Annotated in this window: 108 protein-coding genes and 1 other RNA gene (1 of these 109 only partly in view); 52 read left to right on the top strand and 57 right to left on the bottom strand. The window is 56.1% G+C overall.

Annotated elements, in window-relative coordinates; all coding sequences use genetic code 11:
- Positions 1 to 105 precede the first annotated feature (105 nt).
- The 5 genes from DOQ08_RS09510 (at position 106) to DOQ08_RS09490 (ending at position 4851) form a co-directional block, all read left to right on the top strand.
- Complete coding sequence (locus DOQ08_RS09510; protein ID WP_114334648.1) at positions 106 to 1704, top strand: isocitrate lyase; 1599 nt, start codon at positions 106 to 108, stop codon at positions 1702 to 1704.
- 377 nt (positions 1705 to 2081) lie between these two features.
- Positions 2082 to 3257: a hypothetical protein gene (locus DOQ08_RS09505; RefSeq protein WP_114334750.1), complete on the top strand. Its 1176-nt coding sequence runs from the start codon at positions 2082 to 2084 to the stop codon at positions 3255 to 3257.
- Between the two features lie 56 nt (positions 3258 to 3313).
- Positions 3314 to 3649: a hypothetical protein gene (locus tag DOQ08_RS09500; protein WP_227537565.1), complete on the top strand. Its 336-nt coding sequence runs from the start codon at positions 3314 to 3316 to the stop codon at positions 3647 to 3649.
- Positions 3650 to 3662: 13 nt separating this feature from the next.
- Entirely contained in the window at positions 3663 to 4355 is a 693-nt protein-coding gene (locus DOQ08_RS09495) for a C39 family peptidase (protein ID WP_114334646.1), read from the top strand.
- A 4-nt stretch (positions 4356 to 4359) separates the two neighbouring features.
- Positions 4360 to 4851, top strand: coding sequence for a hypothetical protein (locus tag DOQ08_RS09490; RefSeq protein WP_114334645.1), 492 nt, complete (start codon positions 4360 to 4362; stop codon positions 4849 to 4851).
- A 30-nt stretch (positions 4852 to 4881) separates the two neighbouring features.
- On the opposite strand, the gene DOQ08_RS09485 is transcribed toward DOQ08_RS09490, so the two are convergent.
- Positions 4882 to 5943 (bottom strand): transporter, encoded by a 1062-nt coding sequence (locus DOQ08_RS09485; protein ID WP_114334644.1) that lies wholly within the window; start codon positions 5941 to 5943, stop codon positions 4882 to 4884.
- Entirely contained in the window at positions 5940 to 7328 is a 1389-nt protein-coding gene (locus DOQ08_RS09480) for a sigma-54 dependent transcriptional regulator (protein WP_114334643.1), read from the bottom strand. The genes DOQ08_RS09485 and DOQ08_RS09480 overlap by 4 nt, the downstream gene beginning before the upstream one ends.
- A 333-nt stretch (positions 7329 to 7661) precedes the next feature.
- Between DOQ08_RS09480 and DOQ08_RS09475 the strand changes: the two genes are divergently transcribed.
- Complete coding sequence (locus tag DOQ08_RS09475) at positions 7662 to 9488, top strand: SLC13 family permease (protein WP_114334642.1); 1827 nt, start codon at positions 7662 to 7664, stop codon at positions 9486 to 9488.
- 17 nt (positions 9489 to 9505) lie between these two features.
- On the opposite strand, the gene DOQ08_RS16185 is transcribed toward DOQ08_RS09475, so the two are convergent.
- Entirely contained in the window at positions 9506 to 10108 is a 603-nt protein-coding gene (locus tag DOQ08_RS16185; protein ID WP_114334641.1) for a TetR family transcriptional regulator, read from the bottom strand.
- A gap of 157 nt (positions 10109 to 10265) precedes the next feature.
- Between DOQ08_RS16185 and DOQ08_RS09465 the strand changes: the two genes are divergently transcribed.
- The 3 genes from DOQ08_RS09465 to senA all read left to right on the top strand — a co-directional run bounded on the left by DOQ08_RS09465 (position 10266) and on the right by senA (position 16102).
- Entirely contained in the window at positions 10266 to 11438 is a 1173-nt protein-coding gene (locus DOQ08_RS09465; protein ID WP_114334640.1) for an efflux RND transporter periplasmic adaptor subunit, read from the top strand.
- Entirely contained in the window at positions 11438 to 14548 is a 3111-nt protein-coding gene (locus DOQ08_RS09460) for an efflux RND transporter permease subunit (RefSeq protein WP_114334639.1), read from the top strand. The genes DOQ08_RS09465 and DOQ08_RS09460 overlap by 1 nt, the downstream gene beginning before the upstream one ends.
- Before the next feature lie 252 nt (positions 14549 to 14800).
- Positions 14801 to 16102: a selenoneine synthase SenA gene (gene senA, locus DOQ08_RS09455; protein ID WP_406565356.1), complete on the top strand. Its 1302-nt coding sequence runs from the start codon at positions 14801 to 14803 to the stop codon at positions 16100 to 16102.
- Here the strand turns inward: senA and DOQ08_RS09450 are convergent.
- The 12 genes from DOQ08_RS09450 to DOQ08_RS09395 all read right to left on the bottom strand — a co-directional run bounded on the left by DOQ08_RS09450 (position 16094) and on the right by DOQ08_RS09395 (position 29701).
- Positions 16094 to 17692 carry a cation:proton antiporter family protein gene (locus DOQ08_RS09450; RefSeq protein ID WP_114334637.1) on the bottom strand — a complete coding sequence of 533 codons (1599 nt, stop codon included), beginning with the start codon at positions 17690 to 17692 and terminating at the stop codon, positions 16094 to 16096. The two genes, senA and DOQ08_RS09450, sit on opposite strands and share 9 nt — an antisense overlap.
- A gap of 92 nt (positions 17693 to 17784) precedes the next feature.
- Entirely contained in the window at positions 17785 to 18732 is a 948-nt protein-coding gene (locus tag DOQ08_RS09445; protein ID WP_114334636.1) for an alpha/beta fold hydrolase, read from the bottom strand.
- Positions 18733 to 18847: 115 nt separating this feature from the next.
- Positions 18848 to 20134: a phosphoribosylamine--glycine ligase gene (gene purD, locus DOQ08_RS09440; RefSeq protein ID WP_114334635.1), complete on the bottom strand. Its 1287-nt coding sequence runs from the start codon at positions 20132 to 20134 to the stop codon at positions 18848 to 18850.
- A gap of 22 nt (positions 20135 to 20156) precedes the next feature.
- Positions 20157 to 21737: a bifunctional phosphoribosylaminoimidazolecarboxamide formyltransferase/IMP cyclohydrolase gene (gene purH / locus DOQ08_RS09435; RefSeq protein ID WP_114334634.1), complete on the bottom strand. Its 1581-nt coding sequence runs from the start codon at positions 21735 to 21737 to the stop codon at positions 20157 to 20159.
- Between the two features lie 102 nt (positions 21738 to 21839).
- The gene (gene fis, locus DOQ08_RS09430) at positions 21840 to 22157 is read right to left on the bottom strand and encodes a DNA-binding transcriptional regulator Fis (protein WP_114334633.1); all 318 of its coding nucleotides are present in this window, start codon (positions 22155 to 22157) and stop codon (positions 21840 to 21842) included.
- Positions 22154 to 23152: a tRNA dihydrouridine synthase DusB gene (gene dusB / locus DOQ08_RS09425; RefSeq protein WP_114334632.1), complete on the bottom strand. Its 999-nt coding sequence runs from the start codon at positions 23150 to 23152 to the stop codon at positions 22154 to 22156. Before dusB ends, fis begins: the two co-directional genes overlap by 4 nt.
- 208 nt (positions 23153 to 23360) lie before the next feature.
- A complete protein-coding gene (locus tag DOQ08_RS09420; protein ID WP_114334631.1) occupies positions 23361 to 24563 on the bottom strand; it encodes a DUF3426 domain-containing protein in 1203 nt (400 codons plus the stop codon).
- Positions 24564 to 24636: 73 nt separating this feature from the next.
- On the bottom strand, positions 24637 to 25533 hold the full coding sequence (prmA, locus tag DOQ08_RS09415; protein ID WP_114334630.1) for a 50S ribosomal protein L11 methyltransferase: 897 nt from the start codon (positions 25531 to 25533) through the stop codon (positions 24637 to 24639).
- A 2-nt stretch (positions 25534 to 25535) separates the two neighbouring features.
- Positions 25536 to 26876, bottom strand: coding sequence for an acetyl-CoA carboxylase biotin carboxylase subunit (gene accC, locus DOQ08_RS09410; protein ID WP_206074848.1), 1341 nt, complete (start codon positions 26874 to 26876; stop codon positions 25536 to 25538).
- Between the two features lie 24 nt (positions 26877 to 26900).
- Positions 26901 to 27362, bottom strand: a complete 462-nt coding sequence (gene accB / locus DOQ08_RS09405) for an acetyl-CoA carboxylase biotin carboxyl carrier protein (RefSeq protein ID WP_114334628.1) — start codon at positions 27360 to 27362, stop codon at positions 26901 to 26903.
- A gap of 30 nt (positions 27363 to 27392) precedes the next feature.
- Positions 27393 to 27830: a type II 3-dehydroquinate dehydratase gene (gene aroQ / locus DOQ08_RS09400; RefSeq protein ID WP_114334627.1), complete on the bottom strand. Its 438-nt coding sequence runs from the start codon at positions 27828 to 27830 to the stop codon at positions 27393 to 27395.
- A gap of 260 nt (positions 27831 to 28090) precedes the next feature.
- On the bottom strand, positions 28091 to 29701 hold the full coding sequence (locus DOQ08_RS09395; RefSeq protein WP_114334626.1) for a GGDEF domain-containing response regulator: 1611 nt from the start codon (positions 29699 to 29701) through the stop codon (positions 28091 to 28093).
- 217 nt (positions 29702 to 29918) lie between these two features.
- Here DOQ08_RS09395 and DOQ08_RS09390 point away from each other — a divergent pair, with 217 nt between their 5' ends.
- The gene (locus DOQ08_RS09390) at positions 29919 to 31913 is read left to right on the top strand and encodes a bifunctional diguanylate cyclase/phosphodiesterase (RefSeq protein ID WP_114334625.1); all 1995 of its coding nucleotides are present in this window, start codon (positions 29919 to 29921) and stop codon (positions 31911 to 31913) included.
- A gap of 7 nt (positions 31914 to 31920) precedes the next feature.
- A complete protein-coding gene (locus DOQ08_RS09385) occupies positions 31921 to 32973 on the top strand; it encodes a DUF2333 family protein (protein ID WP_114334624.1) in 1053 nt (350 codons plus the stop codon).
- Between the two features lie 80 nt (positions 32974 to 33053).
- On the opposite strand, the gene ppa is transcribed toward DOQ08_RS09385, so the two are convergent.
- The 3 genes from ppa to rpiA form a co-directional block, all read right to left on the bottom strand.
- On the bottom strand, positions 33054 to 33581 hold the full coding sequence (gene ppa / locus DOQ08_RS09380; RefSeq protein WP_114334623.1) for an inorganic diphosphatase: 528 nt from the start codon (positions 33579 to 33581) through the stop codon (positions 33054 to 33056).
- A gap of 272 nt (positions 33582 to 33853) precedes the next feature.
- The gene (locus DOQ08_RS09375) at positions 33854 to 34993 is read right to left on the bottom strand and encodes an acyl-CoA dehydrogenase family protein (protein WP_114334622.1); all 1140 of its coding nucleotides are present in this window, start codon (positions 34991 to 34993) and stop codon (positions 33854 to 33856) included.
- A 137-nt stretch (positions 34994 to 35130) separates the two neighbouring features.
- Positions 35131 to 35811 (bottom strand): ribose-5-phosphate isomerase RpiA, encoded by a 681-nt coding sequence (gene rpiA / locus DOQ08_RS09370; protein ID WP_114334621.1) that lies wholly within the window; start codon positions 35809 to 35811, stop codon positions 35131 to 35133.
- A 133-nt stretch (positions 35812 to 35944) separates the two neighbouring features.
- On the opposite strand from rpiA, the gene ilvA reads away from it, so the two are divergent.
- Together ilvA and DOQ08_RS15955 are read left to right on the top strand one after the other, a co-directional pair.
- Complete coding sequence (gene ilvA / locus DOQ08_RS09365) at positions 35945 to 37480, top strand: threonine ammonia-lyase, biosynthetic (protein WP_114334620.1); 1536 nt, start codon at positions 35945 to 35947, stop codon at positions 37478 to 37480.
- A 336-nt stretch (positions 37481 to 37816) separates the two neighbouring features.
- Entirely contained in the window at positions 37817 to 37981 is a 165-nt protein-coding gene (locus DOQ08_RS15955; protein WP_165823639.1) for a hypothetical protein, read from the top strand.
- Here the strand turns inward: DOQ08_RS15955 and DOQ08_RS09360 are convergent.
- The 6 genes from DOQ08_RS09360 to DOQ08_RS09335 form a co-directional block, all read right to left on the bottom strand.
- Positions 37966 to 38562: a 5-formyltetrahydrofolate cyclo-ligase gene (locus DOQ08_RS09360; RefSeq protein ID WP_264756356.1), complete on the bottom strand. Its 597-nt coding sequence runs from the start codon at positions 38560 to 38562 to the stop codon at positions 37966 to 37968. The genes DOQ08_RS15955 and DOQ08_RS09360 overlap by 16 nt on opposite strands.
- A 4-nt stretch (positions 38563 to 38566) precedes the next feature.
- A non-coding RNA gene (ssrS, locus tag DOQ08_RS09355) (6S RNA) lies at positions 38567 to 38746 on the bottom strand.
- A gap of 61 nt (positions 38747 to 38807) precedes the next feature.
- Positions 38808 to 39104, bottom strand: coding sequence for a cell division protein ZapA (locus tag DOQ08_RS09350; protein ID WP_114334619.1), 297 nt, complete (start codon positions 39102 to 39104; stop codon positions 38808 to 38810).
- On the bottom strand, positions 39104 to 39310 hold the full coding sequence (locus DOQ08_RS09345; protein WP_114334618.1) for a TIGR02449 family protein: 207 nt from the start codon (positions 39308 to 39310) through the stop codon (positions 39104 to 39106). Before DOQ08_RS09345 ends, DOQ08_RS09350 begins: the two co-directional genes overlap by 1 nt.
- A gap of 118 nt (positions 39311 to 39428) precedes the next feature.
- A complete protein-coding gene (locus DOQ08_RS09340) occupies positions 39429 to 40706 on the bottom strand; it encodes an ABC transporter permease (RefSeq protein ID WP_114334617.1) in 1278 nt (425 codons plus the stop codon).
- The gene (locus DOQ08_RS09335; protein ID WP_114334616.1) at positions 40703 to 41404 is read right to left on the bottom strand and encodes an ABC transporter ATP-binding protein; all 702 of its coding nucleotides are present in this window, start codon (positions 41402 to 41404) and stop codon (positions 40703 to 40705) included. Before DOQ08_RS09335 ends, DOQ08_RS09340 begins: the two co-directional genes overlap by 4 nt.
- A 69-nt stretch (positions 41405 to 41473) precedes the next feature.
- On the opposite strand from DOQ08_RS09335, the gene DOQ08_RS09330 reads away from it, so the two are divergent.
- A complete protein-coding gene (locus DOQ08_RS09330) occupies positions 41474 to 41989 on the top strand; it encodes a DUF3299 domain-containing protein (RefSeq protein WP_114334615.1) in 516 nt (171 codons plus the stop codon).
- A gap of 2 nt (positions 41990 to 41991) precedes the next feature.
- On the opposite strand, the gene DOQ08_RS09325 is transcribed toward DOQ08_RS09330, so the two are convergent.
- Positions 41992 to 42552, bottom strand: a complete 561-nt coding sequence (locus tag DOQ08_RS09325) for a ZrgA family zinc uptake protein (protein WP_114334614.1) — start codon at positions 42550 to 42552, stop codon at positions 41992 to 41994.
- A gap of 183 nt (positions 42553 to 42735) precedes the next feature.
- On the opposite strand from DOQ08_RS09325, the gene DOQ08_RS09320 reads away from it, so the two are divergent.
- The 5 genes from DOQ08_RS09320 to DOQ08_RS09300 all read left to right on the top strand — a co-directional run bounded on the left by DOQ08_RS09320 (position 42736) and on the right by DOQ08_RS09300 (position 48153).
- The gene (locus DOQ08_RS09320) at positions 42736 to 43335 is read left to right on the top strand and encodes a UPF0149 family protein (protein WP_114334613.1); all 600 of its coding nucleotides are present in this window, start codon (positions 42736 to 42738) and stop codon (positions 43333 to 43335) included.
- Between the two features lie 12 nt (positions 43336 to 43347).
- Positions 43348 to 44667, top strand: coding sequence for a Xaa-Pro aminopeptidase (gene pepP, locus DOQ08_RS09315; protein ID WP_114334612.1), 1320 nt, complete (start codon positions 43348 to 43350; stop codon positions 44665 to 44667).
- Between the two features lie 19 nt (positions 44668 to 44686).
- On the top strand, positions 44687 to 45958 hold the full coding sequence (ubiH, locus tag DOQ08_RS09310) for a 2-octaprenyl-6-methoxyphenyl hydroxylase (RefSeq protein ID WP_114334748.1): 1272 nt from the start codon (positions 44687 to 44689) through the stop codon (positions 45956 to 45958).
- Positions 45948 to 47171 carry an FAD-dependent oxidoreductase gene (locus tag DOQ08_RS09305; protein WP_114334611.1) on the top strand — a complete coding sequence of 408 codons (1224 nt, stop codon included), beginning with the start codon at positions 45948 to 45950 and terminating at the stop codon, positions 47169 to 47171. The genes ubiH and DOQ08_RS09305 overlap by 11 nt, the downstream gene beginning before the upstream one ends.
- A 67-nt stretch (positions 47172 to 47238) precedes the next feature.
- Positions 47239 to 48153: a DUF808 domain-containing protein gene (locus tag DOQ08_RS09300; protein ID WP_114334610.1), complete on the top strand. Its 915-nt coding sequence runs from the start codon at positions 47239 to 47241 to the stop codon at positions 48151 to 48153.
- Here the strand turns inward: DOQ08_RS09300 and DOQ08_RS09295 are convergent.
- The 10 genes from DOQ08_RS09295 to ubiE all read right to left on the bottom strand — a co-directional run bounded on the left by DOQ08_RS09295 (position 48150) and on the right by ubiE (position 54739).
- Positions 48150 to 48869 (bottom strand): 16S rRNA (uracil(1498)-N(3))-methyltransferase, encoded by a 720-nt coding sequence (locus DOQ08_RS09295; protein WP_114334609.1) that lies wholly within the window; start codon positions 48867 to 48869, stop codon positions 48150 to 48152. The genes DOQ08_RS09300 and DOQ08_RS09295 overlap by 4 nt on opposite strands.
- Positions 48866 to 49639: a twin-arginine translocase subunit TatC gene (tatC, locus tag DOQ08_RS09290; protein ID WP_114334608.1), complete on the bottom strand. Its 774-nt coding sequence runs from the start codon at positions 49637 to 49639 to the stop codon at positions 48866 to 48868. The genes DOQ08_RS09295 and tatC overlap by 4 nt, the downstream gene beginning before the upstream one ends.
- The gene (tatB, locus tag DOQ08_RS09285; protein ID WP_114334607.1) at positions 49636 to 50031 is read right to left on the bottom strand and encodes a Sec-independent protein translocase protein TatB; all 396 of its coding nucleotides are present in this window, start codon (positions 50029 to 50031) and stop codon (positions 49636 to 49638) included. The genes tatC and tatB overlap by 4 nt, the downstream gene beginning before the upstream one ends.
- A gap of 11 nt (positions 50032 to 50042) precedes the next feature.
- Positions 50043 to 50270, bottom strand: coding sequence for a Sec-independent protein translocase subunit TatA (tatA, locus tag DOQ08_RS09280; RefSeq protein WP_114334606.1), 228 nt, complete (start codon positions 50268 to 50270; stop codon positions 50043 to 50045).
- Positions 50271 to 50356: 86 nt separating this feature from the next.
- Positions 50357 to 50686 carry a phosphoribosyl-ATP diphosphatase gene (locus DOQ08_RS09275; RefSeq protein ID WP_114334747.1) on the bottom strand — a complete coding sequence of 110 codons (330 nt, stop codon included), beginning with the start codon at positions 50684 to 50686 and terminating at the stop codon, positions 50357 to 50359.
- Between the two features lie 13 nt (positions 50687 to 50699).
- Positions 50700 to 51116, bottom strand: a complete 417-nt coding sequence (gene hisI / locus DOQ08_RS09270) for a phosphoribosyl-AMP cyclohydrolase (RefSeq protein WP_114334605.1) — start codon at positions 51114 to 51116, stop codon at positions 50700 to 50702.
- 58 nt (positions 51117 to 51174) lie between these two features.
- Complete coding sequence (locus DOQ08_RS09265; protein ID WP_114334604.1) at positions 51175 to 51642, bottom strand: DUF1643 domain-containing protein; 468 nt, start codon at positions 51640 to 51642, stop codon at positions 51175 to 51177.
- 33 nt (positions 51643 to 51675) lie between these two features.
- A complete protein-coding gene (gene ubiB / locus DOQ08_RS09260; protein ID WP_114334603.1) occupies positions 51676 to 53319 on the bottom strand; it encodes a ubiquinone biosynthesis regulatory protein kinase UbiB in 1644 nt (547 codons plus the stop codon).
- Complete coding sequence (locus DOQ08_RS09255) at positions 53316 to 53957, bottom strand: ubiquinone biosynthesis accessory factor UbiJ (RefSeq protein ID WP_114334602.1); 642 nt, start codon at positions 53955 to 53957, stop codon at positions 53316 to 53318. Before DOQ08_RS09255 ends, ubiB begins: the two co-directional genes overlap by 4 nt.
- A complete protein-coding gene (gene ubiE / locus DOQ08_RS09250; protein WP_114334601.1) occupies positions 53957 to 54739 on the bottom strand; it encodes a bifunctional demethylmenaquinone methyltransferase/2-methoxy-6-polyprenyl-1,4-benzoquinol methylase UbiE in 783 nt (260 codons plus the stop codon). The genes DOQ08_RS09255 and ubiE overlap by 1 nt, the downstream gene beginning before the upstream one ends.
- Positions 54740 to 54855: 116 nt before the next feature.
- Between ubiE and DOQ08_RS09245 the strand changes: the two genes are divergently transcribed.
- Positions 54856 to 55134 (top strand): polyhydroxyalkanoic acid system family protein, encoded by a 279-nt coding sequence (locus DOQ08_RS09245; protein ID WP_114334600.1) that lies wholly within the window; start codon positions 54856 to 54858, stop codon positions 55132 to 55134.
- A 6-nt stretch (positions 55135 to 55140) separates the two neighbouring features.
- On the opposite strand, the gene DOQ08_RS09240 is transcribed toward DOQ08_RS09245, so the two are convergent.
- Together DOQ08_RS09240 and DOQ08_RS09235 are read right to left on the bottom strand one after the other, a co-directional pair.
- A complete protein-coding gene (locus DOQ08_RS09240) occupies positions 55141 to 55890 on the bottom strand; it encodes an FFLEELY motif protein (RefSeq protein ID WP_114334599.1) in 750 nt (249 codons plus the stop codon).
- An 84-nt stretch (positions 55891 to 55974) separates the two neighbouring features.
- Positions 55975 to 56898: an alpha/beta hydrolase gene (locus DOQ08_RS09235; RefSeq protein ID WP_114334598.1), complete on the bottom strand. Its 924-nt coding sequence runs from the start codon at positions 56896 to 56898 to the stop codon at positions 55975 to 55977.
- A gap of 330 nt (positions 56899 to 57228) precedes the next feature.
- Here DOQ08_RS09235 and DOQ08_RS09230 point away from each other — a divergent pair, with 330 nt between their 5' ends.
- From DOQ08_RS09230 to DOQ08_RS09215, 4 genes are all read left to right on the top strand, one after another.
- Positions 57229 to 58590 (top strand): WS/DGAT domain-containing protein, encoded by a 1362-nt coding sequence (locus DOQ08_RS09230; protein WP_114334597.1) that lies wholly within the window; start codon positions 57229 to 57231, stop codon positions 58588 to 58590.
- A 173-nt stretch (positions 58591 to 58763) separates the two neighbouring features.
- Entirely contained in the window at positions 58764 to 59861 is a 1098-nt protein-coding gene (locus tag DOQ08_RS09225; protein WP_114334596.1) for a porin, read from the top strand.
- A 232-nt stretch (positions 59862 to 60093) separates the two neighbouring features.
- The gene (gene nosP, locus DOQ08_RS09220; RefSeq protein ID WP_114334595.1) at positions 60094 to 61254 is read left to right on the top strand and encodes a nitric oxide-sensing protein NosP; all 1161 of its coding nucleotides are present in this window, start codon (positions 60094 to 60096) and stop codon (positions 61252 to 61254) included.
- A gap of 1 nt (position 61255) precedes the next feature.
- Complete coding sequence (locus DOQ08_RS09215; protein WP_114334594.1) at positions 61256 to 63502, top strand: hybrid sensor histidine kinase/response regulator; 2247 nt, start codon at positions 61256 to 61258, stop codon at positions 63500 to 63502.
- Positions 63503 to 63521: 19 nt separating this feature from the next.
- Here the strand turns inward: DOQ08_RS09215 and DOQ08_RS09210 are convergent, their stop codons facing one another.
- A complete protein-coding gene (locus DOQ08_RS09210) occupies positions 63522 to 64199 on the bottom strand; it encodes a response regulator (protein ID WP_058342435.1) in 678 nt (225 codons plus the stop codon).
- Between the two features lie 334 nt (positions 64200 to 64533).
- Between DOQ08_RS09210 and DOQ08_RS09205 the strand changes: the two genes are divergently transcribed.
- The 3 genes from DOQ08_RS09205 to DOQ08_RS09195 are packed head-to-tail and all read left to right on the top strand — an operon-like array spanning position 64534 to position 66924.
- Positions 64534 to 65487: an ABC transporter substrate-binding protein gene (locus DOQ08_RS09205; RefSeq protein ID WP_114334593.1), complete on the top strand. Its 954-nt coding sequence runs from the start codon at positions 64534 to 64536 to the stop codon at positions 65485 to 65487.
- A gap of 23 nt (positions 65488 to 65510) precedes the next feature.
- Complete coding sequence (locus DOQ08_RS09200; RefSeq protein ID WP_114334746.1) at positions 65511 to 66260, top strand: ABC transporter permease; 750 nt, start codon at positions 65511 to 65513, stop codon at positions 66258 to 66260.
- On the top strand, positions 66253 to 66924 hold the full coding sequence (locus DOQ08_RS09195) for an ATP-binding cassette domain-containing protein (RefSeq protein WP_114334592.1): 672 nt from the start codon (positions 66253 to 66255) through the stop codon (positions 66922 to 66924). The genes DOQ08_RS09200 and DOQ08_RS09195 overlap by 8 nt, the downstream gene beginning before the upstream one ends.
- A 38-nt stretch (positions 66925 to 66962) precedes the next feature.
- Here the strand turns inward: DOQ08_RS09195 and DOQ08_RS09190 are convergent, their stop codons facing one another.
- Genes DOQ08_RS09190 through DOQ08_RS09175 form a run of 4 tightly spaced genes read right to left on the bottom strand, consistent with a single transcriptional unit; the run spans position 66963 to position 70689 of the window.
- On the bottom strand, positions 66963 to 67766 hold the full coding sequence (locus DOQ08_RS09190; RefSeq protein ID WP_114334591.1) for an ABC transporter permease: 804 nt from the start codon (positions 67764 to 67766) through the stop codon (positions 66963 to 66965).
- Between the two features lies 1 nt (position 67767).
- Positions 67768 to 68490, bottom strand: coding sequence for an ABC transporter ATP-binding protein (locus DOQ08_RS09185; RefSeq protein ID WP_114334590.1), 723 nt, complete (start codon positions 68488 to 68490; stop codon positions 67768 to 67770).
- Positions 68487 to 69461: a YVTN family beta-propeller repeat protein gene (locus DOQ08_RS09180; RefSeq protein WP_114334589.1), complete on the bottom strand. Its 975-nt coding sequence runs from the start codon at positions 69459 to 69461 to the stop codon at positions 68487 to 68489. Before DOQ08_RS09180 ends, DOQ08_RS09185 begins: the two co-directional genes overlap by 4 nt.
- Positions 69462 to 69501: 40 nt before the next feature.
- Positions 69502 to 70689, bottom strand: coding sequence for an ABC transporter substrate-binding protein (locus tag DOQ08_RS09175; RefSeq protein WP_227537561.1), 1188 nt, complete (start codon positions 70687 to 70689; stop codon positions 69502 to 69504).
- Positions 70690 to 70852: 163 nt separating this feature from the next.
- Here DOQ08_RS09175 and DOQ08_RS09170 point away from each other — a divergent pair, with 163 nt between their 5' ends.
- Together DOQ08_RS09170 and DOQ08_RS09165 are read left to right on the top strand one after the other, a co-directional pair.
- Entirely contained in the window at positions 70853 to 72094 is a 1242-nt protein-coding gene (locus DOQ08_RS09170; protein ID WP_114334588.1) for a sensor histidine kinase, read from the top strand.
- A 3-nt stretch (positions 72095 to 72097) separates the two neighbouring features.
- The gene (locus tag DOQ08_RS09165) at positions 72098 to 72754 is read left to right on the top strand and encodes a response regulator (protein ID WP_058341844.1); all 657 of its coding nucleotides are present in this window, start codon (positions 72098 to 72100) and stop codon (positions 72752 to 72754) included.
- A 27-nt stretch (positions 72755 to 72781) separates the two neighbouring features.
- Here DOQ08_RS09165 and DOQ08_RS09160 read toward each other — a convergent pair whose 3' ends face one another.
- The gene (locus DOQ08_RS09160; protein WP_114334744.1) at positions 72782 to 73438 is read right to left on the bottom strand and encodes a pentapeptide repeat-containing protein; all 657 of its coding nucleotides are present in this window, start codon (positions 73436 to 73438) and stop codon (positions 72782 to 72784) included.
- 74 nt (positions 73439 to 73512) lie between these two features.
- A complete protein-coding gene (locus DOQ08_RS09155) occupies positions 73513 to 75360 on the bottom strand; it encodes a methanol/ethanol family PQQ-dependent dehydrogenase (RefSeq protein WP_114334587.1) in 1848 nt (615 codons plus the stop codon).
- 361 nt (positions 75361 to 75721) lie between these two features.
- Between DOQ08_RS09155 and pedF the strand changes: the two genes are divergently transcribed.
- From pedF to acuI, 6 genes are all read left to right on the top strand, one after another.
- Positions 75722 to 76150 carry a cytochrome c-550 PedF gene (gene pedF / locus DOQ08_RS09150; RefSeq protein WP_114334743.1) on the top strand — a complete coding sequence of 143 codons (429 nt, stop codon included), beginning with the start codon at positions 75722 to 75724 and terminating at the stop codon, positions 76148 to 76150.
- Positions 76151 to 76221: 71 nt separating this feature from the next.
- Positions 76222 to 77178, top strand: a complete 957-nt coding sequence (locus tag DOQ08_RS09145) for a substrate-binding periplasmic protein (RefSeq protein WP_114334586.1) — start codon at positions 76222 to 76224, stop codon at positions 77176 to 77178.
- Positions 77179 to 77323: 145 nt separating this feature from the next.
- Positions 77324 to 79099, top strand: a complete 1776-nt coding sequence (locus tag DOQ08_RS09140; RefSeq protein WP_114334585.1) for a PQQ-dependent methanol/ethanol family dehydrogenase — start codon at positions 77324 to 77326, stop codon at positions 79097 to 79099.
- A 204-nt stretch (positions 79100 to 79303) separates the two neighbouring features.
- The gene (exaC, locus tag DOQ08_RS09135) at positions 79304 to 80824 is read left to right on the top strand and encodes an acetaldehyde dehydrogenase ExaC (protein WP_058341837.1); all 1521 of its coding nucleotides are present in this window, start codon (positions 79304 to 79306) and stop codon (positions 80822 to 80824) included.
- Between the two features lie 232 nt (positions 80825 to 81056).
- Entirely contained in the window at positions 81057 to 81695 is a 639-nt protein-coding gene (gene acuR / locus DOQ08_RS09130) for an acrylate utilization transcriptional regulator AcuR (protein WP_114334584.1), read from the top strand.
- A gap of 46 nt (positions 81696 to 81741) precedes the next feature.
- Complete coding sequence (gene acuI, locus DOQ08_RS09125; protein WP_114334583.1) at positions 81742 to 82725, top strand: acrylyl-CoA reductase (NADPH); 984 nt, start codon at positions 81742 to 81744, stop codon at positions 82723 to 82725.
- Between the two features lie 16 nt (positions 82726 to 82741).
- Here the strand turns inward: acuI and DOQ08_RS09120 are convergent, their stop codons facing one another.
- Positions 82742 to 84868 carry a NosR/NirI family protein gene (locus DOQ08_RS09120; protein ID WP_114334582.1) on the bottom strand — a complete coding sequence of 709 codons (2127 nt, stop codon included), beginning with the start codon at positions 84866 to 84868 and terminating at the stop codon, positions 82742 to 82744.
- 232 nt (positions 84869 to 85100) lie between these two features.
- Between DOQ08_RS09120 and pqqA the strand changes: the two genes are divergently transcribed.
- From pqqA to DOQ08_RS09065, 11 genes are all read left to right on the top strand, one after another.
- Complete coding sequence (gene pqqA / locus DOQ08_RS09115) at positions 85101 to 85172, top strand: pyrroloquinoline quinone precursor peptide PqqA (RefSeq protein WP_007153157.1); 72 nt, start codon at positions 85101 to 85103, stop codon at positions 85170 to 85172.
- Between the two features lie 55 nt (positions 85173 to 85227).
- On the top strand, positions 85228 to 86145 hold the full coding sequence (gene pqqB, locus DOQ08_RS09110) for a pyrroloquinoline quinone biosynthesis protein PqqB (protein ID WP_114334581.1): 918 nt from the start codon (positions 85228 to 85230) through the stop codon (positions 86143 to 86145).
- An 8-nt stretch (positions 86146 to 86153) separates the two neighbouring features.
- Complete coding sequence (pqqC, locus tag DOQ08_RS09105; protein WP_114334580.1) at positions 86154 to 86909, top strand: pyrroloquinoline-quinone synthase PqqC; 756 nt, start codon at positions 86154 to 86156, stop codon at positions 86907 to 86909.
- Positions 86899 to 87183: a pyrroloquinoline quinone biosynthesis peptide chaperone PqqD gene (pqqD, locus tag DOQ08_RS09100; RefSeq protein ID WP_114334579.1), complete on the top strand. Its 285-nt coding sequence runs from the start codon at positions 86899 to 86901 to the stop codon at positions 87181 to 87183. Before pqqC ends, pqqD begins: the two co-directional genes overlap by 11 nt.
- Entirely contained in the window at positions 87180 to 88313 is a 1134-nt protein-coding gene (gene pqqE / locus DOQ08_RS09095) for a pyrroloquinoline quinone biosynthesis protein PqqE (protein ID WP_114334578.1), read from the top strand. Before pqqD ends, pqqE begins: the two co-directional genes overlap by 4 nt.
- Positions 88207 to 90129 carry an alpha/beta hydrolase family protein gene (locus DOQ08_RS09090; protein WP_227537560.1) on the top strand — a complete coding sequence of 641 codons (1923 nt, stop codon included), beginning with the start codon at positions 88207 to 88209 and terminating at the stop codon, positions 90127 to 90129. Before pqqE ends, DOQ08_RS09090 begins: the two co-directional genes overlap by 107 nt.
- A gap of 82 nt (positions 90130 to 90211) precedes the next feature.
- Positions 90212 to 91375, top strand: coding sequence for an alcohol dehydrogenase-like regulatory protein ErcA (ercA, locus tag DOQ08_RS09085; protein WP_114334576.1), 1164 nt, complete (start codon positions 90212 to 90214; stop codon positions 91373 to 91375).
- On the top strand, positions 91359 to 93113 hold the full coding sequence (locus DOQ08_RS09080; RefSeq protein WP_114334575.1) for a PAS domain-containing hybrid sensor histidine kinase/response regulator: 1755 nt from the start codon (positions 91359 to 91361) through the stop codon (positions 93111 to 93113). The genes ercA and DOQ08_RS09080 overlap by 17 nt, the downstream gene beginning before the upstream one ends.
- A gap of 86 nt (positions 93114 to 93199) precedes the next feature.
- Positions 93200 to 93487 carry a hypothetical protein gene (locus tag DOQ08_RS09075; RefSeq protein WP_114334574.1) on the top strand — a complete coding sequence of 96 codons (288 nt, stop codon included), beginning with the start codon at positions 93200 to 93202 and terminating at the stop codon, positions 93485 to 93487.
- Positions 93488 to 93539: 52 nt separating this feature from the next.
- A complete protein-coding gene (locus DOQ08_RS09070) occupies positions 93540 to 94916 on the top strand; it encodes a class II fumarate hydratase (RefSeq protein WP_114334573.1) in 1377 nt (458 codons plus the stop codon).
- Positions 94917 to 94940: 24 nt separating this feature from the next.
- Positions 94941 to 95423, top strand: a complete 483-nt coding sequence (locus DOQ08_RS09065) for a CDP-archaeol synthase (RefSeq protein ID WP_114334572.1) — start codon at positions 94941 to 94943, stop codon at positions 95421 to 95423.
- Between the two features lie 3 nt (positions 95424 to 95426).
- Here the strand turns inward: DOQ08_RS09065 and DOQ08_RS09060 are convergent, their stop codons facing one another.
- The gene (locus DOQ08_RS09060; protein WP_114334571.1) at positions 95427 to 96401 is read right to left on the bottom strand and encodes a metallophosphoesterase; all 975 of its coding nucleotides are present in this window, start codon (positions 96399 to 96401) and stop codon (positions 95427 to 95429) included.
- A 137-nt stretch (positions 96402 to 96538) separates the two neighbouring features.
- Here DOQ08_RS09060 and chrA point away from each other — a divergent pair, with 137 nt between their 5' ends.
- The 3 genes from chrA to msrB are packed head-to-tail and all read left to right on the top strand — an operon-like array spanning position 96539 to position 98819.
- Positions 96539 to 97717 (top strand): chromate efflux transporter, encoded by a 1179-nt coding sequence (gene chrA / locus DOQ08_RS09055; RefSeq protein WP_114334570.1) that lies wholly within the window; start codon positions 96539 to 96541, stop codon positions 97715 to 97717.
- A gap of 15 nt (positions 97718 to 97732) precedes the next feature.
- Positions 97733 to 98383, top strand: a complete 651-nt coding sequence (gene msrA / locus DOQ08_RS09050; RefSeq protein WP_114334569.1) for a peptide-methionine (S)-S-oxide reductase MsrA — start codon at positions 97733 to 97735, stop codon at positions 98381 to 98383.
- A gap of 10 nt (positions 98384 to 98393) precedes the next feature.
- Positions 98394 to 98819: a peptide-methionine (R)-S-oxide reductase MsrB gene (gene msrB / locus DOQ08_RS09045; RefSeq protein WP_114334568.1), complete on the top strand. Its 426-nt coding sequence runs from the start codon at positions 98394 to 98396 to the stop codon at positions 98817 to 98819.
- 18 nt (positions 98820 to 98837) lie between these two features.
- On the opposite strand, the gene sorU is transcribed toward msrB, so the two are convergent.
- Entirely contained in the window at positions 98838 to 99158 is a 321-nt protein-coding gene (gene sorU / locus DOQ08_RS09040) for a SorU family sulfite dehydrogenase c-type cytochrome subunit (protein WP_114334567.1), read from the bottom strand.
- 63 nt (positions 99159 to 99221) lie between these two features.
- Positions 99222 to 100448, bottom strand: a complete 1227-nt coding sequence (sorT, locus tag DOQ08_RS09035; RefSeq protein WP_114334566.1) for a SorT family sulfite dehydrogenase catalytic subunit — start codon at positions 100446 to 100448, stop codon at positions 99222 to 99224.
- A gap of 192 nt (positions 100449 to 100640) precedes the next feature.
- Between sorT and DOQ08_RS09030 the strand changes: the two genes are divergently transcribed.
- Positions 100641 to 101405, top strand: coding sequence for a lysophospholipid acyltransferase family protein (locus DOQ08_RS09030; protein ID WP_114334565.1), 765 nt, complete (start codon positions 100641 to 100643; stop codon positions 101403 to 101405).
- A gap of 28 nt (positions 101406 to 101433) precedes the next feature.
- On the opposite strand, the gene DOQ08_RS09025 is transcribed toward DOQ08_RS09030, so the two are convergent.
- Positions 101434 to 102411, bottom strand: coding sequence for a calcium/sodium antiporter (locus tag DOQ08_RS09025; protein WP_206074826.1), 978 nt, complete (start codon positions 102409 to 102411; stop codon positions 101434 to 101436).
- A 422-nt stretch (positions 102412 to 102833) separates the two neighbouring features.
- On the opposite strand from DOQ08_RS09025, the gene mqo reads away from it, so the two are divergent.
- Positions 102834 to 104315 (top strand): malate dehydrogenase (quinone), encoded by a 1482-nt coding sequence (gene mqo, locus DOQ08_RS09020; RefSeq protein ID WP_114334564.1) that lies wholly within the window; start codon positions 102834 to 102836, stop codon positions 104313 to 104315.
- A 64-nt stretch (positions 104316 to 104379) separates the two neighbouring features.
- Here mqo and DOQ08_RS09015 read toward each other — a convergent pair whose 3' ends face one another.
- From DOQ08_RS09015 to DOQ08_RS08985, 7 genes are all read right to left on the bottom strand, one after another.
- The gene (locus DOQ08_RS09015) at positions 104380 to 104739 is read right to left on the bottom strand and encodes a hypothetical protein (RefSeq protein ID WP_227537559.1); all 360 of its coding nucleotides are present in this window, start codon (positions 104737 to 104739) and stop codon (positions 104380 to 104382) included.
- A gap of 41 nt (positions 104740 to 104780) precedes the next feature.
- Positions 104781 to 105158, bottom strand: coding sequence for a RidA family protein (locus DOQ08_RS09010; RefSeq protein WP_114334562.1), 378 nt, complete (start codon positions 105156 to 105158; stop codon positions 104781 to 104783).
- 9 nt (positions 105159 to 105167) lie between these two features.
- Complete coding sequence (locus DOQ08_RS09005) at positions 105168 to 105935, bottom strand: Ldh family oxidoreductase (RefSeq protein ID WP_114334561.1); 768 nt, start codon at positions 105933 to 105935, stop codon at positions 105168 to 105170.
- Positions 105932 to 107674, bottom strand: coding sequence for a hypothetical protein (locus tag DOQ08_RS09000; RefSeq protein WP_114334560.1), 1743 nt, complete (start codon positions 107672 to 107674; stop codon positions 105932 to 105934). The genes DOQ08_RS09005 and DOQ08_RS09000 overlap by 4 nt, the downstream gene beginning before the upstream one ends.
- Before the next feature lie 39 nt (positions 107675 to 107713).
- Complete coding sequence (locus DOQ08_RS08995; RefSeq protein ID WP_114334559.1) at positions 107714 to 109273, bottom strand: BCCT family transporter; 1560 nt, start codon at positions 109271 to 109273, stop codon at positions 107714 to 107716.
- A gap of 69 nt (positions 109274 to 109342) precedes the next feature.
- A complete protein-coding gene (locus DOQ08_RS08990; RefSeq protein ID WP_114334558.1) occupies positions 109343 to 110320 on the bottom strand; it encodes a dipeptidase in 978 nt (325 codons plus the stop codon).
- Positions 110321 to 110336: 16 nt separating this feature from the next.
- Positions 110337 to 111776 carry an aldehyde dehydrogenase family protein gene (locus DOQ08_RS08985; RefSeq protein WP_114334557.1) on the bottom strand — a complete coding sequence of 480 codons (1440 nt, stop codon included), beginning with the start codon at positions 111774 to 111776 and terminating at the stop codon, positions 110337 to 110339.
- 104 nt (positions 111777 to 111880) lie between these two features.
- Here DOQ08_RS08985 and DOQ08_RS08980 point away from each other — a divergent pair, with 104 nt between their 5' ends.
- Positions 111881 to 112765, top strand: coding sequence for a LysR family transcriptional regulator (locus DOQ08_RS08980; protein ID WP_114334556.1), 885 nt, complete (start codon positions 111881 to 111883; stop codon positions 112763 to 112765).
- A gap of 58 nt (positions 112766 to 112823) precedes the next feature.
- On the opposite strand, the gene DOQ08_RS08975 is transcribed toward DOQ08_RS08980, so the two are convergent.
- Positions 112824 to 113932 carry the 3' portion of a BCCT family transporter gene (locus DOQ08_RS08975; RefSeq protein ID WP_114334555.1) on the bottom strand. It continues 472 nt past the right edge of the window, so 1109 of the gene's 1581 nt are visible here — the last part of the coding sequence; the start codon falls outside the window, past its right edge; its stop codon occupies positions 112824 to 112826.

Below are 113932 nucleotides of genomic sequence, written 5' to 3'. Positions count from 1 at the left end.
CAACGTCAGCCAATGCTCGTTATTTGCCAAGCAGGCTGACAGCGACTACTGCCTGGTAGCAGTAATTCGCACCTTTTGAACACAAACGTAGAAAGGATAGAGATCATGCCCTACTCACAAGACGTTGATCAGATCGCTTCCCTCGTCAAGCAAAACCCGACTTGGAACGCCATCAACCCTAAGCACGCCGCTCGCATGCGCGCCCAGAACAAATTCAAGACTGGTCTGGACATCGCTAAGTACACTGCGAAGATCATGCGTGAAGACATGGCCGCTTACGATGCCGATTCTTCCAAGTACACTCAGTCTCTGGGTTGCTGGCACGGTTTCATTGGTCAGCAGAAGCTGATCTCTATCAAGAAGCACTTCGGTAGCACCAAGCGTCGTTACCTGTACCTGTCTGGCTGGATGGTTGCTGCTCTGCGTTCTGAGTTCGGTCCTCTGCCTGACCAGTCCATGCACGAGAAGACTTCTGTACCTGCTCTGATCGAAGAGCTGTACACCTTCCTGCGTCAGGCTGATGCCTGGGAACTGAACCACCTGTTCCGTGACCTGGAAGCCGCTGAAAAAGCTGGCGACACTGCGAAAGCCGAAGAGCTGATCAAGCAGATCGACAACCACGAAACTCACGTTGTACCGATCATTGCTGACATCGACGCTGGTTTCGGTAACGACGAAGCGACTTACCTGCTGGCTAAGAAGATGATCGAAGCGGGTGCGTGCTGCATCCAGATCGAAAACCAGGTTTCTGACGAGAAGCAGTGTGGCCACCAGGACGGTAAAGTAACCGTTCCTCACGCTGACTTCCTGTCCAAGATCAACGCTGTTCGTCTGGCGTTCCTTGAGCTGGGTGTAGACGACGGTGTTATCGTTGCTCGTACCGACTCACTGGGTGCTGGCCTGACCAAGCAGATCGCTGTAACCAACGAGCCGGGTGACCTGGGCGACCAGTACAACAGCTTCATCGATGGCGAGTACATCGAAGACGCTTCCCAGATCGAGAACGGCGACGTTGTTATCAAGTCTGACGGCAAGCTGCTGAAGCCGAAGCGCCTGGCTTCTGGCCTGTTCCAGTTCAAGCCTGGCTCTGGTGAAGACCGTGTTGTTCTGGACTGCATCACTTCCCTGCAGAACGGCGCAGACATGCTGTGGATCGAAACCGAGAAGCCGCACGTTGGTCAGATCGCTGGCATGGTAAACCGCATCAAGGAAGTTGTGCCCGATGCTAAGCTGGTTTACAACAACAGCCCGTCCTTCAACTGGACTCTGAACTTCCGTCAGCAGGTATTCGACGCCTGGAAGGAAGAAGGTAAAGACGTATCTGCGTACGATCGCGACCGTCTGATGAGTGCTGACTACGACGGCACCGAGCTGGCTGAGCTGGCTGATGAGTGGACTCGTAACTTCCAGCGTGACGCGTCACGTGAAGCGGGTGTATTCCACCACTTGATCACTCTGCCGACTTACCACACTGCCGCTCTGTCTACTGACAACCTGGCGAAAGGCTACTTCGGTGACGAAGGTATGCTGGCTTACGTTGCTGGTGTTCAGCGTCAGGAAATTCGTCAGGGCATCGCTACTGTTAAGCACCAGGACATGGCTGGTTCTAACATCGGTGACGACCACAAAGAATTCTTCGCGGGTGAAGCTGCGCTGAAGGCTGGCGGTAAAGACAACACTATGGGTCAGTTCGAGAACATCTAATCTCGACGACCTAAGCAGTGTTTAAAAGCGGCCCCGGAAACGGGGCCGCTTTTTTTGTGTCTGGATTAACGTCAGTAAGACTGACAAGTGTTTAATGGGTAACCGCATGATAGTTAAAGAGTAAGACGTTATTCGCTGGTATTGAGCTGTGCGGTTGTTCCAAATTTGGGACAGTTTTCAGGGGCTCTGACTTTCTGTTTTTCCTGCCTTTAAATAATTTTCATATCAAAAACAGTGTCTTACTGTAGGTTTTCGGCCGTGTGGCACGTTAATCGCATTAGTGCGTTTGAGGGTCTGACCTATTCGGATAGCAGCGAACAGTAGTCGATCGGGGCGGGCCAAAGAGAAGTGCAATGATGTTAGAAGGAATCGATATCATGAAAACTCAAAAAAGCTTGCTAGCGATTGCTGTTGCATTAGGTCTGGGCCTATCCGGTGTGGCCTATGCAGATGTAGGTGGGGACGGTGATCCCAACACCAATGCTGTCGATAATGCGACGGCTAATAACGACAATTCCGGAAATACCAATTCGGGTAACGATAACTCGAATTATCCGGACAGTTCAGACAACTCAGACAATTCGAATAATTCCGATAATTCGAATAACTCTGACAATTCCGACAACAGTGCGACTGCAACGGATTCGTTCAAAATTGCGGACAGTGGCAATGACATGTCGGACAACTCGGATAACTCCGATAATTCCGATAACTCGGATAATTCGGACAATTCCGACAACAGCGCTACTGCGACGGATTCGTTCAAAATCGCCGACAGCGGTAACGATATGTCAGACAACTCCGACAATTCAGATAATTCAGACAACTCCGATAACTCGGACAACTCTGATAATTCCGACAGTTCGGACAACAGCACTAACGTGACCGATTCGTTCAAGATTGCTGACAGTGGTAATGATATGTCAGACAACTCGGACAATTCTGATAACTCGGATAATTCCGACAACTCCGACAACTCGGACAACTCCGATAATTCGGATAATTCCGACAACTCGGACAACAGCACTAATGTGACCGACTCGTTCAAGATCGCAGATAGTGGTAATTCCGATAGCTCGGATAATTCAGACAGTTCCGATAACTCCGACAACTCGGATAACAGCACCAATGACTCGAACAACGTAGCAGATAGTAATAACGACAACTCAGATAACTCGGATAACTCGGATAATTCCGATAACTCTGACAACTCTGACAACTCTGACAACAGCACCAATGATTCGTATAACACTGCGGATAGCAACAACGACAATTCGGATAACTCCGATAACTCCGACAACAGCACTGCCAACCTGAACTTGCATGTGTTCCTGAACAATGCGGACCTTGACGGTACAGTGAGCGGCACCAGTGTTACCTATGGCGATGCCAATGGTGAAAGTTCGTACACCGACGTTATGAACCACAACGAAATCTCGGGTGGTTCCGCTAACTTCACCGGTGTAGGGGCTATTTCCCAGAACACCGGCCATGGCAGTGTCACGCAGGCTAACGTCAGTGTGATGTCGAACCTGACCACCGGCGGTAACTGAGGAGGACCGGCCGCATCGAAGTAACGATGCGGCCGTGCGTTCCGGGAGGAACCGTCATGGGATACATCAAGGGGATGATCTGTGTACTGACATTGGTGTGGTGCAGCTTGGCTCAGGGGGAAGGTTTGTTAAACGTAGAGCCTCTGTCCTCAGGTCAGCTGGCTGAATCCAGTGGCCGTCAGGGCGTACCGTTACAGTTGCAGTTTAATGAGACAGACCAGATGGCAACCGTGACTGGTAACAGGTTGTCGGGGAATGTGGTGACTGGAGCCAATAGCATTTCCGAGCACGCCTTCGACAACATGACAGGTATCGCAACAGTGATCCAGAACAGTGGAAACCAAGTGGTGATCCAGGACAGTACTCAGGTAAACATTCTGATCAATCGGTAACAGGAGGTGGACCATGGTTAAGCAGCTGCTTGTCGTCAGTTTAGCCAGCGCTGTGGTTCTTTGGTCCACCGCGTTTGCCGGTACTGTGAATTTGCCAGGGATGGGGGGCGGATTGCAGGTTGAAGTAAGCAGTTTCAAGGAACAGCGTTTCAGTTCGGTGATTCAACAGCAGTATGACTTTAGTTGTGGTTCTGCCGCGATAGCCTCATTGCTTTCCTACCATTACAGCCACGACGTTTCGGAGCAGAGTGTCTTCTCTGCAATGTTCGCTTTGGCAGATCCGGAGAAGGTACGTAAAGACGGCTTCTCCATGTTGGATATGAAACGGTTTCTGGAATCGGAAGGGTATCAGGCTGACGGCTTTCGTATGCCGCTATCCGGAATACGGGAAAAGGTGAGTTTGCCGGTGATTGTGCTTATGAACCTCGAAGGCTTTCGTCACTTTGTGGTTATCAAAGGAATCAGTGACGACGAAGTGTTAGTGGGTGATCCCGCTCGCGGATTAAAAGCCTATTCCAGGGCTGAGTTTGAAGGGTATTGGGACGGTACTGCGTTTGTTATTCGTAGCCACGTTAAGCAAGGGCGCAGCACATTTCTTGCGGCGGGTGACTGGCCAAAGGTTGTTCGGGCTCCTTTGGATAAAGGACAGGACGGTCCGTCGCTAGGCCATACCTTGCCATACTGGCCATCGACTAGGGAGTGGTAAAGCCATGAGAAGTCGATACGGATTTTTAATTGTCGGGCTGGTCACAGGGTTGGCTGCAGGCACATTGCCGGCCAGCGCGGAAAGCATGTTCATTGCCCAGCCGTTGACTGACCCGGAACTTGCAGCGCAACGCGGCGGTTTTATGCTCGACAATCTCGAGATTTCGATCGGGCTTGAGCAGATTATGTCGGTGAACGGAGACACGCTGGCAGTGAACCGCCTGACCATTCCGAATTTAAACCAAGTGCTGGACGGAGGCGGGGTGCAGCACCAAGTGGAGAGTATGCTTAGTTTGATCAATTCGGGGCAGGCCGGTCAGGCGCTTGTCTCTACCTCGTCGGCCTCAGGTGGCTGGATGACGTTGATTCAGAATGATCTGAACGGCGCTGTCATCCAAAATGTGCGCCAGCTGAATATCGAACTGAATAACCTGGGCACTGGTTACCGTATTCCCGACCACCTGCGGAACCCGAGCCTACAGTTTCTGGGTCGTTAGTCGCATATAGGCAAGTTGCATCTTACCGCTCTAGAGACTGATCGGTAGCTTCAAGGTGATTTCAGTATCCGGAGCATTCTCGGTAACGCCAACATTGACGGTAAGGCTGAGTGTCGTATTGGACTTCAGCCTGTGCGACAGGCCGAACGATAATGAACCAATCTGAATGCGGTCAAAGTTCGCAGCAAACAGATCGATGTCGCGCTCATAAGTGGTGTCGCCGATAATCGACTGGTCATAGCCAATGCTGAATGATGTGCGCTCGTTGAACGCGAACCCCATGCCAAAACCGAATCGCACGACGTTGCCGGGATCAATGGTGTTGCCGTTCTCGAACCCCTTGTCGTCTTTGAGAGTGTATACATAGCTCAGATTGCCATACAGAACCGCCGGGTCCGAGGGGTAAATAAATGACAGGCCCGGCTCGAAGGACCAGAAGCCCGAGCCTGTAGGGCGCTCGGCGAGCTCAACCCCAATGGGGTTGCCTTGGCTGTCTCTGATCACCTCTTGATCAACATCGTAGGGGCTGTCGCCTGTCGGCGCTTTGACCCGGAAAGAGCCAATCACGTAGGGCCAGCCCTCGAGGCCATCGTTGAGCTGATAACGTACGGCCAGTTCGATGTCCCCCAAGCCATCACCTGACGATTCTCGCAAGGTATCAACCGGGGTGCCGTCAAAGGCTTCTCGTTCCCGGAGGTCTTCCTGAATACTTAAATAAGGCACTCGCAGGGAGGCTTCGAAGCGGCTGCTGAAACCATATTTGAGTGATACCGCACCGACAAAAATATCCCGTTGAACTTCGGAAATATTGATCAGGCCAATCAGTAGGGCTGGAATAACGGTGTAACCTTCTACCGCAACCAGCGTGGAGGTGCTGTGAGCATGGGATATCGCCGGCTCGATAATGAATCGCCCGGGCTGTGTGACAATGCCTCGGTCAGCGGTGATGGAGGCGATATCTGAGGCGTTCTCGCTTTCTTTTTCGGCAGATCGCCAGGCACCAGGGCGCATTTCATGCTCCGGCTTTGCCATGGATACAGCGCTTGGCAGACACAGGGATACGGCGAGCAGTAAGGTTGTTTGGGTTTTCATGTGGCATCTCCCTTGGGCGTAGGATTTTGCCGGAAGCCCCGGCTAGGTGGTTGTGGGTTGTGTTTTTCAAGTAATCGGTAGAAAGAGGCGCGAGATATTTTCAGAACCCGTGCGGCTTCAGACAGGTTGTTGTTTGATAAGCGGAGACTGCAGATGAGCGCCTGGTGATCGGCCTGATCCCGAAACGCCTGAAGGCTTAAATTGGAGGGCTGAGAGCGGCCCGCGCTGGGTGCACGAAGCCCCAGATCGGCGGGTTCAATAGTGGTTTGCTCGCTGAGCAGAACGCCTCGACGCAAACGGTTTTGCAGCTCCTGCAGGTTGCCGGGCCAAGAGTGGTTAATTAAGCAATGCATGGCAGCATCACTGAGGCGCTTTCGTTCGAGTCCCGGCAAGGATGCCTCGAGCAACGTCTGAGCGAGGGCTGGAATGTCTTCGCAACGATCTCGCAACGGCGGAAGTACAACCTCCAGATTGCCCAAGCGAAAATACACGTCACTCCTAAATAATCCCACTGCAACCAGTTCCTGCAAGGGTTGGGTGGTTGTTGCAATGACACGACCGTTCGCCGAAATACGTGTATTGCTGCCCACTCGTTGTACCTCGCCTTCCTGCAGAAAACGGAGTAACGCGGATTGCTGCTCCAGGTGGAGCTCGTTGATGCCAGAAAAAACCAGTGTGCCGCCGTTTGCCTGCTCGAGCCGGCCCGGATGGGATTGTTGGGCGCTGGTGAACGCGCCTTTTTCGTAGCCGAACAGTTCACTGTGAGTGAGGGTGCTGGGCAGTGCGGCGCAGTTAACGAAGATCAGCGGACCGGTGGCGCGTATGGAGTGGTTGTGGATGAAACGTGCGCCCGCGTCTTTTCCGGTGCTGCTTTCTCCGGTGATCAGAACCGGCTCCAATGTGGCGGAGAAACGGCGTAAAAGGCTATGCACGTTCTGAATGGCGGCGGAGCTTCCAAGCAGAGCTAAATCACCATAATCATGGAGATTGGCATGACTGGTACTTTCCTTCATGGATGCCATGCCCCAGAGGTGGCCGAGCACAGTGTTTAAACGCTCCGCGTCTACGGGTTGGGTGTGGAAATCCGAGCAATAACGAACAATCAGATTGGCGGTAGACGTTCTGCTGTGTGGTTTTTCGGGAGCGATAGCAACCCAATAAATGATGCCGATGGCTTCGAGCCATTTTTCCAGTTGAGGCAGGTCGGTTTCGACATTCTCGGGCAGTTCCAGCACACCTACCTTGGCAGCATCGGGAGTGTTTGGAAATAACGATACCGGTTTCGAGAAATCGAAATCGATCAGGCTCCAGCGAGGTTGTAACAAGCCCCGAATGAGGGTGTTGCCTTGTGCCGCTGACAACCAAACAAGCGGTCGCTTTTCCATAAGGACGGTGCTCCGTAGGAGTGTGCCTTGGAAATAGGACTGCCAGTCGTTCAGGGAGAGACTGCTTTACCGGTACGGCTCAATATCCGGTCACTATTCCTGCGTGACCCGCTGCGACAGCGTTCTGTCGCTCTAAACATCCTGCTTGAGTATACGAACCGCAGGTTGCGTGCCAGAAGAAGGTTAATTAACTGGATACAGAGAGTTGCTGCGCGCGCCGGTAACGAGTGCTCTTGCCAGATGTATAAATGGCTGACGCTTTTTAATCTCCGTCTCTCTTGTTTTTGGTGCTTTGTTGTATGCTGCAAGAACACCGGTAAAAGGAGTGAGCCATTGAATATCGAGCAAGGCACCGTTTTTTTAGTGCTTGGAATCACTCTGGCCATGTTTGTCTGGAACCGCCTGCGTTTTGATGTGGTGGCCATGCTGGCGTTACTGGCGATCGCGGTTGCCGGCCTGGTACCCTCGGCTGATCTTTTTGCCGGCTTTGGCCATCCAGCGGTGATTACCGTGGCGGCGGTTCTGGTGATCAGTCAGGGCTTGGTGAATAGTGGGTTCGTGGATGCCATCGCAAAGCTTCTGGGCAGGGTAGGGCAGAATGCCGTGCTGCAGGTGATCACGCTGACGGGCGTGGTTGCTCTGTGTTCTGCTTTTATCAATAACGTGGGTGCACTGGCGCTTCTGATGCCGGTGGCTATCTGGATGTCTCGGAAGTCTGGCCGTTCCCCTTCTCTGTTGCTCATGCCGCTCGCGTTCGGTTCGCTGCTGGGTGGCACCATCACTTTGATCGGCACTCCGCCGAACATCATCATTGCCAGTTACCGCGAGGTCGGGACATTCGGTTTGGTGGATTTCGCGCCGGCCGGGCTTGCCATCACGGTAGCGGGTATTGCGTTTATTGGGTTGGTGGGGTGGCGGTTTACGCCGAAACGGGATGACCCGGCTAGCGACGACAAATTGTTTAATGTCGGCGACTACGTGACGGAACTCCGGGTTCCGGAAGGGTCCGGCTATGCGGGGAGCACGCTGCATAACCTGCTGACCTCCGGAGAGGAAGATAAGAGCGTTGTGGTGCTTGCGCTCATTAGAGACGAAAAAAGCTCTCCTGCACCCTCGTCGTATCTGGTGTTACGGGAAGGTGATGTTTTGCTGGTACAGGCTGACACCGAAAGCTTGCAAGAATTTGTGGACAGTACCGGTCTGGCGCTGGCGAATGCCGTCGAGGGCGAGGACGGTGCTAACGAAGGAGAGGAGCCGGCAGGAAAAGGACGTTCCCGAGAGGATAAAGAGGAAAAAATAGCGACCGGCGATGTCCGCCTGACCGAAGCCGTGATCACACCTTCCTCTCTACTCATAGGCCGAACCACTAACCGCTTCAATCTGCGCGAACACTACGGGCTGAACGTGGTGGCGATCGCTCGTCAGGGCCATCGATTGACCCAGCGCTTATCGGACACTCGCTTCCGGTCCGGTGACATTCTGCTGGTGCAGGCGCACGAAAGTAAGGTCATGGCCACGTTGCAAACACTGGGTTGTCTGCCTTTGGCAGAGCGTGAGTTGACGCTTGGCCGGCAGAAAAGTCTGTGGCTGGCCGGCGGCCTGTTCATCGCGGCGATTGGCCTGATCCTTTCCGGCTTGCTGGCGCCGCCGGTGGCGTTGGTAGCCTGTGCCGTGGCTATGGTGTTGGTGGGACTGCTGGATACCACCGAAGCGTATAAGGCGATTGATTGGTCGGTGATTGTCTTGCTGGCCGCGATGATCCCGGTGGGGCAAGCGCTGGATGCTACCGGAGGGGCAGACCTTATTGCGGGTCAAATACTGGCGGTTGCCGAAGGTCAGGCGGGCTGGGTAGCACTGACCATTATTCTGGTGGGCTCGATGTTGTTATCCAATGTGGTGAACAATGCGGCGGCAGCGGTCTTGGTGGCGCCTATAGCGCTTGGTCTGTCACTTCAGCTTGACCTGTCGTCCGATGCAGCCTTAATGGGGGTTGCCGTGGGCACATCGTGCGCGTTCCTTACGCCCATTGGGCACCAGTCCAATGTGTTGGTGATGGAACCGGGCGGCTATCGCTTTGCGGATTATTGGCGGCTGGGGCTGCCCTTGTCTGTCGTGGTCACGGTGGTGGCGGTTCCCGTGATCCTGTGGGTGTGGGCGTGAGCGAGTCGGTTACCGGTTCAGTTATCTGAGAGCAGGCCGAAGAAGATGGTTTCAACCAGTGTCGGGGCGATGTCGGCCAGTGGTCGTTGTTCCGGTGCGATCAGCCAGTGAAAAAACAGGCCCAGCATTTGTGTGTGTAGCAAATAGGCTGCGTGGTCGGGGGTCAGGTGTGGGCGCAGGCGTGCCTGGTTCTCGGGCAGGGCCATAATCTCGACCAGCTGAGCAATGGCGCTGGCTGATAGTTCCCGGTGTCTATTCAGAGCCTGATCAGACTCGTTTCGATGAAGCAGAATGTAGTGTACCCGGAAGTACCTCGGGTCCTCCGCAAGTTTTCTCAGCGCAAGCGTGCACACCGCTTTCAAATTGGCGAGGCTACCGCTGCCGCGACTGGCGCTCGCCAGCATTTCCCCTAGAGGCGCCCGTACCCGTTCAAGCATGGCGTCGAGAACGTCCTGCTTATTGCGGAAGTGCCAGTAAATTGCTCCCCGAGTCACACCGGCCTTGTTGGCAATTTGTTCGAGTGAAGCACGCGCAACGCCTTTGTCGATAAACACCTGTTCGGCGGCATCGAGAATGGACTCGCGTGTGGCTGCCGCTTCTGCTTTCGTTTTCCGTGCCATGATTCCGTAACTATAGTGTCGGTATAAACCGTCAGTATAGCGGAATAAATGTTTACATACATACACGAATGAATGTATGTTAGCGTGCTAATTTTGCAGGCCGTTCTAACCTGCTTATTTGCCCGGATTGATTTGCCTCGTGTTCAGGAGAACGCACATGACCATGGAATTATCTCATCGCCCAGCTGCCCGTGCCGGGCTGATTATTGCAAGCTTATCGACCCTGTTGATGTTCGCTGGCTGTAGCAGTGAAGACAATGCCGGTCAGCAGGGCGGTGGCGGTTTCCCGCCGGCAGCGGTAACGGTAGAAACGGCTGAGCTGAGCGATGCCACCGTTCGCCAGGACTATGCCGGGCGGGCACGGGGTGCTCGAGAGGTGCAAGTTCGTGCACGAGTCAACGGGGTGCTCGAAGAGCGGCTTTATGCGGAAGGGCAAATGGTGCGGGAAGGCGACTCCCTGTTCCGTATCGACCCTAAGCCGGCGGAAGCCGCGTTCCAGCAGGCCAAAGCACAGCGTCAGGTAGCGGAAGCCAATTTGCGTCAGGCCGAACGGGAATGGGCCCGGATCTCATCCTTGTACCAGCGTAAAGCGGTCAGCGAGCGGGATCGTGATTCTGCTGAATCGGCTCTGGAGCTGGCAAGAGCCAATTTGGCCGTTGCCGAAGCGGGTATGACCAAGTCGGAACTGAACCTTGGTTACACGCAAGTGACCGCGCCGCTCAGTGGCGTGACCAGTCTTGAGGATCTGCCGGAAGGCAGTTTGGTGGACGCGGGCACCTTGCTGACGACGATTGTACAGCTCGATCCGGTTCATGTGCGCTTTGCATTGCCTGAAAACGACGCCAGTATTCGCCGTGCCGCAGCGGAAGGCATGGCCCGTTCTGATGAGGTGCAGGACGTATCCGCCCGATTGGTGTTGGCGAATGGTGACGAATACCCATTGGAAGGCCGGATTGATTTCACTGCCTCCACACTAGACCCACGCACCGGGTCGGTATCGGCGAGGGCGGTCTTCCCGAATCCGGAGCATGTGATTGTGCCGGGGCAGTTTGTTCGGGTGCGGGTTGAGCTGCAGAACTTCGAGAACGTGATCACCGTGCCCGAAGCAGCCATTGCCGAGGGGCCAAAAGGACCGATGGTTTACGTGGTGGACGACGAAGGCAAAGCCCAGGCGCGTGGTGTTGAGCTTGGCCCTGTCACCAACGGCCGTCAGATTCTTCTGAAGGGCTTGGAAGCCGGCGACCGGTTCATTGTGACCGGACTGACCAATCTTCGCCCGGGCGCACCGGTCAAGATTACCAATAACAACGCCGGGGAGGGTGCGAACTGATGTTGCGCACATTCATCGACCGGCCGATTTTCGCGACGGTCATTTCAATCATCATTACCTTGGGCGGTGCGTTGGCACTGCTCGGATTGCCGGTGGAGCAATACCCGAACGTGGTGCCGCCGCAAGTTGTGGTGGACGGGCGATTCCCGGGTGCCAGTGCCGACGTGATTTCCGATTCCGTAGTCGCACCGCTGGAGCAGGAGATCAACGGCGTTGACGACATGATCTATCTGGAATCCAGTGCAACCGACTCCGGCAGTTTCCGGATCTCGGTGTCATTCGAGATCGGTACCGATCCGGACCAGGCCACCATCAACGTGAATAACCGGGTACAGCAGGCACTGGCACGGCTGCCTCAATCCGTTCGTAACCAAGGTCTGAAAGTAGAGGCTCGTTCCACGTCGATTCTGCAGGTGATTGCCCTGTCTTCGCCGGATAACTCCATGGACGTGGTAGAAATCTCCAACTACGCCTTGTTGAACGTGCTCGATGAGCTGGTGCGCTTGCCAGGTATTGGTAACGCCTCTTTGTTCGGCGCGCAGGACTACTCGATGCGTATCTGGCTCCGGCCCGATAAGCTCGCCCAATATGAATTGACCCCGGGCGATGTGGCCAACGCATTGCGTGCGCAAAACGCCCAGTTTGCCGCGGGTCGAATCGGCGCGGAACCGGCTCCGAAAGGGCAGGCGTTCACCTTCAGTGTCTCGGCCCCCGGCCGACTGACCAGCCCCGAAGAGTTCGGCGAAGTGATTTTGCGCAGTGACGAGCAAGGTGCGTCTTTGCGTTTGAAAGATGTAGCGCGGATTGAACTGGGTGCCCTGAACTACGATTTTGCGGCGATTTATAACGGCGGCGCGACTGTGCCTATGGGTATCTATCTGCAGCCGGGCGCCAATGCCCTGGATGCTGCGGAAGCCGTGAACAAGGCGATGGAAGAGATTTCGGACCGTTTCCCGGAAGGGCTGGAGTTCAGTGTTCCTTATGACACCACCCGTTTTATCGATATCTCCATACAGGAGGTGTTCAGCACCTTCATTATGGCGGTAGTGCTGGTGGTTCTGGTGACCTTCCTGTTCTTGCAAAACCTCAGTGCCACCCTGATACCGCTGATGGCCATTCCGGTATCGCTGATTGGCACCTTTGCCGGCATGCAGGCGCTGGGCTTCTCGGTGAACTTGCTGACCTTGTTCGGGTTGATATTGGCCATCGGGGTGGTGGTGGATAACGCCATCATAATCATGGAAAACGCCGAGCGGTTGATCAAAGAAAAAGGCATGACTGCCTATGATGCTGCGGTCACGACCATTGGCCAGGTTTCCGGCGCCGTTATTTCATCCACGCTGGTGCTGGTGGCGGTGTTTGCGCCGGTGGCGTTTCTGGGTGGGCTCAGTGGCGAATTGTACCGGCAGTTTGCGATCACCATTGCGGTATCGGTGGTCATCTCTGGCGTTGTGGCGCTCACGTTGACCCCGGCTATGTGTGCCATGCTGCTGGGCAAAGAGAGCAAGCAGCTGACGGTGTTCCGCTGGTTTGATGCCGGCTTTGATAAGTTGACCACAGGCTTCTCCGGCGTGGTGGACTGGCTATTGAAACACGCGGTTGTGGGCGTGCTGTTGTTTGCGGCCATGCTGGGCAGCGTGGTGTTCCTGATGAACAAGATGCCTTCAGGGCTGGTACCGCAGGAAGATCAGGGCTTTGTGTTGGCCGCTTATGCATTGCCCCCGGTGTCGGCCATGAGCCGCACGGAAGATGCCCGGGATGAGTTGGCGGCAAAAATGAAGAGCCTGCCGGAAGTGAAAGATGTGGTGGCCTTTGCCGGCTTCGATATCATTTCCAGTGCTTTGCGCACTAACAGCGGTGTCGCGTTCGTGACACTGGAAGATTGGGCGGAGCGCGAAGGCGAGGGCCAGGGTGCCGCCGATATAGCCAAGAAGATCATGGGCATTGGCTTTGGTATGCCCGAAGCCTTCGTGATTGCCTTTACGCCGCCACCGATCCAAGGGTTATCGACCACCGGCGGTGTGGAAGGCTACATTCAGGCTCGCGGTGGCCGTACCCCGGCCGAGATCAAGGCGATGGCGGATAAGTTCACTCAGGCCGCGAACGCTCGTCCGGAGCTGACGAACGTGCGGGTGACTCTGGATACCGGGATTCCTCGCTATAAAGCGAACGTGGACCGGGAGAAGGCTCAGGCTGCCGGTGTGCCTATTGATCAGATTTTTACCACTATGCAGAGCACCTTTGGTGGCTTGTATGTGAATGACTTTACGCTGGAAGGCCGTAACTGGCAGGTAAACCTCCAGTCGGAAGGGGAGTTCCGTAGCCATCCCGGGGATTTGCGTAAGGTGTTTGTGCGGTCCAATTACGGTGAGATGATTCCGCTCAGTTCCTTGGTTGAGCTGGAGCGCACCAGCGGCCCCGATATTCTGAACCGGTTTAACGTGTATCCGGCGGCCAAGCTGTTGGCAGACCCGGGCCCGGGGTATACCACGGGTGCGGCGCTGGCTGCGTTGGAGGCGGTTGCAGCGGAGCAGTTTGATCGGGATACGTTGGTTGGTTGGACCGGTGAAGCCTATCAGTTGCAGGATTCCGCCGATTCCGGAGCCATGGCGTTTGGCATGGGATTGTTGCTGGTGTTTCTGATTCTGGCGGCCCAGTATGAGCGTTGGGGTTTGCCGGTGGCAGTGGCAACCGCGGTTCCGTTTGGGGTGTTTGGGGCGGCCTTGGCGTCGTTGTGGCGTGGCTTCCCGAACGATATTTACTTCCAGGTGGGGCTGTTGGTGCTGATCGGGCTGGCGGCCAAGAACGCGATTCTGATTGTGGAATTTGCAGCTCAGAACCGGAAATCGGGTATGACTTCGTTTGAGGCGGCCAGTGCGGCAGCGCGTCAGCGTTTCCGGGCGATTATGATGACGGCGTTGACCTTTATTGTGGGGTCGTTGCCGTTGGCGTTCAGTTCCGGCGCGGGTGCGGTGAGTCGTCAGGAGATTGGTACGGTGGTGGTTGGCGGTATGCTGGCGGCCAGTACCTTGGCGCTGTTTTTTGTGCCGTTGTTCTACAAGTTGATTGAGGACTTTGGGGATTGGCGCAAGCAGCGTAAGAAGGCCTGACCATTAGGGCTGACTTCGGTCAGCTCTTTGTTAAGATCATTGAACCGCCGTGGGTTTTTGCCCATCGGCGGTTTTTTTGTCTGTTATGCTGTGAGTTGGACGCAGTGTTGAGGGTGCCCTTCCAAAAACCGCTCCTTCGGCACATCCATGTGGCGCTTCTGCTCCGCCATCCATGGCTGCGCACATTTTTGGAAGGGCACCCCCAACACTGCTTCTCGAACTTTGGGAGTGATGTCTGTGAGTAGGCACCTTATGAGGCTAGAAGAAACGAAGCAGTGGATATTGGGAGAACTGGAACGTGCACGTTCCAGAACCGAACAGCTCATTAATTCGTTATCCGACACGCAACTCGATGTTCCTTATCACCCTGGGGTGAATCCGCCGCTTTGGGAGATGGGGCATTCGGCGTTTTTCTATGAGGTGTTTGTTTTTAAGCTGCTGGACGGCACGGCGAGTTATAACCCGGCGATGGATGATCTCTGGGATTCGTTTCATGTTCAGCATCGGGATCGTTGGCGCAGGGATTTGTTTCCCGGGCGTGAGGAGACGCTGGAATACTTCCATACGGTTTATGACCGGGTGGCGGAGCGTATTCGTGGCTGTGAGCTGACGGATCAGGCGTTGTATCTGTATCGCTATGCGATTTTTCACCAGAACATGCACATTGAGTCTCTGATTTGGTGTCGTCAGACGGTGGGGTATCCGGCTCCGGCGGATTTTATCGGTGATCGGCCGGCGCCCGGTGAGGCGGTTGCCGGGGATGTGGAGGTGCCGGCGGGGCGTTGGGTGATGGGGATGCCCGGGGCGTCTGAGGATTTTGCAGCGGACGATTTTGCGTTTGATGCGGAGAAACCGCGGTTTGAGGTTGAGTTGCCGGGGTTTGCGATCAGTCGGACGTTGGTGACGAATCGTGAGTTTTTGGCGTTTGTGGAGGATGGCGGCTATCAGCGGCCTGAGTTGTGGTCGTTTGGTGGGCAGCAGTGGCTGGAATCGGCCTCGGGGCACCCGGTGTATTGGCGGTGTCAGGAAGGGCAGTGGCAGGTGCGGCTGTTTGATCAGTGGCTGCCGTTGAATCCGGATGCGCCGGTCACGCATGTTTCATACTGGGAAGCGGAGGCCTGGTGTCGTTGGGCCGGGCGGCGTTTGCCGACGGAGTATGAGTGGGAGGTGGCGGCGCTGGCGAATCGGCCGGGTGAGGTTTTTCGGCGTTACCCTTGGGGAAATGAAGAGGCAGATGCGTCGCGTGCGGATATGAATGGCCGGTCGATGGCGCAGAATCCCGTGTTTGATTATCCGGCGGGTGAGAGTCGGTTTGGGTGTCTGCAGATGCTGGGTTCGGTGTGGGAGTGGACCGGCGATCAGTTTTTGCCGTATGACGGCTTCAAAGTGGATATGTACCCGTTTATGTCAACGCTGCAGTTTGGCGACCACAAGGTGACGCGCGGCGGAAGTTTTGCCACGACATCGAGTTTGATTCGTGGCACCTATCGGCAGGCTTATTTGCCACAGAGAAATGATGTGTTTACCGGCTTCCGAACCTGCGCTTTAAGTTGATGGCTGTTTGGGGCCGGAAAGCGTTGCCTCGGGCTCTGGGAATTCCGGGGCCATTTGCTCCAAGTGACTGGCCAGTGCAACGCCGGTTTCGCTCATGGTCAGGTAAGCTTCGTTGGCACCGGCTTCGCGGATGCGTTCGGCTTCGTCCTCGAACATGGTGTGGGCGACGACGTAGCCGGTGAAGCCGAGTTTCCTCAGCATGCGGGCCGCGATCAGTTTGGCTTCGATATCACCCATGGCGAGAATCACGGCTTCCACCGAGGGCATGTGCAGGGCTTCCCAGAAGGTGTTGTCTTCCGCATCGGCGTAGACCACGTTGCGACCCTGTTTCTGGTGCCGCGCTACTTTGGCTAAGTCGGAGTCCAGAGCCATGAGTCGGGCCTCGGTATCTCTCAGGGCATCATAGGCGGCGGTTCCGGTTCGCCCCATACCCATCACCACAACGCGGGTGTCCCCCAGCGATATGGGCAGCTCATCCGGATGCCGCCGGTCGCTTTCGAAGGGCACTAGGCGATGGCTCCAGCGCTCGTACAAGGGGTGTGCCAGGCGGTTGAGCGGTGCGGAAATCAGGAATGACAATGCGACAGACAACGCGAGCGGCACCAGCCATTCGGGCAGCGCTACGCTGGCGACAATCAGGCCGAACTCGCTGTAATTGGTCAGGGCCAGCGACGTCAGGAAACTGCTGCGCGCGCGAAGCCGGAACAGCAGCATCAGGAAGAAGAACAGAATGCCTTTTAGTGGAAGGATCAAAGCAACCACAATGGCAAAGATGATGGCATCTTGCCCCGGTAAGCCGTCGATACCTATTTGCAGAAAAAAGCCCACCAGGAAGATCTCTTTGACGCTCCACAGTGATTTGGCCAGTTCCTGGCTTCTCGGGTGGTTGGCCAGAATGGCTCCGAACACCAGTGCGCCGAGTTCCGAGCTAAGCCCAACGGCCTGAAAGCCCGAACCACCCAGCACCAATGCGAGCAACAAGCCAAGCAAGACCAGCAGTTCTTCGTGGCCGCTTGCGTCCAAGAGTTTGTACAGAACGGGTCGAAGCAGAGGCAGGCCAAACACGATCAGCGCCCATTGCGACGGCGTTTGTCCTGCCGCCAGGCTCATCACCACCAGCGCAATCAAGTCCTGCATGATCAGGATGCCAATCGCCACTCGCCCGTGGAAGGCGCGGAGTTCCCGCTTGTTTTCCAGTACCTTGGCGGCCAGCACGGTGGAGGAAAAGGACAGGGCGATCGCCAGCATCAGGGCGGTGTACCAGCTGACCTCGAGAATCAGATAAATGCCGGGCGCGAAGACAAGGGCGGTGATCGAGAAGTGCAGCAGGCTGCCGCCGATCACTTCGGGGCTGATCACCGATTTCAGTTTCAGCTTGAGCCCGACCGTAAAGAGCATGAGCAGTACGCCTAGGTGGGCGATGTGGTCAAGTACGGCGGTGGGCTCTGGAGAAATGGGAATGGACGGATTGGCGGCCATGGCACTGAGTATAAACCCCGCTGCCAGGTAGCCGATTAACGGGGGTAGGTGCACAGCCTTTATCAACAGGCCTAGGCCAAAGGCAAAAGAAATCCAGATTGCTTCAGGCATGAAAGGCGTTTCCCGAGGGACAAAACAAGAAGGCTACCTTGTTTTGTCACCTTGTTGAAGTCGATTAAAAGCTAACGAGGCGCCATTTGATCTTAGTCGATTTGTGACCGGTAAGGCTTGGAAAACTCGAGAAACAGTTGGGCCGATTCTTCGGGCGTTTCAATCATGGGGGCGTGCCCGATGTCGTCCAGAAGGATCAGTTGAGAACCCGGAATGGCTTGCTTGAAAAATTCGCCGTTGCGGTAATCAAGAATCCGGTCCTTCTTTCCCCAGACAATCAAAACAGGATCCTGGGTGAGCTTGATGGTGTCCCGGAAGTCAGTGTTCAAGCCTGCGTCTCGTATATCGGCAAAAATCACTTCATTGATGGCCTGATTGGCAATCGCTTTCTCTTCCATTACCCCCAGAATTGGCCACGGGATAAACGGCTTTTCTTCCATGGCAAAGTCAACCAGACGCTTGAAGTCGCCCGGTTTGGAGGGGATGAGAGGGTTCTCTCCTTCGAGCACCAAATCCGTGAGTTCGCTCGGGTATTCCAGGATGCCGGCGGGGTTGAACAGAACCGCGGTTTTTATCTGCTCGGGGTAGGTCGCCGCATAGAGCGCGGTAATTGCGCCGCCCATGGAGTTGCCCATCATGTGCATGGTTTCGATGTTCAGGGCTTTAATAATGCGGGCAAGGTGGCTGACTTGCTGCTCCAACCGGTAGCCGAGATCCATCGGTTTGCTGCTGTCACCGTGGCCGGGCAAATCGATGGCGTAGACGTTGAACTCGTCTGTGAGTTCCCCGGCCATGCGGGTCCAGTTATCTTTATTGGCGGCAAAGCCGTGAACCAGAACGACGGTGTCGCCGTTGTTGGTTTCGCGGTTGTGGAGGTAGGCGATGTCGAGTTCGCCAACGTTGATCGTGCTGGCTTCCAGCCCCGCACCGGAGCGTTCCCAATCGATGGCCGTTTCATAAATACTGTGGCGAGAGCAGGCGCTGGTTAGCAGTACAGAGGTTAGCAGTAGCACTAAGGTCAGTGGTGATGATTTCAGCATAGGTGTGGTTCCCCGGGCTTTTAGGCCGTTTATTCCTTGGAAAGGGCTTTACATTACGGCATAAAAAAGCCCGGTCAATGACCGGGCTGACAATGCGTGTGAACGGCGTTACAAATCAGCCTTGTTCGCGGGCGATGGCCCGGTACGCTATGTCCTTGCGGCAGAATACGCCGTTCCACTTAACTTTTCCGGCCAGTTCGTAGGCGCGCTTTTGGGCTTCGGTAACGGTGTTGCCCAAAGCTGTGGCGCACAGTACGCGACCGCCGTTGGTGACGACCGCACCGTCTTTCAGGCTGGTACCGGCGTGGAAGACTTTCTCGCCCTCGACTTCGGTTTCCGGCAGGCCGGAGATCACATCACCTTTGTTATAGCTGCCCGGGTAACCGCCGGCGGCCAGAACGATGCCCACAGAGGCGCGTTCGTCCCATACGGAATAACATTGGTCGAGCGTGCCTTCAACGGCGGCCAGAGACAGTTCAACGATGTCTGATTTCATGCGTAGCATGATCGGCTGGGTTTCCGGATCACCGAAGCGACAGTTGAACTCGATCACTTTGGGCGCGCCCTGGGTGTCGATCATCAAGCCTGCGTAGAGAAAGCCCTTGTAGGGGTGGCCTTCTGCTGCCATGCCGTTAACGGTTGGCATGATCACTTCGTCCATGATGCGTTGATGCACATCGGGTGTGACCACTGGCGCAGGGGAGTACGCACCCATACCACCGGTGTTCGGGCCGGTGTCGCCGTCGCCCACGCGTTTGTGGTCTTGGGAGGTGGCCATGGCCAGAACGTTCTTGCCATCCACCATCACGATGAAGGAGGCTTCTTCGCCGTCGAGGAATTCTTCGACAACCACACGGCTGCCGGCGTCACCAAAGGCGTTGCCGGCGAGCATGTCGCGAATAGCGTCTTCGGCTTCTTCCAGAGTCATAGCAACGATGACGCCTTTACCGGCCGCCAGGCCATCGGCTTTGACGACAATCGGAGCGCCTTTTTCACGAACGTAAGCGAGGGCTTCGTCAACGTCGGTAAAGTTGGCGTAATCAGCCGTCGGGATTTTCTGGCGCGCCAGGAAGTCCTTGGTGAAGGCTTTGGAACCTTCGAGTTGAGCCGCACCGGCGCTGGGGCCGAAGATGCGCAGTCCGCGCTCTTCAAACTTATCGACCACGCCGGCAACCAATGGTGCTTCCGGGCCAACGATGGTTAGGCCGACGTTGTTCTGTTCGGCAAAGTTGGCCAGTCCGTCCAGATCCATGACGTCGAGATCGACGTTTTCCAAGCCGGGCTCGCGGGCTGTGCCAGCGTTACCCGGTGCAACGAAAACTTTGTCGGCCAAGGGTGACTTGGCTGCTTTCCAGGCCAAGGCGTGCTCGCGCCCGCCACTGCCGATAATCAGAATGTTCATGTTGTGCTCCTGAATCCTATGATCAGTGACGGAAATGGCGCATGCCGGTGAAGACCATGGCGATGCCGTGTTCGTTGGCAGCGTCGATCACTTCCTGGTCGCGCATGGAACCGCCGGGCTGGATAACCGCAGTGATGCCTGCTTCGGCCGCCGCATCGATGCCATCTCGGAACGGGAAGAATGCGTCGGAAGACATAACCGAACCTTTCACTTCCAAACCTTCGTCAGCGGCTTTGATGCCGGCGATCTTGGCGCTGTATACGCGGCTCATCTGGCCTGCGCCCACACCGATGGTACGGCCCGCTTTGGCATAAACGATGGCGTTGGATTTAACGTACTTGGCCACTTCCCAGGCAAACAGCAGGTCGTTCAGTTCCTGTTCCGTAGGCTGACGCTCTGTCACCACTTTCACGTCTTCCATGGCTACCATGCCCAGGTCACGGTCCTGGACCAGCAGGCCGCCTGTGACGCGCTTGTAGTCCATAGTCTTGGCTCGGTGGCTGTCGAATTCACCGCAGGCCAGCAGACGAACGTTTTTCTTGGCCGACACAATTTCTACGGCTTCGGGCGCAATGCTCGGAGCAATGATCACTTCCACAAACTGGCGATCAACGATGGCCTGAGCGGTTTTTGCATCCAGCTCGCGGTTAAACGCGATGATGCCACCAAAAGCCGAGGTAGGGTCTGTGGCGAAGGCCAGGTCGTAGGCTTGAAGAATGTCGGCACCAATGGCTACGCCGCAGGGGTTGGCGTGCTTTACGATGACACAAGCTGGGTCTGCGAATGGTTTTACGCATTCCAGCGCCGCGTCGGTATCGGCAACGTTGTTGTAGCTCAGTTCTTTGCCCTGCAACTGTTTGGCAGTGGCAACCGAGGCTTCACGCGGGTTGCTTTCGGCATAGAAGGCGGCGCGCTGGTGCGGGTTTTCGCCGTAACGCATGTCCTGAACCTTCACAAACTGGGTGTTGAAGGTGCGGGGAAAATCGGTGTTGTCGTTGTCAGGTGTGCGCCCGCCCAAATAATTGGCGATGGCGCCGTCGTAACCCGCGGTATGTTCGAACGCTTTGACGGCCAGATCGAAACGGGTGTTGTAGGTCAGGTCGCCGTCGTTCTCTTCGAGTTCTTTCAGCACACGGCTGTAGTCCGTCGAGTTAACAACAATGGCGACGTCGTTGTGGTTTTTGGCCGCAGCGCGAACCATGGTCGGGCCACCGATGTCGATGTTTTCGATGGCGGTCGCCAGATCGCAATCCGGTTTCGCCACGGTATCTTCGAACGGGTAGAGGTTGACCACCACCATGTCGATCGGATTGATGCCGTGCTCGGCCATGATCGCGTCGTCAGTACCGCGACGGCCCAGAACGCCACCGTGAATCTTCGGATGCAGGGTTTTCACCCGGCCGTCCATCATTTCCGGGAAACCGGTGTAATCGGACACTTCGGTGACCGGTACCTTGTTTTCCTGCAGCAGCCGGAAGGTGCCGCCAGTAGACAGCAGCTCAATGCCGCGTTCGGTCAGGGCACGTGCGAAATCGACGATGCCGGTTTTATCACTCACGCTGATCAGGGCGCGACGGACGGGGGTGTTAGCCTGGTTTGCCATGGTTCAGTTTCTTCGCTGTTCAGATAAGCCGGGGGTTAGCCTGAATATAAAGAACAAAGGCCTCGCGAACGAATCCGGGAGGCCCTTGTGGGTCGTGTCTGATTATAGCAGACCGTATTGCTTCAGTTTCTTGCGCAGGGTTCCGCGGTTCAGCCCAAGCATTGTAGACGCTTTGGTCTGGTTGTTGCGGGTGTACTTCATTACCTGCTCGAGCAGGGGCGCTTCAACTTCAGAAAGCACCAGTTGGTATACGTCGGAGACGGGCGCTCCGTCCAGTTGCGCGAAGTAGTTCTTCAAAGCAACTTCTACGCTGTCGCGCAGGGTGACGCTATTGCCGCTGCCGTTTACCGTGTGCAACTGATGCAATTCATCGTTGGCCGGGCTGCTCAGATTATCGTGTGCCAAAGTCTCAGCGGTCATGCTGCGAATACCTCTCCATTTCGTAAGCGTGCAAAGTACTGTGCGATGCTGTCTTTTTGCTCCAGTGGGTCTTCGATCCCATTGAAGCGACTGCGGAACTGTTTGCTTTCGTCGTGGGTCTGCAGATACCAGCCCACATGTTTTCTGGCGATACGCACGCCCATCTTTTCCCCGTAGAAGCTGTGCAGTTCGGCGAGATGCTCCTGCAGAATCTGCTCCACTTCATTCAGGGGCGGTGCCGCAAGGTGTTCACCGGTTTCCAGAAAATGCATGATTTCCCGAAAAATCCATGGTCGGCCCTGCGCGCCTCTGCCGATCAGTAACCCGTCTGCGCCGGTGTAGGTCAGCACGTGCCGGGCTTTCTCTGGTGTGGTGATGTCGCCATTGGCAAACACTGGAATACCAACACTGGCTTTTACTTCGGCTATGGTGTCGTATTCAGCATCGCCCAGGTATTTGTCGGCTCTTGTGCGACCGTGTACAGCGAGGGCCTGAATGCCTGCGTCTTCTGCCATTTTTGCAATTGTTTTGGCGTTGCGGTTGTCGCGATCCCAACCTGTGCGCATTTTCAGTGTCACCGGAATGTCAACGGCGCTGACCACCGCTTCCAGAATTTCCTGAACCAGCTTTTCGTCTTTCATCAAGGCCGAACCGGCGGCCTTGTTGCAAACTTTTTTAGCTGGACATCCCATGTTGATGTCGATGATCTGGGCACCAAACTCGGCGTTTTGCTTTGCGGCATCGGCCAGCATGTCTGGGTCGCCGCCGGCAATTTGCACTGACCGGGGTTCGGGTTCGCCCTGATGGTTCATCCGGGTGCGAGATTTGCGCGTATGCCAGAGCTTGCTATCCGCTATGACCATTTCCGATACAGCCAATCCGGCGCCCATTCTTCGACACAAGAGCCGAAACGGGCGATCTGTTACACCTGCCATGGGTGCAACTATCAATGGGTTGGGCAGGGTGTACGGCCCGATTTTTGCCGTTGGCAGCATGATCTGAGTCCGTGTCACAGCGGGTTTAGCAAGGTTCGGTTTTCAGTCGTTGCTCAAAATCTGATCGACTGATTCCCGAAGGGCGGTAATGATACCGCCGAGGGCAGTTTGATTGAAGGGATAAATGAGCGAAAAAGTTGATTATTTTTCGCTCTGTCTGGTTGACTTTTGCTCGACCGACTGTAGGCCGTTGATTGGCTATCGGTATCTACGGACGGAAGAGCAGGTTGTAGTTGACTGCGTCGCGCCCCGGGTCGCGAATCCGGATGGCAATCTTGATCGGGGTATCCGTGGGCATGTTTTCCAATGCCTCGCCGTCACCGGCGATATACTCGTCCGGGCTGAAAACGCTTTGGGCCACCACGTCTCCATTCAAGTTGGAAAAGGTCAGGGCAATCGAAGGGAAAGGTTGCTCGAAGTTGGCGCGATTGATGATGACTGCATCGACGATCAACTGGTTACGGTTGTCCGGCGCTGTGCGAACCACCAGTTTTCGACTTTGAATGGCATCGACATTCACCAGTGGCTTGAGTTCGCAGCCGGCCAGTTCGCAGCCTTTCTCGTAAAAGGGGCGTAGCTGAGGAATGGCGGATAAGCGGTCAAACTGGAACCAGGCAGCCTGTGCTACCAAGAGCCCGAGCAGCGCGAGTATCACCAGGCTCCACAGCACCGTCCGAAGGCGACCGCCTCCGCCGCCAACCGATACCGGGTCTCGCCGTAAATCCTGGTACAAGGTCGCGGAAGCTTGCTCCGGGCGGGTCTGGTTAATAATGGGGTCGCCCAGTTGGTCAGCGTTTTCGCTTGCGGGGGCTTCTCGGTCTGTTTCTTGGTCGTGCTGGACGCCTGAAGCGGCGGTGGCAGATGCTGTTTCAGGCTCAGGCTCAGGCTCAGGCTCAGGCTCAGGCTCAGGCTCAGGCTCAGGCTCAGGCGTTTTGGTGTGCTTCTCCGGGGTTTCAGGCTGATCGTCTGAAAGCATGGCTTCGGCCCAGCTTTCATCGACATTTGCGCTGATCGGGCCTTGCTGCTCTTCAGAGAAACTTTCGTTGTGACGGTCGTCTACCGAGAGAAAGCTTTCGCTCAACTCATCCTCGGAAAAAGTCAGTTCTTTGCCCGCGTATAGTTCTTCTTCCGCATCTTCCTCAGGGTTATCGGCGAAGACGAACTCGTCTTCAATTATGCCGCTGCGGGTGTCTTCGCGGGTGGAATCTTCAGCTGCGGAAGGTTTGGAGTCGGTATTGGTGGCAGATGACGTAGTGCTGCCGGAGGCCGCGATGGGGTGCTCTTTCGCGTTAAAGATGGCCATGCAGTTGCCGCAGCGGACTTTGCCTCCGGCGACACTGAGCTGTTCGTCAGTTACCCGAAAACGGGTTGCGCACTCTGGACACTGTGTTTGCAGGCTGCTTTGGGTCATGCTGTTATCCTGAACGCTTCGTCACTGCGTGGTTACTAGGAACCACGCAGTTTAGACGTAAACGTTTGATTCGTCACTCGCCCTTGCGCCGTCCTGTGAGGCGAATCCACTCTTCTTTCTGTTCGGGTTCGTCCATGACGAACCAAGGTTCGTAGGCTTCCATCACTTCTCTGGCTTGATTAGACAGAATGCCAGAGAGGACGAGGCTGCCGCCAGGGCGAGTCAGTGCAGCCAACCGGGGCGCCAGACCAATTAATGGCTGGGCCAGAATGTTGGCGAGCATGATATCCGCTTGAGTGTCGGGATCACTGCCGGGCAGGTACAGATCAAGGCGATCGTCTTCAACTTCATTACGCCGGGCGTTTTCACGACTGGCTTCCAGAGCCTGAGGGTCTGTGTCTACACCGATCACGTGTTTGGCACCCAGTAACAACGCTGCAAGGCCCAGAATGCCGGAGCCGCAGCCATAGTCGGTTACTTGTTTACCTTCGACATCCTGGCCATCTAGCCATTGTAAGCAAAGGGCGGTCGTGGGGTGGGTGCCTGTGCCGAATGCTAGGCCGGGGTCCAGCAGCAGGTTGGCGGCGTCGGGGTCAGGGGCTTCATGCCAGCTGGGAACAATCCAGAGCCGTTCACCAAACCGCAATGGATGGAAGTCGTCCATCCAGGCCCGCTCCCAATCCTTGTCTTCGACCAGCGTGACATCGATCTCTGCCAGAGTTTGCTGGGTCTGCTGGTGCCAGGCATCCCGAATATCGGAGCACAGCTGCTCGATATCCCGATCGGATTGAAACAGACCGGTGACGGTGGTTTGGCTCCATAAGGGCGTTGTGCCCGGGTCAGGTTCGTAGAGGGGTTGGTCGGCGGCATCTTCCATGGAAACGGCATCCGAACCCATTTCCATTAGCAGGTCTTCCAGCTGATCCGCAGTGTCGGGATCAGCTGGAATCTGGAGTTGTATCCAGGGCATGGTTAATCCTGTATCAGTTTTTCGAGGTAGTGAATGGTGAAGTCTACCTGTTTAAAACCTGCATCGCGTACCAGTTTTCTGTGCAACGGCTGATTCGTCTTGATGCCTTCGACCAGCATTTCATCCAACGCGTTTTTCATGCGCCTGCGCGCGATGTCCCTGTCTGCGCCCCAAGTGATCAGTTTGGCCACGAGGGAATCGTAGTAAGGAGGCACGGTGTAGCCGCTGTATAGGTGCGAATCAACTCGCACACCGTTTCCGCCGGGGGCATGAAAGTGTTTGATCTTGCCGGGGCTGGGCGCAAAGGTTTTCGGGTCTTCAGCGTTGACCCGGCATTCCATCGCGTGCCCTGAAATTTTGATCTGGTCTTGGCTGTATTCCAGTGGCAGACCGCTGGCAATGCGCAGCTGTTCACGGACAATATCGACGCCCGTAACCATCTCGGATACCGGGTGCTCTACCTGGACTCGAGTGTTCATCTCGATGAAGTAGAATTCGCCGTCCTGATACAGGAACTCAAAGGTGCCGGCACCGACGTAACCGATTTCTTTACAGGCATCAACGCAGGCTTTGAGCGTGCGTTCCCGTGATTCCGGATTCAGGTTCGGGGCTGGCGCTTCCTCGATGACTTTCTGGTTGCGGCGCTGCAGAGAGCAATCCCGGTCGCCAAGGTGAATCACGTTACCGTGCATGTCTGCCAGAATCTGAACTTCCACATGGCGAGGTTTTTCCAGAAACTTTTCCAGATACACGGTGGGGTCGCCAAAGGCGTTTTTGGCTTCCGTCTGGGTGATCTGGACTGCCTTTAGAAGAGCCGCTTCTGAGTGAACCACCTGCATGCCACGACCACCACCGCCGGAAGCGGCTTTGATCATAACTGGGTAGCCGATTTTCCGGGCGACTTTCAGGGTACGCTCATCGTCATCGGTAAGTGGGCCATCCGAACCGGGAACGGTAGGTACACCGGCTTTCTTCATAGCCTCGATGGCGGAAACTTTGTTGCCCATCAGGCGGATTGTTTCCGCCTTGGGGCCGATAAAGCGAAAACCGCTTTTCTCGACTTGTTCCGCAAAGTCGGCGTTTTCTGCGAGAAAGCCGTAGCCGGGATGGATGCCGACAGCGTCTGTCACTTCCGCAGCACTGATGATCGCCGGGATGTTCAGGTAGCTGTCTGTCGGGCTGTTTGGGCCGATGCAGACCGTTTCATTTGCCAGGCGAACGTGCATCAGGTCGCGGTCTACCTGAGAGTGAACCGCCACCGTTTTAATGCCCAGCTCTTTGCAGGCGCGGAGTATACGCAGGGCGATTTCACCGCGGTTTGCGATCAGAACTTTTTCTAACATAGCCATGGGTAGCAATCACCAGATTCAGGAAATGACGACCAAAGGTTGGTCAAACTCCACCGGCTGGCCATTTTCGACCAGAATTTCGGTGATGGTGCCAGACTTGTCTGCTTCAATCTGGTTCATCATCTTCATTGCCTCAACAATGCAGATGACATCGCCAGCCTTGACCGATTGGCCCACTTCTACAAATGCCGGTGCAGACGGCGAAGGCGAACGGTAGAAGGTACCTACCATGGGCGATTTCAGCGCGTGGCCATTGATAGCTGCAGGCGCGGCAGGCGCTTCTTCCGCTGCTGGTGCGCTCGCAGGAGCTGGAGCTGCTTGCGGTGCGGGCGCTGCATAGTGGCTCACGTATTGGCCTGCGGCGGCTTGCTCGCGACGGCGAGAAATGCGAACGGAGTCATCTCCTTCGTGGATTTCCAGCTCCTCGACGTCAGATTCCTCGAGCAGTTCGATCAGTTTTTTGATTTTGCGAATATCCATAACTATTCCAGTCCCATTGTCTCTGGTCTATCAGTGAATTTTTTGCAAGGCAGCCTGTAAAGCAAGATCGTAACCCTGGCTGCCTAAACCGCAGATAACACCTTGGGCGATATCTGAAAAATACGAGTGGTGCCTGAACGGCTCCCGCGCATGCACGTTCGACAGGTGCACTTCAATGAACGGGATCCCCGATGCCAACAGAGCGTCCCGCAAGGCGACACTGGTGTGGGTGAAAGCAGCGGGATTGATAATGATAAAGTCCACCCCTTCAGTCCGGGCCTCGTGAATGCGGTCGATCAATTCATACTCTGCATTCGATTGCAGATGCAGCAGATGATGGCCTTGTTCCGAAGCTTGTTGACGTAAGCGGTCGTCAATGTCTGCCAGCGTCTCATGGCCATAGACCTCAGGCTCGCGTGTGCCGAGCATATTAAGGTTGGGGCCATGTAGCACAAGTATGGTCGACATGATGAAATTTGCCTTGTTTGTTTTTTAACAGGATCGCCGAAGATAACGACAGTTTGATTGAATGGTGCGTACTTATTCCCTTCAGATCAACACTTTTTGACAATCTTCGGATACGACTTTTGATCCTGAAAAAGATTACACAGCAATTGCCTCATCCACGATGACATTTCGTTGATGGCTAGCATTGTCGGTGATGGCGAATAGAGCGGGTATTCGACATTGGTTTCATGGACCGGGCAGAAAGCCCGGCCCGAGGGGGATCATTCTTCGGCCAATGTGACGCAGTTTCGACCATGGGCTTTCGAGACATACAAGGCCCGGTCGGCCCGTTCACACAACGATTGTGAGCTGTCGCCCTGCCACGCAGCCAGTCCGCAACTGAAGGTGACTTTGAACTGGCGGTCGCCGGCCTCTTGCACGAGTTCGGAAAACCGTTCCCGAATTTCATTGACCACGTTGCGGGCATCGCCCGGGCGAGTGTTTGGCAGAATTAACGCGAACTCCTCACCGCCGTACCGCCCGATATGGTCGGTTTTGCGCAGCCGTTGCTTCAGGAACATGGACAGGCTTCGGAGGATCCGGTCACCAATGGGGTGACCGAAGGTATCGTTCACCTTCTTGAAGTAGTCCAGATCGATCATGGCGAAGCACAGCGGCTGGTCTTTCTGGCGAGCCCGAACGATTTCCTGTTCCAGCAGATACAGAGTGTGGGTGTGATTGAACAGCCCGGTCAGGCTGTCGCGAATCATCAGTGCCAATAGAGAGCGGGCTCGACGGCCACGGTTGTGCAGTGTGGCGATCAGGTGCTTGGGGTCAACCGGCTTGGTCAGAAAATCATCACCGCCCAGGCTCATGGCGTGCAGCTGTTTGCCCACGTCGTCTTCGGCCGACAGGTAGATGATCGGTACGCTGTGAAACTTGTCCTGTTGGCGAATGACGCGGGCAATCTCCATACCCGTGCAACCGGGCATGTACATGTCGAGCAGGATGATCTCGGGCGAGAATTCCTCCAGTGCTGTAATGATCTGCATCGGATCGGTGATGATGTGGGCGTTCATCCCGGCCTTCTTTAGCACGGTTTCCATGAATTTGGCCTGAGCCCGGGAATCGTCGAGCACCAGCACCCGGTAAGGTTCCACGGTATTGCCGTGGGTATAGGTTTCTATTTTTTCAATCAACTGGCCCGGATCAACCGCCGGATAGAAAAACTCTTCGCCACCGCACCGGGAGGCTCTTAATCGCGTTTCGATCGAGCCGTCTTCGTCGCTCATGAAAATTATCGGAATGGGGGTGTCGTGCTGTTCCTGTAGGTGCTCAATCGTGGATATTCCCGAAGATGCTCCACCGCCAAAGTTGATGTCGATAAGGATGGTTTCGGGTTTGCTCAGTGCACACGCAGCCATCAGTTCATTAGGCGTTTGGTAGGCGGAAGCGCGGAAACCGAAAAATTCGAGTTGCTTGATCATTCTGGCGGCCGACTCTTCGTCGGCCAGCGCCAAGTAGACGGGGGTTCGGCGGAACGGATGGGGCGCATCATTGTTTTCGTCGCTGCGGCGTTGTGTACAGTGACGAAGGGCTTCCATCGACTCTTCAAGAGCTTGCTGGTGGTCGGTGCTGAGCGCAGCGTCAGTGTGCCACTGGGTCAGCTGCTCCAGAATGCGGTCGCCGGCGCGAGCGTGAGATTCCATCTCGAAACGGCGGGCGTACCGCACCAATTTGTCGGCGGCGGCTTCCAGAGCGTTACGGTATGGTTGGGCTTGCGCTGGGTCGTCGTGAATTTTCTGCCAGGTATCCAGAACAACGCGCGCCTGGGTAGTGACACGGCGGGCAAAGTGCTGTCTGAGTTTTTCCTTCTGGCTTTCGTCGCTCATTGTGCTCGGGCCTTACTGTTATAGGTTGTTCTATCCGGCAGGACGAACTTATTTCTTGGTCAGGTTAGACAGAGACTTCATAGTCCTTGGGTAGAGTCTATAGTGTTTAATGTTGTTGACGTAGGCAGCACTTTGTAAATGTTTGTCAACTCTTGAAGATGGTCACAGAGTTAGGGGCATCTTGAGGTTCGGTCCGGGGTCTTGGAGCTTTATGACAATGGTGCAGATAGCGAACAGGCAGCGGCAATATGGTGTGCTCAGCCTTCGGGCATTGTTGTTGCTCTTCACCGGCAGTTTATTGGTGCTCATTTTGTTGGCCATTTTTTCGGTCACGTTTAATACCTTCCGGGATTATGTTTCGTCGCAGCATTTAGAACACGCGCAAGATGCGGCGACCGCCACCGGCGTGGCGTTGTCCAAAGCCGTTGATGCTTCCGATATCGTTGCCGCCTCTTCATTGATCGATGCAGTGTTCGATAGTGGAAGTTATCTGTCGGTAAAATTTGTCGGCCATGAAGGCATTATGTTGGCGGGTCGATCCATGCCTTTGCGAACCCAAGTGGCACCCGGTTGGTTCGTGCAGGCAGCGAAATTGCCCAAGCCGGAGGGGACGGCGCAAGTGGTTCGCGGCTGGGCACAGCTGGGGACGGTTCAGGTCGTCAGTAACCTGGGCCGGGCCTACGACGATCTTTGGCGAATTACGGTGGGGTTGTTGGCCGCGGTGGTCGTGATTGGTGGTGTGGGTATGCTGGCCTTATGGTTTTTGTTGCGGCGCTTGCTGCAGCCGCTCAAGGCACTGGAAAAGCAGGCCCGTGCATTAAGCCGGCGGGATTTCAGGGAGCGGGTGCAGGTGCGTTCTACCCGAGAGCTGAACCAGGTTACCGAAGCCATGAATCAGATGGCGGACGATTTGGGGCAGTTGTTCGCCGGGCAAGGGAAGTTGATCCAGCACTTGCGCAAAGTGAACAACGAAGATGCGGTGACCGGGCTGGCAAGCCGCAGCGCGTTTGATCAGCGTTTAAAGGTGGAAGTTGAATCCGAAGAGAAGTCTGCGCCAGGAGTGTTGATGCTGCTTCAACTGAGCAGTTTTGGTGATTACAACCAAAGCCACGGTCGCGAAGAAGGCGACCGGGTGCTGAAGCAGGTTGGCAAGATCATTAATAGCTTTGTGGGGAAGCATGGTGGAGCGTTCGCAGGTCGAAGGACGGGCGCAGAATTTGCGGTGTATCTGCCCGGCGCCTCGGCTGTGGACGTAAAAGTGTGGTGTGAAGCGTTAGTTGAGACCCTGGATGGACTGTATTCGGATATCGCTGCGCCGATTGAAACCTTTGTTCATGCCGGGTTGGCTATTGCATCTAAGGAGGCGGATGCTCGGGATCTGTTGGCGGCGGCAGACTCGGCGTTACGGACGGCCCAGCAACGTGAGGAGTCGTGTTGCTGGATCAAGGATGCCGGCGGCAATGGTTACCACACGATGGAAACCTGGCGCGACATTATCAACGATGCCATTCGCGACAAGCACCTGTCACTTTGGCTGCAGCCCATGGTGCAGGGCCCGGAGCAGGAGTTGCGGTATTACCAGGTGTTCTCGCGGATTTGCACGCCAGAGGGTGTGCTGAAGGCGGGGGCATTTGTGCCTATGGCGGAGCGTCTCGGTCTTATTGCTGATATTGATCGGGTTCTGGTGGCCAGCGTGCTGGAGCGCCTTGAGTGTCATCCGAACGAGAATCTGGCGATTTCGTTAGGTTCGGCCTCGGTGGCTGATGAGATGTTCCGGGAAGATCTTCTGGCGCAACTGAGTTCTGCCGGGGCACTAAATCGTCGGTTATGGGTGGGTATTTCGGAAACGACTTTGCATCACCATCGCGCGCAGGCGAGTCAATTGATTCGAGCGTTGGTTAAACTGAACGTTCCGGTTTTGGTGGACCGCTTCGGTGTTGGGGGGGTACCGTTCAATTACTTACGAAACCTGCCGTTGAGCGCTTTGCGGATCGATAACAGTTTTGTACACGACCTGGATAGCCACGAGGACAACCGGTTCTGGTTGGAGTCGGTTATCGGTATTGCCCGGAGTCGGGGTGTGAAAGTTTTCGCTACGGGTGTAGAAAGAAGTGAGGAATACTCGGTACTCTGTAAATTGGGTATCGATGGCGCCATGGGCTACCATCTAGGCCGACCTTTCGCGGCCGAAGAGAAATCAACAGGAGAGTAAACGTTTTATGCCGGGTAAAATCAGACAGTACTTCAAGGACAAGAAAGAGGATGTTCAGGATTACACCGGTGGCAGCGGCGTAATCGTAAAGTTTATCCTGGCGCTGCTGGTGGTGTACCTGCTGATTAGCATTGTGTTGGGGATCATCTGGAGCAGTGAACCGGACGGTTTCTCGGTCCGGGAGCATGCTCGCACCCTGGCCAGCGAGATGAATCGTGAGCCGGTAGCCGGGTTTACCACCACCGCCACCATGATTCGTTTGGCAGAAACGCTTTTGGATAAGCCGGGCGGTTACATTTCGAATGATATTTTCCCTCCCGGACTCTGGATGGACAACATGCCGAATTGGGAATACGGCGTGCTGGTGCAGCTTCGGGATTTGTCCCGCTCTCTTCGTAAAGATATCAGCCGCTCCCAGAGTCAGTCTGCGGAAGACCCTGATCTGATCATTGCCGAGCCGCAGTTGCACTTCGACAGCGAAAGCTGGGCGATTCCTTCCACTGAGAATGAATACCGCCGCGGTATCAACGCGCTGAAGCGTTATCTGAATCGCTTGTCGGACCCGCAGCAAAGCAACGCCCAGTTCTTTGCCCGTGCGGATAACCTGAATAACTGGTTGGCGGACCTGGAAACTCGGCTGGGTAGCCTGTCCAGAACCTTGAGCGAAAGTGTGGGTAAAGCCTCGGTCTCTGAGTCTATGTCGAACACGGATGAGAATGACCCGCTGTCTGAAGCGGTCAGTGGCGAAGATGTGAAGACAGATTGGACCAAGATCGATGATGTGTTCTACGAAGCGCGAGGCACGGCCTGGGCCTTGTTGCATATCTTCCGGGCGATGGAAGTGGACTTCCGGAAGGTGCTGCAGGATAAGAATGCCATGGCGAGTGTGCAGCAGATCATTATCGAGCTGGAGGGCACGCAGGCGTCTATGTGGAGCCCGGTGATTCTGAACGGCAGTGGCTTTGGTTTGTTGGCCAACCATTCGTTGACGATGGCGGCGTATTTGTCGCGGGCGAACGCAGCGATCAGCGATATGCGGGATTTGTTGTCGCGGGGCTGATGCCTGATCCGATGTTTGTCGAATAAAAAAAAACCGGGCCGCTCTTGGAGAGGCCCGGTTTTTTAATGCCCGAAACGCGATCAGCCTTTGTAGGCGTTAACCGAGTCTACGATAGCTTGCTTGGCTTCGGCAGCGTTGCCCCAGCCTTGTACTTTTACCCACTTGCCGGGCTCGAGCGTTTTGTAGTTCTCGAAGAAGTGACGGATCTGGTCGCGCAGAAGTACTGGCAGGTCGTCAATTTCTTTCACGTCGTGGTAGATGGTGGTCAGCTTGTCGTGAGGCACGGCAACCAGCTTGGCGTCGCCACCGGCTTCGTCTTCCATGTTCAGTACGCCAACCGGACGGCAGCGAATTACAGAGCCGGCCTGGATCGGGTATGGGGTCACAACCAGTACGTCCAGCGGGTCGCCGTCGTCAGCCAGGGTGTGCGGGATGAAGCCGTAGTTGGCCGGGTAGAACATGGGGGTGGCCATGAAGCGGTCTACCAGCAGGGCGCCCATGTCTTTGTCGAGTTCGTACTTGACCGGGGAGCTGTTAGCCGGGATTTCGATGGCTACGTAGATGTCTTCTGGCGGGTTTTTGCCCGCTGGGATGTTGTCGAATTGCATGTGAGTTCCTTCCTGATACGTTAGGTTCGTTTAACGGTGTTCGAAAAGTGGGCGCAATTATACGGGACTCTACAGGCATTCGAAACTAAACGTTGGTAGGCGGACCTGGCTTTGGGTGCAAGCGGGCCTCTGGCAGCCCTGTCCGAAAAACGCCCGTGAATACGTCCCTGTAGGGCTCGGTCGCGCCATCCTTGGCGCTCCACGTTTTCGGACAGGGCCACCAGAGGCCCTTTCTAGCTTCAGGTGAAGCCCGATTCAGTAACTTCCGAAATCTACAGTCTGATCTGTTTGGCAATCAGTTCTTTCATGATTTCAGTGGTGCCGCCGCCGATGGAGAGGATCTTGGCGTCTCGGTACAGGCGATCAACCACAGATTCGCGCATGTAACCCATGCCGCCGAACAGTTGCACCGCTTCGCGTGTGACTTTTTCGCAGACGTCCACCGAGAAGTTCTTCGCCATGGCGACTTGTTTGATCGGGTTTTTGCCGGCTTGCATGAGGGCTGCGCAGCGGTAGGTGTATTCCCGGGCGATGTCGATTTGGGTGGCCATGTCCACGAGTTTGTGGCGGGTGACCTGAAAGCCGGAGACAGGGCGGCCGAAGGCTTGGCGTTGTTTGGTGTAATCCAGTGCCGCTTCGTAGGCCAGTTGGGCGGTCATGTAGGCCATGATGGACAGGCTCAGGCGTTCGGCCAGGAAGTTGCTCATGATGGCGATGAAGCCGGCGTTTTCGGCTCCGATCAGGCGGTCGGCGGGGACTCTGCAGTCTTCGAAGTAGAGTTCGGCGGTGTCGCTGGCCCACCAGCCCATTTTGCGGAGTTTGTTGCCGTTTGAGAAACCGGGCATGTCGCGGTCAATGAGCAGCAGGCTGATGCCCGCGTGGCCTTCGCCTCCGGTGCGAACGGCAACGGTGTAGTGGTCGGCGCGGGTGCCGCTGGTGATGAAGGTTTTACTGCCGTTGACGATGTAGTGGTCGCCGTCGCGCACCGCGCGGGTTTTGATGTTGGCGACGTCGGAACCACCGCCGGGTTCGGTGATGGCGAGGGCGGAGATTTTTTCGCCGCGCAGTACCGGGGGCACGATTTGTTCCCGAATCTCTTTGTTTGCCCATTTGGCGACAGGTGGCAGGCCGATATCGAGGGAGCCGATGCTGGCCACGAAACCGCCGGAGGTGGAACGCATCAATTCTTCGGATGCGGCTACTTTCATGAAGATGTCGCCTTCGCCAATGCCTCCAAGCGCTTCCGGAAACCCGATGCCGAGAAGGCCCGCTTCGCCCGCTTTTTGATAGATTTCTCGGGGAAATTCGCCGGCTTCTTCCCATTCGTCGATGTAAGGGCGAACGTGAGTTTCGATAAATTTGCGAGCGGTCAGGCGAACCTGCTCGTGGGTTTCGTTGAAATAATCAGACACGTTGATGTTCCTTTTTGTTCTTGGAATGGTCTGAGTGTCTCGCAATTAAGTTTACCTAGCAAGCGCTTGGTTCTGGCTTTGTCGGGGCATAAAAAAAGCCGGCAGGTAAGCCGGCTTTCGAGGTCTGTTCAGGGGTATCAGCTGTTTTGGCGAGGAATGCTTTTTACGCCTTCGCTGGTGCCTAGTAGCAACAAGTCGGCCGGACGGCGCGCGAACAGACCGTTGGTAACCACGCCAACAATGTTGTTGATGCGTTCTTCCACTTGGATCGGGCGTGAGATGTCCATGTTGTGGATATCGATGATGATGTTGCCGTTATCGGTGGTAACGCCATCGCGATACACCGGGTCTCCGCCGAGTTTTACGATCTCGCGGCCAACGTGGCTGCGGGCCATGGGGATGACTTCAACGGGCAGGGGGAATGCGCCCAGGATATCCACTTTTTTCGATTCGTCGGCGATGCAGATAAAGGTTTTGGCTACGGCCGCCACGATTTTCTCACGGGTGAGGGCAGCGCCACCGCCTTTGATGAGTTCTAACCGTTCGTTGGTTTCATCGGCGCCGTCTACGTAGTATTCCAGTTCGTCGATCGCGTTAAGGTCATACACTGGAATGCCGTGCCCCTTCAGGCGCTCGGCGGTCGCTTCGGAGCTGGCAACTGCGCCGTCAAACTCGTTTTTGTAGTCGGCCAGAAAATCGATAAAGAAGTTGGCGGTGCTGCCGGTGCCGACCCCGATAACGCTCTTGCGGTTCAGGTGTGGGGCAATATGGTCCATGGCGGCTTTTGCCACGGCTTTTTTGAGTTCGTCCTGAGTCATGTGGCGCTCCGGGAGAGATCGGATGAATTTATCCGCATTATACGCCTGCAGGCGTTCTGCTTATAGACGGCAACCGTGCAAAGTTCCTAAACTGTACGTTTTTCCAAGCCGATCATCAGCAACCGGAACCATCATGCCGCAACGTTACATCAAGAAGATCCTCGATGCGCGGGTCTATGACATCGCTATCGAAACACCGCTCACTGAAGCCCGTAGTCTGTCCGCTCGCTTTGGCAACAATATTATGCTCAAGCGTGAAGACCTGCAGCCGGTGTTCTCCTTCAAGATTCGTGGCGCTTACAACCGGCTTGCTCAGCTCTCGGACGAGCAAAAAGCCAAGGGCGTGATATGCGCGTCCGCCGGCAACCACGCCCAGGGGGTGGCCATGTCGGCGAAGCAGTTGGGCATTAAAGCGGTCATCGTCATGCCGCAAACCACACCGGACATTAAAGTGAAGTCCGTGCGCGAGCGAGGGGCCAAAGTGGTGCTTAAAGGCGATGCCTTTGACGAAGCGGCCGCTCATGCGCAGGAACTGATTGCCAAGCACGGGTATACCTATATCCCGCCCTATGATGACCCGGACGTGATTGCCGGGCAGGGCACCGTGGCTATGGAATTGATGTGGCAGTTTTCACAGCCGTTACACGCCGTGTTTATCCCGGTTGGTGGGGGAGGTTTGATCGCGGGTATGGCCGCGTACATCAAATACCTGCGCCCGGATATCAAAATCATCGGCGTAGAGCCGGAAGACTCCAATTGCTTGCAGGCCGCCATGGCCGCAGGTGAACGAGTGGTGTTGGACGAAGTGGGCATCTTCGCCGACGGCGTTGCGGTCAAGCAGATTGGTGAAGAGCCTTGGAATATCTGTAAAGACACGGTCGATGAAGTAATCACCGTCAGCACCGACGAAATCTGCGCGGCCATCAAGGATGTATTTGAGGACACCCGTTCCATCGCAGAACCGGCAGGCGCTTTGTCTGTGGCCGGTATCAAGAAGTACATCGAGCGTGAGCAGCTGGAAGGCGAAAATCTGGCCGGTGTACTCAGCGGCGCCAACATGAATTTCGACCGCTTGCGTTATATCTCCGAACGCACGGAAATCGGTGAAAAACGCGAAGCGGTGCTGGCCGTGACCATCCCGGAACAACCCGGCGCGTTTAAAACCTTCATCAAGGCTTTACACAAACGCAGCATCACCGAGTTTAACTACCGCTACGCGGATGACCAGCAGGCGGTCATCTTTGTGGGTATCCAGATTCAGGCTGGCGGGCTTGGCCGGGAAGAATTGCTGCAAGACCTGAGAGCAATTGGCTACTCCGTAACCGACCTCACCGACAGCGACATAGCGAAACAGCACATCCGCCACCTCGTCGGCGGCCACGCGCCATCGATCACTAACGAAGTCGTCTATCAGTTCGAATTCCCCGAACGCCCGGGCGCGCTGCTGAAATTCCTCATGTCACTCGGTACCCGCTGGAACATCTCCCTGTTCCACTACCGCAACCACGGCGCAGCCTACAGCCGGGTACTGCTTGGCGCTCAGGTGAACGCTGACGAAACCTCGGCGTTTGAAGAGATGCTGGAGAAAGTAGGTTTCCGCTACGAGAACATGACAGACAACGAAGCCTACAAACTGTTCTTGGGAGCCGGTAACGGCAGATCCGAGTAAAACGCTAGTTTGCAGGCAGGAACCCTAAGTAGAAGCAGTGGCTGAACCCCCTGTCGAAACTGTGCGGAGCCATGGATGGCGGAGCCCAAGCGCCCCAAGGATGGGCCGAAGGAGCGTGTTTCGACAGGGGGTTCAGCCACTGCTTCGGCCGGCCAATCGCCGTTACCATAGCTTTTGGGTTTGTCACGCAAACGTAATCAAACCCTTACGTAATCGTAATCCGTCAAAAATTGTAAAACTGAAATTAGATGTTAGTCTTTCGTCTAATTCTTGGTATCAAGAATAGCCAACTGATTTTCCAGCCATTTAGTTAGAAGAATAACGGGAATACGCCCCATGGGTAACAAGCCAGACATCATCCGCACCATCGTGTTCATCTTTGCTGTCGGTCTGGTGATTACCGGTGTGACCACAACGATCCAAGCCTCTGAAGACAAGCGCTCTGCCAGAGACGTTCCCGTCACCAGCTTCGTCCAGGCAGCCGACTATCGCCGGAACTGATAACACCGCTTATCAGTAACGACCCCGTGCAGAGGTACATCCCACGGTTCGATAGGTAACGACTCCACCTTCTGAAATTCATGGGCAAGCCCGATCAACTTCGGTGCCATGGCCGGCCGTATCCTGCTGAATGCAAACGTGCGGTCATAGAACCCGCCGCCCATACCTAACCTGCCGCCTTGCTCATCAAAACCCACCAGTGGAAACAGCACCGCATCCAAAGACCAGGCCGGCCTGCGCCGGGCTTCCGGAAACGGCGGCTCGGGAATGCCGAAACGATTTGGCGTGAGTTCTGTGCCATCGCTATAGGGGCTGAAGACCAACTTTCCGGGATAAACCGGGTGCAACACCGGCAAATAAAAGTGAATGTTCTTGCGCCGGCCCAAATCAATAAACAAATGCGGATCGATTTCGCCATCATTGGCCAGATAAATGCCGATGTGCTTGGCGCGATATAAATCGGGATGGCGAAGCAGATTCAGGGCGAGGTGCTCTGAGGCTTGTTGCTGTTGTTCGAAAGAGAGATCGTTGCGCAGGCTGCGCAATGTTTTGCGGAGATCGCTTCTGGAAAGGGTGTTCAAAATAAAGCTTCCCGGGCTGCCGTTATCGGATGTAGCCCTTGAACCCAAAGTTCAAGGTCGGCGACCGCTGTGACATATTAGGCTTTCCCCCGCGGGGGACGTGCTCACAATGCCCTGAAGTGGTCACCTGGGTAAAGCGCATCGGCTCGAGGACGTACCCGACCAGCGAACAGCCCAGGAAGTTGAACCATTATAGGGCCAAGGCCGGCCCCGATTGCAACCCCCTTTGCCGAGTCATTGCGAGATTAGCGGTCTGAGGGTTCGCCCAAAGCCTCGTCCAGGCGGTTATCCATGGCTTTTAAAAGATTGCTGGTGGCTTCCGACATGGTGTCTCGCTCCAACAGGGAGTGCGTAATATTCAACGCGGCCATCACGGCAATACGTTCGGTGCCGAATACCTTGCCGGTAGAGCGGATTTCCCGCATTTTGTTGTCCAGATGCCGAGCGGCACGCAGAAGTGCTTCTTGCTCTTCCTGCGGACAGGCCACCAGGTACTCTTTGTCGAGAATCCGGACTTCGACGGTGGTTGACTGCTGTGACATCAGTGGTGCTCCAGTGCCCGGAGGCGGCCAATCATGGCTTCAATCTTGTTTTTGGCAAGATCGTTTTTTTGCATAAGCTGGGCTCGCTCACGATTCCAATCGTCCTGCGCTTCGCGCAGTAAAGCGTTGTCTCTCTCGAGTTTTTCGCAGCGCTCGATCAACTTGTCCAGCTTGTCCGCTAACAACTGTACTTCGGACTGTTCCATGACGTGCTCAGTGTGAGTAATTTGGATTGCAGTAACTATAAGTGCCCGCACCACAACGGTCAATTTACCGCATTGTCATGGCGCGGGCTCCGTGAAGTGTGTCACCTTTGGTGTCAGGTTAGTTCGAGTCGCTGTTGCCGAACGATAATGCTCGGCTTTTCCTCCAGTGATGCCACGCTGGTGCCAATGACACGATAAACGCGACCACCGGCACCATGCCGAGCAGCAGCCATTCATCCGGATTCAGCGCACGCAGGCCGATGTGAATGCCGTAATGCGACAGCAGCCAAGGGCTAAGCGTGAATATGGCAGCTGCGCCGATGAGCACACTGAACCCACAGGACACCAGTGCAAGCACGACGCATTCCAGGCTGTAGAGCCCGGCGATCAGCCCCGGGGACGTGCCCACAGCGCGCAAAATCGCCACTTCTCGATGACGTTGAGATTGAATGGTTAACAGCACTGCCATCAGGCCGATCAGGCTCGTGGCGACGACAAACACGCTGATACCCAAAAGAACCTGCTCAAATTGGCCCATCATGCGCCATAATTCGCTCAGCGCGACCCCGGGTAAAATGGCTGATAGAGGTTCGTCGGGAAACTGGCTGAGTTCTCGCTGTAACTGAAAGGTCATAATCGGATGTTTCAAACCGAGCAGCATGGCGGTGATGGCATCGGGTGTGAACGAGCGGGCCTCGGCTGAGCTTGGCGACAAGGTTCTGCCCGGGATCGCTACGCCGGATTTCCAGCCTACGTGCATGGCTTCCATAGCCTCTAGGCTGATGTACACCGCTTGGTCAATCGGCGTTCCGGTGGTTTCCAGAATGCCAGAGACGCGAAATGGCAGGTCGGTGTGGTTGGAGAAACTGGTGCGCCCACCTCCGTGAGATAACACAATTTGATCGCCCACCTGGTGTTGAAGCTGACGGGCGACACCTGCCCCGAGCGTGACATCAAACAGGTTCGAGAACCATTGGCCATGAGCAAGTTCCAGCGGTTGATCGTTGCCGTACTGAAACCTTTTCAGAAACTGGCCGTTGGTGCTCACTACCCGGTAGCCCTGATAGCTGTCTCCCAGAGAAATAGGAACGGCCCAGTCAACTCGCGGGTCGTTTTCGATCTGGCCGAAGCTGCTCCATCGAATGTTGTTGGTAGCATCGCCAATGTGAAACACGGTGTAGAGCAACAAGTTCAGCTGCCCGCTGCGTGCCCCGACAATCAAATCGGTGCCGGAAATGGTACTGGTGAAAGATTGCCGAACTTCGGTGCGCAGGTACTGGATGCCCAGCAACAGTGTGACGCTGAGAGTAAGCGTCAGGCATACCATGGCCAACACCCGGCGGCGGTACCAGAGGCTGGCGGTTGCCAATGACAGGGTTAGGCGAAGTTTGCTCATGATTCACCTCCCAGTGACAGTTGGTGGTGGAAGTGATTCGCGAGGCTTCGGTCGTGGCTGACGAACACGACAGAGCAGCGGTGTTCGTGGGCCAGAGTCAGGAGGAGTTCGATAAACCGGTCCCGGTTATCGGTATCCAGTGCCGAGGTGGGTTCATCCGCGAGGATGATCTCCGGTGATCCGATCAGGGCTCGTGCTGCGGCTACCCGTTGTTGTTGGCCTATCGACATCTCGGTGACTTGCCGGTGCCAGAGCGATTCGGGAATTGACAGATCGCGCAGCAGAGCCGAGGCGGCTGCATCCGGACTGCCTTGAGCCTGTTGCCGGCGCCGAGAGGATAAACGACACGGCAGGGTCACGTTGGCCAGTGCGCTCAGATAGGGCACCAGATTGAATTGCTGAAAAATAACGCCCATATGGTCGGCCCGGAACTGGTCCCGGGCACCGCCCTTCAATTCACTCAGGTTGGTGCCAAGCAAGTGCATTGAGCCAGCTTCCGGCAACATCATGCCTGCGAGCATGCTGAGTAGTGTGCTTTTTCCGGTTCCGCTGGGGCCGCGCAAGAAAAGGTGCTCGCCGCGATGGAGCTGGATGTCGGGAAACATCAGGGGTGCTTGCTGTTTGGGCCATCGAAACCGGAGTTGGTGGGTTTGGATGGCGAGTGAACCGGAAGGCTGTTGTGCTGTCTCGATGTTCATGTCGGCTGTATGAGTTCCGTTGTATGATGGCCGTAATCGTCTGGTATACCCCAAGTGGAGTTGCGTTTCATGTCACTGGCTTTGAATGCTCGGGCTCTAATTGCGAGCTTTGGACTATTTTTCTTTATTTTGGTTTCCGGTGTAGTAGAGGCAAAGCCCAGAGAAATCGACTGGCTCGAATTGATGCCGGCCGAGGACCTTGCTTTGCTCGAAAGCCTGCCGGAGGTGGAGCACGATGGAGACGGTCCGGCCTTGCTCCCGGATGAAATTATGACCGGTCGAGTAGTGCCGGAAATGGCCAACGTGGAAGGCCGGATTCCGGGTTTCGTCGTGCCACTGAAAACCACCAAGGACATGCGCATACTCGAATTCTTTCTGGTGCCTTACTACGGCGCTTGCATTCACGTGCCACCACCACCGCCCAACCAGATCATCCATGTGAAATATCCGGAAGGGTTCACTTTGCAGGCGTTATACGACCCGGTCTGGATTGAGGGTCGGCTGACCATCGAGAAAACCGAGAACGCCATTGGTGCGTCTTCCTATTCGATCAAGGCCAGCGCCGTTGAGCCTTATACCGAATGATGCTATCGGCCAAGCTGGAATCGGTGCTTGCCGGGGCTCAGACGTGCGCCGTTCTGGCCTTGCGGGCTGACCCATTGCGCTTTGAGCTTTTCTACGCCGGGGAAGCGGTCGAATAGCTCGGTTTGCAGTTCATTGATATCGGATAGCCCGGGGCAGTGCAGGCGTTGGATAATCTCAATATCACTGTGTCCTGAACTGTCGTGGTCATGGTCGTGCCCATGGCCATGGTGATCGGCGTGCTGGTCATTCCAGCTGGTCAGCACATGAGATTGCTCGGGCGTGCATTGTTGGTGAGGTGTATCGACCAGGGCCGTGTGCTTCAGCCATGCAACGGCGGATTCAAGCGTTTGATGTTGTTCGGCAGAACGGGGAGGGTGCTCGTATCCCACCAGATTGTACGCTGGCGATAGTAGCAATACGTCGATTTGTTCGCCTGAAATCGCTACTTGCAGTTCGGCCATTCCGTGCTGATGCGCCTGAAGATTCTGTTGGGCGACAGTCGAAACGGAATAAAGTCCGAGTGTCAGAATGCTTATGAGTGTAATGGGGTATTGGAATTTCATCGAGCTGCCTTTGCGAACTTTGGATATGTTATAACATTTTCATCTTGAGCGGGTAGAAAAGCAAGTCTCCAGGAGCGCTGACAGTGCCACAGGTACTGTGGAATGCTAGGATATAGCCTTTAAATCTTACCGGAGTTCCCTGCCTGGCAGGTGAGTTCCCCCGATACAGGAAGCTGCTGTTTCATGTCTGAAACCGATACCACCGCTGCCGCCCGAGCCGCAGAGTTCGAGCAATGGGCCAACGTGTTCACCGCCCATAAGGCCTTCAGTCATCCGTCCGAGCTGCACGGCGTGCTGTGTGGTCAATTATCGGCAGGCACTCGTATTACCGAGCAGGAATGGCTTGCCATGGTCTGTGATCATATGGGCTTGGCAGAACAGGCGCTGGAAGAATCTGAAGAACTGGCGCCTTTCATGAACGGCGCTTACACGAAAACGCTGGCGCAGCTGCAGTCTTCGGATATGAGCTTTCAGCCTTTGTTACCCGATGATGAATACGCCATCGAGCAGCGACTTGAAGCTTTGGTATCTTGGGTTCGCGGTTTTCTTGAAGGTATGGCTCTGGCTGCCGGAGCATCACTAGGGCAGGCGCCGGATGAAATCCGCGAGCTGATCGAAGATCTGGTTGCCATCAGCCAGTTATCTGACGATGAAGAGTCGGACGAGGAAAGCGAACAGCAGTTACTAGAGATTACCGAGTACGTTCGGCTGGGTGCGCTGACCGTATTTACTGAATTCAACGAGCCTGAGAAACCCGCAGGCAACGCGCCGACTTTGCACTGATCAGGAGGCATCATGGCTGTATCGATTTCGACCAAAGAGTTCGCTGAGCGCCGTCGTAAGTTAATGGGGTTGATGGCACCGGACAGCATTGCGATCTTGCCAGCAGCGCCGGAGCGGGTCCGAAATCGGGATGTGCTTCATCCGTTCCGCCAGGACAGCGATTTTCAGTACCTGACCGGTTTTGGCGAACCGGAAGCCGTGCTGGCTTTGATTCCGGGGCGCGAACACGGCGAAGCCGTGCTGTTCTGTAAAGAGCGAAACCCTGAAAAGGAGCTTTGGGACGGTTTTCTCGTCGGTCCCGAAGGCGCTATCGAGCGTTACGGCCTGGATGATGCCTTCCCGATTGCCGATATCGATGACATCTTGCCGGGCATGATTGAAGGCCGAAGCCGGGTTTATTACCCGCTGGGCAAAGACGATGCTTTCGATACCCGGGTAATGGACTGGGTCAAAGTGATCCGCAGCAAAGTGCGGGCGGGCGCGCATCCTCCCGGTGAGTTTGTGGCCCTTGAACACCTGCTGCACGACTTGCGCCTGTACAAAAGCGCCGGCGAAGTGAAGGTGATGGCGAAAGCTGCCGAAATCAGTGCCGAGGCGCATTGCAACGCGATGAAACGTGCTCGTAAGGGCGGTTATGAATACAACCTTGAAGCCGAGCTGATTCGTACTTTTATGGATCACGGAGCCCGTTCAACAGCGTACCCGTCCATCGTGGGTAGTGGCTCAAACGGCTGCATTTTGCATTACATCGAGAACAGCGCGCCTCTGAAAGACGGGGATCTGGTCTTGATTGATGCCGGTTGCGAACTTGATTGCTACGCCTCGGACATTACCCGCACCTTCCCGGTTAGCGGTAAGTTCAGCCCGGAACAGAAAGCTCTCTATGAGGTGGTTCTGGCCGCTCAGTACGCCGCCATTGATGCAGTTCGCCCGGGCAATCACTGGAATCATTCCCACGAAGCGGCGCTGAAGGTGTTGACTCAAGGGTTGATTGATCTTGGCCTGCTGTCGGGCAGTGTGGACGAAGCGATTTCTGAAGAGGCCTATAAACCGTTTTTCATGCACCGGACTGGCCATTGGCTGGGGCTGGATGTTCATGATGTGGGTGATTACAAAGTAGGTGATGCCTGGCGCGAGCTGGAGCCGGGCATGGCGCTGACGGTTGAGCCGGGCCTTTACATCTCGCCGGACAACACCGATGTTGACGAAAAATGGCGCGGTATTGGTATTCGAATTGAAGACGATGTGGTGGTGACCAAAGACGGTTGCCGCGTATTGACTGACGGCGTACCGAAAACCGTGGCCGACATTGAAGCCCTGATGGCGGACTGACCCTGTGACCGAAGCCCGAATGGATACCGATCTGATTATTGCCGGCGGGGGCCTGGCTGGCGCGACCCTGGCGCTGGCCGTGGCGCGCGTGGTGCCGGAACTTCGGGTGACGGTGGTCGAAAGTTTTCCGCTGTCGCCAGATGCGCTGCCAGAAGATTACCAGCCCAGTTATGACGCTCGTTCGACCGCTCTGGCGTGGGGTTCCCGGGTTATTTTTGAAGAGCTGGGGCTTTGGTCGGAGCTTTCTGAACACGCCACGCCGATTCAACACATTCATGTCTCGGACCGTGGTCGGTTCGGCGCAACCCGGCTGCATGCCAAAGACCATCATCAGGAAGCTTTGGGTTATGTGGCGGACAATCGTTGGATGGGGCTTTGCCTGATGCGCGCGTTGCTGGCGGCCAACGTTCGCTGGGAAGCACCGGCTGAAGTGGTGGATATGATGCCGCTCAACCAAGGTGTGCGGGTCAGCATTCGTAAAGACGGCGAAGAGCAGCAACTAACCGGCCAGTGCTTGGTGGTGGCCGATGGTGGCCGTTCCGGATTGCGGGAAAAGTTGGGTTTTCAGCCGCGTACAGTGGATTACGGCCAGAATGCCTTGATTGCAAACGTAACCACCAGCGAGGCTCACCAGTTCACAGCCTTTGAACGCTTCACCAAGTCCGGCCCTATGGCCATGTTGCCCCAAGGCTCACCGGCTCGCGCCGGACACGATTCTGCGTTGGTCTGGACCTTGGACGACCATGCTCTGGACGCGTTGCTTGAGCAGACGGACGAGGACAAGTGCCGTTCCCTGCAAGACCGCTTCGGCTGGCGTTTGGGGCGCATCACCCGCATTGGCCAATGCAATCACTACCCCTTGAAACTGACCACCGTGGACGAAGCGGTTCGCCCGGGCGTGGTTCTGGTGGGGAACGCAGCCCATGCGTTGCACCCGGTCGCGGGGCAGGGCTTTAACCTTGCATTGCGGGGATTGATGGCTTTGGTGGAGCAGTTTCGCATGGCGACCGATGAAGGTGTCTCGATCGGCTCGCTGTCGGTGCTGAGCGAGTATCAGCGCCGCCATCGTCAGGATTGGCAGCAAACCGTGCAGTTTTCGGATTCACTGATCCGGGTGTTCGGACAATCCTTGCCACCTTTGGCGCTGGCCCGTGATGCGGGTTTGGTGGGGTTGGATCTGGTGCCTGCCGCCAAGCGCTGGTTTGCCCGTAAAGCAATGGGTACCGGAGGTCGCAAGCCCGTGATGCCATCCGTCAAAGCCACCGAGGAGAGTGCCCGTTATGAGCCATGAGTCTGGAGCACCGCGTTTCGACATTCTGGTGGTCGGTGGCGGCATGATTGGCTCAGCCTTGGCGCTGGGATTAGCCCGACAGGGTTGGAAGGTCGGGCTGGTTGAAGGGGCCCCGGTTGAAAGCTTGCTGGAGAGCTCGAAAGCCGCGGCTGACGTTGAAAGTTTTGAACCAAGAGTGAGCGCGATTTCGCTGGCCAGCGAGCGCTTACTGAAAAGCTTGGGTGCCTGGTCTCGGGTGCAGGCTGGTCGCCATTGCGGCTACCGTGAAATGATCGTCTGGGACGGCGACGGCACCGGTCGAATTCACTTCGATGCCGCCGAACTCCATGCACGTTCGCTAGGAACGATTGTGGAAAACCGGAACATTGTTCGAGCCTTGTTCGAATGCGTGGCCGAGAGCAGCGTGACCGTGATTGACGGCGTGCGGGTGCAAGGTTGGGTTCGCGCTGAAGGTGTTCAGCTGGAAGACGGGCGCCTGCTGGCTGCCGATTTGGTGGTGGGAGCCGATGGCGCTATGTCCCGCCTGCGCCAGTGGAGTGGGCTGGCCACCCGGGAGTGGGATTACGATCAGCAAGCCATTGTAGGCACGGTTCGCACCGGCCAGTCGCATCGCTTCACGGCTTGGCAAAGTTTTACCCCAACCGGGCCACTGGCCTTCTTACCTTTGACTAACGAAACCGGCGATGAGCATTTCTGCTCGTTCGTTTGGTCGCAGGATACCGACGAAGCCCGCCGACTGATGGCGCTCGATGCAGACAGCTTTAGAAAAGAGCTCGAAGCGGCGATTGAGGGGGAGCTGGGTGAGGTATTGGAAGTGTCCAAACGATTTGCCTTTCCACTGCGCCAACGCCACGCCAAAGATTATGTAACCGATGGCCTGGCTTTGGTTGGCGATGCCGCTCACACCATTCACCCGCTGGCGGGACAGGGTGCGAACCTCGGCTACGGCGATATTCGGGTTCTGCTGGAAGAACTGGAGCGCGCCAGGGAGCTTGGCCTGACCCCGAACGACGAACTGGTGCTGGCACGGTACCAGCGTCGCCGCAAAGGGGAGAACCTTACGATGATGGCGGCGATGGAAGGCTTCAAACAGCTTTTTGCCCGGGATGAGTTGCCCATCCGCTGGCTGCGTAATGCCGGCATGCGCTGGTTCGATAAGCTGGCGCCGCTAAAAAACCGTATCGCTGCTGAAGCTATGGGGATCGACGGGTAGCGCTGCCACAGACTATTCCGTAAACTTTTCTGATCGAATTCGACCCCAACAGACAAAGGAATTGTTTATGGCAGGCGCCAGCCTTCTTACCCTTCTCGATGACATCGCGACGATGTTGGACGATGTGGCCTTGATGACCAAGGTTGCTGGCAAGAAAACCGCAGGCGTGCTGGGGGATGATCTGGCGCTCAACGCTCAGCAAGTCGCTGGTGTGAAACCCGCTCGGGAATTGCCAGTGATTTGGGCGGTTGCCAAAGGCTCGATGCTGAACAAATGCATTCTTGTACCGGCTGCCGTGGCGATCAGTTTTTTCCTTCCGTGGTTGGTTATTCCGCTTTTGATGCTGGGTGGTGCTTTTTTGTGTTTTGAGGGCTTTGAAAAAGTCGCCCACAAATTCCTGCACGGCAAGGAGGAGCAGGCGCACAAAGAAAATCTTCGGGAAGCCCTGAAGAATCCCGAGGCTAATCTGAAAGAAGTCGAACGGGAAAAAATCAAAGGCGCTATTCGTACCGATTTCATCCTTTCCGCCGAAATTATTGCGATCACCTTAGGCATCGTGGCCGAGAAAAGTCTTGGGATGCAGTTTGCCGTGCTTTCGGTTGTCGCGGTGATGGTTACCGTACTGGTATACGGCTTGGTGGCGGGTATCGTTAAAATTGACGACGGAGGGCTGTATCTGAGTCAGCGAGACTCGGCGGTCCTTCAGCGTATTGGTGACGGCATACTGTGGTTGGCGCCTTATATGATGAGGACCCTGACCATTGTTGGCACCATTGCCATGTTTTTGGTGGGCGGCGGTATTCTCACACACGGCATAACGCCGGTTTACGAGGCCATTCGAGGATTCGCGGCCGAGGTAGGCGGCCTTGGTGCTGTTTTGATACCGACCTTGGGTGATGGACTGTTCGGGTTAATCGCGGGAGGCTTATTAGTGGCCGCGCTTACGCCGGTTATTAAGCTTTGGCAAAAACGAAACGCTTAAAGGCAGGCATCGAACAGGCGGCTGACCAGCACCGGAACCGCCGTTTCCACCCGAAGAATCCGGGGGCCAAGGTGCACGCTTTGGCAGCCCGCTTCCTCCAGTTTTCTGACTTCGTAATCGGTAAAACCACCTTCTGGACCGATGCACAACGCTGCCGGTTCATTCAGGTGGGTCGGGCAGGGGATCGCTGTGCCCGGATGGGCAACCAACGCCCGTTTTCCGCTCAGGAGTGCCGGTAACTCATCTTCGACGAAGGGTTTGAACAGTTTGCGAATGTGCACCTTTGGCATCAGGGTGTCTTTGGATTGCTCCAGCCCCAGTGTCAGGTTTTCCCGCAGATTCTCCTCCGACAGCCAAGGCGTTTGCCAGAAGCTTTTTTCCACCTTATAGCTATTGATCAGCCAGATGTCTTTAACCCCAAGCGAGGCGCAGGTTTGCAGGGTGCGCCGGAGCATCTTGGGGCGGGGCATAGCGAGAATCAGGGTCAGGGGCAGCGGAGTGGGCGCGGGCTGCCCCAGGGTGACCTGTAGCTCGGCTTCGGTATCGGTGAGGCGAAGAACTTCGCCATAGCCCATAGCGCCGTTCACGCGGCCCACAGCGATGCGGTGGCCGGTCGCAGATTTAAGTACGGTTTTCAGGTGCTCTAAGCGGCGACCGCGCAGCAAGGCGCGGTCGGAATCAACAAAGTCTTCGTCAAACAGTAAGGCCAGGTTCATTGGCTGCCCAGTTCTTCCTCGTCGGTGTCCTGTCGTTCTTTGTATGCCAGGCGACCGAACAAGATGCCGAACTCGAACAAAATCCACATAGGGACCGCTAACAGGGTCTGTGAAATGATGTCAGGCGGTGTTAGCAGCATGCCGATGATGAAGCAGGCCACCACGACGTAAGGGCGCTTGGCTGCCAGATCGTTGGGTGTGGTCGCGCCCGTGAGAATCAGTAGCACCGTGGCAATGGGTATCTCGAAGGCCACACCGAAGGCGAAGAACATCTTAAGGATGAAGTTCAGATAGCTGGCAATATCCGGTAATTCGATGATGCCTTCCGGCCCGATGGCGGTAAAAAAGCCGAAAACCAGCGGGAAGACTACAAAATAGGCGAAGGTGGCGCCGCCATAAAACAGGATGACCGAGGTAAACAGCAACGGGAACGCCAGCCGTTTTTCGTGCGCATAAAGCCCCGGCGCGACAAAACTCCAGAGCTGATAAAGAATGATGGGGATGGCGGCAAAAACCGCCAATACCAAGGCCAGCTTCAGAGGTGCGAAAAAGGGCGAGGTGATGTCTGTGGCGATCATCATCTGGCCTTCGGGCAGCAGGTCCCGCAAAGGTTGCGACAGAAGCAGATAAAGGTCGTTGGCAAAGGGGTAAATCACGGCAAAGCAGATAATGACTGCCAGTACCATTTTCAGCAATCGGTTGCGCAGCTCAAGCAAATGCTCGATCAGAGGCATTTCTGGCGCTTGTTGGCCTTCGGGTGATGAACTCATGAACGGCTTTCCGGCGAATTCCCTGAGGTTTGGTCTGTGTTGCTGCTTGACTGGTCGTTCGAGATGGAGCTTTCAGATTGCGCGGGTTTGGTTTTGCCCGGACTATTTTCCGGCAAAATCATGTGTTCGTATTTTTTCGCCTCGTCCAGCGCACCTTTTACGGTCTTCTCGACATCCTCCAAACCCACATCACCGGCTTTACGCAGTTGTTCCCGCAGTTCTTCCGCTTTCAGTTCGCGGTCCAGCTCTGAGGTGAATTGCCTGACCATACGGCGGGCACCGCCGACCCATCGGCCAGCCGTTCGGGCAGCCGAAGGTAGCCGCTCGGGACCGAGGACGAGCAGTGCGATGATGCCGCAGATGAGAAGCTCAACAAAGCCAATATCGAACATTCAGGTGGTGCTCAGCTCTTTTGCTTTTCCTGAGTTTTCGCGTCAGCCTGAGCTTGTTCGGCCTTTTGGCTTTCCAAGGTGTCTGCTTCGCTCGGTTTTTCGTCTTCGTCACTCATGGATTTCTTGAAACCACGAATAGCGCCACCGAGATCGGTGCCGATGTTCCGGAGTTTCTTGGTTCCAAACAGCAAAATAACGATGCCGAGTACGATAAGAAGTTGCCAGATACTGATACCCATGAGGGGGTCCTCGTTCAATGGTTTCTGTTGTTCATATTGTACGCCAATGACAACCAGGGGCGGAAATACTCCTTAGGGGTACTCCTTTATGATTGTCGTGACGCTTTTTCTTCCAAACCGGATAGATCGAAGCGGCGAGCCAGTTCGTCGGTCACGTCTTTCGGGCTTAAGCCAAGGCGAGACAGCATCACCATGGTGTGAAACCACAGGTCGGCGGTTTCGTAGATCACGTCTTGGGTGTCCCCGGAGTGTTCCGCGTCTTTCGCGGCCAACAGGGTTTCGGTGCACTCTTCGCCCACCTTCTCCAAAATCTTGTTCAGGCCCTTGGCGTGCAGGCTGGCTACATAGGAAGTGTCAGGGGCGGCGTCTTTGCGGGCCTCGAGTACCTCTGCCAAACGTTCCAGTACATCACTCACAGTGTTTTGCTCCTTAATGGCTGCCATAAATCGCGTCTGGGTCCTTCAATACCGGCTCGGCACTGACCCACTCGCCATCTTTTAGAGTTCGGTAAAAACAGCTTCTACGGCCAGTATGACAGGCAATGCCGCCTTTTTGCTCCACTTTCAGCAAAACGACATCGGCATCGCAGTCCAGGCGGATGTCTTTGAGTACCTGCTGGTGCCCTGAACTTTCGCCCTTGCGCCAGAGCTTGCCACGGGAACGTGACCAGTAAACCGCCTGACCTTCCTCAACGGTGAGCTGAAGGGATTCCCGGTTCATCCAGGCCATCATCAGAATGTCGCCGGTTTCGGCGTCTTGGGCAATGGCGGGTACCAGGCCGTCTTCGGTCCAGAGGATGTCGTCCAACCAGCTGGAGGGACCGAGATTATCTGCTAAATCTTTCATTTCGATGAATCCTGAACAGGGTAGGTGCTAGAGCAAAGGACACGAGAGTCAGTCCGCATCATCGATGTTGCACGGGTAGTTTTACAGGCATAAGACTGGCCTTCAAGTACAAGGGATGAGCGGGTTCGCCCGACTTGTTCATCTGGATGTAGTGAAGGTCCGGAAGCAGTCGTTTTACCTGATCTGAGCGTTTCAGGTGAGAGCCATAATTACCCCAGGCAGCAACCGTCAGTCCTGATTTCTGTGCGCACCGAGTCAGCCACTCATCGTTTTCTTTGCCAATCGGTTCGGATGCCGTTATCAGTTCATCGGGCGTAGCGGCGCGAAAGGCAAACAGGTTGGTGACGTGAACGCCGCCAAAGCCCCAGCTTTGAGCGAAATTGGTGCAGCGGGTAATGGTGGGGTTGTCGTCGGTTTTCGATGGGTTCAGCCCGACAATCATCACGCTCGGCTTGTCTGCGTCCCAGACCTTGCTGAGGGCATAACGGTAGCGTCCACAGGGAGAAAAATGGGTCTGGGTATCCATGATTGACTCAGTGGTTGCTGGCGATGGTCATGATTAACGGCTGCCCCGAAGTACAAGCGCGCCGGCGGTTGCGAACAATGCCCACGACCACAGCGGTACGTTCTGGGCCCATTCCGTGGCTCCCGGCTGAGTTCCGGCTATGGCAACGCCGACCAGTGCCAGTGCGATGATGCCGCGGCGCCAACGGCGGTCGGTTTTTCGCTGCTGTTCACGTAGCAGGGCCAAAGTGTCCTGATTCTGTTGTTCAGTCGGGCCGGCGCTACGCAGTTGCAGCAGGGCATCGTGAACCAGTTGCGGCATTTCCGGAGACTGCTCCAGCCAGGACGGTAAGTGAGTCTGCAGGGTCTTGATCAGGCCGGACGGGCCAATCCGCTTACGCATCCAGTTTTCAAGGAACGGCTGGGCGGTGCTCCATAAGTCGAGATCTGGGTACAGTTGGCGGCCTAGCCCTTCTACGTTGAGTAGGGTCTTTTGCAGCAGAACCAGCTGTGGCTGAACCTCCATATCGAAACGCCGGGCGGTCTGGAACAGGCGCAAGAGGAAATGCCCGAACGAGATGTCTTTGAGTGGTTTCTCGAAAATAGGCTCGCACACGGTGCGGATTGCCGCCTCAAATTCGTTAATGCGGGTTTCGGGCGGCACCCAACCGGACTGGATGTGCAGCTGGGCAACCTGACGGTAATCGCGGCGGAAGAACGCAAGCAGGTTGCGGGCGAGATAGCTTTGATCGTCCGGAGCCAGAGTGCCAACGATGCCGAAGTCGATGGCGATGTATTTGGGGTCGGCAGGGTTGGTTACGTCAACGAAGATGTTGCCCGGGTGCATGTCGGCATGAAAGAAACTGTCACGGAACACCTGGGTGAAGAAGATCTCCACGCCTTTTTCGGCCAGAACTTTCATATTCACGCCAGCGGCTTTTAGTGATTCGACATCGGCAATCGGGATGCCGTGGATGCGCTCCATCACCAGTACGGATTTGCTGGTGAAATCCCAATCAATAAACGGGATATAGATCAGCGGCGAATTCTCGAAGTTGCGGCGCAATTGGCTGGCGTTGGCGGCTTCCCGCTGCAGGTCCAGCTCGTCGTGGATGGTGGCGTCGTAATCGGCAACCACCTCGACCGGGTGCAGGCGTTTACCTTCGGACCAGTACTTTTCCAGCAAACCGGCCATCAGGTACATCAGCGCCAAGTCTTGGCGAATGACCTTTTCGATGCCCGGGCGAAGTACTTTGACCACCACTTGCTGGCCAGTGCGTAAGGTTGCCGGGTGTACCTGCGCCACCGAAGCGGAGGCCATGGGGTCTGCGCCGAATTCGGCGAACAGTTCCGATACAGGTGCGCCGAGCGAGTGTTCGATGATGCCCCGGGCCTGATCGCTGGGGAAGGGGGGAACTCGATCCTGTAGCTGTTTGAGGGATGCGGCCATGTCGTCTGGCAACAAATCTCGCCGGGTAGACAAAATCTGGCCGAATTTGACAAATACCGGCCCTAATTCTTCCAGCGCCAGGCGTAAACGGTCACCTCGGCTCAGTTTGGGCTGAGGGAACAGGTGCCAGGGGGCCAATAAAAAGAAGATCTTCAGAGGCGCGGGCAGTTCCGCCAGGGGCAGGAAGGTGTCGAGCCGATAGCGGCAAAATACCCAGGCAATTCGGAACAGGCGTTGCAGGCGTGTCACAGGTTCTCCGTATCGGTATCGCTACCAGACAGTTCCAGTTGGTTCAGGCGGGCTTCCAGACGTTCGGCGCGCAGGTTGAGCTCGTCGATGTCCGCAAAAGTGGCTTCCAGTTCGCGGCGCCCGGGCAGGGCACGGCTTTCTTCGTGCAGGTATTCTTCGATGTTGGCGTTCATGGTGTTGAACGCGTTGCGGCTCCACTGCACGGCGTTGCGGATGCTTCTGCCCAGCAAGTGGGCCGGCACGTCGCCAATGTGCCGGGCCATCGCCGCTTCCCAATCGGGTTCGAGTTGGTCCATTGCTCGTTGCAGTTGATGCGCCAAGGCTGTGTCACCGGCCACCCGAAGCCGCTCGTCTGCGAATACCCGATCGTCGCCCAACGCCAGTGCGGCAAAAGCAACCGGTTTGCCGGAAATGCTGAGCACGGCCTGGTCGTCCGGCTGGCTGCGCACCTGCACCTGGTCACCGACCCGGGCCAAGGTCCAGCTGGTGGCGAACGGGGCGGTGATGTTGAATTGCACGGGCCCTACCAAAGCCTTGAGCAACGCATCACGACCGCTTGGGTCCAAAGCCAGCGCCCGGTTCAAGGCCGTCTCGACAATGGCGCTGGCCGCCGACAAGAGCGTGGGGCCGGGGAACATCAGGGTTTAATTCCCACGTGAAGTGCGACAATGCCGCCGGTCATGTTGTAGTACTTGCAGTTCACCAGACCTGCGTCTTCCATCATGCCCTTCAGGGTGTCCTGGTCCGGGTGCATACGGATGGACTCGGCCAGGTACTTGTAGCTTTCGCTGTCACCGGCAAAGAGTTGCCCCATCAGTGGTAGAGCACTGAATGAGTAGGTGTCGTAGGCCTTGCTTAGCAGCGGATTGGTGGGTTTGGAGAACTCCAGCACCATCAGTTTGCCGCCCGGCTTCAGGGTACGGGTCATGTCGCGCAAGGCCTGATCTTTATCGGTGACGTTGCGCAGACCGAAGGCGATGGACACGGCGTTGAAACTGTTGTCCGGGAACGGCAGGTGTTCGGCATCTGCCTGAACGTACTCGATGTTGCCGGCGTAGCCACGATCGGTCAGGCGGCTGCGGCCAACCTGCAACATGGACGCATTGATGTCGGCCAGAACCACTTTGCCCGATGGTCCCACCAGATCGGAAAACTTCATGGTGAGGTCGCCGGTGCCGCCGGCAATATCCAGTACCTGGTGGCCGGGGCGAACACCACTCAATTCAATGGTGAAGCGCTTCCACAAGCGATGGATGCCCATAGACATCAAGTCGTTCATGAGGTCGTACTTGCCTGCGACGCTGTGGAAAACCTCGGCCACCTGGCTTGCTTTCTGGCTCTTCGGCACGTTACGGAAGCCGAAATGGGTCACTTCGTCCTGGCTGTTGCCGGGGGTGCCTGGCGTTTGCTGCTCGCTCATGGGAGATTGTCCTGTCAGAATCTGAATGCTGTATTCTAACCGTTGAGGTGTTGGCTACAAGTTTATTACCGGCTTACACTGTAAAACCGTTTCCAAATAGCTGAGAAAACTGATTCATGTCTGTTATCGATATCCACCGTGCCCATGACCTGGACAAAGAACACGCTCGCGATGCGGCCGAAACCCTGGCCAAAGACCTGTCGCAGAAATTTGATGTGAATTATTTGTGGGAAGGCGATCAACTCAAGTTCAAGCGCAGCGGCGTGAAAGGCCAGCTCAACATTGCGGAGTCTGATCTGCATATTCACTTGGAATTGGGTTTGATGCTTCGGCCCTTCAAGTCCCGCATCGAGCAGGAAATCCACGCTCAGCTGGACCAGATCACAAACGCGTAGGTCTGATTACAGGTCACCCGACAGCGAGAAAGGCTCCGGGTGGCCTGCCAGTACGTTTTCCATTACCCGCTTTTCCCTGCTGATCAATCGTTCTATCAGCACGTCCACTTTGTCCATTTTCCGGAAGGCCGTATAGCCACGGTGTATAAATCCGTGCAGGTCGGCCAATTCTGCTCTTTCTGCGGCACCTCGGGTCATCGACAGTAACCACCCTAAGCTGCGATTACGTACGTAGCGATCCATCTGCTGGCCGGTGATCGAGACCAGTTCCAATTGGCGTTTTCGAATCTCTAACTGGCCGCTGGCGCGGTAGCCTTCACACCAGTCTTCTGCGGTAATGTGTTCGGCATCACGGCCGTTTTCATGAAACCACTCGGCCAGATCGAGGTCGAGGCTTTGGGTGACCAAGTTCAGCTCTACCAGCCCGGAAAAAGTGCCAAGCAGGTGGTCGGGCAGCCACTTCACCATCTTCGGGAAAATCCGGTCAACGTTGTCGTCTCGCCGGGTCATACCGGCCGGTGCGTAGAGGTCAGACAGCAGGAATTCCAGCCCCGTGTGATAGCCCGGGTGTCGATAGAGGTCCTGGTGAGTGGTTTTCAGTCGTTCGGCTTGCCAGTCCGCTAGTTTGAGAGTGTCCTCTTGCTGCGGATGGTTGGATTTGAGCTGGCGAAAATCGTGGTATTCGAGCAGTAGACGTTTAAGCCTGTGTGCATTTTTCGTATGCACTTCCGTTGCGATCAGGCGGTCACGATACATGCCAGAGCTCCACTAAACTGAATTTGAAAGTGCTCAGTTTAGCGAAGCGGTGGCAAGGGTGCACCCGCGGCTTTCGGGCGTGGATCAGGCTTGGGCTGCTTTGGGAATCGACTCGAAGTCCGGAAGCCACTCGACGCTGTCGAGGGTGACGAAGTGGCTGGGAGCCCCGGTTTCGACAATTCGCATGGTGGTCGGGCTGGTTTTGGCGCTGGCCAGCATGGCAGTGCGGTCGAGAACACGGTCGGTGGCCGGAATCAGGAAGGTGCCGTAACGAATGTGCTGATACACGGAGCAGTCGGTGCGTTCCATCCACTCCATGATGTTTTCAATATTGCGCACAATGGTCAGGTGGTCTTTAGTGGCGCAAAATAGTTTGCTTAACAGCTCGCGCTTACGGGGGTTCATCTTGCCAAAAAAGGTTTGGCCGTAGGCCGATTGCGGTGCGCTGTTGATCAGGCGGATAATCCAGGGCCACATGCCATGGCTGACGGGTTCCAGTAGCATAGTCACCAATGGGTGGATCTTTCCTTGCGGCAGAACCGGGGCTTCCAGGACCACTTCAACATCGTCGTACAGCTCGGGCCACTGGCGAATCGCTTCCAGAATCACAGCGCCGCCACGAGAATGGCCGTGCACGCGAATATTTCGGGTAGAGGGCAAATTCTGTAGAGCTTGGTTCAGAATGCAGGCATCGTACTCGATTGTCCCTTCCAGATATTTGATGGGGACTTCCCACTCGGCCTTTTCAGGTGTCACGCCGTTGACCGGAATGTGGTAGTTACTGCAAGTGAGCAGAATGAGTTCGGTCGTGGGGGCATCGTAGGTTTGCGTGAAGTAACAATGGTTTTCCAGAAAGCCGTGCACGCCGATAACCGTGTGCTCTGCAGCACCACTGTGGTTGCGAGTGGATACCGCACCTTTTCCGACCCGGTATACGCGACCCGAGAACATCTCGGAGTAGGCGATATCGATCGGTTTAATCAGTTTTCGGATGTGACTGGCTTTCATGTTTGTTTCTCCCGGCACAGCTACTTGTTGTTGGGTTGATCGTAGCTTGTGTTCCCGTTGTATCGCGATTGTTCGATTTGTGGAGTGGCACGATTGCCCGCACAAATGACGATTTTAGGCCAAGCCTGTGCTCAGCTGTCGTTTGTATAACAATCGCACTAAGCGATATGTCCAGTATAGAGTGAAACTACAGAGTAACGTAACTTTTTGTAATTATGAGAGGTGGTTAGTATATGGAGACAGTACCCTGACTCTGGCACAATGCAGAACTCTCAATAATAAGACAGCCATCGGGGAACTTCGGGTTTGAGCCAAGAGCAATCGCATTTAATGCTGCCTTCGGATTCGGCCTGGCTGGCTTTGGAACAGCCGGATAACCCTATGACTATTACTGTCATGCTCCGGGTTGAAGGCCTTACAGCCGCCCGGTTCCGGGAGTTTCTGAATGTTTATTGGGTCGCTTGGGAGCGTTTTCGCTACCGCCCCGTGTGGCGCACACCCGCTTGGTATTGGCAAGAAGACCGCACATTCAATCCCGCTCGCCATCTGGATGTTATTCAGGACCCGTTCGATCAAGCCCAGTTAAAGCGCTGGGTTTCCACGCGTTTAAACGACCCGTTACCTTTTTATCGCCCTTTATGGAAGTTTTGGTTGGCACCCCATGCAGAGGGTGGGGCGGTACTGTTATTAAGAATCCACCATTGTTACGCGGACGGATTGTCACTGTTGGGCGTTTTCGACCAATTGTGCCCTTCTTCACCCAGACAGTACCCGGCTTTATACGGTGCGCCGGAAGTGCCAAAGCTTGGTCAGTGGACGGAAACTGCACAACAGTGGCTGAGCTCCATGTTGACCCAGTTGGCTAATACAGAGATGCCTCGCGCTTCAGTGAGCACGGGCTCGGCCCACAAACAGGTTGGCAAGGCGGTACAGAGTGGCGCGCGTCTGGTGCACAAAATCAGCGAATTTCTGATTGAGGAAGAAGATACTCCGTCTGATCTTAAACAGCCGCTGCTCGGACATCGAAGCTGCAGTTGGTCCGCCCCCGTTGAATTGGAACGTTTCCGAAAGATCGCGAAAAGCACCCATACAACCATTAACGATGTGTTGCTCGCTTGTGTGGCTGCCGCTGTTCGCCCGAAACTCGGCCTGACACAAGAACAGTTGAACGATGCCGTGATGCACGCGGCCGTGCCAGTGGATATTCGTGTTCAGCTGCCCAAGGGCATCAAGCCGGACGATGGTGAGCTTGGAAATTGTTTCGGTACGGTTTTCGTGCCTTTGCCCGTTGATGGAGAAAGCGCACTGGAGCGCTTGTTCCGCGTGAAGCATGAAACCCGAAAGCTTAAGAAAAGCATTCAGCCGGGCTTGGCTTGGGGGCTAACAGCTTGTGCGCCGTTGTTGCCGGAAGTGGGAAGAAAGCCGTTGGCCGATTTGTTCTTCCGTAAAGCGTCTGCCGTGGTATCCAACGTTCGAGGCACACCTGAAACTCGGTACCTTGCCGGTTGTGCAATTAAAGAACAGATGTTTTGGGTGCCTCAGGCTGGCGATATCGGCTTGGGCGTGAGCATTGTCAGTTATGCGGATCAGGTGCAGTTTGGTGTGGTGGCCGATAAAGCGGTTTTGGCTGCGCCCGATGAGTTTTTAGACGATTGCCTGTCTGAATTGGAGCAGCTCGCGGGCGAGTCGTAAGTCGAAAGTTCCATAAATCATGCCTCCCAAATGAGCAGGCAACCTGCTCTCACGGACAATATTCTCCCCTTTTCTATTCCCTGACTATGGTCCGCAGGCGCGCAATTGTGCCTGGGGCTGTTGTTTAGCGCAGCGCCCCTGATCCCAGATTTCAAACAATAACCGGGGGATGTATGAGTAATAAAATCAGAAAATCAGGCTCGTTACTTGCGCTAGCCGCAGTGATGGGGGGAAGTGCGGGGGCGCAGGCTGCCGTGGAGATCTACAACCAGAATGGAACCGCTTTTTCCGCAGACGGTTATTTTAATGCTTTTTATGTGAATCGTGACGATAAGGTCGATGACGTTCGCAACTCCGACGTCAAGATGGGATTTTTGCCTAACACCATCGGCTTTAACTTCAGTAAGAAGGTGGGTGACTTGACTCTGGGTGGCCGTTCTTCATTTTGGAGCACCATTAACGACAGCCTGCAATCGCCGACTGATACCAGCATTGATGTACGCCAACTATACGCAACGGTAGATGGGGCCTTTGGACAGGTTCTGATCGGTAAGGATTTCGGGCTGTATGCTCGTTCCAACATTTTCCTTGATGAATTATTGATGGGGTTTGGCTCTCCCGGCGCGGCGACGGGGGTCTCTTTCGGCAATATTCGCACCGGTTATCCCTACCCGAACCCTTCGGCGCAGATTACCTATCGGTCACCGGACTTGGGTGGCCTGAACATCGCCGCGGGTATTTTTGAACCGGCCAATACAACCGGCGTGGGCTCTGAACAATCGCTTCCTCGTTTTGAAGCAGAGGTTACCTACAGTGTTGATGTTGAAGGGCTGGCTCTGACCGGCTGGTTAAATGGTCGCCACCAGAGCTCAGAGAATGCTACAACGGAAATTGACAGTAAGGGCGTCGGTTATGGTCTAAAAGCAGCGGTAGCGGGTTTCTCGTTGACTGCGTCCGGTTTTAAATCGGAAGGGGATGTGCCGGTGTTGATCAGCGACTCTGTTCTGGCGTCAGAAGACGATGCGGATGGTTACTTGCTACAGGGTTCTTACTCTCTGGGTGCGAACCGGTTTGTGGTGTCTTATGGCGAAACAGATTCGGAACAGGGCGATTTTGACACCGAGAACACCTCGTTTGCGGTGTTCCACGACGTCAACAGCAACTTCAAGCTGGTGGCCGAGTACAACCTGTTTGAGCAGAAAACCAAGTCATCGGATGTCACTGTCGTCGATACTGACACCCTGGCTGTGGGCGCGATTGTAACCTTCTAATCTGCCCGGCCGGTGCCCGTTCTGGCACCGGCACCCGCCTGTTATTCCGACTAAAGTGCCGGTTTTCTTGTGCCGAAATTAGGCTGTGTCACCGGCCATTGATTTATGAGGTTAATAATCAATGGGTTATCACCGTTTTGGCGAGCCAATAAAAAGCACTGAAGTCGAATTCCTCTGTTCTGACAACGGCGTAGAATCGGAGCAATCTCCCCGTTGCCCAAGGGCCCTTTCAATGCACGCAGACAATCAGGAACCGGCGGTCCGAACCGCCAGCGTTAGCGTACGGGAACCAGAACTTGCCGCTGCGCACCTTGCCGAGCAGCTTCAGCATGAAAACCTCGGATGCGTGCTGTTCTTTTGCTCTGTTGAATTTGACCTGGAACGCCTTGGGCCTGCGATTCAAGCGGCGTTTCCGAATGCGCGAGTCTACGGCTGTACGTCTGCGGGAGAGATCACCGAGCAGGGGTATGACCGAGGTTGCATCAGCGCGCTGGGGTTTGATGCCCGCTACTTTGCCATTGATTGCGCGCTGATCGATGAATTTGACGGCTTCACGCTGCAGAACGCACAGAGTGTGATTGGCCGGTTGCTTAATACTTGTCGTGACGCCCGCTTGGCGCCCGTTAAAGGCAATACCTTCGCGATAACCATGCTTGATGGCCTTTCGAGTCGGGAAGAGCTTGTTCTGGCAACCCTGAATGCGGCTTTGGGTTCGATACCCCAGTTCGGTGGTTCTGCCGGAGACGATGAGCGCCTGGCCGGTACCCATGTCTTTTTCGACGGGCGCTTTCACAGCAGTGCGGCGACGGTGATGCTGGTGAATACACCGCTGGATTTTCGAGTGTTTTCGACGCACCACATGCAGGAACAGGCGGATAAGCTTGTGGTAACCCGAGCTTGTCCAGAGACGCGTACCGTCTTTGAGTTGAACGCGGAGCCTGCTGCAGAGGTATACGCCCGCACTGTCAGTGTTCCCGTTGCCCAACTGGACCGGGAGGTTTTTGCCTTGCAGCCCTTGGGGGTAAAAGTCGGGGGTAATTATTTTGTCCGTTCGATACAGCGGGTGAACCCTGATGGCAGTCTCACGTTTTATTGTGCGGTTGAGACCGGCATTGTGATGACTGCTATGAATCCGGGGTCTTTGCTTGAGAGTGTGCGGGCGCAGCTTGATGCCTCCGAGCGGGTGGTCGGTAAGCCTTTGGTGACTCTTGCCTGTGATTGTTTTTTACGGCGTTTGGAAGCCGAGCTGACCGAGCAATCGGATGCCGTCTCGGCGTTTCTGAGGGAACATAAGGTGGTCGGTTTTAACTCCTACGGGGAGCAGTTCAACGGAATGCACATAAACCAGACTTTTACGGGGGTGGTCATTGGTCAGCCTGACTTCCCCGGCTAGTATGAACGGGCAGCCCCTGCCGGATGATAAAGACCGCCGGATTGCGGAGTTGGAAGCGGAGAATCAGCGGCTCCGAAGTATCCGAGATGCCCTGATTGTTCGCGTGGAATCCGGTGCCGGACATAAGCCTGCGCCCTATGCGGCGTTTGAACATTCGGTCATTCTTGCCGAGCAGGTACGGGAACGCACCGAAGCCCTGAACCTGGCCATGGATGAGCTTAAAGCGAGTCATAAAGCGCTGAGCCGGGCTCGGGAAGAGGATGAAACCTCGAGGCAGCGGCTGAGCGATGCCATTGAGAACATCGCTGATGGCTTCGTACTGTTTGACTGTGATCATCGTCTGATTCAAACCAACAGCCGTTTCCGGAGCTACTGGCGCCATGCCCGCGTGTCGGTGCCGAAAGCGGGTACCCATATCGATGCGGTAAAAGCTCTTGCCGAGAGTTCCGGTTTGATTGTGGAAGAGCATCGTCAGGAGGATGTTGAGGGGGTACTTTTCCTACTCTCCAATGGTCGCTGGGTGCAGATGACCGAACGAGCTACCCGTGAGGGGGGCTTGGTGGTGTTGTACTCTGACATTACCGACGTCAAGAACAGTGAAATGGCCCGTCGCATCAAGGCGCTGGAAGAAAGCGAGCGCTGGATCCGGGTCGTCACCGACCATGTGCCGGCGTTGATTGCCTATGTAGGGGCAGACCTCACCGTCCAGTTCTGCAACAAGGTTTATCAGGCCTGGTATGGCCGTAATGGTGTGTCACCACTGGGCAAGCGTCTGGAGCAAGTGCATTCCGATGAGTTCTACCAGCGTCTGCTGCCCCAGATACTGGAAGTACTGGACGGGCACAGTGTGAACTTTGAGTTCGAGGAAACCGGCGAGCATGGTGAACAGCGGTACATGTTGCGTTCCTATGTGCCCAACAGGGATGAAACCGGCGAGGTGACCGGCTTTTTTGTTCTGATCCGAGACATCACCGAAAGGCGCAAGACCGCGATTGCGCTGGAGCAGGCCTACGACGACCTGGAGCACCGGGTGCGAGAGCGCACCGCCGCCTTGACAGGCCTGAACCAGCAACTCCGGCAGGAAATTTCGGAACGTTCTGCAGTGGAAGCCCGTCTCCGGGAAGCGAAGCAGGAGGCTGAACAGGCCAACCTTTCTAAAACCAAGTTCCTGGCTGCTGTCAGTCACGATCTGCTGCAGCCGCTTAATGCCGCACGCTTGTTCACCAGTGCATTACTTGAGCAGAGCTTCGGGCCCAAGGCCGAGAGCCTTGTGCGTTCGGTCAGTACTTCGTTGGATGATGTAGAGAATCTGCTGGGCACACTGGTGGATATTTCCAAGCTGGATGCCGGAGTGATCACTCCGGACGTGACCGCCTTTGATCTCCGGGATCTGCTCAATAACATCGCCCGGGAGTTCCGGCAGATGGCTCTGGCTGAAGGGCAGCGGCTGGATTTCGTACCCTGCTCTGCAGTGGTTCAGTCGGATTCACAGTTGCTGGCGCGGATACTGCGAAACTTCCTGACCAATGCCATTCGTTATACCGGCCAGGGCCGGATTCTGCTTGGTTGCCGTCGCGAGCATGACCACGTGTTGCTGCAGGTCTGGGACACCGGGCCAGGTATTCCGGCAGACAAGCTCACCGAAATCTTTCAGGAGTTTAAACGGATTCGCCCCAAGGGTGCCCAGGCAGACAAAGGGCTGGGCCTGGGCCTGGCTATCGTTGACAAGATTGCCCGGATGTTGGGTCATGAGGTCTCGGTATCATCTGTTGAGGGAAAAGGCTCCGTGTTCAGCGTCCGGGTGCCCCTCGGAGAACTTCAGTCAGCCCAACCGGCACCCCGAGGGCCTCACCTGCCGATGCTCGATAGTGGTTTGAAAGGCGCCCGGGTGTGGGTGATCGATAATGACCTGGCTATCTGCCAGGGGATGAAGACCTTGCTGGAAGGCTGGGGTTGCCGGGTCACCACAGCTGTTTCTGCCGAGGGCCTGGCAGGGCAGGTAGATGTGGCAAGGGCTCCGGTAGATCTGATACTGGCGGATTATCACCTGGATAATGATGAAAATGGCGTCGACGCGGTGGCAGTGATCAATGCTCAGCGCTCACAGCCAGCGCCGGTCCTGATGATCACCGCCAACTACACCAATGAACTGAAACAGCATATCCGGGAGCTTGGTTACCTGTTGATGAACAAACCGGTCAAACCGCTTAAGCTCAGGAGTGTACTCAATCACGTGATGCGTTGCTGAGTGCTGATGCCGGCTGCGTTCAGCGTTTGAGATACTGACTGAAGTCCACATCCCCAGCCGATAGGATAGCCTGTACCCGGTTGTGAACACCGAGCTTTCTCAGGATCGCGGAGACGTGGGCCTTGACCGTGGTTTCTGCGATGTTGAGGTTGTAGGCAATTTGCTTGTTGGATTCACCCTTGGCCATACGTTCCAGCACCAACAACTGGCGCCTGGTGAGAGAGTTCAGTAGTTCCGGCGAAATCAGGTTCTCATCGCTTCGAGTACGCCGGTGGGAGCTTTCTTTACTGGTGCGGATAATGTCTGATGGCAGGTAAACATTGCCGTTCAGTATCTGCTGGATGGCCTCAGTCATCTGGGCCCGGGGTGAGGACTTGGTGATAAACCCTACCGCGCCATAGGTGATCGCCTGCAGCACTATCTGTTTGTCTTCCTCGGCAGAGACAATCACTACGGGAATGGTGGGTGCTTCGTTACGCAGGGTAATCAGGCCGTTGAGCCCGTGCATGCCGGGCATATTCAGGTCCAGCAGGATCAGGTCCAGGTCGTCATTCTCGCGGGTGATTTCCAGAGCGCTGTCCAGGTCATCGGTTTCGATGATTTCACTGCCTTCGAAGCCGGAGGCGATAACGCTGCTGATGGCTTCCCGGAACAGCGGGTGGTCGTCGGCAATCAGAATCTTATACGCCGGTTCCATGGTTGCTTCTACCTGCTTGTTTTCATTGTCGGGGATGGCTTCCGAGTCATGATAGCGGTTTTCGGAAGACAGTGCGGCATCGAGCTCGTTCAGCATGGCGGCCTCCTGTGTAGAGAATCGCCGGAGTCGGTTCCGATCCTCTGTTTATTATTGTGATGGTTTCATTACACGCCATCTTGGTCTCGGGTTGAATGCGACCATCGCACCAAAAAACAGGTACCAAAGTACTATTCTTGCCGGGCTGCGGGCTTCGTATCGTGTAGTAATGAGCCTACAACCAACAATAACGACCGTCTCCGCATTCTCTCTTGCTGATCCATGGATCAAACAGGCAATGGCCGCACTACTATGTTTTCTTTTGAGTCTTGCTGGCGGTGTCCATGCCCGGGAAGAAGCATCTGACCTGCCCATGCTGTCCGTCAGCGTGTTGCAGTTTGGAACCGCCCACTGGGAGCTCGATCATCTCCTGCATCGGGAGCTGGACCGGGAATATGGCTATCGGCTGGAGTTGAAACCGGTTGCCAACCTGCCGGCCTCCAGGCTGGCGGTCACCAGCGGTTCGGTGCACGGCGCTGTGGCCGATCTGCTGTGGGCACAGTCACGATTCGAGGCCGGCACGCCCTACCTGTTCGTGCCGTTCTCCTCCCAGATTGGCGATATCGTCGTCGCTGACAACTCTCCGATTCGCTCGGTGGCGGATCTGGCCGGCAAGCGCATCGGCGTTGCGGGCGGGCCGGACAGCAAGGGCTGGATACTGCTCAAGAAAGTCGCACAGCGCCAGGGAATCAATCTGGAGGAATCCGCCGAACTTCAGTTCGCAGCCCCGCCTCTGTTGAGCCAGGCGCTAAAGCGCGGGCAGGTGGATGTTATCGTTACCTACTGGCATTTTGCGGCCCGCATGAGGGGCGAGGGCGGCTGGCGATCGGCGTTTGGTATGGCTGACCTGCTCACTGAGCTGGACCTGGATCGCAACCTGCCGGTGCTTGGTTATGTCTTTCCAGAGCTCTGGGCGCGAGACAATGGCCTGCTGATGGATCGGTTTGCAGCTTCCCTGCAACAGGCCAAAGCCGAGCTGGCGGAGAGTACATCCTACTGGCAGCGCTTGCGTCCTCTCATGGGAGATCCGGACGACAGTGTTTTCGCAGCACTGCGAGAGGGCTTTGTCGCCGGGACGCCTGCGCCGCAAACGGACCAGAGAATCGCTGACCTACAACGTTTGATGACCCTCACCGGCGCCGACCCGGACAACCTTATGCCGGCCCATCTGTTTTACCAGAGGCAGCCGTGAAAGGCCGTGCCGGCCGGCCGCCGCTGTGGAGCTACTGGGTAGTCCTGCCGTCGTTTGTCCTGCTCTGGGGGCTCATTGCCTGGCTGCTTCAGTCGCCCCTCTTGCCGACGCCTCTGAACGTGCTCGACACCCTGATTCGTGAATCGGCGACCGGCGAGCTCTGGCATCATCTGGGCGCGACCCTCGGGCGTGTGGTGGTCGCCTTTATTCTGGCCATGATCATCGGTACAGCCATCGGCATCGTCATGGGCCGTTCGCCAACCACCAATGCCCTTTTCGATCCCTTGCTGGTGCTTTTGCTGAACCTGCCGGCCCTGGTCACCATCATCCTCATGTATGTCTGGTTCGGCCTGGTGGAAGTGGCTGCGGTGATGGCAGTTGTGATCAACAAAGTGCCCAACGTGGCGGTTACTGTCCGGGAAGGTGCCCGTAGCCTGGACTATAGGCTCGAGGAAATGGCCACCGTTTACGACTTCACCCGATGGCAACGATTGCGGGAAGTCTGGGTACCCCAGCTGTTTCCCTATCTCATGGCGGCTACAAGAGGCGGCCTGGCCCTGATCTGGAAAATTGTCCTTGTGGTAGAGCTGCTCGGCCGTTCCAGCGGCGTTGGCTTCCAATTACATATGGCGTTTCAGGTTTTCGACGTGGCCGCCATTCTTGCCTACAGCCTGGCGTTTATTGCCGTAGTCCAGCTGATTGAACTGGCCATCCTCCAGCCCCTTGAGCGCCGCTCCAGTCGCTGGCGACAGCCGGAGGCGGCCCATGCTTGAGCTCAGAATCGCAGGCCGCGATTTCGGCCAGCCTGTGCTCGGAGAGGTCTTCGCAACCGTTGCGCGGGGCGACCGCATCTGCCTTCTGGGCCCCTCGGGTATCGGCAAGACCACGCTACTGAACGCGATTGCCGGCCTCGATAAATCGGTTCCGGACGAGGCGGTTATTGGTCGCGACAAGCTCCGGGTGGGCTACCTGTTCCAGGAACATCGCCTGCTGCCTTGGCGCAGTCTGGATGCAAATCTGAAACTGGTGGGGGCCAGTGATCAGGAGGCTGAAAGCTTGTTGGAACAGGTGGGATTGTCCGGTTATGGCCATTACCTGCCGGACCAGCTCTCCCTGGGTATGGCCAGAAGGGCGGCCCTGGCCCGTTGCCTGGCCGTGAAACCGGACTTGCTGTTGCTGGACGAGCCGTTTGCGTCATTAGATCCCGTGATGGCGGGTGAGCTCAAGGCGCTGATTGCCGGGATTCTGGATTCGTGTCCGGAGATGGCGATGATCTGTGTTACCCATGATGGTGGAGATGCCGAGATATTGGCGAACCGTCTGTGGTATCTCGACGGCAAGCCTGCGCGTCTTCAGTGGGATGACGCGATCGGTGAGCCCGGATTGATCGATGGGCTGCTTGGGGCGCTTCGTGATCCGGATTTGGCTGGTCTCTGAATCCGTGCAAGTCAGCTCCCCTACAACTGCCCCGAACACTATGCGGGCCTTCCGCCCAGTATTTTCGTGCGCTGCGGCCGGAAGCCAGCAGTCGCGAGCAAAGCGAGGGTAACTGTCACGCCGGCGGTAATCCCGTAGGCCATCGGGTTCCACTCCAGATACAGCGAAAACCGGATCGCCTCCACCGCATGGGTGAACGGATTGAACTGACAGATCCAGTACAGCCAGGGACTGGCCTCATTCATGCGCCAGAGCGGATAGAGCGCTGAGGACATGAAGAACATCGGGAAGATTACGAAGTTCATCACCCCTGCAAAGTTCTCCAACTGTTTGATCCATGTGGCGATCAATAGCCCCAACGCGCCCAGCATCAGGCTGGTAAGAATCAACGCTGGCAATACGGCCAGGTAACCCCAGAGCGGTGGCTCTACATCCATCAGCAGTGCCAGCAGCAGGAACACATACACCTGGCCGATGGACACCACACCCATGGCCAGCAGTTTGGTCACCAGCAGGAAGGGCCGGGGCAGGGGGCTCATCAGCAACACACGCATACTGCCCAACTCCCGGTCGTAGACCATGGACAAGGCGCCCTGCATGCTGTTGAACAGGATGATCATGCCGCACAGCCCGGGGGCAATGTAGGTCTCGTAGGTGATGTAGGTCTGATAGGGCGGGATGATGGAAATGCCCAGTACCGCCCGGAACCCGGCAGCGAATACCACCAGCCAGAGCAGTGGCCGGACCAGGGCGCTGGCGAAGCGGGTGCGCTGCTGCCAGAACCGCAACCATTCTCGTGTCTGGATGCCTACGAAACAATGCCAGTAGTGAGCTGCTTTCATATCAGCCGGCTCCGGTCAGGGAATGGAAGGTTTCGGCCAGGTCCCGGGTGCCGGCGGCTTCGCAGATGGCCTGGCCTTTACCGTCAGCCAGCAACTGGCCCTGGTGCAGGATCAGGACCCGGTCTTCCGCACGGACTTCCTCGATCAGGTGGGTAGCCCAGAGCACGGTCAGGTCGTCTTCCTTGCATAGGGTTCTTACGTGTTCGTTGAGCGCTTTTCGGCTGGCCACGTCCAGGCCCACCGTGGGTTCGTCGAGCAACAACAGCGAGGGTTCATGCAGCAAGGCGCGGGCAATTTCCACCCGCCGTCGGTGGCCGCCGTTGAGCTGGCGGACGGCATCGTTGGCCCGGTCCAGCAGGCTGAAGCGTTCCAGCTCCCGGTCACCCCGAGCCCTGGCTTCCTTGCGGGAAAGGCCATGCAGCGCGGCGTGGTACTGCAGGTTCTGGCGGACGGTCAGATCCAGGTCCAGGGCGTTCTGCTGGAACACCACGCCGATCTGGCGCATGGCATCGGCAGGCTGCTTTTTCAGAGACTGCCCGGCCATGAAGATATCGCCCTGCTGCAGGGCTAGTAGCCGTGTGAGCAGCCCGAACAGGGTTGATTTGCCGGCACCGTTGGGTCCGAGCAAGGCGTGGAAGCGGCCAGAGGTCAGCGCAAAGCTGACCTCCCGGAGCACCGGCTTGTCGCCGTAACGAAAGCTGAGGTTGCTCGCTTCGATGGTCATGAAGTCGGGTCGATGACCACACCCCAGGGGTAGCGGCCTACCTTGATGGACTTGATCACCTTCAGGTCTTCCACATCAATCACGGACACGTCACCGGAGACCCCGTTGGTGGTGTAAAGGTGCTTTTCGTCTTTATCCAGGTCCAACTGCCAAACGCGGCTACCTACCAGAAGATAGTCCAGGACTTCGTAGGACTGGGCGTCTACGACCGCCACATGGTTTGAGGGGCCCAGGGCCACGAAGGCATATTTGCCATCAGAGGTCAGCTCGATACCCACCGGCTGGACCCGATCCGGGCTAACGCCGGGTACCTTGAATGACATCTCGTGGACCTGCTCCAGGTTGTCTACATCAATGATGTGGACGGTACCGCCGATTTCAGCAGAGGCCCAGGCGATTTTACTGTCCTTGCTGAACTCGACATGGCGCGGGCGCTGGCCAACAACGATGTTTTTCTCGATCTCGAAGGTTTCGGTGTTGATCCAGTGCAGCATGCTGGTGGTTTCGGAGGTGTTTACTGCCCACTTACCATCCGGGCTCACCGCCATGCCTTCGGGTTCGATACCCACATCAATCTGGGCCAGGACCTCCTTGGTCTCAACATCCACCACGGTCACGATCGCATCATCTTCGTTGGCGATGTACAGATGTTTGTTGTTAGGGTGCAGGGAAAACTGCTCCGGATCCTCCCCTGAGGGCAAAGTGTCAACAATCTTGCGGGTGGCCAGGTCAAAAACCTGTACGGTATCGTCATCGCTGGCGCAGATGTAGAGCTTGGTGTAGTCCTTGGACAGCAGAATGCCCCGGGGGCGCTGGCCAACATCGATGGTTTCGACCACTTCCTGGGTTTCGGTATCGATGATGGAAAGCGTGTTGTCCTTCTCATTGGAGACATAGGCCAGGCTGGCCAGTGCGGGCGTGGACAGGCCAATCATGGTGGCCAGCGCGGTTTGCTTGAACAGGTTTTTCATGGGTAACTCCTTCTTGTTTTGAGTGCTGCTGCCTTGGCGGTCAGTTGTTGATCCGGCATTTACTTTCAGGCTTGTCGTAACCGAGAGTGTCCATCTCGCTTTCGGGATGCAGGAAGCCTTCAAACGGTGCCTGGGCAACCAGGCCTCTGGGATGCACCAGCGGAATCGGCTGACGGAGTTGGCCATTCCAGTCCCGGAAGGTGAGCTTCCGGCCCTTGAAGCCAGCAAGGTCAAATTTGTCGCTGAACAGGAAGTCCCTGATGGCAGGCGCATCGGCTTTACTGATGGCCGTCACAGCGGTGCCGATGGCTCGCACTGCAGCCCAGGCCGCGTAGTCTTCGCTGTTCATATTTCGGCCTGACAGTTCCCGGAACCGGTTCTGAAGCTGGGCAGCGCCCCAGCTTTCCACCACCCGGTGCCAGGCAACCGGTGTCATGCCCTGGGTTCCCACCACCGGGCGCGGCAGCCAGGTGTTGAACGGCACATATTCACCAAAGTCACCCCGGACATCGGCAACGACTACCGCGTCGTAGTCGTCGCCCTGGGTAAACAGGGGCAGTTCCTTTGAAGCGGTCCGGCGCAGATCCGCATCGAAGGTCCATGGCTTATCTTCAACGATGTCTAATCCAAAACGCTTGCTGGTGCGGCGGAAGGCCTCGGCCCAGGCTTTGTCTTCTGGTGTCGGGCCGGTTATCAGAAACAACTCCTGCCAGCGGCGTTGCTTCAGCCACTGTCCCAGGGCATCCGTCAGCATGGCGTGGCTGGGTATGGTGTGTAACAGGTTAGCGTGGCAGCTGGCGGTCCTCAGGGCATTGTCCCGGGCACCGGCATTAAACAGCAGTGTTTTGTCGTCGGCACTTTCGACAACCTTGCGGAGGGTTTGGCCGGGAATCCGGGTAATGATCAGGTCGATACCGGCGTCCTGCAGTTCGGTAAAGGCGGCCAGGGCAGTCTCTTCAGAATCCGTCACACGGGTTTCCAGAAGATAGTTCTGCCCCAGAAACTTGCCGGAGGTGTTGTTGTCTGCCAGGGCAAGCTCAGTACCTCTCAAACCGGCATCTTCCGGTTCCGGGATGACATTGGAAAGTACCGGCCCCTGATCGGGTACGAACTGCAGGTAACCGATACGAATATCCAGGGCAAACGCGGGTGTGGCTGTTGCTAAGGCGCCGATCAGCGTGCATCGGGTAACGGCTGTCATCAGGGTCTGTCTGATGGAGAGGGTCATGGCATTCTCCGAGTTTTTATTGTCCTTCCAGCTTATGGAAGGGAAATCCTCCCGGAAATATTCATAAAGTAGGAATGTGCCGGTACTAAAGAACTATTCCTGCAAAAAATGGCCGCCGTAGCATGTAGGTAAGGCCTCTAAATACCGCCAGATGGATAACGACATGACCGCCTACCGGAAACTTTCCCTGCTGATGCTGGCCGTTTTCCTGCTTGTATATGCAGTGGGCGGGGTGTTCTACACCCTTCAGGCGAGGGGAGATATTGAGCGGGAACTTGGGTCAGTGATGGAGCTGGCCGCAAGTCTTCCAGCACCAACGCAGCTGGCGCCGGAGCTGGTACCGGAAATGCGGCATCTCAGACCGGTTTCCGTTGGTGAGGCGGTTTCGGGTACCACACGGGAAATGCCGGATTGGTTTTATCGCCTGATGGCAGATGGCATTCCCGCTCAGGCGGTGAACGGCTGGCAGCTGGATCCTGCAGACGAAATCGAAGAAATCTGGGAGAGCTTTGTGCTGATCTCCGCGGCCTTTTTGCTTGGCATGACTCTTTGCTTTGTGGCCCTTGGTTGGGCTATCCGGCAGGGATTGCGGCCCCTGGCGGAGCTTGGCGAGGCTATGGCGAGTGTTGAGCGGGGCCAGCTGGCATCGAGGCTGGGTGCACAGAATCTGCAGGAGGTGAACGACCTGGTGGCGCGCTTCAATACCATGGCGGCTGCCCTGGAGCAAGAGCAGAAAACGGTGCGCGAGCTGATGACGGAACTTTTACGGGTCCAGGATCGGGAGCGTGAACACATAGCCCGGGTTCTGCATGACGACCTGGGTCAGTATCTGACCGGTATTCGCGCCCAGGCGAGGGCATGGCTGTACGACCCGGCGCTGAACAGTGAACAGAAAAAACAGGCCAGTGAACTTGCGCATCATTGCGAAACTGTGCAAAAGCACTTCCGGCACCTGTTGCAGGACTTGCATCCGTTGGTGATGGAGCAGCTGGGGCTGAACTCGGCCATAAGCCACCTGGCCGAGCAGTGGCAACAACTCAGTGGCCTTAGCTGCCAGTTAGAGCTGGATGATTGCTTGCCGGAACTGACCGGTGAGCAGCAAACACACCTTTACCGTTTCTTGCAGGAAGCATTAAACAACATTTCCCGACATGCCCAGGCTACACGGGCATCACTGACAGTTGCCCAGTCAAGCGGTGCGCTGGAGGTGGTGGTTTGCGATAACGGTCGTGGTACCGGGGATCTGTCGGACTGTCGCGGTTTGGGGTTGCGTTCGATGCGCGAACGGGCCCGATGTCTGGGTGGCCGGATGGAACTGTTCAGCCATCTGGGAGAGGGCACCCGGGTATTGCTGGCGATGCCGGCGGCGGGAGCGGGTTCGCCTTCGGCCGGTTCAGGAGGTTAACGAATGAAACTGATGATTGTGGATGATCACCTGGTTGTCCGGCAGGGTATCGCCAACCTGCTGCGCAATCTGTTGCCGGCAGTCGCGATTACTGAGCTGGACAATGGGCAGGATGCCGTTGCCCGATATGGCAGTATTCAACCCGATGTGCTGATGCTCGACATGGGCCTGCCGGATATCTCCGGTCTTGAAGTAGCTCGCCGTATCCGCCAGCGCTGGCGGACTGCGGCCATTCTGTTTTTTACCATGCACGATGAACTACCCATGGTCCGGCAGGCGCTTGATGTGGGCGCGATGGGGTTTGTGTCGAAGAACTGTGCTCCGGAAGAACTGGCTGATGCCGTTCGAAGGGTAGGCGCCGGCCAGCCCTACATTGAACATCCGATTGCGACCCGGCTTGCCTTGAACCGGGAACGCCCTGTGGACCGTCGTCTGCGGGATATGACCCAGCGCGAAATGGAAGTGTTGCTGATGTTTGCCCGTGGTGATGCCGTGGCCAGAATCGCGGAACGTCTGTGCGTTAGCAGCAAAACCGTTTCCAACCATCTGGCGTTACTGAAAAGCAAGTTGCAGGTGGAATCGTCCATCGAACTGGTGCACCTGGCCGTTGATGCCGGGCTGGTGCGTTTCGGGCAGGGGCTTGATGCTGGCAATGCCTGAGCCGGACCCCGCCCTCTCCGGGTGCGCTTACCAGTCAAAGGGGCAGTCTGTGCAGCCTTCCATAAATGTGCCTTCAAAGGTGGCAAAGTGAATCCTTGCCCCGGATAACCGGGCCTTGGCAAGGTTGGCGTGCCCGAACTTGGCTTCCTGGAGGTCTGCTCCGGTGAGGTCTGCTCCTTGCAGGTTTGCTTTGGGCAACCAGGCAATTTCAAAGCTGCTGAACGGTGCCCGGGTATCGGCCAGTGTTGCTCCTGAAAAGCGGGAAAAGGCGAAGTTGGCGCCGGAAATATCCGTTCCGGTGAAGTCCGCTCCCTGGGCAAACAGGTATTCGCCTTGAAGGCCTGGCAGGGTGGCATTACGAACCTTGGCGCCGCGCAGGGATGCCCGGTAGAGCTGTAGCCGGTAGCCTGTGGCATTGTCCAGTTTTGCACCATTGAGGTTGGCACCCCGAAGGTTTGTGTGGTTGAGGGTGGCACCGGTAAGGTTTGATCCCCGCAAATCTGCGCCGCGAAGGTTCAGGTTTGACAGGTCTGCGGCTCGCAAGTCAGCGCCCGGGCAAGCGGTTTCTGCCTCCAGTTTGCAACCGTTGATCACCTGAACAGTGTCCAGGTGGGCCATGTCATCGTTGGCCATGGCCGGAAAAACAGCCGAGGTCAGTAGAGTTGCTGTGATCCATAATTTCATGTCTGGCTCTCTTTTTGTTTGGACATTCTTTGGCATGAAAAGGCCCGGCAATGCCGGGCCTGGCAGGTCAGCGCTCAGCGTGAAGCCTGTGCCCATGACGGCAGCTTGAACACCCAGAATGATCCGCCCTGGGAAATCGGTTTGGTCAGCTCAGCCATGTCGCCGCCCCAAAGGGGTACAGCGCCGCCATAGCCGGAGGTGACACCGATGTACTGCTCGCCATCCATTTCCCAGGTGATGGGTGGGGAAATGATTCCGGAGCCGGTCTGGAACTTCCAGAGCTCCTCCCCGGTTTCGGCGTCAAAGGCTTTGAGAAAACCGTCGCCAGTCCCGGTGAATACAAGCCCACCCTTGGTCGTGAGCACACCGGCCCATAACGGCATCTTCTCTTTATGCTCCCACTCGATCTCGCCAGTGAGCGGGTTCATCGCTCTCAACACGCCTACGTGGTCATCGTACATGCGTTTGATGCGGAAGCCCTGGCCCAGATAAGCAGCCCCTTTCTTGTAGGTGACTTCTTCAGTCCAGTAGTCTTCTTTCCAGTGGTTGGCGGGAATGTAGAACAGGCCAGTGTCCTGGCTGTAAGCCATCGGGTTCCAGTTCTTGCCGCCCAGGAAGGGCGGTGATACTTCAATGGCTTCGCCCCGGGTTTCACCTTCCGGAACAGGGGGTGGCCGCTGGCCTTTGACTGCAATAGGGCGACCGTTCTTGTCGATACCCTTTGCCCAGGTGATGTTGTCCACAAACGGGAAGCCTTTCTTGAATTCGCCGTTGGTGCGGTCCACCACATAGAAAAAGCCGTTGCGGTCGGCGTGGGCAGTGGCTTTTACCTGTTCTCCGCCTTCGGTGTACTCAAACAGTACCAGCTCGTTGTTGCCGGAGAAGTCCCAGGCATCGTTGGGGGTATGCTGGTAGAACCATTTCACCTCGCCGGTGGTTGGGTCTACGCCAACCTGTCCTGATGTGTATAGGTTGTCGTAATCGGCCGGATCTCCACCGGGCGCTGTTCTGGCCCAGGTATTCCAGGGGGCCGGGTTGCCGGCACCGATGATGATGGTATTGGTTTCCGGGTCAAAACTGGCGCTTTGCCAGGGCGCTCCGCCGCCGTGGCTCCAGGCTTCTACCTTGCCGGTCGGGCTGTTGGGGTCATCCGGCCAGCTGGGAGCCCTGGGGTCGCCGGTGGGGGTGCTTTTCTCGCCGTTGAGGCGCCCGTAATGGCCTTCAACGAAGGGACGCATCCAGACTTCCTCACCGGTGTCCGGATCCCGGGCGAAGAGTTTGCCCACCACACCGAACTCGTCTCCGGAAGAGCCGTGGATCAGCAGAACCTTTCCGGTTTTCTGGTCTTTCACCAGCGTCGGGGCGCCGGTCATGGTGTAGCCTTCTTCGTGGTCAGCGAACTTCTTGCGCCAGGCGATTTTCCCGGTGTCTTTATTCAGGGCCACAATGCCCGCATCCAGAGTGCCGAAGAAAACCTTGTCGCCAAAAATGGCAGCGCCGCGGTTCACCACATCACAGCAGGGCCGAATGCCTTCCGGCAGACGATGGTTGTATTCCCATAGCCGTTCCCCGGTTTTTGCATCGAGTGCATACAGCCGGGAGTAGGAGCCGGTAACGTAGATCACACCGTCGTGTACCAGCGCCTGAGACTCCTGGCCCCGTTGTTTTTCATCCCCGAACGAGAATGACCAGGCGGGAACCAGCCTCTCGATATTGTCCTTGTTGATGGTTGTCATCGGGCTGTAGCGCTGGGCCTTGGGGCCGATACCATAGCCCAGAACATCCTGGGTGGTTTCGGCGTCGTTTACGATGTCTTCCCAGCTCACTTCTTTTGCCTGAGTGGTCATGCTCAAGGCGCCCGCAGTCCCCATCGCCAGGGCCAGGCTGATGCCCCTGATCAGTGGATGTTGTCGACGATTCATATTCCTTCCCCTTGATTGTTGTTGTGAACAGCGCGTTAAGAACGCTGACGTTCCGAGTATTGGCAAATGCCCGGTAGTCCGGCGACGGAAAATGACAGGTGATGTTCGGGAAAATGTCAGAAATTATCGGGAAAATTTCCCGGATGATCGGTTTCTTGCTGAAAAATGGCTGGATTTTCGGTTTCAGGATGCTGCCTTGTGCTTTCGCCTTCGCCCGGATCGTGTACTACCAAGGAACTAAGCCGGAAACCCCAAAGTGGCATTCGGAACAGCGGTACAGGTTCTTAAACTGTTTGGCAGTGAGTTGGCAACCGACAAATCCAATAGCCAACACTGGGGCAACCAAATAGAGGTAGCAACAATGACAATGCCTATTTCAATCAGACCGCTTATTGCCATCGTGCTGGCAGGTGCTGCCGGTTTGGCCATGGCTCATGGCAACGTGACACCACAGCCGGTAAACACCGGTAACCTGCCTTCTCTTGGCGACGAAGTGCGTATGGAGAATCCATTCCGTGAAGGAAATGAGTTGAGTGAGTACTACAGTGAAGCCGTGAAAGTGGGCGAAAGCGCCTATGCCGGCAACTGTGCCAGTTGCCATGGTATTCGTGCCATGTCGGGCGGGCTGACGCCGGACCTGCGGGAGCTGACGGAGTGGGATGACGAGTACTTTATTACCCGGGTGCGTAACGGTACCGACCGGGGTATGCCGTCCTGGAAGAAAAGCCTGGATCAGAACGCAATGTGGGCCATCCGGACCTATGTTGAGTCTCTGCCCAAGCCTGAATAACGCCATGATTGTCCAGATGCTCTGAACATAGCCGGCCCTGTGCCGGCTCGCTGTCGTTGGGGGAACCAATAATGAAAATAATTCTATCCTTTCTGATCTCTGTGTTCTTGTCGCTGCCCGTGGTGGCCCAGGAGGTTAACGATGGTGACGAGCTGCTGAACCGGCCGGCGGATCGCACTTACGACATCGTTCTGGATTCCGGTTACCTGAAAGTGGGGGTATATCGGGACTTTCCTCCCTACTCCTATGAGGTGGATGGGCAGCCCCGGGGTATTGATGTGGAACTAGGGAAGCTGATTGCACAGGAAATGGGTGTGGAGTTCCGAGTGCACTGGATCATCCCGGACGAAGAGCTGGGAGATGACCTGCGCAACAACGTGTGGAAAGGCCACTACCTGGACAAGCAGCGGCTGGCGGACGTGATGATGCGGGTGCCTTACGACAAGCAGTACGCCTACATGCAGGATTCCACCGGTGAATACATCAATGAGCAGGTGGTGCTGTTCGGCCCCTACCAGCAGGAAACCTGGCAAATTGCCTATAACCCGGAAAAGCTCGATACCGTCGATACCGTGGCGGTGTTCCAGTACCACCCCATCGGTGTTGAGATTGATACCTTGCCGGATTTCTATCTGAGTTCCGCGTTGCAGGGGCGAATGCGCAACCAGGTGCGCCACTACCCCAACGTCAGGGCAGCGTTTGAAGCCATGCGCAATGGCGAGGTCAGTGCCGTTATGGGGATGCGAGCAGAAATCCACCATGAGCTGGCAAAGCCTGAGAATGAGGCCTTTATGCAGGCCCAGAATGGTTTCCCGGGGTTGATGAAGCAGGTCTGGGATGTGGGAATGGCGGTCAAGCATACCCACCGTCAGCTGGGTTATGCCATTGAGGGAATTGTTAATCGACTGGTTACCGAGGGAACCCTTAGTGAGGCTTTCACCGGAATGGAGCTTGCTTACAGCGTGCCGGGCTATTACCGGGATTTCCTGAGTGAGGAAGCCATTGCGCAGGCAGAAGGCCAGAAATAGGGCGGGTCTTACTACCAAGTGATGAGAAAACCTGTCCGTGGGGGCAATTGTTGAGTTTGCGAGGTTTGCGAAAAATCAACGCAGGGTCGGGAAAACTTCCCGGTTCGGCTCGAAACTGACAACAAGAGACTTGGAGAGCGCAACCATGAGATCGAACAAATTCGGGATTCGCATTGCCGCCAGTGCACTGGCACTGGCCGTATCCTGCGGGGCCCATGCGGTAACCGATGAAGATATTCTGAAAGACGCCGAAACCACCGACGACATCGTTAGCTATGGCATGGGCCTCCAGGGCCAGCGCTTCAGCCCACTGACGGACCTGAATACCGACAATGTAAAACACCTGCAGCCGGTGTGGGGCTTTGCCTTTGGTGGTGAGAAAATGAGGGGGCAGGAATCCCAGCCCATGATCAAGGACGGCGTGATGTATGTAACGGCTTCCTATTCCCGTGTCTATGCCATTGATGTGAAGACCGGTGAGGAAATCTGGCAGTACGATGCCCGGCTGCCGGATGGCATCATGCCTTGCTGCGACGTGGTTAACCGGGGTGTGGCGCTGTATAACGACAAGGTGATCTTCGGCACTCTGGACGCAAAGCTGGTGGCGCTGAATAAAGACACCGGCAAGCCCATGTGGATCAAGAAAGTAGCTGATTACCAGGCAGGTTATGCCATCACAGCTGCACCACTGATTGTTAAGGGCAAAGTGATCACCGGCGTATCCGGCGGTGAATTCGGTATTGTGGGTAAGGTAGAGGCCTACGACGCTAACACTGGTGACCTGATGTGGACCCGTCCGACCGTTGAAGGCCACATGGGGTACGTCTACAAAGACGGCAAGAAAATCGAGAGCGGTATTTCTGGTGGTAAAGCCGGACAGACCTGGCCGGGCGATATGTGGAAAAATGGTGGTGCTGCAACCTGGCTGGGCGGCACCTACGATGAAGAGACCGACTCTCTGTTCTTTGGCACAGGCAACCCGGCTCCCTGGAACTCTCATCTGCGCCCGGGCGACAATCTGTTCTCGTCTTCACGCCTGGCCATTGATCCTGATGATGGCAGCATCAAGTGGCACTTCCAGACCACGCCCCATGACGGCTGGGATTACGATGGCGTAAACGAGTTGATCTCGTTTGATCTTAAGGAAAACGGCAAGACCATCAAAGCGGCGGCTACTGCTGACCGTAACGGCTTCTTCTACGTGCTTAACCGCGAGAACGGTGATTTCATTCGCGGCTTCCCGTTTGTCGACAAGATCACCTGGGCTGAAGGCCTGGATCCGGAAACCGGCCGGCCGATCTTTGCCGAGAACGGTCGCCCTGGCGATCCCTCGAACTCTGAAGCTGGCAAGGGTGAAACGGTAGTGGCCCAACCGGCCTTCCTGGGCGGCAAGAACTGGATGCCGATGGCCTACAACCCGCAAACCGAGCTCTTCTACGTGCCGTCGAACGAGTGGTCGATGGACATCTGGAACGAGCCAGTTTCCTATAAGAAGGGCGCGGCTTTCCTGGGTGCCGGCTTCACCATCAAGCCCGCGAATGAAGACTATATCGGCGTGCTCCGGGCCATGGATCCGAAAACCGGTGAGGAAGTCTGGCGCTACGAGAACCCGGCCCCTCTTTGGGGTGGCGTAATGACCACTGCGGGAGACCTGGTGTTCACAGGAACCCCGGAAGGCTACCTGAAAGCCTTTGATGCGAAGACCGGCGAAGAACTCTACAAGTTCAATACCGGTTCAGGCGTGGTTGGTACACCGGTCACCTGGACCATGGATGGCGAACAGTACGTGTCAGTCCTCTCTGGCTGGGGTGGTGCTGTACCCCTTTGGGGCGGGGAAGTGGCCAAGGTGGTCAAGGATTTCAACCAGGGTGGTATGGTCTGGACGTTCAAGCTGCCCAAGGATCGTGTTGCCGCTAAATAAGCTGAGTTGAGTGTCTCTTCGGGCTGCCTGCGGGTGGCCCTTTTTTTATCTTTGCGATTGCTGGCACCCCGGCATCTACTACCAAGGTACCAGTGGTTCCCCTCCAACGAATCATTCACGAATCAGCGTGTGGCGACTACATTGAATACGTAAACGCGAAAGGCCGCGTTGCCAAGCGACAAACACAACAAAGAGGTCAACGTCATGATCTACGCACAACCAGGTAAGGAAGGCTCCGTTGTTTCATTCAAATCCCGCTACGAGAACTACATTGGCGGTGAATGGGTAGCGCCGGTAAAAGGCCAGTATTTCGAAAATATCACGCCGGTCACCGGCGAGGTTTTCTGTGAAATTCCGCGTTCCAGCGCTGAAGACATCGAGCTGGCGCTCGACGCCGCCCACAAGGCCGCGCCGGCCTGGGGCAAAACATCCCCTACAGAGCGTTCCAACATCCTGCTTAAAATTGCTGATCGTATCGAGGCCAATCTCGAAAAGCTGGCGGTGGCGGAGACCTGGGACAACGGCAAGGCCGTTCGTGAAACCCTGAATGCCGACATCCCGCTGGCGGCCGACCACTTCCGTTACTTCGCAGGCTGCCTGCGTGCCCAGGAAGGTCACATGGGTGAGATCGACCACAACACCGTAGCTTATCATTTCCATGAACCGCTGGGCGTGGTTGGTCAGATTATCCCCTGGAACTTCCCGCTGCTGATGGCGGCCTGGAAGCTGGGCCCATGCCTGGCCGCCGGTAACTGCACCGTGCTGAAACCCGCCGAGCAGACCCCGGCCAGCATCCTGGTGCTGATGGAAATCATTGGCGACTTGCTGCCGCCGGGCGTGCTCAACATTGTCAACGGCTACGGCATCGAAGCCGGCCAGGCCCTGGCCACCAGCAAGCGTATTGCCAAGATCGCCTTCACTGGCTCCACCCCGGTTGGCTCGCACATCCTCAAGTGTGCAGCCGAAAACATTATTCCGTCCACGGTTGAGCTGGGTGGCAAGTCCCCTAACATCTATTTCTCTGATGTGATGAAGGCAGAGCCGGAGTTCATCGACAAGTGCGTGGAAGGCCTGGTGCTGGCGTTCTTCAACCAGGGCGAAGTCTGCACCTGCCCGTCACGGGCGCTGGTTCAGGAAGATATGTTCGAAGAGTTCATGCAGAAAGTGGTTGAGCGCACCAAGGCCATCAAGCGTGGCAACCCGTTGGATACCGACGTTCAGGTTGGTGCTCAGGCGTCCAAGGAACAGTTCGACAAAATCATGTCGTACATGGAAATTGGTCGTCAGGAAGGCGCGGTTGTGCTGACCGGTGGTGACCGCGAGCATCTGGAAGGCGAGTTCAACAACGGTTTCTACATCCAGCCGACCCTGTTCAAGGGCGACAACAAGATGCGGGTGTTCCAGGAAGAAATCTTCGGCCCGGTGGTGGGCGTCACCACCTTTAAGACCGAGGAAGAAGCCCTGGCCATCGCCAACGACACCGAGTTTGGTCTGGGTGCCGGCGTGTGGACCCGCGACACCAATCTTGCGTACCGCATGGGCCGCAATATCCAGGCCGGTCGGGTCTGGATGAACTGCTACCACGCATACCCTGCCCACGCGGCCTTCGGTGGTTACAAGAAGTCCGGTGTTGGCCGCGAGACCCACAAGATGGCGCTGGAACACTATCAGCAGACCAAGTGTATGTTGACCAGCTACGACACTAATCCTCTTGGATTTTTCTGATCTGTAAACGGCAGTAAGGGGTCGGTTCGTACCGGTCCCGTTTTTGTGTGACCGCACAGGGATTGTGCTTTTGTTAAACCCGGCACCTGCCGGGGCGCTCTTCCGAGCGCGGGAATAGATTTGCCTCTCTTTTTGGCCCGATCCCAGGGCCTTTTTTATTTGATTTAATAGACGATCGGTCGTATTCTTTTGTTAATTAATTAGACGGTCGGTCTAAAATATAGGAGTGGATGTGGATACGTTTCCAGTCAAGCGCAAAAGAGGGCGGCCCCCTAAAAGTCAGAGCGCCGGTTATCAGGACACCCGGCAGGCTTTGATTGGGGTTGGGCTGGCAGCGTTAACAGAGAAGGGTTATTCCTACACAGGGCTTGATGAAATTTTGCGCCAGGCCAAGGTGCCTAAAGGCTCTTTCTACCATTACTTCGACAACAAAGAAGCTTTCGGTAAAGCGCTGATTGAGGCCTACGGCCTGTTTTTCGCCAACAAGCTGGAACGTTCGTTAGCGGACAGTTCCCTGACACCGCTTGCCAGAATTCAGGGTTTTGTGGAAGACGCCAAGCTTGGCATGGAAAAGTTCGATTACAGGCGCGGTTGCCTGATCGGAAATATGGGGCAGGAAATGGCTGCGCTGCCGGAGAGTTTTCGCGGCCTGCTAAGTGATGTATTCCGAGATTGGGAAGCCCGGATAGCCCGGGTACTTGAAGAAGCCCGACAGGCGGGGGAGGCTCCCCAGCACTTGGTGCCGGAGCAGATGGCACAGTTTTTCTGGATTGGTTGGGAGGGCGCGGTATTGCGCGCCAAGCTCGAGCAGTCCTCGCAACCTCTGGAGCAATTTGCCAGCGGCTTTATGGCGTTGGTGCGTGGTTGCTGATCAAGCAGCCTGATTCAAATCACAAAACAGAATCGTTGGAGGCAATATGTTCAAAGGTATTTTGATGGAAGGCAGCCGGGGCGACCAGCAAGTGTCCCTAAAATCCATTGACGAGGCTTGGTTGCCGGAAGGTGATGTCTCCGTCGATGTCGCCTACAGCACGCTGAACTACAAGGATGCATTGGCGATTACTGGCACTGCTCCGATTGCGAAATCCTACCCGATGGTTCCGGGCATTGATTTGGCCGGTGTGGTCACTGAATCATCCAACCCGGAGTTTAAAGCCGGTGATGAAGTCGTGCTCAACGGCTGGGGTGTCGGTGAAAAACATTGGGGTGGCCTTGCTCAGAAAGCGCGCTTGTCAGGTGATTGGCTGATTCCGCTACCAGCATCGTTTACAGCGCGCCAGGCCATGGCCATCGGCACCGCAGGGTATACCGCGATGTTGTGCGTGTTGGCGTTGGAAAAACACGGCGTCACACCGGATTCCGGCGACATCTTAGTCACTGGCGCAACCGGCGGCGTCGGCAGTGTTGCCGTCGCGATTCTGGCCAAGTTAGGCTATTCGGTGACGGCGGTAACAGGTAAGCCAGAAGAGGAAAGTTATCTCAGATCTCTTGGCGCCAAACAGATTCTGGATCGAGCGGAATTGAGCGAGCCGGGTAAGCCTTTGGCCCGGGAAACCTGGGCGGGTGCAATTGATGTTGCTGGGGGTCATGTTCTGGCCAACGTGTGCGCTGGTATGAAGTATCGAGGCGTTGTCGCGGCTTGTGGGCTGGCTGCGGGCATGGACTTCCCTGCGACGGTCGCGCCTTTTATTCTCCGGAGCGTTACCTTGTGCGGTGTCGACAGTGTCATGGCACCCAAAAAGGACCGCCTAGAGGCTTGGGAACGGCTGGCGCAAGACCTTTCCCCGGAACTGCTGGACAGCATGATCACCGAAGTGCCATTTGATGAGGCCATCCAGGCCGCGAGCCAGTTTATGGACGGAACCATTCGTGGGCGCATCGTGATCCCCGTAGCCGAATAGCCCCCGGCAGCGCGTTTCAATGCGCTGCTGAGGTCTGGCGTGGTGTAGCATCCGTGGCCAGGATCCTTGCCTGTTTTTGCTGTTGTTTGTTGCGAACAATGGCATCCACGCACTGGTTCTGGTCACGTAATATCACCACGCATTCCAAGCACTGAATACACTCGTCGTAATCCACACGACCATCTTTTCGGATGGCATTGATGCCACACTCGTTCTTGCAGTGCTGGCAGGGTTGCCCGCATCGTTTGACCCGATCCAGCCAGCTGAACAGACGGAAGCGCCCCAGTACAGCAAGCCCGGCGCCTAGCGGGCACAGGTATCGGCAGTAGAATTTGTGCACAAACATGCCGATGACCAGCAGAATGGCGGCGTACGCTACGAAGGGCCAATACCGTACAAAGTGCAGGGTAATGCTGGTTTTGAACGGCTCGACCTCGGCCAACTGTTCTGCAAGTGTTAATGAATAGAACGCGGTACCGACCAGCGTCAGCAGAATTGGGTATTTCAGCAGGATAAGCTGGCGGTGCAGGCGTTCGGGTATTTTAATCTGACGCAATCCGAGTTTTCGCCCAAGCCAGGAAGCCATTTCCTGTAGCGCCCCGAACGGGCACAGCCAGCCACAAAACAAGCCGCGCCCCCAGATAAACAAGGTGGCGAAGGTGTACATCCAGAGAATGAAAATAACCGGGTCCAGCAGGAAGACGTTCAGGGAGAACCCGTCCCACAGGGCGAGGAACAGCGTGTAAATATTCACCACAGAAAGCTGGCCTTGGGCGTAAAAGCCAATAAAGAACACCGTGAAGAACAGGAATCCCCAGCGGAACCGGTGCACCAGTTTCGGGTGGCGGGTCAGGGTTTTCTGGCGGGCAAAAAATACCGTGAGTATCGACAAAGCGGCCACCAACAAAGCGATTTGCCACCCGCGTTCTTTCCAAAGACCCACCCAAACCGGCTCGCGATTTTGGCGCGGATCCGCTTGCACCTCCACCGTTTCAAACAGCTCATCGGCAAACGCAACGGGCATGGTGAAACGGGCGTTATCAGTGATCAGGTGATTGCGTGGTAGAGCAACGTCCAAGTGAAAGCTGGCCTCGGAGCCGGGGTTGAAGCCGGCGTTTCCGCCCACTCGAAACAGATTCATCGCGTCCATGACGGGGGCTCCGGGTGCGGCAAGAGTTTGCCCGGTTTCCAGCCAGTTCAGATCCCGTAGCTCGATGGCCAGCTGGCCCTGATTCAGCCCCGTCCGGCTGGGGGTACTGCCGGGGACAAAGTCCGGGCTCACATGCTGGAAAACCCCTCGGGACATAAGCAACATCACCTTGCCCTGGTCGTTCAGGCGCTCAAGGAATGATGCGTAGGCCTGATCGCCCAGTAGGTTGCGACCCACCATCGGTGAGTTCATGTAGGCATAGTACAGTTCGGTAAAAGGTTCGCCGGGCTCCGGTTCGAGATCCATGGGGTAGTCCGACAATGGGCGCCCGAGATTCGCTTCGACCTCGTCCGAAGAAATGATGACTTTGTTGATGTAACCCCGCTCCAGCATCTGCTGCCAGTTCAGTGGCTCATAGAAATCTTGCCGGGCTTGTGTGGGGGCTGCTTGGGTAAAGCCTTCGAGCTTGTTTCGAGCCACCTGAAGCGCAGAGGAAAGAATGGTGTCGTTGATAATCAGCACCGAAACAGTCGCTTTGCTGACCCCGTCGAAGTACACCTGATCGCCGGTGTTGCTGCGCGCCGAACGGCTGGAAGCCTGCACGATGATCTGTTCGGTCAGGGCGCTGCCTTCGTATTGGTTCACAAACTCGGTCAGTGGCGCTTCGCCCAGGCCGTGGAGGAAGACCGGCTCGTGATGGTGCAGAACTTTCACCCCGGTGAAGCGGCCTTTGGTGTCCAGTCCGATCATCATGGTGATCGGCTTTCCGGCAAAGCCCTGAAGTTTGGTGAAGTCCGTGGAGACGTAGGCGTAGCCCAATAGCTCCTGCAATTGGTACACCGGGTAAACGGGAAAGTCGGGCAGCTTGTCTTCAATGACGGTTGCCGAAGGAAACAGCGCCTGTATAACCTCTTTGGTTTCCTGAGGTACCTCCGCGGTATGCCCTGATAAAGGGAATGCCATCAAGATGATGAGCAACAAGCGCCCGGCCATAAGACTTCTCCTGACATTATTATTGTATCTGTCTCATGTTAGGTGCCTGCGGGGGAGTCTCAATTGAACCAGCGGGCCAAAGCGCTGCTACTTTAAGGCGGTCTAAAACAGTTCCAAAGTACCATATGGATAGTGGTCCTCTGTCATTAGCATGAAATCGTACCCTTCGGCTTTCCAAGGGTGTGGATACATACATGCAACGCACTAATAATCATGACAAGAGGTGATCATCATGTGGACCAAACCAGCTTATGAAGACCTGCGTATCGGTTTCGAAGTCACCATGTACTTTGCTAACCGCTGAGTAACAGATGGCCAGCCTTTGGCTGGCTGTTTGATCCCGGCTCAGGAGGTTTTGTATGCACATTCGTATTCTGGGCTCTGGAGCGGGCGGCGGGTTTCCTCAGTGGAACTGTAATTGTTCTAACTGTTCCGGGTTCCGTGACGGCAGCCTCAATGCCAGTGCCCGCACCCAATCATCCATAGCCATCAGTGACGATGGTGAACACTGGATTCTGTTTAACGCCTCACCTGATATTCGAGCGCAGTTAGCCGATTTTCCAGCCATGCAGCCGGCCCGAGCTCTACGCGATACCGGTATTTCTGCCATCGTGTTGATGGACAGCCAGGTCGACCACACCACCGGCTTGTTATCTCTGCGTGAGGGACTGCCCCTCGATGTATGGTGCACGCCGCAGGTTCGTGATGATCTGAGCAGCGGTTTTCCGTTGTTCGAGATGCTTAAGCATTGGAACGGCGGGCTCAACTGGTGTGAAGTCCATGCTTCGGAACAAGATCCTTTCACTATTCCTTGCGCACCCTCACTGGAGCTGACGGCAATTCCGTTGCTCAGTAATGCGCCGCCATACTCGCCTCGCCGTGATAACCCGCACCCGGGCGACAACATTGGCCTTTTCATTCGGGATCGTGTTGCGAATAAATCTCTGCTCTACGCACCGGGCCTTGGTCAGCCGGACGAACGCATCCGGGCATGGATGCAGCAAGCCGATGTTTTATTGGTAGACGGTACAGTCTGGCACGATGATGAAATGATTCGTCAGGAAGTGGGTACCCGAACCGGTCAGCAAATGGGGCATTTAGCCCAGTCGGGTGAAGGCGGCATGATCGAATTGCTCGACAGCCTGCCCGCCAGCCGCAAGATCCTTATCCATATCAACAATACCAATCCGATCCTGAACGAAGACTCGCCGGAGCGTGCCAAATTGGCGGCGCACGGAATCGAAGTATCGTGGGACGGTATGCAGATTGATTTGTGAGGCCTGCTATGAACGCTAAAGTCAGCACCGTCCTGAGTCGAGACAGTTTTGAAAAAGCGTTGCGGGTGAAAGGCGCTTTTTACCATATTCATCACCCTTTCCATCGCGCCATGTACAGCGGTGCCTGCACACCGGACCAAATTCGAGGCTGGGTGGCTAACCGTTATTACTATCAGATTAACATTCCCCAAAAAGATGCGGCCATTATGGCCAACTGCCCGGATGCAGCGGTCCGACGGTTATGGTTGCAGCGAATTCTGGACCATGACGGTGACGAGGATTCGGCCGGCGGCATTGAGGCCTGGTTACAGCTGGCTGAAGCCGTAGGGCTGACGCGGGAAGAGGTGATTGACCAGCGGCACGTGTTGCCGGGTGTGCGGTTTGCCGTGGATGCATACCTTAACTTTGCCCGCCGAGCGACCTGGCAGGAAGCGGCCTGTTCGTCATTAACCGAATTGTTTGCGCCGGAAATTCACCAGTCCCGGTTGGACAGTTGGCCGGCTCACTATCCGTGGATTGAAGAAGGCGGCTATCGCTATTTTCGTAAGCGTTTGTCTGAGGCGCGACGAGATGTGGAGCATGGCTTGGGTATTACCCTGGATCACTTCGTGACGGAGGCTCAGCAGCAGCGGGCGTTCGAGATATTACAGTTCAAGCTCGATATTCTCTGGACCATGCTAGATGCCATGTCCATGGCCTATGTTCACAAGACGCCGCCCTATCACACCGTGACTGATAAGCAGGTCTGGCATCGTGGCGTGTAAGGAGATTTTTGTGGCTGATATCCCGAATGTGAGAAGAGGCTTTCGCTTTCAGTGGGAGCCGGCTCAACAAAGTCATGTGCTGTTGTATCCCGAAGGCATGGTTAAATTGAATGCCAGTGCCGGCGCCATTTTGGCAGAGGTGGATGGTGTTCAGTCTAAGCAGGAAATTATCGCATCGCTTGAAAGCAAGTTTCCAGAGGCCGGCTCTCTGTCGGGCGATGTGGAGCAGTTTCTGGTCGATGCCACAAACCAACATTGGATTGAATGGTTATGAGCTGCTCCGATGCTACTGCCGGGCCGCCTTTATGGTTGCTGGCCGAACTGACCTATCGCTGCCCACTTCAGTGCCCGTACTGCTCAAACCCGCTGGATTATGCTGACCGTGAGCAAGAACTCTCCACCGAACAGTGGCTGGATGTGCTGCGGCAGGGCCGAGCCATGGGCGCGGCCCAGTTGGGTTTTTCCGGCGGCGAGCCGTTGGTGCGCCAAGACTTACCGGAGCTCATCGCTGGTGCCCGGGAACTGGGCTATTACACCAACTTGATCACCTCTGGATTAGGGCTCACCGAAGCCAAGGTTCAGGCCTTCGCGGAGGCTGGGCTGGATCATATTCAGGTAAGTTTTCAGGCCTCAGACCCGGAGTTGAACAATGCGGTGGCAGGCTCCAAAAAGGCATTTGAACAAAAACTGGCCATGGCTCGGGCGGTGAAAGAAGCGGGTTATCCGATGGTGCTCAACTTCGTCATCCATCGCCACAACATTCATCAGATGTCGGATATTCTCACGCTCTGTGAAAGTCTCGGGGCGGATTATGTCGAGCTGGCGACCTGCCAATACTATGGCTGGGCGTTCGCCAATCGTGAGGGGTTGATGCCCTCGCGAGGTCAGTTAGAGACCGCCGAGGCGACGGTGAATCAATACCGGGATGACCTCCGGGAGAGAGCGCATCCCATGAAAGTGATTTTTGTCACTCCGGACTATTACGAGGAGCGCCCTAAGGCCTGCATGAACGGTTGGGGAAGTCTGTTTCTGACCGTAGCGCCCGATGGGACGGCCTTGCCGTGCCACAGTGCACGGTTACTTCCCATCGAATTTCCGAACGTACAGTCGATGTCGCTCGAAGAAATCTGGTACCAAAGCCCCGGCTTTAACCATTACCGGGGCGATAGCTGGATGCCGGAACCGTGCCGTTCCTGTGATGAAAAAGACAAGGATTTTGGCGGTTGTCGCTGTCAGGCCTACCTGTTGACTGGGGATGCCGATAATGCGGACCCGGTGTGCGGAAAGTCGCCTCATCATGACCGGATTCTGGCTGCGCGAACGGCGGCCGAGCATGCCACGGCTGGGCTGGATGATCTCGTTTATCGAAACACCAAGAACTCCCGTGTCTTTTTCCGAAAGTGAGCTGATTTCAGCTCGGGAAGCCTGTGCTGGGGCGCGACAGTATGCCGAGTTGCGGGTCAGTGGGGGGGGGCTTTTTTGGTTGGCGACAGAGCCCGAGGACGGCTTTGTCAGTCTATGGCGGTTTGATGGTCAACGATCAGAGCGACTGAATACGGGGGACAGTATCCGCAGCCGGCTGAACGGCTACGGTGGCGGCGCTTATGCAGTCACTTCGGAATTTGTGTGCTGGGTGTCGGAGGAACAATGCCTTTGGAGCATGAATCTGAAGAGCGGCCAACGGCAGCTTTTGGTCAGGGACCCAGATTCTACATGGGGCGGGCTTACGCCCGATCCGCTCCGGATGCGTTGGATAGCTGTTCGAGAGAAGCGGGGAGAGCAAGACCTGGTCGCCGTTGATTTTTTTGGCCGTCTGACGGTCCTGGATGATCAATTTGACTTTTACGGGGCTCCAGCCGTCTGTCAGGACGGGCAGCAGATTGCATGGACCGGGTGGTTTTCTCCCCATATGCCGTGGGATCAATCGTGGGTTTGTCTCGCTGAGTTGGAGAGCTCCGGTCAGCCGGTAAATGTCGCCAAAGCCGAACCGCCCGGGGGTGGCAGCGTTCAGCAACCGCAATTCGTGGCACAAAGTTTGTGGGTTGTCTCAGACCACGGTAATTGGTGGCAGCCTTATCGGGTGCTCCGGCAAGACGGAAAGCTGCATTGGTTACCCGCACTTTCTTCCAGCACGGACCACGCGAATGCGCCATGGCAGTTGGCAGAAAAACATGCTTGTCCTCTACCGGGAGGTGGTTGGGCACGGGTCCGCTATCGCCAAGGCATTGGTGAGCTATGGCTGGAACAGAAAGGCGAGATCAGGCAAATTGCTAGTGCATACACCGATTTTCGTGATCTCGTCGTCAGCGGCGACGATCTATATTGTGTCGCGCGCAGGCCAGATCTGAGCGACACGATTCTACGATTGAATCTTTTGGCCGGACAGCAAGCTCAGCCACTGTTTAGTGCGCCTGTTCCTTTAGGTGGCAAGAGCTGTGTATGGCCAGAGAGTATTGTGCTCCCATCTGGCGGCGAGCATCCTCATGCGTTGCAAGGGTTTTTGTACCTGCCGGAGCACCCTGTTGAAAAGCCGCCGCTTATTTTGATCGCGCACGGCGGGCCAACGTCGGCGGCCTACGCAACATTCAATCCCCAGGCGCAGTTCTGGTGTCAGCGGGGGTTTGCGGTTGCGGAAGTAAATTATACCGGCAGCACCGGGTTTGGTCGCGAGTTCCGGCAGGCGCTGGCGGGCCAATGGGGCGAGACCGATGTCGGCGATATGTTCAGGATGAAAGCTGCGCTCAGCGACGCTGGTTTGGTTGATCCCAACAGGGTGTTTGTTCAGGGCAGAAGCTCGGGGGGCTATACCGCGCTTATGTCGGCTATCCAGCCTGAGCAGCGCCTGAGTGGGCTGGCAAGTTTATACGGTGTTACCGACCCGCTAACGTTGAAAGCCGCCACTCATCGCTTTGAGTCCGGTTATCTGGATTGGCTTTTAGGTGAACCTGGGCCAAAGGGCCACCGATGGCAAACTCGTACACCGGCGCGACTAGCCAGGCAGATTGCTTGCCCGTCGTTGTTCTTTCAAGGTGGGCGTGACCGCGTTGTTGTTCCAGAGCAGACGCTCTCGATGGTTAAGGCCCTTAAAGAGACTGGCCAGCAAGCAGAGCTTGTTTGGTTCGATGAAGAGGAGCACGGATTCCGCACCTTGGAGAGCCAAGTCAAAGTACTTGATACGCTTTGGCTATTCTATTCAGCCTTGGCGAGACGGAGGTGTTAGCCAAAAGCCCGGTGTCGCGCCCTGAAACATGGGGTAGTATGTCAGCAGTACCTATAACAACAACCGAGTTGATAAGGCCGCCATGAGTCATGACATTTCATCCCTTCGCAAGTTTGTCTCGCCAGAAATCGTATTTGGGGCCGGCTCCCGACGGTCGGTTGCGAACTTCGCGGCCAATTTTGGTGCGAGGCATGTCTTTTTGGTATCTGATCCGGGTGTGAAGGCCGCGGGTTGGGTGCACGAGATAGAGCAGTTGTTAGCCGAGTCGGGGCTTGAAAGTACGACGTTTACAGCAATCTCACCCAACCCGAAGGTAGATGAGGTGATGGCCGGGGCTGAACAGTACCTGGCCAACCAGTGCGATGTGATTGTTGCCATCGGTGGTGGTAGTCCCATGGATTGCGCCAAGGGTATTGGCATTGTTGCAACTCACGGTCGCAGCATTCTCGAGTTTGAAGGTGTGGATACCATTACCAACCCGCCGCCCCCGCTCATATTGATACCGACCACCGCCGGCACCTCGGCGGATGTCTCGCAGTTCGCGATCATTTCGGATCCGGATCGCCGCTTCAAATTCTCCATCATCAGTAAAGCGGTGGTTCCGGATGTGTCTCTGATCGACCCCGAGGTGACAGAAACCATGGGGTCGTATCTTACCGCTTGCACGGGCGTAGATGCTTTGGTTCACGCGATTGAGGCTTTCGTTTCTACGGGCAGTGGGCCGCTCACCGATACGCATGCCTTGGAAGCCATCCGCCTGATTAACCGCAACTTAGAGCCTTTGGTGGCAAACCCGTCTGATCCGGTGCTTAGAGAGCAAATCATGCTCGCGTCCATGCAGGCGGGCCTTGCGTTCTCGAATGCTATTCTTGGTGCCGTACACGCCATGTCCCATAGCCTGGGTGGGTTTCTCGATCTGCCCCACGGATTGTGCAACGCGCTTCTGCTGGAACACGTTGTTGGGTATAACTTTGCCTCGGCAGAGGATCGCTTTCGGCGAGTGGCCGAGGCTATGGATATTGATACCCGCGGTATGGCCAATGCGCTGGTCAAAAAGCGCTTGATGTCGAGAATCATCTCACTCAAGAAAACACTCGGGTTGGAAGCGCGTTTGAATGAATTGGGCGTGAGCGTGTCGGATATTCCTTACCTCTCCGGCTACGCCCTGAAAGACCCCTGCATACTGACGAACCCTCGAAAGTCGTCTTTGAGGGACGTTCAGGTGGTTTATGAAGAAGCCCTCTGAAACGGATCCAGGCGAATACGGCATAGGCGACCTGTTGGGTTTGGGTCGCCAATCGGTTCGAAAAAATTACTATCCCGCCCTTCAGCAGCGAATTGACGAACTCGAGCAGGAGCGCAATCGGTATAAATGGCTGTTCGAGAATGCGCTTCACGGCATATTCCAAGCCAACCTCCGAGGCGGGTTTGTGGCCTGTAACCCGGCGATGGCACGCATTTGCGGTTATGACAGTGCGGAGCAATTACAGAGCAGCATTGTGCGGTTGCGAGAGCAGCTTTTTTTTAGCGCAGCGGAGTTCGACGCGCTTCGCCAGGAGTTGCTGGATCGTGGAAGCCTGAATGCACGGGAAACTCGGTTTCGGCGCGCCGACCAAACCGCGGTGGATGTGGCCATTACCATGCTCAGGCGGCCTGATCTCGGGCCCGAGGTTGTCGAAACCTTTGTAGCGGACATTTCGGAGCGCGTTCATGCACGTCAACGGCTGGAGCAACTGAACGCGGAGCTGGAGCATCGGGTTTTGGAGCGCACGGAGGCTCTGCAGAACGCCAATGTTGATTTGCGCTATCAGATTGAAGAACGCGAAAAGGTCGAGCGAGAACTGGTCGTTGCCAAGGACGCGGCGGAAGAAGCGAATCGTAGCAAAGACAAATATTTGGCCGCTGCCAGCCATGATTTGTTGCAACCCCTGAATGCGGCGCGCTTGATGGTGTCGGCGCTTCAGGAAGGGGCTTTGCCAGAGCGCGAAAGCAAGATGGTTCGACAGGCTCATCGCGCACTGGAGGGTGCGGAAGAACTCTTGGCTGATCTGCTGGACATCTCCAAGCTGGATCAGCAGGCCATGAAGCCAGACTTTGTCCATCTCGACATCAACGAGTTGGTGCGGGATATGGGGGAAGAGTTCAGTGCTGTTGCTGCCAATGAGGAACTTGATTTCCGGATTCGCAGTGCCTCTGCCTTTGTCCATACCGACCAGCGCATGCTTGCCCGTATTGTCCGGAATCTCTTAAGCAACGCCTTCCGATATACCCAGCAAGGGGGTGTTTTGCTGGCGGTACGTGTGCGGCCTGAAAGTGTGCAACTGCAAGTATGGGACACCGGTGTAGGAATCGCGCCCGAAAAACTTCGGGATATCTTTGCCGAGTTCCATCAGGTGTTGCCCCATGGCACAGGTGGCCGACAAGGGGCGGGATTGGGCTTGGCGATTGTGGATCGAATGGTCGGCGTGCTGGGGTGCCGAATTGATGTTACCTCCAAGTTGAGCCAGGGCTCCCGGTTTACGCTGACGTTGCCGAGAGCTGCAGCACCTCGCTACGAAAACCGTCATCCGCCAGTTGTTCCGCCGGTGCTGAGAGAGAGCTTTGATGGCACTGTGATATTGGTGATCGATAACGAACCCGCCGTGCTCGAAAGCATGCAGATGCTGCTCGAACGTTGGGGCTGTGAGGTCATGCCTGTTCTCGGCCGCGATGAAGCACTGGCGGAACTTGCGCGGACCGGCAAACGGCCGACTGTCATACTTGCAGATTACCATCTGGACAACGATCAGACCGGCTTCGACGCGATTCACAGGGTGCGAAAGTATCTGGGAGAAGATGTGCCCGGCGCGATTATCACGGCGGATCGCAGTGATGAGGTTCGCACGCTTTTGCGGGCGCAGTATCTGCCTGTATTGAATAAACCCGTTAAACCGAATCGCTTAAGAGCACTGCTCACCAGTTGCGTCACGTCGTCGGCCACCTGACGGGCTGTTCGTTTTGCGAGCAGCAATCGTATTCGAGGCTGGAGAGCGACTACACTGATAGAAAACATCATTTGTAGGAGCGGTTTATGACAACGGAGAACGGCAGTCTCACCAATCACGAAGTCACCGTCTGCCTGGCAGGCGGCGCCGTGCTGGGCCCGTACAACGCCACCTGGAGCCAGAATGAAGGTGGTGACGTGCGGGAGCTGGTGCGTGAGTACGATGCGTTTCTGCAAGGGGAGAAACAGCGGCGTTTCAAATTCCACCTGCACGATACCTACACCTTGACGGTGCACACCTTGATCCTCAACTTTGAGCAAGTCACCGGTATTTGCGACCATGTCCGATTAAAGTCACCGGCGCGCGCAGGCTAGGTGTAAGCTCGTGTGCTGATAAGCATGGCAAAGTAAGAATAGGGAGGGTGTGATGAGCGATTACCGAGTGGAAAAGGACAGTCTGGGCGAGGTGATGGTTCCCGCCAATGCGCTATGGGGGGCACAGACCCAGCGGGCCATTGATAACTTTCCCGTGAGCGGCCAGGCCATGCCCGAAAATTTCATTAAGGCCTTGGCGCAGATCAAGCGGGCAGCGGCGCAGGCCAATGCTTCATTGGGGTTGTTGGACGGCCAGCGCCGGGATGCCATTGCCGATGCTTGCGAGAAGCTGATTCTCGGTGAATACGCCGACCAGTTTCCGATTGACCGCTATCAGACAGGGTCTGGCACCAGTACCAACATGAATCTGAATGAGGTCATTGCCTCGATTGCCTCCCAACAAGGGCATGAGGTTCACCCGAATGATCACGTCAACATGAGCCAAAGTTCCAATGATGTGATTCCAACAGCCATTCATGTGAGTTCACTGCTGGCGGTCAAAGGGCAGCTGATGCCGGCGCTGTCACATCTTCAGGGCGTGATTTACGAGCGAGAAGCGGAATTCAGCAAACAAGTAAAAACTGGCAGAACGCACCTGATGGATGCCATGCCGGTCACGCTCGGGCAGGAACTGAGAACCTGGCGTGAACAGCTCGCAGCGGCAGAAAAGCGTTTGGAAACGGTGCTGGATGAATTGGCGTATTTGCCCCAAGGCGGTACGGCAGTGGGTACCGGCGTGAATGCGGCTTCCGAGTTTGCCAAACAGTTCGTCAAGTTCCTGAAAATGAACACCGGCTTTTCGTTTAAGTCCCTCGACCATAAGTTTGTCGGCATAAGTGCGGTGGATGCACCGTTGTCGTTGTCGGCCCAGTTGCGGAGCGTGGCTGTGGTGCTCACGAAAATCGCCAACGATTTGCGCTGGATGAACAGTGGTCCGATCCATGGTTTGGCGGAAATCAGCCTGCCGGCGCTGCAACCGGGTAGCAGCATCATGCCGGGTAAGGTGAACCCGGTGATTCCTGAATCGGTTGCTATGGCTTCCGCGCAGGTCATGGGATTGGACGCGGCAGTCGCGATTGCGGGCCAGTCGGGTAATTTTCAGCTTAACGTGATGCTGCCATTGGTAGCGGGTAATTTGTTGGACATGATTCAACTGATGACAGGCGCTGCTGGCATCCTCGCGGATAAGTCGATCCAGGGCTTTACCGTCAATGCAGACCACTTGAGTGATGGTGTCAGCCGCAATCCGGTGCTGGTGACCGCACTGAACCCGGAAATTGGTTATGCGTTGGCATCGGAAATTGCCAAAGAGGCATACAGCACCGGGCGCCCGGTGATCGATGTGGCCGAAGAGCGGAGTGGGTTGAGTCGTGCGCGGCTTGAAGAGTTGATGGACCCACTGAAATTGACTCGTGGAGGTCTCGCCTAAGCAGGCCCAGCCGGAGGTGAGTTCTTGTTGTTATCGCTGGAGCTCTTCGTATTGTTGGTCTTGGCCAACGGTGTTCCGGTGGTTGTAGCTCGGTTGTTGCCGAACAGCACGGACTGGCCAGTGGATGCCGGCCTGACGTGGGCCGATGGCCGGCCACTGTTCGGGCCGAGCAAAACGTGGCGCGGCTTTATCTTGGGTACGGTGGCGTGTTCGTTATTTGCGCTCTGGTTAGAGCTGGGCTGGCTGTTTGGCGTTCTCTTCGGTGCGCTATCTTTGCTGGGAGACTTGCTCAGCAGCTTTATAAAACGCCGGATTGGGCTGGCGCCCAGTGCTCGAGCGGTTTGGCTTGATCAGATGCCTGAAGCTGCCTTACCAATGCTCATGGCCTGGCTCTGGTTTCCTTTACCGTTGTGGGAAGTTGCGGCGATCGCGGTACTTTTCGCTCTCTCCAACATGCTGTTCTCCCCCCTGTTATTCCGCTTGGGAATCCGAAAACAGCCTCATTGACTCTTAGGCCGGACCTCGTGTCAGTGTATGCAGTGTGACCTCCGGGGGGCAATTCAGGCGAACATTCAAGACAGATGTGCCGGAACCCGGCGAGGTGTAACCCTGCATGCCATTCACTCGCCAGAAACCCCGGCCCAGGTGCCGGGGGCAATCGGAATCCAGCGTCACAGGAATACCACCGGGCAAACAGAGCTGGCCCCCGTGGGTATGGCCGCACAGGAACAGATCGTAGCCGGCATGCGCGGCTTCGCGCCAGACTTCAGGGGTGTGGCTGAGCAATAAGCTCACACCGCCGATAGGAATGTCATCACCGGCTTTGTGCAAGTTGTGTGCTTTGTAATAGTGGGCATCATCTATTCCCGACAGATAGACGGTTTCGCCCGCGCGTTCCAGCGGGGTCATCTCGTTCATCAGCAGGCGGTAGCCCATATCCTCCAGTGCGGGCACCATGCGCACGCTGTCGTGGTTTCCCAGAACGGCGTAGGCGTCGCCCCGAATTGCGTCCCGAAGGCGTGCCATGCCGTCCAGAGAGGCATCTATCGGCCCCCAGGTAAGCTGACGGTAATCACCGGTCAGAACGCACAGGTCATATTCCAGAGGCTGGATTTGCCGGATAACCGCCTGCAGATTGTGCTCATCCATGTCCACATGCAGGTCGGTCAGGTGAAGAATCCGAAAGCCATCGAATGCAGGCGGAAGATTTGGCACAGTGAAGGTGTTGGCGGCGGTTTTCAGGATACGGCTGTTAGCCTGTGCCCGGTTGAACAGCCCGAGGGCTTTCAGGCAAAAGCGGATTAACCGAGGGGCGTTTGTGAGGTTTTCCAGATGGAAAGAACGCTTGTCCCGACCCATCAATAGGGCTTCTGACTCCTGTTCGATGCCTAGCCGCTGGCGAGCGTGCACCGGTCCTAACCGAAGGCTCAGTCTATAGAGCAGGAGTTCTTCCTCACTTTGGGGTTCGCGGACCTTCGCTGTCATGTTGATTCCCTGATGCCGAGCGGGATCTTATGCTGATCCCTGTTGTCAGTATGGTTGGTCATTGGGCATCTGCAACTGTATCGATACAATGTTCATGTTTGCTGCAGACTTATTAGGGAGCTATCGGGGAATGGGCAATGACTGAAAAGGACTCGACGGGTTCGGTGTCTGGCTGGCAGATTTTCAAAATATTTCTGCGCTTGGGGCTGACCTCGTTTGGTGGCCCGGCGGCGCATCTTGGCTTCTTCCATGACGAGTTTGTGAACCGTCGAAAATGGCTGTCCGCAGAGGCCTTTGGTGAGGTAGTAGTTTTGTGTCAGTTATTGCCTGGCCCGGCTTCCAGTCAAGTTGGGCTGACGATTGGCCTGCTGCGCGGCCGATACCAAGGGGCTTTTGCGGCCTGGCTGGGGTTTACTCTGCCGTCGGCGCTGTTGATGACCTTGTTTGCGTTCGGGCTCACGCTCTGGCCAGAAGCCAGCTCAGGCGGCTGGGTACACGGCTTGAAGCTTTTTGTTGTTGCGGTCGTAGCACAAGCTGTCTGGCAAATGGGGCGAGTGCTCTGCCCAGACCAGCCACGACGGGTGATTGCGCTGTTGGTGGCGAGTGGATTGCTGTGGGTCGGCACGGCTTGGGTGCAACTTCTGATGTTGGCCTTGGCGGCAGCGGCCGGGGTGCGTTTGAATTTGAACGCGGGCAAAGCGGCCGAGCCAATGACGGTGGGAATACAGGTTCGCAAGCCGTGGCGGTTTGCTGTGCTGTTCGCTTGCCTGTTGGTGTTTTCGTTAATGCCTCTGGCTCCGGGGTCTCTGGCATGGGTTGGGGCCGAGTTATACAAGGCCGGGGCGCTGGTGTTTGGCGGCGGCCATGTGGTCTTGCCTTGGTTGCAGGAAGGTTTTGTTGAGTCCGGACAAATGACAGCGGATACGTTCTTGGCCGGTTACGGGGCGGCTCAGGCGCTGCCTGGCCCTCTGTTTACCTTCTCGGCGTTTCTGGGCGGCATCGAAGCGGGTATTTCCGGAGCGATGATCGCCGTGCTGGCGGTGTTTTTACCAGGAACCCTTTTGGTATTTGCCGGTCTGCCGTTATGGCGCTGGATACGTAAGCACGAAAAGGCGCGTGCCGCGCTGGCGGGTGTCAATGCCGGCGTGGTTGGCCTGCTTCTGGCTGCACTGTACGATCCGGTATGGACGTCGGCCGTACAGGGTTCAATGGATTTCGCCATCGCTTTGTTACTGTGGCTGGCGTTAGCGGTTCTGCGTTGGCCCGTTTGGGGCCTCGCCCCGGTAAGTGCCATACTGGGTGTAGTCTTTTTTTAATGGGTGGATAAGATTATGAGCGAAGCGTGCAATATCCCGGGGCTAAATGTGCCCCGTAGCCGGTTTCCAGTACCTGAATATGAACTGAAGGAAAGCGAAGGTAGCGCTCATGTAGTTCTGGCTGGCGGCTGTTTTTGGTGTGTCGAGGCCGTTTTTCTAGCCATCGACGGCGTAACCCGAGTGGAATCCGGCTACGCGGGCGGCGCAGCCGATACCGCCAATTACGAGGCTGTTTGCACAGGATCAACCGGGCATGCGGAAGTGATTGATGTGCACTACGACCCGGCGAAGGTTGGTTTTGGCGAATTGTTGAGGGTGTTCTTTTCGGTAGCGCACGACCCAACGCAGCTGAACCGCCAGGGTAACGACGTGGGTACCCAGTATCGGTCAGCCGTGTTTTATGAAACCGAAGAGCAAAAGGCGCTGACAGAAGCGTACATCCAAAAGTTGAACGAGTCGGGCGTATATTCCGCGCCGGTTGTGACCTCGGTTGAGCCTTTGGAGGCTTTCTATCCGGCAGAAGCTCATCATCAGAACTTCGCTGCGCGCAATCCTTGGCAGCCCTACATAATGGCCGTTGCTGTACCCAAAATGGAAAAACTGGCGGCAGCCTGGCCTGACCGACTGAAACCCGAATTCAGTCAGGATGACCCTGACCTGGCGTGAGGAGATCCCTATGAGTATGTCTGCTGCGGGCTATGACGTAACGCCCTTGAGCAAAGCCCAGATTGAAGAAAAAGCCGCTGGGCTGACCGATGAAGAGAAACGGGTGTTGCTGGATCACGGTACCGAACACCCGTTTTGCGGCACCTTGTTGGATAACAAGAAAACCGGCGTGTATCACTGCCGCTTGTGTGACCTCCCGCTATTCGGTTCTGATGCCAAATTTGATTCCGGAACCGGTTGGCCGAGTTTCTTCCAGCCGTTCGATCCGGACCATCTTCGTTATATCGAAGACACCAGCTTGGGCATGACCCGTACAGAAATTCGGTGCGCCCGCTGTGACAGTCACCAAGGCCATGTGTTTCCGGATGGGCCGCCGCCTACCGGGCAGCGATATTGTCTGAATTCCATTTCTATGGTGTTTCGGGACGGTGCTTAATCGAGGGCTTTCGTTCCGCTAGTCGGTGACACCTGTAACTGAAGCAATATAGTCAGCCACGGCTTCAATCTGTTCCTTCGTGAGCGAGTCACCGAAGGCCGGCATTACACCAACCCCGCTCGTGACGGCGTTGATGATTTGTTCGCGTGATGGTTTTAAATCGTCCAGATTCGGGCCGATGGCACCGGAGGCTCCAGCGTCTGCAAGCGTGTGGCAGATCGTACAAGAGGGTTGCGCATCCTGCATGAACACGCGCTTTCCTTCTGGGGTGTCGCCGGCATGTGCGGGTGAAGTAATACCCCAAAGGGTTACCGAGGCAATCATTGCCGCTAGTTTCATATCGTCTGTCCAAGAATTCTCGGGGGGGGGGTGAGGTTTTCCTTACCTGTCCCCCCCGTCCAATCAACTAATGGTGACCGTTACTCCGTGGTCGCTCCAGCCATTGTGGCCGTAGCCACGTTCATTCTCTGTTCGGTTTTCGGGCTGAGTGTTGCCTTTAACATCGGTGGCCCGACTGACGATCCGGTACTCGCCATCAACAAGATCCACAGCCATAACAAATGGTCGCCAAGCGTAGGGGCCAAGATCCGGGCCCAGGAATCGAGCTGGTGACCAACTCTTTCCACCATCGGTTGAAACTTCGATTTTTTCAAGACTAACGGTGCCGCCGAAAGCTACACCATAGATCATATTGCGGCCGCTTTGGCCGGACTTCAGAGGAGCGGTTACCCAGGATTTAACGTTCATCTCCCACATGGAGGGCTGGTCGGGAGCGCCTTTTACGCCTACATCCCGAATCCGGTAGCCCGATGCCTGAATCTTCGCTTCGGTCTGGTTTTCTGTTAAGGCTACGGTTTTGACATATTTGACGTTATTGACGCCGTAATAGCCGGGCACCACCATTCTCAGCGGGCCGCCGTGAGTAAGGGTAAGAGGAGTGTCATTCATTGCCCATGCCAACAAGGCCGAGTCCATGGCTTTAACTGGAATGGATCGCTCGACGACCAGCGTTTTTGGATCCAGCCCATCAGGTAGCGCTTCGCCGCCCGTGCTGGTGATGTAACGCGCGCCATCTACCGGGCCACCGAGGGCTTCAACAACATCCTTAAGAGGTACGCCAGTCCACATGACGCAGCCTGCAGCGCCAACCGACCACTGGGTACCACCTGCGCCGTGGGCAAAGAAGGCGCGGCCGTTCCCGGAACATTGCAAAACCGAGGCTACTGTCGTGACACGCAGGGTTTTGAGTTCAGCGAGCGTCAGCGTTGCGGGCTTATTGACGCCTTCGATGCGAACCTCCCAAGCGTCCGGGTCCTCGGTGACCGAGGCCGGGGGTGCCGGAAGGTTGTTACGGACGAACAGTTTTTCACTGGGGGTGATGACGCCAGTGCCGATCGCGCCACGGTGCGTTTCCATGGTATTGGCACTGTGAACAATCAGAGCATTGCGGTCTTTCCAGGCCGCATAATCGGGCAGCGATTTGGGTTCGTCAGCTTTGGATAGCGGAGTGAACCCTAGCAAGCTCACCGCGGCCATGGCTCCGGCGCTGCCTAGCAACAAAGTCCGCCGAGATGGGTTAATGAGTTCAGGCTGGCGGGAGCGTCTGCTTAAAGCGTTTTCCTGTTTCATGACCGCCTCCTCTTGGGGGGGGGGAGTGAACGATGAGCTGAGCCGGCTAGCATAAAGTTAGCAGTGTCCACATTACATATAGGTGTTGTTTGATAATTGATCAATACTTTGGTGTGTTATTCAGCGGGTTTTGGACGCGGTATAATTTGCGGTCATCGCCAGAGCATTGATCTACGGTAGAGGGTATTTCGCATGAATCGACTGAACTTGAGCCCGTTAACGGAATCGGCAACGTTGTTGCGCCGAATTGCGGTGGTGTTGGGTTCTGTTGGCTTGACGGCCATCTACTCGTTGTTGATCTTGTTGCGAGCTTTGTTCGGCCAGCTGAATCGGCCAATTGTGGATAAGTACTGTCGGGAATGGTCGACAACGTTGCTTAAACTGGTGCGAGCCAGCCTGACCGTTCGGGGTGAAGTGCCGGATTTCAACGATGGTCGCCGGTATATCATCATGTGCACCCACGCCAGTCATTACGACATACCCATCAGTTTCGTGTCGTTGCCGGGTTCTATTCGAATGCTGTCCAAGCAGGAGCTGTCTCGTATTCCTTTGCTCGGGCAGGCCATGGCGGCGGCAGAATTTCCATGGATTAATCGTTCCAATCGCGCCGAGGCGGTTCGGGACCTGCAAAAAGCCAAATCGATGATGGAGAGCGGAATTGTGCTCTGGGCTGCGCCCGAGGGAACTCGCTCACCGGATGGCCGGCTGTTGCCTTTCAAGAAGGGGTGTTTTCATTTGGCGTTCGACACCGAGGCCGTCATCGTGCCGGTCGCCATACGCGGTGTGCACAAGGTGCTACCGGCGCGCAGTCTTCAGATTAATCTCGGGCAGCCGGTGGATGTTCGGGTGGGAGCGACATTGGACACGGCTGGTAAGAGTAAAGAGGAGTTACCGGCGGTGATGGAGGAAGTGCGGGCGCGCATGCTGGAGTTGCTCGGCGATGGTGAGCCGGAATAATTCTCCGGGCTCACCCTGCGTGAATCAATTAGGCGGCTGCCACCACGGTAGAGAACAGGTAGCCGGTGTAAGCGATATAGGCGGTTAGCAGAAGCACCCCATCGACCCGGGAGATGAGTTTGCGCCAGCCGGTGATGCCAGACCCCATCACCAACAGGGCGACGGTCAAACCGAGCATGAGTGTCCAGTCCCGATACAGCACTTCAGGATCTACCGACAAAGGTTGGATCGCTGCCGCCAGACCGACTACCGCCAATGTGTTGAAAATGCCCGAGCCCAAAATGTTGCCCAGAATCAGGTCGTGCTCGTTCTTCTTGACGGCGGCTAAGGCTGAAGCCAGTTCTGGCAGCGATGTGCCGATGGCGACGATAGTCAAACCGATGATCAGATCACTGATGCCCAGTGCCTGGGCGATCGTGACAGCGCCCCAGACCAGTATCCGTGAGCTGACGATCAGAAGGGTCAGCCCGACTACCAGCCAAATGACGGCGTTTTTCATCGGCATCGGGTGCGTAATCAATTCGGAGTCTACGCCCTCCGCCAAAGGGTCGTCTTTGCCTTTGATGCCCTGATAGATAGACCAACCCATCACCGCTGCGAACACGGCCAGCAAAACCCAGCCATCCAGCCGTGACAGCTCGCCGTCCCATAATTGGACACCGGCAATCAACGTGAGCCCAACCAATAGGGGGAGCTCTTTTCGAATAACCTGGGAGTGTACGGCGATAGGTGCGATGAGGGCGGTGAGGCCAACAATCAGCGCTATATTGGTGATGTTCGAGCCGTAACCATTACCGAGCGCCAGCCCCGGATTGCCGTCAGAAGCGGCCATCGCCGAAACCGCAAGCTCGGGCGCCGAGGTGCCAAAGCCGATGATCACCATGCCTATCAGCAAGGTCGGCATGCCCAAATGTTTGGCGGTGGCTGCGGCGCCTTCAACAAATTTATCAGCACTCCAAACCAGCAGAACCAGCCCCAGAATAATGGCACCAATAGCCATCAACATAGATAAACCTCGATTCAAAAAGTCAGGACACTTTGCGCGGACAGCGGGCAAAGTATGGATGGCGGACAAGATACAGCAAGTCAGTATTTCAGGTCAGCCCCGGGGCGCAGGATTTTCCCATATAAGCAATGATCCGCATTAACATCAGCCCAGTATCAGACTAAAGTTGCGCTGATATTGTTAACAAAAGGCGAGAGAATCGCGCCTCGTGGCAATCTTCAGCTCAGCTGGCATGTTCCAAACCAATTTGCATGCAGTTGGCAATCGCAATTTATTATTCCGGCAAAAAACGGGATAATGCGCGCAATTTCGAAAGGAAGCACAAGGCTGCGCCCTTTACCTCGCGCAGTGCCAGCTTTCGACAGGCCGCTTTGCTGATCGTGGAGCGGTACCAAGCTCAACACTAGCTAAGGTGGGAATCAATGGCCGTTAGACAGGCAGATGTAGTGCTGGTCGGTGGAGGCGTCATGAGCGCAACCCTCGGCGTGATGCTCAAGCAGCTTGATCCGTCTCTGGATATTGTCATGCTGGAGCGTCTGGACCACGTTGCTCACGAGAGTACCGATGGGTGGAACAACGCGGGTACTGGTCACGCGGGTTACTGTGAACTGAACTACACTCCTGAAACGGCCGATGGCGACGTAGAAATAGCGCGAGCGTTGCAAATTAACGCGCAGTTCGAAGTGTCGCTGCAGCTTTGGTCTTACCTTGTTGAACAAGGCATTCTGCCGGAACCAACCTCCTTCATTAATCGCACGCCGCACCAGAGCTTTGTCTGGGGTGAAGACAACGTGGCTTTTCTGAAACGCCGCTATGAGCGCCTGAAAGACCATCACCTGTTCCGGGAAATGGAGTACACCGAGAGTCCGAAGGAACTGGAAGAGTGGATGCCATTGGTGGTGGGCAACCGCAATCCGATGGAGAAGGTGGCGGCCACCCGCATCAAGCATGGCTCGGATGTGGATTTCGGCTCTCTGACCCGGAGCATGGTCAAGTGGCTGGAAGCCCAGCCTAACTTTGAGTTGATGACCAATTCACCCGTTTATTACATAGACCAGCGCGACAATGGCCGCTGGAAACTGCGGGTGAAGAACCAAAAAACCGGCGAAACCACCAAACTGGAAGCGGGTTTTGTCTTCCTGGGTGCGGGTGGTGGCGCTTTGCCGCTGTTGCAGAAATCCGGCATTGATGAAGCTCGCGGATACGGCGGCTTCCCGGTGAGTGGCCAGTGGTTGGTGTGTCAGAAGCCCGAGATTGTTAACCAGCATCATTCCAAGGTGTATGGCAAGGCACCAATTGGTGCGCCCCCGATGTCGGTGCCGCATTTGGACACCCGCATTATCAACGGCGAGCCGGCTTTGCTTTTCGGGCCTTTTGCCGGCTTTACCACCCGATTCCTCAAGCAGGGCTCCATGTTTGATCTGTTCGGCTCGGTTCGGGCCACCAACCTGCGCCCGATGCTGTCGGTGGGTAAAAGCAACATGGACCTGACCCGCTATCTGATCGGGGAAGTGTTCCAGTCTCACGCTGACCGTGTGGAAGCGTTGCGCAACTTCTTCCCGGATGCGAAGGAAGAGGATTGGACCTTGCAGATGGCCGGCCAGCGCGTGCAGATCATCAAGCAAACCAAAGAAGGCGGTGGCAAGCTTGAGTTCGGTACGGAGATTGTAGCCGCAAAAGACGGTTCTCTGGCGGCCTTGCTGGGTGCATCGCCGGGTGCGTCCACGGCGGCTAACGCGATGTTGAACGTGCTGGAGCGCTGTTTCCCTGAAAAAATGCAGACCCAAGAGTGGCAGGAGCGTATGAGAACGCTGGTGCCGTCTTACGGTCAGTCATTGGTGGAAAACGAAGAGCTCCTGAACTCTGTTCGTGAGCGCACCCTGAAGACGCTTCAGTTAAGCTGAGGTGCTCTGCCAGGCCCGATGCAGGGAAGCATCGGGCTTGTTGCGCAGATATCGTGTTGATTGATCAGAGTTGGCCGAAAGCCGCGTCGAAATCTTTGGCGGCCGCATCGGTAAACTCGAAGTTATTCCGAATATACCCCAGCGTCGCTTTTTCAGTGTCGGTCACGCCCTGCCCATCCTGGGCCGACTTGAACAGATCCGCCACCTCGTCTTTTGACAGTTTGCCTTCCCCCTTTCCCGTTGTGTGCTTGCGCGCGAGTTCCAGCAGTTCTTTTTCGTATTTTTGACCATCAATCGTTTCGTAAGCCATAGCTGAGCCAACCCCATTGAACAGTGATTGCAAGATGCCCAAGGCCTTGTGGCCTCGCTGCGGGCAGGCAAAAGAACGCGGGCGTCCTACGACAAGCCTGATCTCTTTATACAAGCACAAGCTTTCGGGTTGCGCAAATAATGACCAGGTGGTTGCTAGGGAACCACCGCATAAGCAAGAATTTCGACCAGCATTTCTTCCCGGGCAAAGCCGGAGACGATGATCGCGGCCCGGTTCGGATAAGGCTCAGACACGAAGTCGGCGTACACGCGGTTCACTGTCGCCAAGTCTTCACGGTCGGTCACGTAGATCACCACCTGCGTGAGGTCGGACACCTGACTGCCTGCACTTTCCAGCGTTTGTTTCAGGTTGGCGAGCGTTTGAGTGATCTGGGCCTCAATGCCGCCTTCGACCACTTTGCCGTCGGCATCAATGGGGATTTGGGCCGTAAACAACAGGCCATTGCCGACCGTGGCCCACGCAAGCGGGGATTTCGAGGCGGGCAGGTTGGTGTTTACCGGATACGGGGTCATAGGAGCTCCTTAATCGTTGTCGTTGGTGCCTGCGCCAGCGCCTTGGCGTGAGTCTTCCGAGGATTCCACCAGCATTTTTGTTGCCAGAAGTTTCAGGCGATCCCAAAGTTCCGGGTCCACTTCGATGCCATCAACCAGCGACCGTTCATGCCAGTCCAGCATGGCGGCGCGGTTTTGCAGAATCAGATCATTGGCCGGTGCATCGGGTTTGAGGTTAGGCAGCAGGTCCACATGGTTCACCATCACGAGCGTGATGCCGTTGTTGGGTTCTGTGTCGTCGGGTGTCGATGCCAACCCGTACATGCAGATTTCAGGCTCTGCTTCGCCGGATTTAAAACTCACCAGAATTTCGGTCAGTGGTTCGTGAGAGTTGCGCCAGAATGCCGTTACGCTCATGCCTCGGCGCGCAATGCGAGACAGATAGCCCACAATCAACATGCGGTTGTGGCAATGGCGTATTTTGGTGACGGAAAGGCCGCGGGCGCGGCATTTTGCATACCCCAACTCGATCGCCAGGCTGGCGTGACCGAGCACGGTTTTGTTCTCGGCATCGACCACGCACAAATCCGCGTCTTGGTAGATCAGTTTCGGCGACTGGGATTTATCCTCGTTTTGCAAGAAATCCAGACCCTTCCTGAGCGCGGCTATGCCGTCCAGCCCATGGGCTTCCATCCAGGCCACCATATCAGCGGCATCGTTGGCATCACCTTCGGTAAAGCCGATGGCGATGAAGGCTTTTCGGGACAGCCCCTGTAATTCGTTAAACGAGACTTTCATGGCTGTTCACCCTGCACAACGTGGTGGTTATCGAGGATAGGCTCAACCGGGAAGCCCCAGTCATCCAGCTGTTCCAGTGAGCGTCCCGGGCGGCACAGTTCCCGCGCAAGCGGTGCACCCTGGAATAAGGTGATGCGTACCCAGCGGTCAGACTTCGGATCAAAACGACTGGCACCAAAAAACGACAACTTGGTGCGCAACAGGTGCATCGGTTTCATATTCCGGTGCCATAAGTTGGCGCGAATTTCGCCATACGGCGTTTCGCCCATGGTTTGAATGCGGCGCACGCAATCTTTCTGTTCCGGATGGGCGAGCAGGAACTCCACCACCATGGCGTTCGGGTTGTCGGCCACAAACGGTTCGAGTTTGGCGTAGCAACGGCTGATACGCGGGCCAATGGCCAGCGCCAGCTCTTTCTCAGCGCCGGATTCGGCCCCGCGTACACCAAGCCGGGGCTCTTCTTTCTCAATCGAGCGGTACCAGAACCAATAGTTGTCCTCGGGGCAGTTCTCGCGGTATTGGAGGGCCCAGTCAAATTTTTGCTCGATCAGTGCTTTTAACTGCCGGACTTTCATGTCCGGTTGCAGGTCCATAGACTCTTCACAGCCGAGTTCATCATCCAGCTTGTCCACCAGGTCCGGGTACAGTTCAATCAACAAGGTGTTGATCAGTTCTTGCGCCTCCAGCGAGCATTGCTCTTCGGCCCACGCAATCAGCTCTTCATACAGCCCGGGGTGTGCCAAAGTTCGGTCGAGCCAATCGACGGTTTCCGCGATGGATTTGGCGGTGCTCTGATTGCGCAGCGTCTGTTCCGGGTCTTCGGTTTTGGTTTGCTGCAGGTGCGTAAGTGCGCGCGCCATTAGCTCTCGCAGTTTGGCGTGTATTTGCTCAGTGGCGGGGTTTTCCCGAACGTATGCGAGCGCCCGCTCCCGGGTATAGACCCACTGCTGGATTAGCTGTGGGTGGTTGATCAGGAACGGGGCCATACCCAGGCCTGTGGAATTACCGATGCCCAGATAACGCTCCAGTTCCGGGTGCAAAGGCACCGCCTGACCGGGGGCTTTGGCTTGAGCCAGGTGATTGAGCTGATCAATCGAGAACTGGCGCAGCACGTAAACGGCGAGCATTTGTGCTGCGAACGGCCGGCTGAAATCCGAGTTCCGCTGAAGCCGCGCGAAATCGGCGATGCCGAACTTGCCGTTACCGTAAACTGCGGTGGTGCGGTACAGATACCCGACCGCCGTCAGCCAGGCCGGGTCCGGCTGTTGGCCAGAGGATAAGGCTTCGACAAACTGGCTGAAGTTGCGCAGGCTTTTGTTGGCGCGGGAAAGCACCAGCACCCGAGGGTGCTGCCGCCCCGCTTCTTGCAATGGCACATTGGCTTCCATTTGCTCCAGCAAAGAGGTTTCGACCTCGCCTTCCACCATGGCAAAGGTGACATCCCAGGCTTCGGCGATCACCCGGTCAGAGCGTAATTCTGCAGGCAACTCCCGACAGAAAATCACGCAGTGGTAGCAGTTTTCCGGGGTGGTGATGCGGTACACCGCCAATCCGTGGCCGTTGCTATCCAGATCAAACTGCGTGTTCACCACCTGCCACCGCTCCGCAATCATTTTGCGCATCAGTGAGCGGACAAAACTCAGCCGGCTGGCAAACATGCTGCCCAGTCGTTCCAGCTTCATCACGTCATTGGCTGGACGCATGTTGTTGGGGATCGATGAAGAGGTTGCTGAAATCATGATGTCACCCTTGCCTGTTTGGCCTACCGTTTATTCTAGCTAGTGTGGGATGAGGTTCTGCTCGCGAGCCATGGCATAAGCCGCTTTCGGGCCAAGCCATAGTGACGGCAGCAGAATGAGTGAAACCGGAATGGCAGTTAATACAATGAACTGCTGCAACACACTGATCTGACCGGCCCCCATGAAGAGCAGGATGGCGGCCATGCCGGCCATGGCGATGCCCCAGAACGCTCGAACAAAGGTGTTGGGCTGGTCGTGGCCCGAGCTGACGACGGCAATGGAGTAGCTCATAGAGTCGCCCGTGGTGGCCACAAAGACGGTTGTCAGAATCAGAATGGCAAGTGCCATAAAACCGCCACCGGGAAGCGCCTGAGCAACGGTCAGGGTTGCGACATCAAACCGGAAGTTGTTCAGCGCATCCGTCAGGTCGATCACGCCGGTGGACTGGTAATAGATGCCCGAGCCGCCCAACAGTGTGAACCAGATGGTGGTGGCTACAGGGGCCATCACCGCAACCGCCAGAATCATGCTGCGGATGCTTCGGCCGCGGGAAATCCGCGCCACGAAAATCGCCATCAGCGGGGCGTAGCCCAGGAACCAGGCAAAGAAGAATACGGTCCACCACTGCATCCACCAGCCGGGCGCGGTTTCCGCGGTCATGGTGGCCATGGTCATGAAGGAGGATAGGTACTCGCCCATGCCCTGAACGTAGGTGTTGGTGAGGAACAGCGTTGGCCCGAATACGAAAATGATGGCTGCGACCGCCAGCGCCAGAAACACGTTCATGCGGCTCAGGAACTGGATGCCACGGTGAATGCCGGTTACTGCCGAGGTCACGTAGATAATGGCGAGCGCAATGAGGATTGCCATCTGTGTCACTAAACCGTCGGTCAGGCCGAACAATTCGCTAAGGCCAAAGCTCATCTGAGTGGCCAGAAAACCGATGGGGCCCACCGTGCCAGCCACCACCGCGATCACGCAGCAAGCGTCTACAACACTACCAAGCCAGCCGCTCATGATGTGTTCGCCAAACACTGGATAGAGCAGAGTACGTGGTTGCAACGGTTTGTCGTTTACATAGTGGGCATGGGCCAGAACAATCGCAGCCAGAGTGCCGAGGACTGCCCACGCCAGGAAGCCCCAATGCATAAACGACTGCGCCATCGCATGAGGAATGGCCGCGGCCGTGCCGGACTCAGAGGTGAACGCGGGTGGGGTGACAACATAATGGTAAATGGGCTCGCCGGCGGCAAAGAACACACCGCCTCCGGCCAGCAAGGTGCACATGATGATGGAGAGCCAGCGGAAGGTGCTCATCTCGGGCTGGTCCAGATTACCAATCTTGGCTCGGGCTGCCGGTGTGCAGGCCACGCCAATGGCAATGAAGAAGGTGGCCAGCAGCAACAGCTGGAAGTAGGTGCCGAAGACTCTCGCCGTCCAGCCAAAGCCTTCGCCAATCACCTCGGCAACGGCTTTGAGGTCGAACAGCGAGAAGCCGACAAACAGCACGATAAAGCCAACGCTGAGGGTCAGTACCACCGGATCGCCAAGTTGGGCTATGGAGTAGTCCCCGCCTGACCTGATGTTGTTGTTTTTCATCACGCGTACCTTTGTTGTTTTAGCGCTTGTTCGTTAACAGGGTGCCCGGCATGTAGCACCCCGAAGGGCTCAGGTGCGAGCCCGGGTGCCAATTTCCAGTTGCCGCAGCCAGTTAAGGCCCATGATTTTTTCGACTTCTCCTTCGCTGAATCCCTTGCGCCGAAGCCCTTCGATAATGGCCGGGAAGTCCCGGTTGTCTTTGAACCACGACAGCGGTCTTGGCCAACCCGCGTTGTTTTTATTGCCTTCGCCAAAATCCATTTCTTTTGACCAGCGGCCATTGCGCATCCAGTCCAGAACCGATTGGGGCTGGCCCTGGCACAAATCGGTGCCAATACCGATGTGATCAATGCCCATCAACTCGGCGGTGTCCGCCACCATGTTGCAGAAGCTTTCCAGCGTGCAGTCGGGCCCGTCCTTCAGGTGAAACGGGTACACCGAGAAACCGAGTATTCCGCCGCTTTCTGCAATGGCCTTCAGCACCGTATCGGACTTGTTGCGCTTCGCCGGGTGAAAAGACGCCGGATTGGCGTGGGAAATAATCACCGGCCGGCTAGAGAGTTCGATGGCATCCAGTGTGGAACGTTCCGAGCTGTGGGACATGTCGATGATCATGCCCACCCGGTTCATCTCCGCGATGGCCTGTCGGCCAAATCGGCTTACGCCACTGTCTTCCGCTTCGTAACAACCAGCGGCCAAAAGACTTTGGTTGTTGTAGGTCAGCTGCATGATCATCAGGCCCAGCCTGCGCATGACCTCGATCATGTCGATGTCGTCTTCGATGGGTGAGCAGTTCTGTGCACCGAAGAACACGCCCACGCGATTGCTTTCCTGCGCGCGGCGGATGTCCTCAACTTCGTACACCGGCATGATCAGATCGTTGTGTTGTTCGAACCGGCGGTTCCAGTCACCAAAGCGCGACAGCGTCTCGCGGGTGTTTTCGTGGTACACCAAGGTGGCGTGCACCGCCGAGACTCCCCCGGCGTGCATCTGTTCAAATATCTCCCGGGACCAGTTGGAGTATTGCAGTCCATCGATCGTCAGCATGGTGCTTCTCCTCGGATCAGGCCCGCACGTAGCAGGTTTTTACAACGGTGTAGAACTCGCGGGCGTACTGGCCTTGCTCGCGGGGGCCGAAGCTGGAGTTTTTGCGGCCACCAAAGGGTACGTGGTAGTCGGTACCCGCCGTCGGCAGGTTGACCATCACGCAGCCGGTTTGCGCCCGGGCTTTGAAATCCGAGGCGATCTTCAGGGAATTGGTGATGATGCCGGCGGTCAGGCCGTACTGGGTATCGTTCAGCGTGGCCAATGCGGTTTCGTAGTCGGGCACCCGGATCACACAAGCAATCGGGCCGAAGATTTCATCCCGGTTGATTGCCATGGTGTTCGTAGTGCCGGTGAACAGCGTTGGCGCCATGTAGTAGCCATCGTTTTCCGCTTCAACCCTTGAGCCACCGTAGGCTAGTGTGGCGCCATCAGCCTTGGCCCGCTCGATCCAGGCCAGATTGGATTCCAGTTGGCGTTTGTCGGCAATGGGGCCGATCTGTACGCCGTCTTCCAGCGCGTGCCCGACTTTGGCAATCTCCAACCGTGCTTTCAGCTTGGACACGAACTCGTCATGAACCGCATCGGTCACAATCAGGCGGGACGATGCGGTGCACTTTTGCCCGCTGCCGGAATAGGCACCGTTAAAGGCGGCTTCAACAGCCAGATCGAGGTCGGCATCGTCCAGCACAATGAGGGCGTTTTTCGAACCCATTTCAAGCTGGCATTTGACCAAGTTACCCACGGTGGCGGCGGCTACTCGGCGGCCCACTTCCAAAGACCCGGTAAAGGTAATGGCCTGCACACCCGGGCTGCTGATCAGGGTTTCGCCGGTTTCACCGCCGGACCCCATGACCAGGTTAAAGGTGCCGGCAGGCAGATCCTGCTTGCTGATGATTTCGGTCAGAGCCCAAGCGCTGGCTGGCACCAGATTGGCGGGCTTGAACACCACCGCGTTGCCAAAGGCCAGGGCGGGGGCGATTTTCCAAACGGCGGTCGCCATCGGGAAGTTCCAGGGGCTGATGACGCCAACCACGCCCAGTGGTTCGCGGCGGATGTCGATTTCAACGCCAGGCCGGACTGACTCGGCGCGCTCGTCGATCTGACGGAGCACTTCTGCCGCGTAATAGTGGAAGAACTGGCCGGAGCGGTAGACTTCGCCTTTGCCTTCCGCCAAAGGTTTGCCTTCTTCGCGGGACAAGAGTTCGCCCAGTTCGTCCTGCCGGGCAATGAGTTCATCACCAATCGCCATCAAAATTTTGTAGCGTTGCTCAAGCCCGCTTTTGCTCCACTGCGCGAAGCCGCTCTGAGCAGCGCTAATGGCCTGCTGGGTTTGTTCTGCGCTGGCCTGATCAAACTCGCCGATAATGTCGCTAAGGTCCGACGGGTTAATGTTGGTTACGGTTTTGGTGCCGGTAACCCACTGGCCATTGATGTAAAGCGGATGAGAATTGGTCATGAGAGCCTCCTTATTTTCGATGCACTCATGCTAGTCAAGATGCAATAATAAGGATAATCAATAAAAAAGATTGAAAGATAAGTAATCCTTATGGGGTGGTGGTCATGTTGCCAGAGCTGAAAATCCAGCAGTTACGTTATGTGATTACCGTGGTCGACGAAGGCGGGTTCAATGCCGCCGCCAAACGGGTGCATCGCACTCAGCCTGCGCTGTCGATGGCGGTTCGGGAACTTGAGCAGCGGCTGGGGCAGGATATTTTTGAACGAGGGGGTAAAAGCCAGCTGACTCCGTTTGGCCAGTTTTGTCTGCCTAGGTTTCGCGAGTTATTGGGGCAGCATGACCGAGTGGTGAAAGACGTGGTTGGCCAGGCGGATGGCCGGCAGGGTCACGTGCACATAGCAACGGTACCGTCGGTGGCCAGCCGCATCATGCCGCCCTTACTGGCGGATTTTATCGAGCGCTTCCCGGATTTAACCATCAGTCTGCACGATGAGAATGCCCATTACGTGTGTCAGATGGTGGCCCAAGGCGAGGTGGATCTGGGCATTACCAGTTTATGGCAAAGTGATGACGACCTTGATTACACCCATTTATTCGAAGATAAGGTTGGTGTGGTGTGTCATCGAAGTCACCCGCTGGCCAGTCGGTCATCGATTGATTGGCAAAGTTTGCAGGGCGAAAAGCTGATCCGGAACGGCACCTCGAGGTTATTGATGGGGACTGAGGCATCCGAACTTGTCGAAAACAGCGCCTTCTACATTTCCAATATGATTTCTCTGATCGCCATGTTGGAAGCAGGGGCAGGCGTTACGACCTTGCCGCAGCTCGCGTTTCCGGAACATAACGCGAACCTCTGCTTTATTCCGCTTCAGGAGCCCGATGTGGTGCGCCGGATTGGCTTGGTCAAGGCGAGTAATCGAACCTTGGCGCCGGCCGCGCAAATCATGGAAGGGTTTTTGCTGGAAAGGCTGAAAGACGAGCCGGAATAAGGAAGGGATGCCGTGGCCAAGCTCAAAGAGCTTGGCCACGGATCTATACAGCTTAAGCTTAGCTGTGCTGCAGCACGACTTTTTCTTCAATGATCTTCTGCTCGCGGGCCATCGCGTAGGCGGCTTTAGGGCCGAGCCACAGTGACGGCAGCAGAATGAGAGAAACCGGGATGGCAGTGATTACAATGAATTGCTGCAATACACTGATCTGACCGGCACCCATGTACAGCAGAATTCCGGCCATGGCCGCCATCGCCATACCCCAGAAGGCACGAACGAAGGTTTTCGGCTGGTCGTGGCCAGAGCTGACGACCGCAATGGAGTAGCTCATGGAGTCGCCAGTGGTCGCCACAAAAATCGTGGTCAGTATCAGAATGGCCAGCGCCATAAATCCACCGCCGGGCAGGGCCTGAGCGACCGTCAGTGTCGCCACGTCAAAGCGGAAGTTGTTCAATGCTTCAGCCAGATCGATCACACCGGTCATCTGGTAGTAAATGCCGGAGCCACCCAGCAGGGTGAACCATACGGTGGTCGCAATCGGGGCCATAACCGCGACGGCAAGAATCATTTCCCGAATGCTTCGGCCGCGAGAAATACGAGCAACGAAGATGGCCATGAGCGGCGCATAGCCGATGAACCAGGCGAAGAAGAACACCGTCCACCACTTCATCCACCAGTTAGGTGCGGTATCTGCCGTCATGGTCGCCATGTCGAGGAAGGACGACACGTACTGACCCATGCTTTGCATGTAGGTGTTCGTGAGGAACAGCGTCGGGCCAAAGACAAAAATGATGGCTGCAATCGCCAGCGCCAGGAAGACGTTCATCCGGCTCAAAAACTGAATGCCGCGGTGCACGCCGGTAACGGCTGATGTTACGTAAATGGCGGCCAGAGCTGCCAGAATGGCCATTTGTGTTCCAAGCCCATCGGTCAGACCGAACAGTTCGCTGAGGCCAAAGCTCATCTGAGTCGCCAAAAAGCCGATCGGGCCAACGGTGCCCGCGACAATGGCAATCACGCAGAATGCGTCTACAACGCTGCCTACCCAGCCGCTCATGATGCGTTCACCGAAGATCGGGTAAAGCAGAGTGCGGGGTTGGAGAGGGTTGCCTTTCACGTAATGGGTGTGAGCCAGCACAATGGCCGCCAACGTGCCGAGTACAGCCC

This window comes from Marinobacter litoralis, from assembly GCF_003336705.1.
GTDB classification, from domain to species: domain Bacteria; phylum Pseudomonadota; class Gammaproteobacteria; order Pseudomonadales; family Oleiphilaceae; genus Marinobacter; species Marinobacter litoralis.
Note: the sequence above shows the minus strand (reverse complement) of the source record. Positions and strands in the feature narration are given on the sequence as shown.

Coding starts and splice junctions, on each gene's coding strand:
- DOQ08_RS09030 (WP_114334565.1), top strand. CDS start 100,641: ATGAATCGACTGAACTTGAGCCCGTTAACGGAATCGGCAACGTTGTTG.
- DOQ08_RS09000 (WP_114334560.1), bottom strand. CDS start 107,674: ATGATTTCAGCAACCTCTTCATCGATCCCCAACAACATGCGTCCAGCC.
- DOQ08_RS09490 (WP_114334645.1), top strand. CDS start 4,360: ATGAGAAGTCGATACGGATTTTTAATTGTCGGGCTGGTCACAGGGTTG.
- senA (WP_406565356.1), top strand. CDS start 14,801: ATGAGGCTAGAAGAAACGAAGCAGTGGATATTGGGAGAACTGGAACGT.
- DOQ08_RS09165 (WP_058341844.1), top strand. CDS start 72,098: ATGAAACTGATGATTGTGGATGATCACCTGGTTGTCCGGCAGGGTATC.
- DOQ08_RS09300 (WP_114334610.1), top strand. CDS start 47,239: ATGGCAGGCGCCAGCCTTCTTACCCTTCTCGATGACATCGCGACGATG.
- DOQ08_RS09160 (WP_114334744.1), bottom strand. CDS start 73,438: ATGAAATTATGGATCACAGCAACTCTACTGACCTCGGCTGTTTTTCCG.
- tatA (WP_114334606.1), bottom strand. CDS start 50,270: ATGGGTATCAGTATCTGGCAACTTCTTATCGTACTCGGCATCGTTATT.
- DOQ08_RS09325 (WP_114334614.1), bottom strand. CDS start 42,552: ATGAAATTCCAATACCCCATTACACTCATAAGCATTCTGACACTCGGA.
- DOQ08_RS09010 (WP_114334562.1), bottom strand. CDS start 105,158: ATGACCCCGTATCCGGTAAACACCAACCTGCCCGCCTCGAAATCCCCG.
- msrA (WP_114334569.1), top strand. CDS start 97,733: ATGAGCGAAGCGTGCAATATCCCGGGGCTAAATGTGCCCCGTAGCCGG.
- DOQ08_RS09240 (WP_114334599.1), bottom strand. CDS start 55,890: ATGTATCGTGACCGCCTGATCGCAACGGAAGTGCATACGAAAAATGCA.
- pqqC (WP_114334580.1), top strand. CDS start 86,154: ATGAACGCTAAAGTCAGCACCGTCCTGAGTCGAGACAGTTTTGAAAAA.
- purH (WP_114334634.1), bottom strand. CDS start 21,737: ATGGCAAACCAGGCTAACACCCCCGTCCGTCGCGCCCTGATCAGCGTG.
- DOQ08_RS09505 (WP_114334750.1), top strand. CDS start 2,082: ATGAAAACTCAAAAAAGCTTGCTAGCGATTGCTGTTGCATTAGGTCTG.
- DOQ08_RS08985 (WP_114334557.1), bottom strand. CDS start 111,776: ATGACCAATTCTCATCCGCTTTACATCAATGGCCAGTGGGTTACCGGC.
- DOQ08_RS09335 (WP_114334616.1), bottom strand. CDS start 41,404: ATGAACATCGAGACAGCACAACAGCCTTCCGGTTCACTCGCCATCCAA.
- sorU (WP_114334567.1), bottom strand. CDS start 99,158: ATGAAACTAGCGGCAATGATTGCCTCGGTAACCCTTTGGGGTATTACT.
- DOQ08_RS09465 (WP_114334640.1), top strand. CDS start 10,266: ATGACCATGGAATTATCTCATCGCCCAGCTGCCCGTGCCGGGCTGATT.
- DOQ08_RS09005 (WP_114334561.1), bottom strand. CDS start 105,935: ATGAAAGTCTCGTTTAACGAATTACAGGGGCTGTCCCGAAAAGCCTTC.
- DOQ08_RS09330 (WP_114334615.1), top strand. CDS start 41,474: ATGTCACTGGCTTTGAATGCTCGGGCTCTAATTGCGAGCTTTGGACTA.
- prmA (WP_114334630.1), bottom strand. CDS start 25,533: ATGCCCTGGATACAACTCCAGATTCCAGCTGATCCCGACACTGCGGAT.
- DOQ08_RS09025 (WP_206074826.1), bottom strand. CDS start 102,411: ATGTTGATGGCTATTGGTGCCATTATTCTGGGGCTGGTTCTGCTGGTT.
- DOQ08_RS09140 (WP_114334585.1), top strand. CDS start 77,324: ATGAGATCGAACAAATTCGGGATTCGCATTGCCGCCAGTGCACTGGCA.
- DOQ08_RS16185 (WP_114334641.1), bottom strand. CDS start 10,108: ATGGCACGGAAAACGAAAGCAGAAGCGGCAGCCACACGCGAGTCCATT.
- DOQ08_RS09190 (WP_114334591.1), bottom strand. CDS start 67,766: ATGAAAGCAGCTCACTACTGGCATTGTTTCGTAGGCATCCAGACACGA.
- DOQ08_RS09390 (WP_114334625.1), top strand. CDS start 29,919: ATGGTGCAGATAGCGAACAGGCAGCGGCAATATGGTGTGCTCAGCCTT.
- tatB (WP_114334607.1), bottom strand. CDS start 50,031: ATGTTCGATATTGGCTTTGTTGAGCTTCTCATCTGCGGCATCATCGCA.
- ubiH (WP_114334748.1), top strand. CDS start 44,687: ATGGATACCGATCTGATTATTGCCGGCGGGGGCCTGGCTGGCGCGACC.
- DOQ08_RS08990 (WP_114334558.1), bottom strand. CDS start 110,320: ATGCTGACGATCGATGGACTGCAATACTCCAACTGGTCCCGGGAGATA.
- DOQ08_RS09395 (WP_114334626.1), bottom strand. CDS start 29,701: ATGAGCGACGAAAGCCAGAAGGAAAAACTCAGACAGCACTTTGCCCGC.
- DOQ08_RS09295 (WP_114334609.1), bottom strand. CDS start 48,869: ATGAACCTGGCCTTACTGTTTGACGAAGACTTTGTTGATTCCGACCGC.
- DOQ08_RS08980 (WP_114334556.1), top strand. CDS start 111,881: ATGTTGCCAGAGCTGAAAATCCAGCAGTTACGTTATGTGATTACCGTG.
- DOQ08_RS09305 (WP_114334611.1), top strand. CDS start 45,948: ATGAGCCATGAGTCTGGAGCACCGCGTTTCGACATTCTGGTGGTCGGT.
- DOQ08_RS09245 (WP_114334600.1), top strand. CDS start 54,856: ATGTCTGTTATCGATATCCACCGTGCCCATGACCTGGACAAAGAACAC.
- DOQ08_RS09070 (WP_114334573.1), top strand. CDS start 93,540: ATGAGCGATTACCGAGTGGAAAAGGACAGTCTGGGCGAGGTGATGGTT.
- DOQ08_RS15955 (WP_165823639.1), top strand. CDS start 37,817: ATGGGTAACAAGCCAGACATCATCCGCACCATCGTGTTCATCTTTGCT.
- DOQ08_RS09510 (WP_114334648.1), top strand. CDS start 106: ATGCCCTACTCACAAGACGTTGATCAGATCGCTTCCCTCGTCAAGCAA.
- DOQ08_RS09320 (WP_114334613.1), top strand. CDS start 42,736: ATGTCTGAAACCGATACCACCGCTGCCGCCCGAGCCGCAGAGTTCGAG.
- DOQ08_RS09080 (WP_114334575.1), top strand. CDS start 91,359: ATGAAGAAGCCCTCTGAAACGGATCCAGGCGAATACGGCATAGGCGAC.
- rpiA (WP_114334621.1), bottom strand. CDS start 35,811: ATGACTCAGGACGAACTCAAAAAAGCCGTGGCAAAAGCCGCCATGGAC.
- DOQ08_RS09345 (WP_114334618.1), bottom strand. CDS start 39,310: ATGGAACAGTCCGAAGTACAGTTGTTAGCGGACAAGCTGGACAAGTTG.
- aroQ (WP_114334627.1), bottom strand. CDS start 27,830: ATGTCGACCATACTTGTGCTACATGGCCCCAACCTTAATATGCTCGGC.
- DOQ08_RS09155 (WP_114334587.1), bottom strand. CDS start 75,360: ATGAATCGTCGACAACATCCACTGATCAGGGGCATCAGCCTGGCCCTG.
- tatC (WP_114334608.1), bottom strand. CDS start 49,639: ATGAGTTCATCACCCGAAGGCCAACAAGCGCCAGAAATGCCTCTGATC.
- ubiE (WP_114334601.1), bottom strand. CDS start 54,739: ATGAGCGAGCAGCAAACGCCAGGCACCCCCGGCAACAGCCAGGACGAA.
- purD (WP_114334635.1), bottom strand. CDS start 20,134: ATGAACATTCTGATTATCGGCAGTGGCGGGCGCGAGCACGCCTTGGCC.
- pqqE (WP_114334578.1), top strand. CDS start 87,180: ATGAGCTGCTCCGATGCTACTGCCGGGCCGCCTTTATGGTTGCTGGCC.
- DOQ08_RS09175 (WP_227537561.1), bottom strand. CDS start 70,689: ATGACCCTCTCCATCAGACAGACCCTGATGACAGCCGTTACCCGATGC.
- accC (WP_206074848.1), bottom strand. CDS start 26,876: ATGTTAGAAAAAGTTCTGATCGCAAACCGCGGTGAAATCGCCCTGCGT.
- chrA (WP_114334570.1), top strand. CDS start 96,539: ATGACTGAAAAGGACTCGACGGGTTCGGTGTCTGGCTGGCAGATTTTC.
- DOQ08_RS09145 (WP_114334586.1), top strand. CDS start 76,222: ATGAAAATAATTCTATCCTTTCTGATCTCTGTGTTCTTGTCGCTGCCC.
- ercA (WP_114334576.1), top strand. CDS start 90,212: ATGAGTCATGACATTTCATCCCTTCGCAAGTTTGTCTCGCCAGAAATC.
- DOQ08_RS09215 (WP_114334594.1), top strand. CDS start 61,256: ATGAACGGGCAGCCCCTGCCGGATGATAAAGACCGCCGGATTGCGGAG.
- DOQ08_RS09210 (WP_058342435.1), bottom strand. CDS start 64,199: ATGGAACCGGCGTATAAGATTCTGATTGCCGACGACCACCCGCTGTTC.
- DOQ08_RS09255 (WP_114334602.1), bottom strand. CDS start 53,957: ATGTTCCCCGGCCCCACGCTCTTGTCGGCGGCCAGCGCCATTGTCGAG.
- DOQ08_RS09450 (WP_114334637.1), bottom strand. CDS start 17,692: ATGCCTGAAGCAATCTGGATTTCTTTTGCCTTTGGCCTAGGCCTGTTG.
- dusB (WP_114334632.1), bottom strand. CDS start 23,152: ATGCTGCCAACGGCAAAAATCGGGCCGTACACCCTGCCCAACCCATTG.
- DOQ08_RS09480 (WP_114334643.1), bottom strand. CDS start 7,328: ATGGAAAAGCGACCGCTTGTTTGGTTGTCAGCGGCACAAGGCAACACC.
- hisI (WP_114334605.1), bottom strand. CDS start 51,116: ATGAAAGATTTAGCAGATAATCTCGGTCCCTCCAGCTGGTTGGACGAC.
- DOQ08_RS08995 (WP_114334559.1), bottom strand. CDS start 109,273: ATGAAAAACAACAACATCAGGTCAGGCGGGGACTACTCCATAGCCCAA.
- DOQ08_RS09120 (WP_114334582.1), bottom strand. CDS start 84,868: ATGGCCGGGCGCTTGTTGCTCATCATCTTGATGGCATTCCCTTTATCA.
- DOQ08_RS09495 (WP_114334646.1), top strand. CDS start 3,663: ATGGTTAAGCAGCTGCTTGTCGTCAGTTTAGCCAGCGCTGTGGTTCTT.
- DOQ08_RS09485 (WP_114334644.1), bottom strand. CDS start 5,943: ATGAAAACCCAAACAACCTTACTGCTCGCCGTATCCCTGTGTCTGCCA.
- ilvA (WP_114334620.1), top strand. CDS start 35,945: ATGCCGCAACGTTACATCAAGAAGATCCTCGATGCGCGGGTCTATGAC.
- DOQ08_RS09420 (WP_114334631.1), bottom strand. CDS start 24,563: ATGACCCAAAGCAGCCTGCAAACACAGTGTCCAGAGTGCGCAACCCGT.
- mqo (WP_114334564.1), top strand. CDS start 102,834: ATGGCCGTTAGACAGGCAGATGTAGTGCTGGTCGGTGGAGGCGTCATG.
- DOQ08_RS09445 (WP_114334636.1), bottom strand. CDS start 18,732: ATGCTGAAATCATCACCACTGACCTTAGTGCTACTGCTAACCTCTGTA.
- ppa (WP_114334623.1), bottom strand. CDS start 33,581: ATGCAATTCGACAACATCCCAGCGGGCAAAAACCCGCCAGAAGACATC.
- acuI (WP_114334583.1), top strand. CDS start 81,742: ATGTTCAAAGGTATTTTGATGGAAGGCAGCCGGGGCGACCAGCAAGTG.
- msrB (WP_114334568.1), top strand. CDS start 98,394: ATGAGTATGTCTGCTGCGGGCTATGACGTAACGCCCTTGAGCAAAGCC.
- DOQ08_RS09075 (WP_114334574.1), top strand. CDS start 93,200: ATGACAACGGAGAACGGCAGTCTCACCAATCACGAAGTCACCGTCTGC.
- DOQ08_RS09090 (WP_227537560.1), top strand. CDS start 88,207: ATGACCGGATTCTGGCTGCGCGAACGGCGGCCGAGCATGCCACGGCTG.
- DOQ08_RS09225 (WP_114334596.1), top strand. CDS start 58,764: ATGAGTAATAAAATCAGAAAATCAGGCTCGTTACTTGCGCTAGCCGCA.
- nosP (WP_114334595.1), top strand. CDS start 60,094: ATGCACGCAGACAATCAGGAACCGGCGGTCCGAACCGCCAGCGTTAGC.
- DOQ08_RS09170 (WP_114334588.1), top strand. CDS start 70,853: ATGACCGCCTACCGGAAACTTTCCCTGCTGATGCTGGCCGTTTTCCTG.
- fis (WP_114334633.1), bottom strand. CDS start 22,157: ATGACCGCTGAGACTTTGGCACACGATAATCTGAGCAGCCCGGCCAAC.
- pqqB (WP_114334581.1), top strand. CDS start 85,228: ATGCACATTCGTATTCTGGGCTCTGGAGCGGGCGGCGGGTTTCCTCAG.
- pedF (WP_114334743.1), top strand. CDS start 75,722: ATGACAATGCCTATTTCAATCAGACCGCTTATTGCCATCGTGCTGGCA.
- DOQ08_RS09350 (WP_114334619.1), bottom strand. CDS start 39,104: ATGTCACAGCAGTCAACCACCGTCGAAGTCCGGATTCTCGACAAAGAG.
- DOQ08_RS09185 (WP_114334590.1), bottom strand. CDS start 68,490: ATGACCATCGAAGCGAGCAACCTCAGCTTTCGTTACGGCGACAAGCCG.
- DOQ08_RS09340 (WP_114334617.1), bottom strand. CDS start 40,706: ATGAGCAAACTTCGCCTAACCCTGTCATTGGCAACCGCCAGCCTCTGG.
- DOQ08_RS09460 (WP_114334639.1), top strand. CDS start 11,438: ATGTTGCGCACATTCATCGACCGGCCGATTTTCGCGACGGTCATTTCA.
- DOQ08_RS09265 (WP_114334604.1), bottom strand. CDS start 51,642: ATGGATACCCAGACCCATTTTTCTCCCTGTGGACGCTACCGTTATGCC.
- exaC (WP_058341837.1), top strand. CDS start 79,304: ATGATCTACGCACAACCAGGTAAGGAAGGCTCCGTTGTTTCATTCAAA.
- DOQ08_RS09385 (WP_114334624.1), top strand. CDS start 31,921: ATGCCGGGTAAAATCAGACAGTACTTCAAGGACAAGAAAGAGGATGTT.
- pepP (WP_114334612.1), top strand. CDS start 43,348: ATGGCTGTATCGATTTCGACCAAAGAGTTCGCTGAGCGCCGTCGTAAG.
- DOQ08_RS09235 (WP_114334598.1), bottom strand. CDS start 56,898: ATGAAAGCCAGTCACATCCGAAAACTGATTAAACCGATCGATATCGCC.
- DOQ08_RS09500 (WP_227537565.1), top strand. CDS start 3,314: ATGGGATACATCAAGGGGATGATCTGTGTACTGACATTGGTGTGGTGC.
- DOQ08_RS09180 (WP_114334589.1), bottom strand. CDS start 69,461: ATGAAAAACCTGTTCAAGCAAACCGCGCTGGCCACCATGATTGGCCTG.
- DOQ08_RS09195 (WP_114334592.1), top strand. CDS start 66,253: ATGCTTGAGCTCAGAATCGCAGGCCGCGATTTCGGCCAGCCTGTGCTC.
- accB (WP_114334628.1), bottom strand. CDS start 27,362: ATGGATATTCGCAAAATCAAAAAACTGATCGAACTGCTCGAGGAATCT.
- DOQ08_RS09060 (WP_114334571.1), bottom strand. CDS start 96,401: ATGACAGCGAAGGTCCGCGAACCCCAAAGTGAGGAAGAACTCCTGCTC.
- sorT (WP_114334566.1), bottom strand. CDS start 100,448: ATGAAACAGGAAAACGCTTTAAGCAGACGCTCCCGCCAGCCTGAACTC.
- DOQ08_RS09230 (WP_114334597.1), top strand. CDS start 57,229: ATGCTGCCTTCGGATTCGGCCTGGCTGGCTTTGGAACAGCCGGATAAC.
- DOQ08_RS09205 (WP_114334593.1), top strand. CDS start 64,534: ATGGCCGCACTACTATGTTTTCTTTTGAGTCTTGCTGGCGGTGTCCAT.